117 protein-coding genes and 2 pseudogenes (2 of these 119 running past the window's edge) are annotated in these 111,189 nt (G+C 61.5%); 53 read left to right on the top strand and 66 right to left on the bottom strand.

From position 1 onward, the window contains the following. Positions 1-505: the 5' portion of a DMT family transporter gene (locus tag B5V02_RS24470; protein ID WP_111546609.1), read on the bottom strand. The gene continues 461 nt to the left of window position 1, outside the view; 505 of the gene's 966 nt are visible here — the first part of the coding sequence; its start codon is at positions 503-505; the stop codon falls past the left edge of the window. On the opposite strand from B5V02_RS24470, the gene B5V02_RS24465 reads away from it, so the two are divergent. The 3 genes and pseudogenes from B5V02_RS24465 to B5V02_RS24460 all read left to right on the top strand — a co-directional run. Further along, positions 492-1,256 (top strand): CGNR zinc finger domain-containing protein, encoded by a 765-nt coding sequence (locus B5V02_RS24465; RefSeq protein WP_167458641.1) that lies wholly within the window; start codon positions 492-494, stop codon positions 1,254-1,256. The two genes, B5V02_RS24470 and B5V02_RS24465, sit on opposite strands and share 14 nt — an antisense overlap. Before the next feature lie 56 nt (positions 1,257-1,312). Beyond that, positions 1,313-1,540, top strand: coding sequence for a hypothetical protein (locus tag B5V02_RS41855; protein ID WP_245446145.1), 228 nt, complete (start codon positions 1,313-1,315; stop codon positions 1,538-1,540). Between the two features lie 143 nt (positions 1,541-1,683). Next, positions 1,684-1,980 (top strand): annotated as a pseudogene (locus B5V02_RS24460) (BA14K family protein); the annotation flags it as partial. A 243-nt stretch (positions 1,981-2,223) separates the two neighbouring features. Here the strand turns inward: B5V02_RS24460 and B5V02_RS24455 are convergent. Continuing rightward, complete coding sequence (locus tag B5V02_RS24455; RefSeq protein ID WP_111546607.1) at positions 2,224-2,580, bottom strand: hypothetical protein; 357 nt, start codon at positions 2,578-2,580, stop codon at positions 2,224-2,226. 336 nt (positions 2,581-2,916) lie between these two features. Here B5V02_RS24455 and B5V02_RS24450 point away from each other — a divergent pair, with 336 nt between their 5' ends. Next, entirely contained in the window at positions 2,917-3,180 is a 264-nt protein-coding gene (locus B5V02_RS24450; protein ID WP_111546606.1) for a hypothetical protein, read from the top strand. Between the two features lie 4 nt (positions 3,181-3,184). Here the strand turns inward: B5V02_RS24450 and B5V02_RS24445 are convergent, their stop codons facing one another. Together B5V02_RS24445 and B5V02_RS24440 are read right to left on the bottom strand one after the other, a co-directional pair. Next, the gene (locus B5V02_RS24445; protein WP_111546686.1) at positions 3,185-4,243 is read right to left on the bottom strand and encodes a YihY/virulence factor BrkB family protein; all 1,059 of its coding nucleotides are present in this window, start codon (positions 4,241-4,243) and stop codon (positions 3,185-3,187) included. A gap of 871 nt (positions 4,244-5,114) precedes the next feature. Beyond that, positions 5,115-5,564, bottom strand: a complete 450-nt coding sequence (locus B5V02_RS24440) for an ABC-type transport auxiliary lipoprotein family protein (protein ID WP_483466547.1) — start codon at positions 5,562-5,564, stop codon at positions 5,115-5,117. On the opposite strand from B5V02_RS24440, the gene B5V02_RS41850 reads away from it, so the two are divergent. Continuing rightward, on the top strand, positions 5,515-5,874 hold the full coding sequence (locus B5V02_RS41850; protein ID WP_245446142.1) for a hypothetical protein: 360 nt from the start codon (positions 5,515-5,517) through the stop codon (positions 5,872-5,874). The genes B5V02_RS24440 and B5V02_RS41850 overlap by 50 nt on opposite strands. Before the next feature lie 841 nt (positions 5,875-6,715). Further along, positions 6,716-7,198, top strand: a complete 483-nt coding sequence (locus B5V02_RS24430; RefSeq protein WP_245446140.1) for a DUF982 domain-containing protein — start codon at positions 6,716-6,718, stop codon at positions 7,196-7,198. A 234-nt stretch (positions 7,199-7,432) separates the two neighbouring features. On the opposite strand, the gene B5V02_RS40770 is transcribed toward B5V02_RS24430, so the two are convergent. After that, the gene (locus B5V02_RS40770) at positions 7,433-7,606 is read right to left on the bottom strand and encodes a hypothetical protein (protein ID WP_167458618.1); all 174 of its coding nucleotides are present in this window, start codon (positions 7,604-7,606) and stop codon (positions 7,433-7,435) included. A gap of 16 nt (positions 7,607-7,622) precedes the next feature. Further along, positions 7,623-7,832 (bottom strand): hypothetical protein, encoded by a 210-nt coding sequence (locus B5V02_RS24425; RefSeq protein WP_111546604.1) that lies wholly within the window; start codon positions 7,830-7,832, stop codon positions 7,623-7,625. A gap of 1,581 nt (positions 7,833-9,413) precedes the next feature. On the opposite strand from B5V02_RS24425, the gene B5V02_RS24415 reads away from it, so the two are divergent. After that, complete coding sequence (locus tag B5V02_RS24415; RefSeq protein WP_111546685.1) at positions 9,414-10,313, top strand: transglutaminase family protein; 900 nt, start codon at positions 9,414-9,416, stop codon at positions 10,311-10,313. A 69-nt stretch (positions 10,314-10,382) separates the two neighbouring features. Next, positions 10,383-11,192, top strand: coding sequence for a transglutaminase-like domain-containing protein (locus tag B5V02_RS24410; protein ID WP_111546602.1), 810 nt, complete (start codon positions 10,383-10,385; stop codon positions 11,190-11,192). Positions 11,193-11,528: 336 nt separating this feature from the next. Here B5V02_RS24410 and B5V02_RS24405 read toward each other — a convergent pair whose 3' ends face one another. Beyond that, entirely contained in the window at positions 11,529-11,777 is a 249-nt protein-coding gene (locus B5V02_RS24405; RefSeq protein WP_111546601.1) for a DUF982 domain-containing protein, read from the bottom strand. Positions 11,778-12,227: 450 nt separating this feature from the next. On the opposite strand from B5V02_RS24405, the gene B5V02_RS24395 reads away from it, so the two are divergent. The 4 genes from B5V02_RS24395 to B5V02_RS41825 all read left to right on the top strand — a co-directional run bounded on the left by B5V02_RS24395 (position 12,228) and on the right by B5V02_RS41825 (position 14,466). Then, positions 12,228-12,533, top strand: a complete 306-nt coding sequence (locus tag B5V02_RS24395; RefSeq protein ID WP_111546600.1) for a hypothetical protein — start codon at positions 12,228-12,230, stop codon at positions 12,531-12,533. A gap of 141 nt (positions 12,534-12,674) precedes the next feature. Further along, positions 12,675-13,043 carry a PAS domain-containing protein gene (locus tag B5V02_RS41835; RefSeq protein WP_245446137.1) on the top strand — a complete coding sequence of 123 codons (369 nt, stop codon included), beginning with the start codon at positions 12,675-12,677 and terminating at the stop codon, positions 13,041-13,043. A 50-nt stretch (positions 13,044-13,093) separates the two neighbouring features. Continuing rightward, positions 13,094-13,360 carry a PAS domain-containing protein gene (locus B5V02_RS41830; RefSeq protein WP_245446136.1) on the top strand — a complete coding sequence of 89 codons (267 nt, stop codon included), beginning with the start codon at positions 13,094-13,096 and terminating at the stop codon, positions 13,358-13,360. Next, positions 13,309-14,466 carry a PAS domain S-box protein gene (locus B5V02_RS41825; RefSeq protein WP_245446134.1) on the top strand — a complete coding sequence of 386 codons (1,158 nt, stop codon included), beginning with the start codon at positions 13,309-13,311 and terminating at the stop codon, positions 14,464-14,466. The genes B5V02_RS41830 and B5V02_RS41825 overlap by 52 nt, the downstream gene beginning before the upstream one ends. 284 nt (positions 14,467-14,750) lie before the next feature. Here B5V02_RS41825 and B5V02_RS24380 read toward each other — a convergent pair whose 3' ends face one another. After that, positions 14,751-15,620: a PRC-barrel domain-containing protein gene (locus tag B5V02_RS24380; RefSeq protein ID WP_111546599.1), complete on the bottom strand. Its 870-nt coding sequence runs from the start codon at positions 15,618-15,620 to the stop codon at positions 14,751-14,753. A 331-nt stretch (positions 15,621-15,951) separates the two neighbouring features. Here B5V02_RS24380 and B5V02_RS24375 point away from each other — a divergent pair, with 331 nt between their 5' ends. From B5V02_RS24375 to B5V02_RS24365, 3 genes and pseudogenes are all read left to right on the top strand, one after another. Continuing rightward, the gene (locus tag B5V02_RS24375; protein WP_111546598.1) at positions 15,952-16,203 is read left to right on the top strand and encodes a GlsB/YeaQ/YmgE family stress response membrane protein; all 252 of its coding nucleotides are present in this window, start codon (positions 15,952-15,954) and stop codon (positions 16,201-16,203) included. Between the two features lie 186 nt (positions 16,204-16,389). Then, positions 16,390-16,653 carry a YMGG-like glycine zipper-containing protein gene (locus B5V02_RS24370; protein ID WP_111546597.1) on the top strand — a complete coding sequence of 88 codons (264 nt, stop codon included), beginning with the start codon at positions 16,390-16,392 and terminating at the stop codon, positions 16,651-16,653. Between the two features lie 56 nt (positions 16,654-16,709). Then, a pseudogene (locus B5V02_RS24365) lies at positions 16,710-17,351 on the top strand (outer-membrane lipoprotein carrier protein LolA). Between the two features lie 145 nt (positions 17,352-17,496). Here B5V02_RS24365 and B5V02_RS24360 read toward each other — a convergent pair. From B5V02_RS24360 to B5V02_RS24345, 4 genes are all read right to left on the bottom strand, one after another. Then, positions 17,497-18,774, bottom strand: a complete 1,278-nt coding sequence (locus B5V02_RS24360; RefSeq protein ID WP_111546596.1) for an SAM-dependent methyltransferase — start codon at positions 18,772-18,774, stop codon at positions 17,497-17,499. A gap of 613 nt (positions 18,775-19,387) precedes the next feature. Further along, the gene (locus B5V02_RS40190) at positions 19,388-19,834 is read right to left on the bottom strand and encodes a hypothetical protein (RefSeq protein ID WP_146606143.1); all 447 of its coding nucleotides are present in this window, start codon (positions 19,832-19,834) and stop codon (positions 19,388-19,390) included. A gap of 73 nt (positions 19,835-19,907) precedes the next feature. Next, positions 19,908-20,384 carry an Hsp20 family protein gene (locus B5V02_RS24355; RefSeq protein ID WP_111546595.1) on the bottom strand — a complete coding sequence of 159 codons (477 nt, stop codon included), beginning with the start codon at positions 20,382-20,384 and terminating at the stop codon, positions 19,908-19,910. A 993-nt stretch (positions 20,385-21,377) separates the two neighbouring features. Continuing rightward, positions 21,378-23,171 carry an OmpA family protein gene (locus B5V02_RS24345; protein WP_111546593.1) on the bottom strand — a complete coding sequence of 598 codons (1,794 nt, stop codon included), beginning with the start codon at positions 23,169-23,171 and terminating at the stop codon, positions 21,378-21,380. A gap of 1,196 nt (positions 23,172-24,367) precedes the next feature. Between B5V02_RS24345 and B5V02_RS24340 the strand changes: the two genes are divergently transcribed. Then, complete coding sequence (locus B5V02_RS24340) at positions 24,368-24,670, top strand: hypothetical protein (RefSeq protein ID WP_111546592.1); 303 nt, start codon at positions 24,368-24,370, stop codon at positions 24,668-24,670. A gap of 71 nt (positions 24,671-24,741) precedes the next feature. On the opposite strand, the gene B5V02_RS24335 is transcribed toward B5V02_RS24340, so the two are convergent. Together B5V02_RS24335 and B5V02_RS24330 are read right to left on the bottom strand one after the other, a co-directional pair. Next, entirely contained in the window at positions 24,742-25,245 is a 504-nt protein-coding gene (locus B5V02_RS24335) for a hypothetical protein (RefSeq protein ID WP_111546591.1), read from the bottom strand. 88 nt (positions 25,246-25,333) lie between these two features. After that, on the bottom strand, positions 25,334-25,738 hold the full coding sequence (locus B5V02_RS24330) for a host attachment family protein (RefSeq protein ID WP_111546590.1): 405 nt from the start codon (positions 25,736-25,738) through the stop codon (positions 25,334-25,336). Between the two features lie 216 nt (positions 25,739-25,954). Here B5V02_RS24330 and B5V02_RS42520 point away from each other — a divergent pair, with 216 nt between their 5' ends. Continuing rightward, the gene (locus B5V02_RS42520; protein WP_111546589.1) at positions 25,955-26,221 is read left to right on the top strand and encodes a MerR family DNA-binding protein; all 267 of its coding nucleotides are present in this window, start codon (positions 25,955-25,957) and stop codon (positions 26,219-26,221) included. On the opposite strand, the gene B5V02_RS24320 is transcribed toward B5V02_RS42520, so the two are convergent. The 3 genes from B5V02_RS24320 to B5V02_RS42515 form a co-directional block, all read right to left on the bottom strand. Further along, positions 26,189-26,995 (bottom strand): sulfite exporter TauE/SafE family protein, encoded by an 807-nt coding sequence (locus B5V02_RS24320; RefSeq protein WP_111546588.1) that lies wholly within the window; start codon positions 26,993-26,995, stop codon positions 26,189-26,191. The genes B5V02_RS42520 and B5V02_RS24320 overlap by 33 nt on opposite strands. A gap of 24 nt (positions 26,996-27,019) precedes the next feature. Further along, positions 27,020-27,601 carry a cation efflux transmembrane domain-containing protein gene (locus B5V02_RS24315; RefSeq protein WP_111546587.1) on the bottom strand — a complete coding sequence of 194 codons (582 nt, stop codon included), beginning with the start codon at positions 27,599-27,601 and terminating at the stop codon, positions 27,020-27,022. A 369-nt stretch (positions 27,602-27,970) separates the two neighbouring features. Further along, positions 27,971-28,153, bottom strand: coding sequence for a hypothetical protein (locus tag B5V02_RS42515; protein ID WP_342633877.1), 183 nt, complete (start codon positions 28,151-28,153; stop codon positions 27,971-27,973). Positions 28,154-28,321: 168 nt separating this feature from the next. Here B5V02_RS42515 and B5V02_RS24305 point away from each other — a divergent pair, with 168 nt between their 5' ends. The 3 genes from B5V02_RS24305 to B5V02_RS40765 all read left to right on the top strand — a co-directional run bounded on the left by B5V02_RS24305 (position 28,322) and on the right by B5V02_RS40765 (position 29,055). Next, complete coding sequence (locus B5V02_RS24305) at positions 28,322-28,588, top strand: hypothetical protein (protein WP_111546586.1); 267 nt, start codon at positions 28,322-28,324, stop codon at positions 28,586-28,588. 80 nt (positions 28,589-28,668) lie between these two features. Then, positions 28,669-28,881 (top strand): hypothetical protein, encoded by a 213-nt coding sequence (locus B5V02_RS24300; RefSeq protein ID WP_111546585.1) that lies wholly within the window; start codon positions 28,669-28,671, stop codon positions 28,879-28,881. A gap of 27 nt (positions 28,882-28,908) precedes the next feature. Continuing rightward, entirely contained in the window at positions 28,909-29,055 is a 147-nt protein-coding gene (locus B5V02_RS40765; protein WP_167458639.1) for a hypothetical protein, read from the top strand. Positions 29,056-29,764: 709 nt separating this feature from the next. Here B5V02_RS40765 and B5V02_RS24290 read toward each other — a convergent pair. The 6 genes from B5V02_RS24290 to B5V02_RS24265 form a co-directional block, all read right to left on the bottom strand. Next, the gene (locus B5V02_RS24290; RefSeq protein ID WP_111546583.1) at positions 29,765-30,493 is read right to left on the bottom strand and encodes an ABC transporter ATP-binding protein; all 729 of its coding nucleotides are present in this window, start codon (positions 30,491-30,493) and stop codon (positions 29,765-29,767) included. Beyond that, positions 30,493-31,257: an ABC transporter ATP-binding protein gene (locus B5V02_RS24285; protein ID WP_111546582.1), complete on the bottom strand. Its 765-nt coding sequence runs from the start codon at positions 31,255-31,257 to the stop codon at positions 30,493-30,495. The genes B5V02_RS24290 and B5V02_RS24285 overlap by 1 nt, the downstream gene beginning before the upstream one ends. A 2-nt stretch (positions 31,258-31,259) precedes the next feature. Continuing rightward, on the bottom strand, positions 31,260-32,216 hold the full coding sequence (locus B5V02_RS24280; RefSeq protein WP_111546581.1) for a branched-chain amino acid ABC transporter permease: 957 nt from the start codon (positions 32,214-32,216) through the stop codon (positions 31,260-31,262). Beyond that, positions 32,216-33,127 carry a branched-chain amino acid ABC transporter permease gene (locus B5V02_RS24275; protein ID WP_111546580.1) on the bottom strand — a complete coding sequence of 304 codons (912 nt, stop codon included), beginning with the start codon at positions 33,125-33,127 and terminating at the stop codon, positions 32,216-32,218. The genes B5V02_RS24280 and B5V02_RS24275 overlap by 1 nt, the downstream gene beginning before the upstream one ends. Positions 33,128-33,248: 121 nt before the next feature. Beyond that, on the bottom strand, positions 33,249-34,361 hold the full coding sequence (locus B5V02_RS24270; RefSeq protein WP_245446132.1) for a branched-chain amino acid ABC transporter substrate-binding protein: 1,113 nt from the start codon (positions 34,359-34,361) through the stop codon (positions 33,249-33,251). 187 nt (positions 34,362-34,548) lie between these two features. Further along, positions 34,549-35,184: an RraA family protein gene (locus B5V02_RS24265; protein ID WP_111546578.1), complete on the bottom strand. Its 636-nt coding sequence runs from the start codon at positions 35,182-35,184 to the stop codon at positions 34,549-34,551. A 231-nt stretch (positions 35,185-35,415) separates the two neighbouring features. Between B5V02_RS24265 and B5V02_RS24260 the strand changes: the two genes are divergently transcribed. From B5V02_RS24260 to B5V02_RS24240, 5 genes are read left to right on the top strand one after another with little or no spacing between them, the layout of a single operon-like run. Beyond that, the gene (locus B5V02_RS24260) at positions 35,416-36,192 is read left to right on the top strand and encodes an SDR family NAD(P)-dependent oxidoreductase (RefSeq protein WP_167458638.1); all 777 of its coding nucleotides are present in this window, start codon (positions 35,416-35,418) and stop codon (positions 36,190-36,192) included. A 6-nt stretch (positions 36,193-36,198) separates the two neighbouring features. Further along, a complete protein-coding gene (gene pxpB, locus B5V02_RS24255) occupies positions 36,199-36,861 on the top strand; it encodes a 5-oxoprolinase subunit PxpB (RefSeq protein ID WP_111546577.1) in 663 nt (220 codons plus the stop codon). Continuing rightward, the gene (locus B5V02_RS24250) at positions 36,858-37,946 is read left to right on the top strand and encodes a 5-oxoprolinase subunit C family protein (RefSeq protein ID WP_111546576.1); all 1,089 of its coding nucleotides are present in this window, start codon (positions 36,858-36,860) and stop codon (positions 37,944-37,946) included. The genes pxpB and B5V02_RS24250 overlap by 4 nt, the downstream gene beginning before the upstream one ends. Next, positions 37,943-39,106: an epoxide hydrolase family protein gene (locus B5V02_RS24245; protein WP_111546575.1), complete on the top strand. Its 1,164-nt coding sequence runs from the start codon at positions 37,943-37,945 to the stop codon at positions 39,104-39,106. Before B5V02_RS24250 ends, B5V02_RS24245 begins: the two co-directional genes overlap by 4 nt. Before the next feature lie 41 nt (positions 39,107-39,147). Continuing rightward, complete coding sequence (locus B5V02_RS24240; RefSeq protein WP_111546574.1) at positions 39,148-40,179, top strand: Ldh family oxidoreductase; 1,032 nt, start codon at positions 39,148-39,150, stop codon at positions 40,177-40,179. A gap of 58 nt (positions 40,180-40,237) precedes the next feature. On the opposite strand, the gene B5V02_RS24235 is transcribed toward B5V02_RS24240, so the two are convergent. From B5V02_RS24235 to B5V02_RS24210, 6 genes are all read right to left on the bottom strand, one after another. Next, positions 40,238-40,531: a DUF1330 domain-containing protein gene (locus B5V02_RS24235; protein ID WP_111546573.1), complete on the bottom strand. Its 294-nt coding sequence runs from the start codon at positions 40,529-40,531 to the stop codon at positions 40,238-40,240. 76 nt (positions 40,532-40,607) lie between these two features. After that, a complete protein-coding gene (locus tag B5V02_RS24230; RefSeq protein ID WP_111546683.1) occupies positions 40,608-41,387 on the bottom strand; it encodes a LamB/YcsF family protein in 780 nt (259 codons plus the stop codon). A gap of 38 nt (positions 41,388-41,425) precedes the next feature. Beyond that, complete coding sequence (locus B5V02_RS24225) at positions 41,426-41,821, bottom strand: biotin/lipoyl-containing protein (RefSeq protein WP_111546572.1); 396 nt, start codon at positions 41,819-41,821, stop codon at positions 41,426-41,428. After that, positions 41,811-43,184 (bottom strand): acetyl-CoA carboxylase biotin carboxylase subunit, encoded by a 1,374-nt coding sequence (gene accC, locus B5V02_RS24220; protein ID WP_111546571.1) that lies wholly within the window; start codon positions 43,182-43,184, stop codon positions 41,811-41,813. Before accC ends, B5V02_RS24225 begins: the two co-directional genes overlap by 11 nt. 5 nt (positions 43,185-43,189) lie before the next feature. Continuing rightward, complete coding sequence (locus B5V02_RS24215; RefSeq protein WP_111546570.1) at positions 43,190-43,630, bottom strand: acetyl-CoA carboxylase biotin carboxyl carrier protein; 441 nt, start codon at positions 43,628-43,630, stop codon at positions 43,190-43,192. 8 nt (positions 43,631-43,638) lie between these two features. Beyond that, positions 43,639-44,841, bottom strand: coding sequence for a pyridoxal phosphate-dependent aminotransferase (locus tag B5V02_RS24210; RefSeq protein WP_111546569.1), 1,203 nt, complete (start codon positions 44,839-44,841; stop codon positions 43,639-43,641). Between the two features lie 204 nt (positions 44,842-45,045). Here B5V02_RS24210 and B5V02_RS24205 point away from each other — a divergent pair, with 204 nt between their 5' ends. Further along, a complete protein-coding gene (locus B5V02_RS24205) occupies positions 45,046-46,224 on the top strand; it encodes an NAD(P)/FAD-dependent oxidoreductase (protein WP_111546568.1) in 1,179 nt (392 codons plus the stop codon). A 107-nt stretch (positions 46,225-46,331) separates the two neighbouring features. Continuing rightward, a complete protein-coding gene (locus B5V02_RS24200; RefSeq protein WP_111546567.1) occupies positions 46,332-46,985 on the top strand; it encodes a GntR family transcriptional regulator in 654 nt (217 codons plus the stop codon). A gap of 55 nt (positions 46,986-47,040) precedes the next feature. Here B5V02_RS24200 and B5V02_RS24195 read toward each other — a convergent pair whose 3' ends face one another. The 5 genes from B5V02_RS24195 to B5V02_RS24175 all read right to left on the bottom strand — a co-directional run bounded on the left by B5V02_RS24195 (position 47,041) and on the right by B5V02_RS24175 (position 51,024). Further along, complete coding sequence (locus tag B5V02_RS24195; protein ID WP_111546566.1) at positions 47,041-47,490, bottom strand: VOC family protein; 450 nt, start codon at positions 47,488-47,490, stop codon at positions 47,041-47,043. Positions 47,491-47,494: 4 nt separating this feature from the next. After that, positions 47,495-48,274, bottom strand: a complete 780-nt coding sequence (locus B5V02_RS24190) for an SDR family NAD(P)-dependent oxidoreductase (protein ID WP_111546565.1) — start codon at positions 48,272-48,274, stop codon at positions 47,495-47,497. Between the two features lie 97 nt (positions 48,275-48,371). After that, positions 48,372-49,850 (bottom strand): aldehyde dehydrogenase, encoded by a 1,479-nt coding sequence (locus tag B5V02_RS24185; protein WP_111546564.1) that lies wholly within the window; start codon positions 49,848-49,850, stop codon positions 48,372-48,374. 8 nt (positions 49,851-49,858) lie between these two features. Then, positions 49,859-50,446 carry a thiamine pyrophosphate-dependent enzyme gene (locus B5V02_RS24180; RefSeq protein ID WP_111546682.1) on the bottom strand — a complete coding sequence of 196 codons (588 nt, stop codon included), beginning with the start codon at positions 50,444-50,446 and terminating at the stop codon, positions 49,859-49,861. A gap of 5 nt (positions 50,447-50,451) precedes the next feature. Next, a complete protein-coding gene (locus B5V02_RS24175) occupies positions 50,452-51,024 on the bottom strand; it encodes a thiamine pyrophosphate-binding protein (protein ID WP_111546563.1) in 573 nt (190 codons plus the stop codon). 100 nt (positions 51,025-51,124) lie between these two features. Between B5V02_RS24175 and B5V02_RS24170 the strand changes: the two genes are divergently transcribed. From B5V02_RS24170 to B5V02_RS24130, 9 genes are all read left to right on the top strand, one after another. Continuing rightward, positions 51,125-52,060, top strand: a complete 936-nt coding sequence (locus B5V02_RS24170; protein WP_111546562.1) for a LysR family transcriptional regulator — start codon at positions 51,125-51,127, stop codon at positions 52,058-52,060. Between the two features lie 103 nt (positions 52,061-52,163). After that, the gene (locus B5V02_RS24165) at positions 52,164-53,312 is read left to right on the top strand and encodes an acyl-CoA dehydrogenase family protein (protein ID WP_111546561.1); all 1,149 of its coding nucleotides are present in this window, start codon (positions 52,164-52,166) and stop codon (positions 53,310-53,312) included. A gap of 11 nt (positions 53,313-53,323) precedes the next feature. Next, entirely contained in the window at positions 53,324-54,064 is a 741-nt protein-coding gene (locus B5V02_RS24160) for an NAD(P)H-dependent oxidoreductase (protein ID WP_111546560.1), read from the top strand. Beyond that, on the top strand, positions 54,057-55,187 hold the full coding sequence (locus B5V02_RS24155) for a CaiB/BaiF CoA transferase family protein (protein WP_111546559.1): 1,131 nt from the start codon (positions 54,057-54,059) through the stop codon (positions 55,185-55,187). Before B5V02_RS24160 ends, B5V02_RS24155 begins: the two co-directional genes overlap by 8 nt. A gap of 11 nt (positions 55,188-55,198) precedes the next feature. Beyond that, positions 55,199-56,044, top strand: a complete 846-nt coding sequence (locus B5V02_RS24150; protein WP_111546558.1) for an HTD2 family dehydratase — start codon at positions 55,199-55,201, stop codon at positions 56,042-56,044. Next, complete coding sequence (locus B5V02_RS24145; RefSeq protein WP_111546557.1) at positions 56,038-56,850, top strand: HpcH/HpaI aldolase/citrate lyase family protein; 813 nt, start codon at positions 56,038-56,040, stop codon at positions 56,848-56,850. Before B5V02_RS24150 ends, B5V02_RS24145 begins: the two co-directional genes overlap by 7 nt. 27 nt (positions 56,851-56,877) lie before the next feature. Then, positions 56,878-58,254 carry an MmgE/PrpD family protein gene (locus tag B5V02_RS24140; protein WP_111546556.1) on the top strand — a complete coding sequence of 459 codons (1,377 nt, stop codon included), beginning with the start codon at positions 56,878-56,880 and terminating at the stop codon, positions 58,252-58,254. A 69-nt stretch (positions 58,255-58,323) separates the two neighbouring features. After that, positions 58,324-59,208: an RNA polymerase sigma factor gene (locus tag B5V02_RS24135; RefSeq protein WP_208647130.1), complete on the top strand. Its 885-nt coding sequence runs from the start codon at positions 58,324-58,326 to the stop codon at positions 59,206-59,208. Positions 59,209-59,224: 16 nt separating this feature from the next. Continuing rightward, entirely contained in the window at positions 59,225-59,584 is a 360-nt protein-coding gene (locus B5V02_RS24130) for a YybH family protein (protein ID WP_111546555.1), read from the top strand. Positions 59,585-59,695: 111 nt separating this feature from the next. Here the strand turns inward: B5V02_RS24130 and B5V02_RS24125 are convergent, their stop codons facing one another. From B5V02_RS24125 to tpiA, 6 genes are all read right to left on the bottom strand, one after another. Beyond that, on the bottom strand, positions 59,696-59,998 hold the full coding sequence (locus B5V02_RS24125) for a DUF982 domain-containing protein (protein ID WP_111546681.1): 303 nt from the start codon (positions 59,996-59,998) through the stop codon (positions 59,696-59,698). A 254-nt stretch (positions 59,999-60,252) separates the two neighbouring features. Beyond that, positions 60,253-60,792 (bottom strand): DUF1697 domain-containing protein, encoded by a 540-nt coding sequence (locus B5V02_RS24120; protein WP_111546554.1) that lies wholly within the window; start codon positions 60,790-60,792, stop codon positions 60,253-60,255. A 21-nt stretch (positions 60,793-60,813) separates the two neighbouring features. After that, positions 60,814-62,451: a CTP synthase gene (locus B5V02_RS24115; protein ID WP_111546553.1), complete on the bottom strand. Its 1,638-nt coding sequence runs from the start codon at positions 62,449-62,451 to the stop codon at positions 60,814-60,816. Positions 62,452-62,592: 141 nt separating this feature from the next. Beyond that, positions 62,593-63,711, bottom strand: coding sequence for a L,D-transpeptidase (locus B5V02_RS24110; protein ID WP_111546552.1), 1,119 nt, complete (start codon positions 63,709-63,711; stop codon positions 62,593-62,595). Between the two features lie 211 nt (positions 63,712-63,922). After that, entirely contained in the window at positions 63,923-64,387 is a 465-nt protein-coding gene (gene secG, locus B5V02_RS24105; protein WP_111546551.1) for a preprotein translocase subunit SecG, read from the bottom strand. Positions 64,388-64,558: 171 nt separating this feature from the next. Continuing rightward, positions 64,559-65,326: a triose-phosphate isomerase gene (tpiA, locus tag B5V02_RS24100; RefSeq protein WP_111546550.1), complete on the bottom strand. Its 768-nt coding sequence runs from the start codon at positions 65,324-65,326 to the stop codon at positions 64,559-64,561. Between the two features lie 144 nt (positions 65,327-65,470). Between tpiA and B5V02_RS24095 the strand changes: the two genes are divergently transcribed. Genes B5V02_RS24095 through B5V02_RS24075 form a run of 5 tightly spaced genes read left to right on the top strand, consistent with a single transcriptional unit; the run spans position 65,471 to position 70,876 of the window. Continuing rightward, positions 65,471-67,363 (top strand): SurA N-terminal domain-containing protein, encoded by a 1,893-nt coding sequence (locus B5V02_RS24095; protein ID WP_111546549.1) that lies wholly within the window; start codon positions 65,471-65,473, stop codon positions 67,361-67,363. Beyond that, the gene (trpD, locus tag B5V02_RS24090) at positions 67,360-68,370 is read left to right on the top strand and encodes an anthranilate phosphoribosyltransferase (protein WP_111546548.1); all 1,011 of its coding nucleotides are present in this window, start codon (positions 67,360-67,362) and stop codon (positions 68,368-68,370) included. The genes B5V02_RS24095 and trpD overlap by 4 nt, the downstream gene beginning before the upstream one ends. A 3-nt stretch (positions 68,371-68,373) precedes the next feature. Further along, on the top strand, positions 68,374-69,186 hold the full coding sequence (gene trpC, locus B5V02_RS24085) for an indole-3-glycerol phosphate synthase TrpC (RefSeq protein ID WP_111546547.1): 813 nt from the start codon (positions 68,374-68,376) through the stop codon (positions 69,184-69,186). Positions 69,187-69,188: 2 nt separating this feature from the next. Next, complete coding sequence (gene moaC / locus B5V02_RS24080) at positions 69,189-69,671, top strand: cyclic pyranopterin monophosphate synthase MoaC (protein ID WP_111546546.1); 483 nt, start codon at positions 69,189-69,191, stop codon at positions 69,669-69,671. Beyond that, positions 69,671-70,876: a molybdopterin molybdotransferase MoeA gene (locus B5V02_RS24075; RefSeq protein ID WP_111546545.1), complete on the top strand. Its 1,206-nt coding sequence runs from the start codon at positions 69,671-69,673 to the stop codon at positions 70,874-70,876. Before moaC ends, B5V02_RS24075 begins: the two co-directional genes overlap by 1 nt. A 45-nt stretch (positions 70,877-70,921) precedes the next feature. On the opposite strand, the gene B5V02_RS24070 is transcribed toward B5V02_RS24075, so the two are convergent. Further along, positions 70,922-71,752: an alpha/beta hydrolase gene (locus tag B5V02_RS24070; RefSeq protein ID WP_111546680.1), complete on the bottom strand. Its 831-nt coding sequence runs from the start codon at positions 71,750-71,752 to the stop codon at positions 70,922-70,924. A gap of 313 nt (positions 71,753-72,065) precedes the next feature. On the opposite strand from B5V02_RS24070, the gene B5V02_RS24065 reads away from it, so the two are divergent. Continuing rightward, positions 72,066-73,691 (top strand): AMP-binding protein, encoded by a 1,626-nt coding sequence (locus B5V02_RS24065; RefSeq protein ID WP_111546679.1) that lies wholly within the window; start codon positions 72,066-72,068, stop codon positions 73,689-73,691. Beyond that, the gene (kynA, locus tag B5V02_RS24060) at positions 73,688-74,524 is read left to right on the top strand and encodes a tryptophan 2,3-dioxygenase (protein ID WP_111546544.1); all 837 of its coding nucleotides are present in this window, start codon (positions 73,688-73,690) and stop codon (positions 74,522-74,524) included. Before B5V02_RS24065 ends, kynA begins: the two co-directional genes overlap by 4 nt. Positions 74,525-74,587: 63 nt before the next feature. Here the strand turns inward: kynA and kynU are convergent, their stop codons facing one another. Continuing rightward, complete coding sequence (kynU, locus tag B5V02_RS24055) at positions 74,588-75,835, bottom strand: kynureninase (RefSeq protein WP_111546543.1); 1,248 nt, start codon at positions 75,833-75,835, stop codon at positions 74,588-74,590. Positions 75,836-75,990: 155 nt separating this feature from the next. Here kynU and B5V02_RS24050 point away from each other — a divergent pair, with 155 nt between their 5' ends. Next, a complete protein-coding gene (locus B5V02_RS24050) occupies positions 75,991-76,728 on the top strand; it encodes a GntR family transcriptional regulator (RefSeq protein WP_111546542.1) in 738 nt (245 codons plus the stop codon). Positions 76,729-77,107: 379 nt separating this feature from the next. Further along, complete coding sequence (gene lexA / locus B5V02_RS24045) at positions 77,108-77,845, top strand: transcriptional repressor LexA (RefSeq protein WP_111546541.1); 738 nt, start codon at positions 77,108-77,110, stop codon at positions 77,843-77,845. On the opposite strand, the gene B5V02_RS24040 is transcribed toward lexA, so the two are convergent. Continuing rightward, the gene (locus tag B5V02_RS24040; protein ID WP_111546540.1) at positions 77,839-80,298 is read right to left on the bottom strand and encodes a ComEC/Rec2 family competence protein; all 2,460 of its coding nucleotides are present in this window, start codon (positions 80,296-80,298) and stop codon (positions 77,839-77,841) included. The genes lexA and B5V02_RS24040 overlap by 7 nt on opposite strands. Positions 80,299-80,400: 102 nt before the next feature. On the opposite strand from B5V02_RS24040, the gene gltX reads away from it, so the two are divergent. After that, positions 80,401-81,825, top strand: a complete 1,425-nt coding sequence (gltX, locus tag B5V02_RS24035) for a glutamate--tRNA ligase (RefSeq protein ID WP_111546678.1) — start codon at positions 80,401-80,403, stop codon at positions 81,823-81,825. A 183-nt stretch (positions 81,826-82,008) separates the two neighbouring features. Beyond that, a complete protein-coding gene (gltA, locus tag B5V02_RS24030) occupies positions 82,009-83,337 on the top strand; it encodes a citrate synthase (protein ID WP_111546539.1) in 1,329 nt (442 codons plus the stop codon). Between the two features lie 32 nt (positions 83,338-83,369). On the opposite strand, the gene lpxB is transcribed toward gltA, so the two are convergent. The 13 genes from lpxB to B5V02_RS23965 all read right to left on the bottom strand — a co-directional run bounded on the left by lpxB (position 83,370) and on the right by B5V02_RS23965 (position 96,493). After that, on the bottom strand, positions 83,370-84,545 hold the full coding sequence (gene lpxB / locus B5V02_RS24025) for a lipid-A-disaccharide synthase (protein ID WP_111546538.1): 1,176 nt from the start codon (positions 84,543-84,545) through the stop codon (positions 83,370-83,372). Further along, entirely contained in the window at positions 84,538-85,440 is a 903-nt protein-coding gene (locus B5V02_RS24020; protein WP_167458635.1) for an LpxI family protein, read from the bottom strand. Before B5V02_RS24020 ends, lpxB begins: the two co-directional genes overlap by 8 nt. Continuing rightward, entirely contained in the window at positions 85,427-86,260 is an 834-nt protein-coding gene (lpxA, locus tag B5V02_RS24015) for an acyl-ACP--UDP-N-acetylglucosamine O-acyltransferase (RefSeq protein WP_111546676.1), read from the bottom strand. The genes B5V02_RS24020 and lpxA overlap by 14 nt, the downstream gene beginning before the upstream one ends. 13 nt (positions 86,261-86,273) lie before the next feature. After that, complete coding sequence (gene fabZ / locus B5V02_RS24010; RefSeq protein WP_111546537.1) at positions 86,274-86,741, bottom strand: 3-hydroxyacyl-ACP dehydratase FabZ; 468 nt, start codon at positions 86,739-86,741, stop codon at positions 86,274-86,276. Further along, positions 86,734-87,792, bottom strand: a complete 1,059-nt coding sequence (gene lpxD / locus B5V02_RS24005; RefSeq protein ID WP_111546536.1) for a UDP-3-O-(3-hydroxymyristoyl)glucosamine N-acyltransferase — start codon at positions 87,790-87,792, stop codon at positions 86,734-86,736. Before lpxD ends, fabZ begins: the two co-directional genes overlap by 8 nt. A 76-nt stretch (positions 87,793-87,868) precedes the next feature. Beyond that, positions 87,869-90,235, bottom strand: coding sequence for an outer membrane protein assembly factor BamA (bamA, locus tag B5V02_RS24000; RefSeq protein ID WP_111546535.1), 2,367 nt, complete (start codon positions 90,233-90,235; stop codon positions 87,869-87,871). Between the two features lie 217 nt (positions 90,236-90,452). Then, on the bottom strand, positions 90,453-91,595 hold the full coding sequence (gene rseP, locus B5V02_RS23995) for an RIP metalloprotease RseP (RefSeq protein WP_111546534.1): 1,143 nt from the start codon (positions 91,593-91,595) through the stop codon (positions 90,453-90,455). A 103-nt stretch (positions 91,596-91,698) separates the two neighbouring features. Next, complete coding sequence (locus B5V02_RS23990; RefSeq protein ID WP_111546533.1) at positions 91,699-92,514, bottom strand: phosphatidate cytidylyltransferase; 816 nt, start codon at positions 92,512-92,514, stop codon at positions 91,699-91,701. Next, positions 92,511-93,245: an isoprenyl transferase gene (locus B5V02_RS23985; RefSeq protein WP_111546532.1), complete on the bottom strand. Its 735-nt coding sequence runs from the start codon at positions 93,243-93,245 to the stop codon at positions 92,511-92,513. Before B5V02_RS23985 ends, B5V02_RS23990 begins: the two co-directional genes overlap by 4 nt. 34 nt (positions 93,246-93,279) lie before the next feature. Further along, positions 93,280-93,834 carry a ribosome recycling factor gene (gene frr / locus B5V02_RS23980; protein ID WP_111546531.1) on the bottom strand — a complete coding sequence of 185 codons (555 nt, stop codon included), beginning with the start codon at positions 93,832-93,834 and terminating at the stop codon, positions 93,280-93,282. A 110-nt stretch (positions 93,835-93,944) separates the two neighbouring features. Beyond that, positions 93,945-94,667, bottom strand: coding sequence for a UMP kinase (gene pyrH, locus B5V02_RS23975; RefSeq protein ID WP_111546675.1), 723 nt, complete (start codon positions 94,665-94,667; stop codon positions 93,945-93,947). Positions 94,668-94,829: 162 nt separating this feature from the next. Then, positions 94,830-95,936, bottom strand: a complete 1,107-nt coding sequence (locus B5V02_RS23970) for an aldo/keto reductase (protein ID WP_111546674.1) — start codon at positions 95,934-95,936, stop codon at positions 94,830-94,832. Between the two features lie 20 nt (positions 95,937-95,956). Further along, positions 95,957-96,493 carry a nuclear transport factor 2 family protein gene (locus tag B5V02_RS23965; RefSeq protein WP_111546530.1) on the bottom strand — a complete coding sequence of 179 codons (537 nt, stop codon included), beginning with the start codon at positions 96,491-96,493 and terminating at the stop codon, positions 95,957-95,959. A 115-nt stretch (positions 96,494-96,608) separates the two neighbouring features. Here B5V02_RS23965 and B5V02_RS23960 point away from each other — a divergent pair, with 115 nt between their 5' ends. After that, positions 96,609-97,529: a LysR family transcriptional regulator gene (locus tag B5V02_RS23960; protein ID WP_111546529.1), complete on the top strand. Its 921-nt coding sequence runs from the start codon at positions 96,609-96,611 to the stop codon at positions 97,527-97,529. Between the two features lie 31 nt (positions 97,530-97,560). On the opposite strand, the gene tsf is transcribed toward B5V02_RS23960, so the two are convergent. The 6 genes from tsf to B5V02_RS23930 all read right to left on the bottom strand — a co-directional run bounded on the left by tsf (position 97,561) and on the right by B5V02_RS23930 (position 102,736). Next, positions 97,561-98,484 carry a translation elongation factor Ts gene (gene tsf, locus B5V02_RS23955; protein WP_111546528.1) on the bottom strand — a complete coding sequence of 308 codons (924 nt, stop codon included), beginning with the start codon at positions 98,482-98,484 and terminating at the stop codon, positions 97,561-97,563. 109 nt (positions 98,485-98,593) lie between these two features. Next, a complete protein-coding gene (gene rpsB, locus B5V02_RS23950; protein ID WP_023777441.1) occupies positions 98,594-99,376 on the bottom strand; it encodes a 30S ribosomal protein S2 in 783 nt (260 codons plus the stop codon). Positions 99,377-99,552: 176 nt separating this feature from the next. Further along, positions 99,553-100,164: a LysE family translocator gene (locus B5V02_RS23945; protein ID WP_111546527.1), complete on the bottom strand. Its 612-nt coding sequence runs from the start codon at positions 100,162-100,164 to the stop codon at positions 99,553-99,555. Beyond that, positions 100,161-100,439 carry a DUF4031 domain-containing protein gene (locus B5V02_RS23940; RefSeq protein ID WP_111546673.1) on the bottom strand — a complete coding sequence of 93 codons (279 nt, stop codon included), beginning with the start codon at positions 100,437-100,439 and terminating at the stop codon, positions 100,161-100,163. The genes B5V02_RS23945 and B5V02_RS23940 overlap by 4 nt, the downstream gene beginning before the upstream one ends. Positions 100,440-100,498: 59 nt before the next feature. Further along, on the bottom strand, positions 100,499-101,791 hold the full coding sequence (locus B5V02_RS23935; protein ID WP_111546526.1) for a lysophospholipid acyltransferase family protein: 1,293 nt from the start codon (positions 101,789-101,791) through the stop codon (positions 100,499-100,501). Positions 101,792-101,908: 117 nt separating this feature from the next. Beyond that, a complete protein-coding gene (locus B5V02_RS23930; RefSeq protein ID WP_111546525.1) occupies positions 101,909-102,736 on the bottom strand; it encodes a cell envelope integrity EipB family protein in 828 nt (275 codons plus the stop codon). Between the two features lie 139 nt (positions 102,737-102,875). Between B5V02_RS23930 and B5V02_RS23925 the strand changes: the two genes are divergently transcribed. From B5V02_RS23925 to B5V02_RS23910, 4 genes are all read left to right on the top strand, one after another. Continuing rightward, complete coding sequence (locus B5V02_RS23925; protein WP_111546524.1) at positions 102,876-103,340, top strand: RidA family protein; 465 nt, start codon at positions 102,876-102,878, stop codon at positions 103,338-103,340. Between the two features lie 14 nt (positions 103,341-103,354). Next, a complete protein-coding gene (locus B5V02_RS23920) occupies positions 103,355-104,083 on the top strand; it encodes a glycerophosphodiester phosphodiesterase (RefSeq protein WP_111546523.1) in 729 nt (242 codons plus the stop codon). Positions 104,084-104,138: 55 nt separating this feature from the next. Then, positions 104,139-105,353, top strand: coding sequence for a GNAT family N-acetyltransferase (locus tag B5V02_RS23915; protein ID WP_111546522.1), 1,215 nt, complete (start codon positions 104,139-104,141; stop codon positions 105,351-105,353). 92 nt (positions 105,354-105,445) lie between these two features. Further along, the gene (locus B5V02_RS23910) at positions 105,446-105,877 is read left to right on the top strand and encodes an HIT family protein (RefSeq protein ID WP_111546521.1); all 432 of its coding nucleotides are present in this window, start codon (positions 105,446-105,448) and stop codon (positions 105,875-105,877) included. Positions 105,878-105,961: 84 nt separating this feature from the next. Here B5V02_RS23910 and clpA read toward each other — a convergent pair whose 3' ends face one another. The 3 genes from clpA to B5V02_RS23895 form a co-directional block, all read right to left on the bottom strand. Next, complete coding sequence (gene clpA / locus B5V02_RS23905; RefSeq protein ID WP_111546520.1) at positions 105,962-108,430, bottom strand: ATP-dependent Clp protease ATP-binding subunit ClpA; 2,469 nt, start codon at positions 108,428-108,430, stop codon at positions 105,962-105,964. A 6-nt stretch (positions 108,431-108,436) separates the two neighbouring features. After that, entirely contained in the window at positions 108,437-108,766 is a 330-nt protein-coding gene (gene clpS, locus B5V02_RS23900; protein WP_010909565.1) for an ATP-dependent Clp protease adapter ClpS, read from the bottom strand. Between the two features lie 297 nt (positions 108,767-109,063). Further along, the gene (locus B5V02_RS23895) at positions 109,064-109,393 is read right to left on the bottom strand and encodes a phasin family protein (protein WP_111546519.1); all 330 of its coding nucleotides are present in this window, start codon (positions 109,391-109,393) and stop codon (positions 109,064-109,066) included. A gap of 285 nt (positions 109,394-109,678) precedes the next feature. Between B5V02_RS23895 and B5V02_RS23890 the strand changes: the two genes are divergently transcribed. Then, positions 109,679-111,121, top strand: coding sequence for a D-alanyl-D-alanine carboxypeptidase (locus B5V02_RS23890; protein ID WP_111546518.1), 1,443 nt, complete (start codon positions 109,679-109,681; stop codon positions 111,119-111,121). A gap of 47 nt (positions 111,122-111,168) precedes the next feature. On the opposite strand, the gene B5V02_RS23885 is transcribed toward B5V02_RS23890, so the two are convergent. Further along, a protein-coding gene (locus tag B5V02_RS23885) for a DnaJ domain-containing protein (RefSeq protein ID WP_111546517.1) crosses the window boundary here: on the bottom strand, positions 111,169-111,189 show its 3' end. It continues 678 nt past the right edge of the window; 21 of the gene's 699 nt are visible here — the last part of the coding sequence; its start codon lies beyond the right edge, outside the window; it ends in the stop codon at positions 111,169-111,171.

Here is a 111,189-nt window from a genome sequence, read left to right as displayed (position 1 = left end):
CAGCGGCCGACGCCACCGCCGCCATGGCGAGTAGCTGGATAGCCCTGCCCTTCTCGTCGGGATGTGCCCATCCTGCAAAGGCCTCGGGACCGAACAAGATACCGAGGCCGACCACACCGAGCAGGATCGCGAAAAGCCTTTGGCCGTCATAGCGTTCGTCGCCCAGAAGCAACGCAAAGGCCAGCAGCGCGACCGGTGTGAGCGAAAGCTCGAGCACAGCAGCGGTGCCCGAATCGACATAACGCATGCCCCAGAAGAGAGGGGCGTAGCAAAGCGGTATCATGAACAAGGTAACGAAGAAAAGACGCGGCCAATTCCTCTTCGCCACCCGTGGTAGCGCAGCGCCCCTCAGGCGCGCGGCACCGAGGATCAGCAATCCTGCCACGGCAAAACGCGTTCCTGCGAACATCAGAGGTGGCACGGTGGCAATGCCCGCCTTGATGCCGATCCACGTCATGCCCCAGATCAGACATAGGACGAGAAAGATCGCCGTGTTGCGCTTCATGGGAAGGTGCCTCGACACGAGCGCGCATTGTGGTGTAACGCTCAAACATTTCTTTATCCCGTTACAACGCCCTCTTGCCAATTCGGTTCCGCCGACCGATCTTCCGGGCATGGATAGTGCGAAGACTACCGCCGACATGCGCCTGGTTGGGGGGCACGCCTGCCTCGACTTTGTCAACACGGTCGACGCGCGGCGCGAACGGTGGGGGCCAGACCTCTTGCAGACCTACGCCGATCTGGTCGTGTGGGCCGGGCGGGTCGACTTGATCGAGGCCGATGAGGGGCGCGGACTGCTCGCCAAAGCTTCCGCTCGGCCAGCCCTGGCGGTGGCGGCGCTGAAGCGTGCCAAGACCTTGCGCGAGGCGCTTTACGCCGCTCTTCATGCCGAGGCGGCAGGTGTAATCGTGCCGGACGACGCCTTGCAAACCATTCGCGACGCTGTCGCTCAGGCCATGCCGAAGCGCTCGCTTTCCAACGTCGGCGACCGGCTCGCCTGGCAATGGACGGAGAGGAGCAACCTGAACACCATCAGCTGGCGCGTCGCCTTTGGGGCAGCTGAGTTCATGGTGGCGAGGCATGACCGCCGCAGTGTGCGGGAATGCACAGGGCCTAACTGCGGTTGGCTATTCATCGATACTTCGCGCGGCGGGCGCAGGCGCTGGTGCTCGGACGAGAGCTGCGGCACACACACCCGCGTCAGGCGCTTCAGGGCAAAGGTGGATGCCGCACGAAGCGCGATCCGCAGAAACTAGCGTCGCAAATTTGCAACAGGCTCAGCTGCTATACGAGGAGCAACCTCGGTGGCAACATGAGCGACTATGTTTCCGGGAACCGGATTCTCCGCGCCGCATTCAATACGCAGGAGAATCGCGACATGAAACCCTTGCTCGCACTGGCCGCCGGCTTCGTTCTAACCCTTGGCGTATTTGCAAGCGGGTTGGCTTTGCCCCGTGGCTTCTTGTCGCCAAGCCGGTGCAGCATTTCACCCCTGGAGACGGTGTTGCTGACCTATGGAGCAGAGACCCGCGGCCGGTGAACCAGGCGGCGCAGGCCTACGAGCGAGTCCCGGCGCAGCAGCATGCCGCTGAACCGGACCCAGCGACAACCGCTTCCACCGATTCAACATTGCCCGACGGTATGCCGACCGGTGCCATTCAACAGGAGCAGCAGGCGAACCTGCCGGCAGCACATATCGACTGGTGCTGGGAGCGGTACCGGTCTTACCGACCGGAGGACAACAGCTATCTATCCTACAGTGGACAGCGGCGGTCCTGCATCTCGCCTTACCTCGATTTGGGCGCTGCCAACTTGCGCCCTACCACGGCTTCCGTCAGCTACGTTGATTCATCAGCCGACACCGACACCGGGTATTCGACTGACCATCAGGAATATTGCTTCAGCCGCTACCGTTCCTATCGGGCAGAAGACAACACCTACCAGCCTTTTTCAGGTGGCCCACGCCGGCCGTGCGAATAGTTGGCCGCCTCAGCTCGGTCACGGCCCTGGCATGCATCCGTATCTAAATCCAGGAGTACGCGCAGCGTCTCCACGAGCAGACTTTGACCGTGCCGAACGGCGTCGGAGAAGACCAACTGGCATCGTCGCATTCGCGAAAGGTGGAATTGTCGAAACAGTGCCTAATCCGTGACCGCGCGGCGCGGTCTCTGAGGCGACATGCGGGCCACCGCGAGCGGGGCCAGGCCGTCCCACATCCCGTCCTTACCTAGAGAACCATCGGTCCCGACTAGACCCACCAGAGTTGAGCGTGACCCCCAGTAGCAGACCCATTGCGGCGCCGAGAATGAAGGCGGTCGACACAGTGCCCGGATTGTCCTGGACGGCCCCCGAAACAGATTGAGCCCCGCTCCGAAGCGCCTGAGCTGTACGGCCGGCCCGATCGGCAGCGCCGTCATACCAGCCTGTGGCTTCCTCTACGACCTCTTCTGCGCGCTCTGCCAGCGTCCGATTGATCTTGTTGATCTCGCGCTTCAGTTGAGCAACCTGCTTCTCCAAGGCTTCCTGAGCTTCGCGCTGCGTCGGCCTCGGTGTCGCGGCTTCATTTGGATCATCGGCCATCTTAAGACTCCTTGATTGTGAACGCTCAACGACTAACGGCTGCGTAAGGTTCCTATCATAGAAAATGCCGGCCACAGCGGCGGACCTAGTGTCCGCTTTGGCCGGCGCCTTTCAGGCAGCCTCCAGCGTGCGGCGCCGCCTTTTTGCTCGACTGTCGCCTAGTATCCGGTGGACTTTGCCGTAACGGACGTAACGACAATTTTGTCGTTACGTTAGCTTGAATGCGATTGGCTGCATGCGCCACTACCCGCGGCCGGTCTGGACGCGGAACCGCCCAGAGCCCTGCCGCGTTGATTACATTGCCGTTGGTTAGGGAGATCAAACAAATGACTGACCATGCCGACTATCGAACCAATTGCTGCGCATGGCCGAGCGACCACAAATGATGATGGCGATGAGCCACTGGCCAGAAAAAAGTCGCTTTGGCTAAAAGATCCGAGATTCGCCAAATTGGCCGAAATCCGTCAGAAAGCTCGCCACAACCTAAAGCCAGACCGCGGCAAGGCGAACAACCAGGCGGCAGTAAAATTGAGCGATCAAATCAGCAGTACAGACGATGCCGACCCGGCGCGCCCGGAGGGCGCGGCGATTATTTGGTAGTTACTCACTCAACGACCTTGCCAAGACTATCGGCGACCACCGCCCCTCGCTGGCCCATCGGCAATGGCGGCCCGGTGGTTGAATCGCGCGAGGTCTGATGTTCCATTTCAGCGTTGAGCGCGGCCCCGACAATGAGAATGACGACGGAAATCCAGGTCCACATCATTAAGCCGACGACTGCGCCTAACGATCCGTAGGTCACATTGTAATTGGCGAAATGCTGCAAATAGAACGAGAACAGCCACGATGCGACTAACCAGACCAGCGTTGCCATCACGGCGCCCCAGCTCAGCCAGCGCCATTTGGCTTTCGCCCGGCTCGGGCCGAACCGGTAAATGAGCGATATCCCGGTGAGTACGGCCAGCATGAGAACGGGCCACCGCCCTAAGACGAAGAGCACTTCTGCCCATTTGTCGAGATACAGATATGACAAGACGGCGGGAACCACACCGACGGCCAGGAGCAAAACGATGCCGATCATCAAAGCACCAATGGTGAATCCGACCGACATGATGTTCAGTCTGAGAAAGCTGCGTTTTTCAGTCTCCGCGTAGGCGATGTTCATGGCGTCGAAAAGCGCTTTGATACCGCTGTTGGCGCTCCACACTGCAATAGACAGGCCGACGAAAAACCCTACGCCAAGGGCGCTGGTGTTCTGTTGTGCCAGCGCTTGCAGTTGCTGACGAATGAGATCGAGTCCGGTCGAAGGAAGCAAGCCGGCGAGATAGGAGACGTGATCCGCTACGGTTACTGGATCGGCTACGAATCCGTATAAAGACATGAAGGCGGCCAAAGCCGGAAACAGAGCAAGCAGCAGGTAGAAAGTGGCACCAGCGGCCACGAGCAGCATGCGATCCTTGTTGAATTCTTCCCACACGCGCCAAGCAATATCCTTCCACCCCAGGGCAGGAATCTCGGATGGCCATTCAGCCTCCCTGCCTCGCTCTTCCCCAACCTCACCTGCAGTCGTTAAGTGAGCCTTGGAGGAATTTGCCGCGTGGCGTTCCGCCTCGCGGTCAATCAGAGATTTGTTTTCTGCGTACTTGGGTGCTTTTGCTGGCATTTCGAACAGTTCACATCGACCGGGCTTTAGGCTTCGACATTGGACGGCAGGCCGCCCTTGCGCGGTGACCAAATGGGAGGTTGCAAGCGTGTCCTGAATAATTTCCTCTACGATGTAACGCTTAAAAATCCACCGAAGTTCCAGGAATAAGACGTTAGGTTCAATCGGGAACTTTCCGGCCAAGGAGCGCGGCGACCAAGGATAAGGCTGTGCCCTGATAGGATGGAATGTGCCGCCAAGGCGGACGTAACCTAACCAGTCGAACGCATGAAGTGTCGCGGTGCCGGTAGCCTCGGCAAGAAAATCCCTCGGTCGCGCGTTATGCCTGGGCTTACGACCTCCCGGACTGGGATGGTGTGAGTGCGAGCGGGCCTTGGAACATTAAAGGTTTTGAACTGTTGAGGTAGTGCTTCGGATGCCGCTTCTTGGCGTAGGAAGCGGACCCATGGAATCCATTGTCCGGCCGGTGGCATGGGGCCCTAATTGGCGGGGCTTCTTGAGCAGGAAAGAGAGAGACTATGAATCGGATTATTTGGGTTGTTGGCGCGATCGTAATTGTCCTTTTTATCTTGGGCTTCTTAGGACTGCGATAGGCCTATAGGTATACGCGTCCGCGGCAGCCCACCAACTGCGTTCACGCTGCACTTGCGAGCCTCCTGCCAACGTAGCCATTGGGCGGCTAGCAGCTTGTGCTTTCGAAGCGTTTGCGGATTATTGGTCCTCACCTTGGCGTCGCGCCTGACGCTGTGGCGACACCATTACAAATCCACCGTATGACAATCCACGAGCCATGCTTCGCAATTCAGATGCCAATCCGCTCAGATCATACGGGCCTATTTGAACTTCGGACGCCGCCAGGCAACGGTTGGTTTTATCCGGTTCGGATCGCCCTATCGGTCCAGTGCACGATCTGTCTGGCCGCGTTGCCAAACGCGGCGTCGAGCGCGCCGACATAGGCCGGATTGCCGCTCCCTGAAACGGGCGCGGAGGCGGTGAAGCTCTTCGAGGCACGCACCTCGCCATTGCGGTCGTTGAGGATGCGCACGAACAAGTCTACCTCGGCATGCTCGCCGCCATCCACACGCACTTCGAAGGAGCGGATCTCGAGGATCACCTGATAGTCGATCGCCAGGCCCTCGCCCGGCTTGCCAACGCCGGCAAAGCTGCCCGAACGCTGGAAGGTCTCGGCCAGCCGCGCCTGCACGATCAGAGGTAGTCGGTCGGCCCATTGCGCACCCTTAAGGTACTGTATCGAGCGATCGGCCGGCTTAATGACGATGTTCTGGCTGTCCAGTGCCTTGAGCGCGGAAGGCTGGGCGATCAGGATCTGGCGGCGGCTGTGGCTATGGGCGTCGATCGAGGGGGCGGACAGCTCGAAAGTATCGAGCGGCGCTGGTTTGCCTCACAATGCCGCGCAGCCGGCGAGCGTTGAAGGCCGCCCGCACTCTGTCACGGTCGGCAGGATGGATGTGCGCGGACAGGTCTTCAAACTTGACGTCTGTGTTGCGTGGTATGCCCCAAAGGTCATAGGCCCGGTCATCCATCGCCAGCGCATCGCTATCCACGTTCCACGAAAAAAGGGTTACCCCCGCGGCTTCGACGGCACGGATCAGGTTCTTGGGTTCCCATAGGAGGGGCTTTAGATGGTCCGCTGTCGTCGTCATGGAAACTCGCAAAGGGTCGAAACAAAACGGCTTCGATATTGTAAACAAGATGCGGGCGGTGTTGTCAGCCTAGTCATTGCATATCCCCGAGATTCGTCATATGCGCGGCCGTTTTAACCGCAGTCGTTTCAAGGTCGTCCTGAACGATCGCTAGAAGGTCAACCATCCGGGCAAATTTGATCATGAGTTCGCCGTCGCCCTCGATTCCTCAATGGCGACCTGCAGAATGCTCTTTACGCGGGTATGCTGTCAGGCGACGCCGCAGGGGTACAAATCGCCGCGAAAATTGCTCTCGCGCATTGGCGCGGGTTTCGTCTATGTGACTACTTATTCGCCTCCAGGTAGGCGTGAGGCGAGAGCGCGCAACCACGCACCAAGCAAGCTACCGGCAAGCAAATTAATGATTACTGGCAATTGAGCTGCAAGCGCACTGAACGGAATGGTTCCCGCGCGGAACGGAAGTGCGGTCGCACCACAACCATGCTTATCACCTCGTTGAGGATGACGGCCTCTAGGGAAGCGAAATTGAAAACTCCAATCGGGAGATGGAAGCCGAACTCAGTTCCCACCAAGCCCCATCAGACCCCAGCGCTCCTATCACCGCACCCAGCGACGGCAGCGGAGGACGGCGCGCTCGACAGGGCCTTCGGCGACGCGGCAAGGCAGAACGTGCGCTGGACGGATTCGGTGATTTCAGCCGCCTGATCGAGCCGGCAATTTGGTAGACCCTGTAACACTGCATTGCTTTGTCGTGGGAACGAATGGCGTCGCAAGCCGTTCGATGAGTTGGACGGATGTGGGTGACGCGATGCACGATGCCTTCTTCAGGACTCCAGTGATTGTTCAGTTGGCAACTGGCGATACTCGTAGGCTGTGCAGCGCTGCCGAGGCTGCCATCTTCATGATGGAGAAATGGCCCGAGGAGCATGGCACAAGCTACCGGTACGCCCTGCAGGCCTGCACTGGCTCACTGTCTAATGCGGGCGATGTTGAAAATGCCCGTCGCGCATTTCTGGAAGCTGCAAAGGAGGCTGGCATCGACGTGCAACGCGTTCAAAGCGATGGGGACGCCCCATCGCTCCGTTCGGTAGAGCAGCCCAAGTCGTCCTACATCGCCGACGAGAAAAGGCGGGATCGTGGACACAGGGAAGAGCAAGAAGATTTTCTTGCCCGTTTCCTGGCACGCGAGACGGGCATCACCGAGGCTCAGGCTCGCGACCTGATCGAGATGGTTGGCTCTGATCGTGCTTCATTGTTGCGAGAGGCCAGGATCTTGAAGGCGCAGCATTGAAACCTCCGGCCGGTTGGACCGTTACGCTGGCGCTGTCGGTCGCGCCCGCCCCCGCGCAGCGAACTGGCTTCTTTTCGCGAACATCGTCAGCCGGGGGACGCCACCATTCCCGTCGGCGTATTTCCGCCACCCGTTCTTGCGCGTCTATGCATAGCCGCAACGCGGCAGCAGCCAGAGCGGTAGACGGAGGTGCCCGCGCGACAGCGACCATTCAGGCTTGGTGAGAGGCGGAAGTCAGTTCCCAAGCGTGCTTGCTTCAGCGAACCGGACCAGCATTTGTTCGACTTTGTCGGCCGCTGTGTCGGTACGCTCGAAATGGCGCATCATTTGCTGCCTCAGTAGCTCAAGCCTTGCGGCGCGATAAACGGGGCCACTTTTCGCAATTTCAGCGTGGAAGGTGACGATCATCACGGGCAGTCCAAAATCATGTGCCACTTGGCGGATCGATCTGCCTATGGCGCCTTCTTGCCTCTGCCACGCGTTGTTGCGCAACCCTGACTCTGTCGCACAGCGTGAGATTGATAGCGACGCCACACTGCTCTTCCAACAATTCTTCGGCTTGTTCGAGGGCGAGTTCGGCTCGGTTAACGCGCTGCCTGGCGGTAGCTAGCTCCATATTCAAAAGTTCGACCATTGTTCCACTTCCGTAGTTATGGTCCCTTCGAGAACTAACCGCCGTCGACCGCTTTGGTTCCGGCACCAGGCCGGTGGCCGGACCGCATCCCCGCTGTCGTCTGGAACTTTCGGGCCATTCGCTGGGCTCCCGGCCGGCACGAAAGCCGGTGAAGGTTGGCAAGCCGAAGCCGCAAAAGAGAAACCGCAGGCGCTTGGATGGTGCTTGCAGCACGGGTTGATCCAAGAGATCGAGGCAAAGCGATGCAAGCGCCCGATCATCGACGAGATCTCCCCAACATCAATCGGCTTGGCCGCCCGATCGAAGGAGAAAAAGACTACCTCTCGAAGCGGACCATAGCTCGACCAAAGCCGGCGTTGCAGACCAGGCTAAATTAGCGGATCAGGGTGCGCAGCCTCGTGACCAGAAGCATAAAAACGCTACGCCTCCTCGCCAGAGTTCCCAAGCTGCAACCTGCCAGTGGTCGGAGCGGTCGTGATGGTGATCGTGATTCTGATACTTGTTCCCTTTCTTGCGACACCCGCACCTGAGGGTTTGGCTGCGTACCAAGGATTGTCCCGGGAAGCATGCGGCGCTAGCCCAACAGGACGACCGCGTTTATGATTTTATCTTATCCTTGGCCGGGTCTGCGCTCAGTGCCTGATGCCGCCACCGTGCCGTGTCTTAGCCAGTTGATTGTTAAACGCCGAACCCTCTTCGTCTGTCTCGAAGGGCATTGCGCTCACAGTACCGTCAGTTGCAAGAACAACCGCCAGATAGGGAAAGCCATGCATTGGCGGAGAGTAGACCACGAAGACCGGTTGAAAGTTCTTCATCGCCCGTTGTAGAGGGCGCGCGGCTGTTCGCCAACCGGAATTAGCGGCGCTTGCACCATGCACAAATTGGGAGCGATCTCTGGGAGTTCGTCCTTGGACGGCAGGTATTGACCCCTCGCCCTGTACCGAAAATCTGATCGGCCCGCGCACCCGGCGGGGCTACCCCCCCTCTCTCTCTCTCTCTCTCTCTCTCTCTCTCTCTCTCTCTCTCTCTCTCTCTTATATAAACCCGACCATGATCTGGACGATTAGTTGTTGCCTGCTTGGCTAAATACAACCGTGCCGTCTTCCTTGCGAACCTTAACCGCTACGAGCGGGAAAGCTCGCCATAGCGTGGTCCCGTGCGGCCTTCTCGGCGTCAAACGAAACCTTTTCCAAGATGCCCTGTTTGCCATACCAGATAAGCGCGTAGGCCACCGTTGGGGGCGTTCCTTTTTCTGCCGTTGTTTCCTCGCGGACTGGCCAAGTGTCGGAAAAGGCCATCTTGGGGACGGTACGCTCTCGGCGGGAATTGCTAATCTGGAGACATATCTCAAGGGGAACGGTCGAACGCCAGGGCGAGCAGGTATTGCATCGTACGTCCAATACTCAACGCCGCCTTTGCTGGCTAGTTTTCTGGCCCCTTCTACCCGAGTCGGGCGTTGTGTCTTTTGCGAGGTATCTGAAAGATCTTCATGGCGGATCTGCCGCATTGAGGTCACCACGCCGAAGGCACAATCAATCGTGCCGCAAACCAGTGTGTATGCAGAAGGTGGTATTCGACGCTATGCCTATTTTTTCAGTGAGGCACTCAACCGTCTACCAGTACAGTCGACCGGTAAGGTTTGGCGAACACCGGTTGATGTTCAGGCCACGTGACAGCTTCGATCAAAGGCTTCTCGACCACGCCCTCGTCGTCGTGCCGGAGCCCAAAGAGGTTCGATGGATTCACGACGTTTTCGGAAACTGCGTTGCGGTGATCGATTTTGCGGAGTCTGCCAAGAAACTGCACTTCGAAACCGCCATTCGGCTTGATCACACGCCTCAGCTTACGCCTGATTTCCGCATCGACGAGGCGGCACTCAGCTATCCCTTTTCCTATGAGCCTGACGAAGCCCTCGACCTCTCGCAGACCATCGAACGCCAACATCCAGACGAAGGCGACGAAATCGGAAAATGGGCGCGCCAGTTCTTGAGCGCCGCCGGGCAGACCGAGACAGGCAAACTATTGATGACGCTCTGCTATGCCATCCACGAAAGCTTTGTGTATTCCCGTCGGACTGAACCTGGGACGCAGCCGCCCCTGATCACGCTCCATCTGCGGCGGGGCACGTGCCGTGACTTTGCACTTTTCATGATGGAAGCAGTTCGATCGCTTGGCTTCGCCGCCCGCTTCGTGACGGGTTATGTCTATGTCCCAACCCGAGATAGTGCGGATGTGCGGGGCGGAGGCTCAACGCATGCCTGGTGCCAAGTCTATTTGCCCGGAGCCGGCTGGGTCGAGTTCGATCCGACCAATGGCATTGTCGGCAACCGGGAGCTGATCAGGGTGGCGGTCGCTCGCCACCCACGACAAGCCATTCCTCTTTCCGGCAGCTATTCAGGTCCCGCATCAAGTTTTTTGGGGATGCACGTAGAGGTGAAAGTGACCAAGGAAAAAGAGCAGACCGAAGTTGCAACTCTTTGATATTTTCTGGGAACCGTTTCTTCAGAGCGGAGTTTGCACCGCTCCTGAACAAGGATCGTCGGAGCTTTGATGCGAATACGCGCTGGTTATAACCTCACTTACGAATGTTCCCAGCCAACACCGATGTTGCTGGTCCTTGAAATCCACCCGTCGCGACGCGTCGACCTTCTGACTGACCAGGTGATTGGATTTGATCGGCCCATCGAAGCCAGGGGCTACATCGACAGTTTCGGCAACGCATGCACGAGGATCGAAGCCCCTGCCGGACTGACGACGATATCGACCACATTTGAAATTTATGACAGTGGCAAACCTGATGTTGTCGCGCCCGATGCCATACAACACGATATAAAAGACCTGCCGGATGAAGTGCTGGGATTCCTTCTGGGCAGCCGATACTGCGATACTGATCGACTGGGTGATTTCGCTTGGGCGACCTTCGGCAACACGAAACCAGGATGGTCTCGCGTCCAGGCCATCTGCGATTTCGTTCACAATCACATCGCCTTCAATTATCAAAATGCCGACGCGCTGCGCACCGCGCATGGCGGTTTCACGGATCGAACCGGTGTTTGTCGCGACTTCGCCCATCTGGCAATCACCTTGTGCCGCTGCATGAATATCCCGGCGCGCTATTGTACCGGCTATCTCGGCGATATCGGAATCCCGCCCGTTCCGGATCCAATGGATTTCAGCGCCTGGTTCCAAGCCTACCTCAGCGGTCATTGGTTCACATTCGACGCAAGGCACAATCACCCTCGCATTGGGAGAATCCTGATGGCGACCGGCCGGGACGCGACTGATGTCGCCCTCTCGACCAGCTTTGGTCCGTCGAGACTGGCAAACTTCGAAGTTATTGCCGAAGAGATTGCGGCCTAGAAATCTTGCAACAGCCCAAAAAGATTCTGTAGCCGGATTCTACCAGCAGTCTGCGCCGGCTGAGGCAAGGTGCTGCCAGCCCCACCACCATTATCGAACGCTGACTAGCGGGCAAGTCGCAGTCGACTTTCGAGGTCCAGATTGTCCCCTATCGGTGAAGGAGGACGGCTTCGGCATGGCGACGGGTTCCGAAACCATGGTGGCCGGTCTGCGTTTAGGGCCGACAGGGTAACCCTGGCAAAGTGTGTCCACAGACCGGGTACCGGGATTTGGGGCCCGAAAAAAGCGACCGATTGACAAAGATAGAGACGCTAAGCAACGGGACGATTTCCTGCTTCAATTCTGCAAGAAACTTTCTGGCAGCACATTCGCTTCCATGGCGGCAGAAATGAACGCAATTCTCACATTCGGATCGCTGCATCGCCCTATCCGCGCCTCGACGAGGGCAGCCAGTGCAGCAAGGAACTTGGGTCCATCCGACGGCCAATCACCATTGGTGAGGACGTCGCTCATATCGGCGTTCGAATACACCACGCGGATTCCATGCTTGGTCCTGACGGGGATGCCGGATCGATCTCGGTTCATCAGTCACAACGTCAATGTATTTTCCAAGTTCCTCTCGCTAGTAAAAGCACTTCCTAAGAGTTCGAACCAATGAACGAATATTTTGCGCTGGTGCTTTTGCGTTCAAAAGGATTAGACACATGATCGCGTAAACGAAAGATGGTCACCAAGATGCCGGCCATTCCGGTCGTTCAGGATGCGTACCCAGGTCGAATGAACGGATCTCGACGATCACCTGATAATCGATCGCCAAGCCCTCGCCCGGCTTGCCGACGCCGGTAAAGCTGCCCGAACGTCTCGGCCAGCTGCGCCTGCACAATCAAGGCAGCCGTCGGCCCGCTGCGACTATACGGCCGATATAGACCGGCAGTCAGTGCGCCATTACCGTAGACGCGTGACGCAGCGGTTTCGTTGTTATCTTCAATCAAAATTTCGCTTGACGACCGACCTGACCGCTCCAGAGTCATATTCATGGCGTGGGACATAGAGATCGGTGAAGAGATTACGTTGACAGCCACCATCATAAAGGTGCTGCCAAGCGGCCGCGCCAGCGTCAGTATTCCGACCTATAACTTCCCCTTTGCGATCGATGCTCCCAAGAAGAAAAGGTCCGGCGACAAGGTTAGTATCGTAGGGTATGTCATCCGCGTCGATGACCAAGATGGCAAGGTGACCGTGAAGGTTGGCGGTCTGGTCACGGTCGACATCGCCTCGATAATCGCGCACGGAAAGAGGCGAAAGTCAAAATCCCCACCGTCCAGAGATTGGCCCGACTAATCGCTTTTGCTGGGATGACGGAAAGTCCTCCGCACTCCCACGAACGACGGCCACTGGAGTCGTGCAAACCATCGACGACTGTTGTGGAACGAATTGCCACGAACCACATTTAGGTCGGTTAAGTCGCGATCGGGGACTCGGATGGATGAGGTAACGCAGGCGAACGTTGTCGCCTTCAAGAGTCCGGAACTGTCCAGTGAGGATAGTCGGGCCTTCGATTATCAGGATTTCTTCGAGAACGGGGCCGTCGCGCTCCATCTGGTAAGCGCGGATGGCGTCATCCTTCACGCAAATGAGGCTGAGCTTGACCTTCTCGGGTTTAGTGCAGAAAAATATGTCGGCCGCCACATTGCCGGATTCTATCCCGACCGGGACGTGATCGATGACATTCTGGCACGGCTGACCCGCGGTGAGAAGATCACGCGATATCCGGCGCGATTGAGACCTGTAACGGATCGATCAAGCATGTCGAAATCACGTCGAGCGGCCATTTTCGGGACGGAAAGCTGATCAACACTAGGTGCTTCACGGTCGATGTTACCGACCTGGAGCGGACACGCATGGAGTTACGACAGCAGGGCAGCACCTATCACCAGATCCTCGACGGCCTTCCGGTCGCCATCTATACGACCGATCGGCACGGGACGATCACCTACTACAACCGCGCTGCCGCCGATCTTGCGGGCACGGAGCCAAAAGTCGGCAAGGACAATGGTGCGTCACGTTCAAGCTGTTCACTCCCGACGGCAAGGAATTGCCGCATGACGAGTGCCCGATGGCCATCGCGCTCAAGGAAAACCGGCCGGTCCGCAACCAGGAAGCCATAGCGCGCCGTCCGGACGGATCCTTCTTTCCGTTCCTGCCCTACCCCACACCGCTGCGGGATGAGCACGGCAATCTGATTGGTGGCGTGAACATGCTGCTGGACCTGACGGACCGCCAGGGTGCCGAAGAGGCAAGGCAGCATCTGTCAGCAATTGTGGAATCCTCGTTCGACGCGATTGTCAGTAAGGGTTTGAACACGATCATCAAAAGCTGGAACCACGGCGCCGAACGGTTGTTCGGCTACAGCGCCGACGAAGCGATCGGTCGGTCGGTGACCATGCTGATCCCCGACGACCACCAGGACGAGGAACCCCGCATCCTCGAACGCATCCGTCGCGGCGAGCGGGTCGAAACGTACGAAACCATCCGCCAGCGCAAGGATGGCAGCTTGGTTCCGGTCTCGCTGACAATATCGCCTGTGCGCAGCGCAACGGGACAGATCGTCGGCGCATCAAAGATTGCTCGTGACATCACGTCGGCTAGGGAAAGCGAACAACGTATTCGCATGCTGATGCGCGAGGTCAACCACCGGGTGAAGAACCAGTACTCGGTCATCCTGTCGATGATCCGCGAGACCAACAAACGATCGGAGACGCCTGACAAGTTTGAACGCCAGGTGCGCGAGCGCATCATGGCGCTGTCGCGATCCCACGACCTGCTGGTATCAGCCGACTGGAAGGGAGCTACAATCAATGACCTGTTGGTAGCCCAAGCTAAGCCTTTCCCACGGGGGGAGGTTATCGCCATGGCCGGCCCATCCTTGGACCTCAGTCCCAATGCGGTGCAATATCTCGGGATCGCCTTCCACGAACTCGCGACCAACTCGGCCAAGTACGGCGTGCTGTCAGGCGATGCCGGCGAGATCTCGGTTACATGGAACACCACTGGTTCCGGTGCTTCAAGGCTGTTTCACCTCACCTGGGCCGAAACAGATGGTCCGCAAATTCAGACTATCGGACATGGCGGGTTTGGAACCGTGGTGCTGAAGCGGGTTGCGCCCACGGCGGTTGGTGGGCATGGAAATCTCGAGTACGGCGCGCATGGGGTTACCTGGACGCTGCAAGCGCCGCTGGCTGCCGTGGAAGCCTCTGTTGCCAATGGAATATAGAAAGCCGCAGGCCGCGTTCTAGCAAACGCAACCGCGCTTGAAACGCCGCTACGGCATCTCAATTACGGCTACCATTTCACGCTGACCCCGAGTTTGCGGCCTTAAGGAGGATGGCTATCGCCAAAATCCTTGCGTGCAACCGATAAGAACTTGAACGTGCTACGCTGTTCACCCGATCGGCAGATCGAGGTGATCTCCTCTAGTGATCAACCGGGATTGTCAGATCGCGCATACACGATCGAAACAGTGTGGCCCGCGCCTAAACAGCGCGGGCCACGCTGGGTCTATTGGCCAACAACGATCCGCTGCTTGTCGCGATTCTGCGCGTAGGTGCCCTTGTCATATGCAGTCTGCGCTTCAAGCTGAGCCTTGGTGAAATTGGTGTAGAGGTACCGGTTTCCGTCCTTGTTGGACAGGAACTTCAATTTCTCCAGGCCAATAGCCACCGGCTTTTCGCCCATGCCGAGGAATCCGCCCACGTCGACGACGACGGCATCGACCTTTTTATCGCCGCTCAGGACGACGTCTCCGATCTCGCCGACTTTTGCATCGTCGGCGCCGTAGACCGTGGTGCCGATGAAGTCCTTGGTGCTGATTTTGTCCATCGGCATCTCGGTCAGCGAAGCCTTGTCGATTGCCGCGGTGGCCGTGTTGTCCGTCGTGGCTGGGGCCGCTTCATTGTTGGCCGCGGTAGCTGCGACATCATTGGTGTTCGAGGTCGCTGCCGTGTCGTAGACCTTCAGGTCAAAATCCTGTTGCGCTTGAAGGTCTTCCTTGGTGGTCTTCGCGACCAGCCAGCGATCACCCTTCTTCTCGACCCACTCGGCCTTGCTGAAATCGTAGGCGACGTTCTTTTCCCCCAGGCCCAAGAATCCGCCTACGCCGATGATAATGTACTTGGCTTTGCCGTCCTTGGAGAGGACGATGTCTTTCACATCGCCGATCTTCGCGGCATCGTCTGCGGCACTATCATAGACGTCGGCGCCTATGATCTTGGTGACGAGGCTGCCGTCTGCAACGGCCGCCGGCGCCGTCGCCGCAGTGGTCGTAGCGGTGGCAGGTTTGGTGGCATCTTCAGCGGCGGCCCCTGATACCCACAGGCCAGACGACAGCAGGGTTGCTATTGCGGTGGTAGCCAAAAGTTTGCTGATCATGGTACGTTTCCTTTGTGCGTTAGTGTTGATGCACGCCGCGTTCGGCCGAACCGTTGCAGGGAGGCTGAGCGCGGCACAGTTTGCCACCTCACAACGGGCCGCACGATGCGAAGTTCCCCTTGGAATTCGGAAGTCGCCTGAGAGGGCTGACCGGTCAGTCGCGTTAATCGACAGCGGTGTTTGTCGGCATGCGAAGCGCCACGTAGAGTCAATTAAACTGCCGCGATTCCGCATTTTTTCGAGCTCGCACGGCACCTGTATCGCGGGAACCTTGTTGGCTCCTGGACGTTCCCCGGTCGAACCAATTGCGGTTCGCGGAAAGGGGAAAACTATGCAGAATCCTGGCGTCGGCTGGCTGGCAGCGATCATTATCGGCGGTATTGCCGGATGGCTCGCCGAGATGTTCATGAAAAGCAACATGGGCGTCGTCATGAACATCATTTTGGGAATCGTGGGAGCTATTGTCGCCAACCTCATTCTTAGCGTGCTTGGCATATCGTTGGCCGGCTGGCTCGGCTATCTCGTCGCCGGCTTCATCGGCGCGTGTATCTTGATTGCGGTGGCCCGAGCGATAAAACGCTAACCCGCGAACTATTGCGGTCACACTCAACCTGAGCCCTTCGCCCGACGAAGGGCTCAGCGTGCCTCAGCCTATGCAGTCCGCCCATGGAGCGGAGACGAGCCGTTCCATGAAGGCAACAGGGCCATGGATCGAAAAACCCCTTGGCGCATTTATGCTCCGGCCAATTAGGGCTTCAGGCGAGAACCCATGAAAAAGGCACTGCTCATTTTGAGCCTGCTCATTCCGCTCGTGGCATGTTCCCGTACCGAACAAGGCGCTGCTGTCGGCGGCTTGGGAGGTGCCGCGGTCGGTGCCGCGGTGGCCGGCGATCCGGTACAAGGTGCTGTCGTTGGTGGTGCAGTCGGCGCGATCGCCGGTGCGGTGATCGGGCACGCCAGTGAGGCCGGCCAGTGCCGGTATCGCGATCGTAATGGCCGCGTTTACATTGCCCGGTGCCCGGACGGCTACTGATACCTAAGGCGCGTGATCTGTTGCGATCACGCGCCTAACCTGGCTAGGACGATTGGATGGCCTATAGAGTCAAACCACTGCCCGTTCTCTGCTTCGTCCTTCTCAGCTCTGCTGCGATAGACGTCGGACTTAGGCCCGCGCTTTCGGCAGCACCCGTCGCAGCCCAGACGATCGCCGATCACTTTTCATCCGTAAAATCTATGTCCGGCGACTTCGTTCAGTCGGGCCCGAAGGGGGAGAAGACCAGTGGCAGGTTTTTTCTCAAGCGCCCCGGCAAGATCCGATTCAATTTTGCAGGCCAATCAGGGGTCAGCATAATAGCCGACGGAAAATCGGTGGTCGTCTATAATAAAAAACTTAAGACATCGCGGCTCTAGTCGCTCTCGAAGACGCCGCTCAAGCTGCTACTCGACAGCAAGGTCGACTTCTCTGGCAGACGCCTCAAAAGCATCAAGGAAGAAGGCGATCTGATAACTATCAAGCTGGTTGACAAATCAGCCTATGGTAATTCGGATATTTCGATGATGTTTGACAGGAAATCGCTCGATTTACGCAAATGGAGCCTCCGCGACGAGAGGGGACTAACTACAACGGTAACGATCTTCAACGTGAAACTGGGCGTTCCAGTTGCCGAAGGAACCTTCACTATCGATTACGCAGCAAACCGGGAGTACAATACCAGCACCAAGTCGCGCTGAAATCGTGCTTCGAACTCCGCACGGATCACTAATCGCAGCCATAATGACCAGGAAACCTGCAGAGATCCCGCGATGCCGAAGGCCTCCGCGGTGCAAGGAGCGTAGGCGGGCGAATGCGCGTTGGTGGCTGGCCGAGAACCGCGGCTCAGCGTCTATAAATGTCGGCCCGTGTGGGCGGCAGGCCGCTTGAACCCCGCGCGCGCTTGGTGACGACGGTCTGGAAAATCTGTGCCGAGGCGCGCTCGAAGGTGATCGAGCAACCGGTGAGATAAAGCAGCCACAGCCGCGCCTTGGCCTCGCCGACTTCGGCAATGGCTTCGTCGAACCGTGCATGCAGGCGCTCGGCCCACAGCCGGCAGGTGCGGGCATAGTGCTCGCGCAGATTCTCGACGTCGTAGACGAGGAAGCCATGCGCCTCGAAATTGCCGAGCGTCATGCCGATCGTGTCGAGCTCGCCGCCCGGGAAGATGTATCTGATCAGCGCCTTGAATTCCGGACCCTTGCGTAAGGTCTTCTTCATGTCGCCCTTGCTGCGCCTGGTGATGGCGTGATGCAGGTAGATGCCGCCGGGCTCCAGCAGGCGGTGGACAGTCGAGAAATAGGCCGCGTGATTGGCGAGGCCGAGATGCTCGAACATGCCGATCGACGATATCTTGTCGAACGAGCCGGAGAGTTCGGCATAGGATTTGATCTCGATGGTAATGCGGTCCTCCAGCCCCTCGGCGCGGATGCGCTCGCGGGCGAGTTTGGTCTGCGCTTCCGATAGCGAGACGCCGTGGCCGACGACGCCGTAATTCTTTGCGGCATGGATGAGCATGGCTCCCCAGCCGCAGCCGATGTCGAGCAACCTTTCGCCGGGCTTCAGCCGCAGCTTGCGGCAGATGTGGTCGAGCTTGTCGACCTGCGCCTGGTCGATGCTGTTGGCGAAATCCTTGAAGTAGCCGCAACTGTAGACCATCCTCTCGTCGAGGAAGAGCCGGTAGAAGGCATTCGAAATGTCGTAGTGATGCTGGATCGCCTCCTGGCTCGAGCCGCTGACGAATGGGTTGCGCCCGGAGAGATCGGCGCGCGCCGTCATCTGTTTCCTCGAAAACAGCACGGCCGGCAGGTCGCGCAGGATCGCCAGTTTCGGCAATGACTTGAGCTTCGTCCTGAGCTTGCCTTGCGACGGCAAGGCATAGAAATCGAACAGCGATCCGTCTTCGACGTCGACCGCCTTGGAGATCCACATCTCGACAAGCGTCGAGAAAGCGGGCCGGCGGATCACCTGCCAGACGATGTCCTGATCGTTGATGGTGAGCACCGGGCCGGTGGCCGGGCCGATCCGCTCGCCGGTCCACAGCCTGACCGCGAAACCCGGCTTCAGCGTTTCGACAACCGTACGAACGATCCGTGCGGCTCTGGTCGCGGCGTCCCTTGGCATTTACTCGTCCTATCGCAATGCTACGATGCTAGTACGATGCGCCGAATATGAGACGTTAATGGGCCGTCGGCAATCTAGAGTGAGGCCAGACCCAGCAAAACACCGGAACGCGCCAGCACTAGGTTGCCTCCAAATGCAGACACCTGAGGCTCGCTCCCCTCGACGGTAGAGAGGATTTCGCGACTGACCCTCAAGACCCTTGACCGGCCTGTACGCGCCAAAGGCTCCAAACCCGCATGGCTACGCCGTCTTTTGCAAATCGACCAGAAGAGGAACCTTCTCGATCATTCAAAGTTAGTCGTCCGTCGAGTGTTCGTTCCCCAGACTGGAAACGACGGACAGCCCGTCTCGGCCACCGCCGAAGCGGGCCTCTGCATGAAACGGAGCCTGTATTGAAGGGTACACGTTTTAGAATCGCCCTTGAGGAAGACTGTTAAAAAGCCCGCGCCTCTGGCGCAGAGCGCTGGCTCCGATCGAGTTTGCGAAACCGATCTCAGCAGATAGCGAGGGGTCGTTATCTGCCGTCCCTAGAACTCTTAGCGCCAGCTAAAGTTCCAAGAACCGGGGCAAATGGAAGGCGAACGCATCACAACCCCTCGGTGGCCCACACCCATCAGATCAATGCCGGCTCTGGGCATGCGGTCACCCCACCACCTCCTCTTGTTGGCGAGATTGCGCCATACGCCGGACAGGGTGGAGGATCATCATCGTCATCACGCCGACGGCGATGCGGCCAAGGGGACCACGTCCTTTGACGTCGCCGACTATAAGGCGTTCCCCACAGCGTGAGCTTCCGATTTTGGCCGTTGTCTTCCGATGCGCCGTCCAGCGCCTTCAGAGCGCGCAGGATGTCGTCGATCGTTGCTATCGTTCCGTCATCCCACTGACGCAGCAGAGGTATGCCGGGAACCTTGCATGCGTCGGATGCCCAGGAAGCCAAAAGTGCACGCTTCTCTTCGACACTCAGTTCGGGGAGGCCCACGACATCAGCGGGATGAGTAATCCCTTGTGGAGCAGTCTTGCATTTCCGCTTTGATAAGAATTCGAATCCGGTTGTCATCTCCATTCTCCGCAATCTGTGCCTCCCGGCTGGGCCGGGAGGCGGGACCGCAGTTTGCGCATCTTCCGAGCAGTCAGGCGACCTTGCGCTGCCGCTGCGTATCCTGGCTGATCTGCTGTTGCTGAGACGGGGCTGCATTGCTCGACGACTCGAGACCAATGCGACGAGGCTTCAATTCGTCGGGGATCTCCCGGACGAGATCCACAGACAGCAGGCCGCTCTCGAGAGTGGCTTTCGCGACTTTCACATAATCCGCCAATTTGAAGACCTGCTTGAAGTTGCGGGTCGCCATGCCGCGGTGCAGAATCTGCCGATCGCTCTCGTCGGCCTGCTTTTGGCCGACCACGATCAGTTCCGGCCCGTGCTGGGTAAGCTCGACTTCGTCAGGGCTGAACCCGGCGATGGCCATGGTTATCCGGTAGTCATTGTCGCCGGTCTTCTCGATATTATAGGGCGGCCAGTCCGAGCGCACGCTGTTGTCGAGCATGTCAATGAGACGGTCAAAGCCGACCGTGGAGCGATAAAGGGGGGCATAGTCAGAGCTTCTCATAGCCATATCCTCCGTAAAGCAACATGGGTTACAAGCGGCGCCGCAGGACCCACCGCGACGCCTGTTCCGTCGAGCCTAAGCCTCGACGGCAATCGATTTGGGAATGACCAAGAAATCGTTCAAGAGCAGCAACGAATTTTTTTGCTCGGCTCTCGGGCACGTTAAATTCGAACAAAAAGGTCGATTTCAGATTGCTACTGATGCGGGCAATGTAGCCGGCTGAGCCTGGGTTCCCTGCCGGCTAGGCCCGAGTTTCCATTGCTGTTTTGTCAGTTATCAGGGGCCGCAACGACAGCCTCGGTCTTTTGGGCATGGTTCGTAGCGATTTTGAGTAGAGTTGATGCCGTTTCATCGGGCGTCCACCCCTGGCCTTCTGCGGCAGTCACCAAGGCCGCGAAGGCGGCTTCCAAGGCGACCTCGCAGTTGACCTCCCTGTCTGGGCTACTCTCGGGCAAGATCGGTGCTTCAACGGTTTGGGACATGCTCAGAAAGCGGCTCGCCAGCGAAAGGTTCCCATCTCCTGTAAAGCTTTCCGCCGCAGCGTTCTTTGCGTATCGGTTGGCACGATGCCTCCCCTCTGGCCGAAATCTATTGGGGTCTCTCTGCCTTCCGCTGTTAGCTCGATTTCGCGCCAACCACGCACCAGGCGGGCAGAGATTGGCGGGGGAAGGTCAAATCCGCTTCAGCCACACCACCACCGGCGGTAGCCTTGAAGTGGACTACCTAGAGCAAGAGCCGGCGGCTTTTGCCTGAGGCAGGTACCCGTCGCTCTTAGGTGGACTGAGCGACGGGCGGTGTTGCCTGAAAATGCGGAACTGCAACTTTAGCCGCAAGTGGGGATGCTAAAACCGCACGGTAAATGAAGTCTTAAAAGGCCCCGTGGGGTTTGAAAGACAAGCATCTTCGGGTGCAGTGGAGGCCGGGCCATTGATCCGCTTGGCTGGCAAGGGTCTCGCGACTCGGCACTCTTTACCGCGTCGCGAGACGCCTTTGTCAGTTGGCGCTGGCGACGGGAGCCACCAGCGGCGTGATGCGGCGAATTGCGACACGACGGTTCTGTCGTTCGGGCCCTGTCGTGTTCACCTTAAGATAGCGCTCGCCGTAGCCTTGGGTCGTCAGGTTCTCTGGCGCGATGCCAAAGGCGTTGGTGAGGGCCTCGGCAACTGCCTCGGCTCGCTGGTCGGACAAGGCCAGGTTTGCATTGTCGCTACCGACGGCATCGGTGTGGCCTTCGATCAAGAATGTTTCCGCCGGGTTCTTCTTCAGCAGCCGCTCCATTGCGTCCGCAACGCCTTGCAGCTTTTTGACTTCGCTGTCCGAGATCGCCGCCGAACCGGACTCGAAATTCAACGTGTCGAGATCAACCCGCCGGGCGATGTCGCGCACACGCGCCGAGCGTTTGACCTCGTCGACCGAGTAGAGGCGCTGGACCTTTTCCACTGGCGGTTGCTCGAGGAAGGTGTAGTAGTCGCCCGCATCCTCTACCAAATCGGACTCCAGGATGTATTGCTTGCGCGGGATGTTGAGCCGCATCGGTGGCAAGTCATCTCCAGGATCGCGCCAATCCTGCACGTCCTGGTAATACCTCTCGTCGACATAGCTCAGCACATACTCGCGGCCGTCCGGCGTGATGCGGGAGCGCTGGATGACGTCGCCATAGCGGTTGCGGATGGTGACGATTTGGTTGCCGTTGTCGCGAACGATCGTCTCGCGTGTGCGGCCCCCCGGCAGATCCTCGGAATACACATCCTTGGCACCACGGTTCATTCGCGGCGCATCATTGCTCTCGACTATCGTCTGGTTGTTGAACTGGATGATCACCCGGCCGCCAATTTCCGTGAGGACATCGGCGCCTTTTGGGCGTTCCGGCGGCTGACTATCTGGCGCCTTGTCACGGCGGGTACCCTTTTCCTCCGTCACCGGAACGATCTTCTCAGGCTTGATCTCCTGCTGCGCTGCCTTGTCGTCCGCTGGCGGTGGTCCGGCGTCTACAGGGGCAGCCGCAGGTGCGGCGGCCTGACCGCCATCGCTCTGCTGAGCAGGCGGTTTACCGTCCTTGCCCGGACGTATTGCATCTTTTTCGCTGTCGAGGACTGGTGCGGCGTTAGGATCCGCTGGCGCCTCGCCCTGAACCGGCTTTTCGCTTTGGACGGGCGCCGCCGGCTCACCATTGGCTGGCTTTTCGGAGGTTGCAGGCTGCTGATCGGTCGAAGGTTGCTCTCCAGTCACGGGCTGCTTTGGTGCAGGCTCCTCGGCGGCAGGCTGCTCGGCGGCTGGCTTCTTTTCGGGTTTGGTTTCCGCCGGTTGTTCACCTTGGGCAGGCTGAGTAGGCGCCTGGGGCACCGGGGTGGGTAAAGGCGCCTGATCTGCGGTTGGCTGGGCTTGCTCGACTGGCGCCGATTTGTCGGGGGCCGGCTGCGCTGGCGCAGCCTCGGACGCCGGCGCGGCCGGTTGAGCAGGCTGCTCCTTCGCGGATGGTTCAACCGGAGGGGTCGGTTCTGGAATAGGAGCTGCCTCAGACGCCGGGGCTGCCTCTTTTGGTTTTGGAGTAGGCTGTGGTTCGGTCGCTGGAAGGGGAGCGGCGCTTTCGGACGGAGCCTGTTGCCTCAGCGCGCAGGCTTCGGCGGACTCGCCCTCCTTACATTTCAACTTGATAAAAATCGGCGGTTCAGATGCGACGAACCGTGCGGCGCCGAATGCTGCGCTGCTGAGCGGTGCCCCGAACGGCGCTGAGGCGATCAGTAAACCGAGTGCGGTGCAGGCCAAAATCTTTGGTCGGCGTGTCATTTGAATTCTCCGTGTGGTGTCCCGTCGCTATCCAAACTGGGCACTGCCACATTCGTTCCGCTCATTCCGAATGATAAGCTCCCCAACAGAAACGACGGGGATTACTTCGGAAGAGGGGCGGCAAGTTCCCGGGCTTGGCCGGAGATACAGTCGAAGGACGGCCGCCTGTTCCGGGGCAATCTGTGTCTGTTATATCAAAAACGCCCGCTGGCCGGGAGCCAGCGGGCGACGGGCCTTCCGGCCCTTTTGACCGCTTGGAGGGACCCAGCGGGCAAATGGCTTCGGCGCCGCGATCTGACTTGCGGGCAAACGACTTTAGTCAATGTCAAGAAATCGGTCCGGTTCAAAGTGGCGTAGATTGCGAGCTGGAAGCTGTTGCTTGTGCCGGTCATCGGTCTTGATCGAACCTCGAGGCGCCTCGGACAGACTGGCATGGTTCAGATGTGTGCAGTGCTCATAACTATGGTCGCGCGCTCCGCAGCGAGAACAACACATGGGGATTTGGTCCAACAGCATTCACTAAAATGCGCGACTTGAGTTTTGGTTGCCGAGCCCAACCAAACGGGTGCTTGATTAAGGTGACGTGGCGCGGTTCAACGTCTAGGGCGAACAAGAATGGCTGTTTGGCGCCTCGCGATGGACTTATTACAAGCTTGGTCGATAGGCGCCGCCGCCGCCAGCACCGCGCAGGCTTCGGCCTAGCGACGGCGCACAGATTGCGCGTATCGGCCCAGATGCGGTTTTCCTCCCACCGGATGCGTATCTGTACTACATCTTCCTGATCGGTCACGAAATTGCCGGCGCCAGTACTATTAGCTATCCCGCGTCTGTCTCCAACGCCGCAGGCGATGAAAAGTGGGAGAGCTCTGAAAATCCCGATGTGCTGTAACGACCAGCAAAACCGCGAATAACAAGACCAGCGCAAACGCTAACCCAAAAACCCAGCCCATTGGACCTCTCTCCGTTACCCCCGACAACGCGCTGCCGGACACAAAGTTCGCCATCCATGGGCGCGGCGATGGATGGTTAGGTCGCTACAGGAATTCCAATTGTCCGATTTCGATCGTAATTTGCCGTGTCAAGCGAGGCGCAGGCCCATGTTCGGCCGGTCACATCGTTGACTCCGGCCATCCCAAGAGCGTAAGCCGGGCCGCACCTCACGTCCAAGGCGCGGCGCTTCACCCAAAGGTATCAACATGGACGATAAATATTCCAATGCGCGAGAGCACTTTTTCGCAGCACTTCGCACGCTCGCAGCGTCTTCCGACAGCATACAAACGCGCTTGATCGATGCTAATGTGAACATTTTGCACGTCACGATCGATGAGTTCGCTGGGGACCGGGAACTCAAGTTCAAGTTTGCAAAAATACTGGATCTTCTGGCCGTCGACCAGGACGATATGGAAACGGTCGCTGTTGAGACAGCCGCGCATATGACGGATTTTGAAGCCGTCAAAGTCGCAGACCTCATCTGCGATTTTTACTACGAACTCACATAGAGCCCGGCGGTATGGGTGGATGATTTCCGCTTCATCCACCGCGTGGCGCCGGAACCTGTGCAATCAAAACGCTAGGGACGGCTGAGGTTGATCTGGCTGATCACAATGTTCTTGCCGGTCGCCGGGTCCTTGTCGATCGTCGTCAAACGCATCCCATCGTCTCCAACCTTTTCCAGTCTCAGCTGGGCGGCCCGATCGCCATTGACTTCTTTTGCCCAATGAATGCCAAGGACCAGGGCGTTGCCGGAACGATTGCCACTGAGGCCGGCAGGGCCGGTGCTCGATCCGGTGTATGTGCCGGTATATGTTTTGCCATTGGTCTTGACGTCGGCGCCGATCGCTCGCGAGAAGACCACGTACCCTGTACATTTGCCATCAAGTGACAACGAGCTCTCGGTTGCGTTGGACGCGAATTTGCAATTGATTTTGATGGGCTTGGAATCAGCGTCGGTTTTGACCGTGCCCTTGCCAACCCAGCTCCCCGCGAATGATTTCAGAAAGGCGCCGTCGGCGGCCTGCGCAGATCCCGCGATGCAAAGCATTGCCGCGGTCAGTAGCCCAAGGTTTTTTGTCATGATCAAATCCTTCAGTTCACCGCAAGCGCGTTAGTTAATTGCGCCAGCGCGATGGGGTGCAGATATGGGTTCGCAGCAAATTGCCCGTCTATGCGCTGGCAACTGCCTTCTCTATTTCCTGGGCCGAATGACCCGTGAGGTCCTTGGCTATTTCGCCAACAAGCACGGCCGTTAGTTTCTGGTGATAATGCTTACGCAGTTCCCCAAGCGTTCGAGGAGCGGCGATGACGATCAGATTTTCGATTTGTCCGCCGAGAACCTGTCGGTTGAGCAGGTCGGCAGTTCCAGCTGCAAAACTGTCTTCTTCGATTTGACTGTTGTCCGGATTGGCGGAGCTGCTCGGATGACGCGCGCCGGACCCCTTGTTGTCGTTGGTTACGTCTTCGACCGTCGAAGCCGTGAGTTTGGGATTGGCTTCGTCTCCTGAGTTGCGAAACAGGTTGAGCCTCTCGCCGTCAGCCACTGCAACGGTGGCACCTCTAGGAATATCCATTTGGGAGTCTCCGAAATTGCGCCAATCGTCGACTACCCAATTCGATAGATAGCGTGCTGACGTGAGCCTCAACGTCTCAAGTCGCCATTGGATGCTTTGAGAAGAACCTTTTCATTGAGGCCGGCCCACATCTCGCCGGAGAGACCCTTCGTGCCCAAGCACCTTGGAGACGAGGGAAACAGCCATGGCAGTTCCATTCAGTTTTAGATTTGGCTAATGATCGGGCTACGGGGGCGCGGCAGCATCGATCCGGTGCGCGTGCTGCTGGACCTGTCCATCAGCGCCAGCCGCGACTGCATAGAGACGCGCGACATCGCTCAGTTGCACCTCAATCAGGTGCGAGAGAAGCTTGCCGCGCTGCGTTCGCTTGAGCACCGGCTCGAGAGTTCAAGGATATGGCCTCGCCGGCCAAGGCTGGAGGTTGCTGTGGTTGATTGCAGAGCCCTTACTTTAGCGATGGTTCCAGATCTTCACAGCGGATAGCAGCAGAATGGCAGCGAGCGCTGGCAGGAGTAATTCGTTGGGCACGAGGCCGAGCAGCCGGCCGCCGATGAAAGTGCCAACTATTGAGCCCGCCGCCATGATCAATAGAAACATGCGATTACGGCCGAGGACGGAAAAGCTTTGGTCGCGACTATATCGGGTAAAGCCAACGAGCATAGTCGGCAGGCTTACCACAAGCGACAGGCTGCCAGCGAGTTTGATGTCGGCGCCAAACAGGAGGATCATTGTCGGAATGAGGAGCTCGCCGCCGGCGACGCCGAGCAGGGATGCTACAACGCCGATGATCAAGCCGGCGACGACACCGGCGACAGCTTGCGCGGTGCCGACCAATAGATGCTCTCCCGCTCTGGCGTTATGACCAACCATCAGGATGACCGCGATGGCGACGAGCAAGATGGCAATCACCCTGTAAAGCGATTCAGACTTGAGGCGGGTCGCCCACCCCGCCCCCAGCCATGCGCCAAGGAGGCTACCCGCGAGCAGATTGACGATGATCGGCCAGTCAGCTGCAATGGTACCAAAGGATACCGTGGCCGCCCGGAACGGCAGGGCCGTGGCGACCACAACTAGGCTCATCGCCTTGTTAAGGATGACGGCCTCCAGCGCCGCGAAATTGAAAACTCCAATCAGGAGCGGCAAGCGGAACTCAGCTCCACCAAGCCCAATCAGACCGCCTAGCGCTCCTATCAGCGCTCCCCCACCGAAAGCAGCGGAATTGCTGCGGTGTTCACTCGGTTCCTTTGCCAGTGTCATGGGTCCGCTGAGTCTCCGGCCGGGTCAGGCGGCAGCACGGTGTTCTTCGCGAGCAGCTTCCCACACTTCGCGTGCGGCATCGGCGTTCAATGCCGCAATCCCCAGACCCACCATTAAGTCTGGCCATGCCGACCGCCAGAGGAATGCCGTGACCAGTCCGGCGGCAATAATGGCTATGTTGGCGAACGCATCATTACGGGCCGAAAGAAATGCAGCCTTTGTCAGACTGCCGCCATGATGTCTGTATGCGGCGAGCATGTAGGCACAGGAAAGATTGACGGCGAGTGCACCAAGCCCCGCTAGCGTCAAGGCGACCGGCTGTGGCGGCACGGGCATGTTGAACTTTTGCCAGGCCGTCCAGAGCGTAGCCAGACCCGGCACGAGCAGAATGAGGGCGAGCGCCATACCTACCCGCGAGCGCGAGCGCAACGACCAGCCGAAGGCGAGTAGTATGAGGAGGTTCACGGACGCATCTTCGAGAAAGTCGATGCTATCGGCGAACAAAGACACCGAGCCTATGGCGAGCGCCACGGCGAATTCAATGCCAAAATAGCCGAGGTTGAGTAGCGCGACGATGAGGACGATGCGACGGAGTGCTGGATTCATTCTCTGAGCGTATCTGAGCTCAGAGCATGGGCCAATAGATTTGCTGTGTCCTGTAAACGACCGTGTTCTGGACATGAGGCCGAGGTGCCATCGAAAAAGCAATTTAAAGGCCAACTTTTATACGGAAACTGTTTGTGATTTCGATTGCAGACAACAAATCTTCGAACGCGATGCTGGTACTACCGCGAGATGGACAGCGTCTGCCTTGAGTAGAGAGCGCTATTCAAAATGTACCCGCATCCAAGACAACGGAGCAGGAACCGCCGATCTGATGAGTGGGGGGAAAGTCGGTAACGCTCTCCCGCCACCAAATTTCATCAAATAAAATTTGTCGCTTAAGTGCCATCCAATGCACCTTGGCGGCTGGTTTCATGTCGCGCCATGTTGCAAGCCACTACCGTTGATTTCCAAGGGTTTCCTGCGACTATCGGCAAGTCCGTGCGACATGGACGCGACATGGGGCGATGGAATGGGCAGTTTTACGATCGGCATGTCATCGCAATCGCAAATCGAACGAAGGCTTTCCCCGTCTGCAATCCTCTCGCAGATCACGTCGGCGAGTTAATAGGGTCGGTCGTGCCATTCTTGGTCCTCAACGGCATCAGCGGCCTTTCGGCAGGCTGTCCGTGTTGGTTAGCGGTCTGAGCGCATGCAGGTCGGCTAGTTTTGGTGAGGAACAACGTACGCTCTTGGGAGGTTAATATATTAGCGGAGGCTGATATGCTTGCGACTGTAGGCGCGGTGTTGGCTGCCAGGAATGACAACGCGGAAATTCTTGGGGTGCTTGACCTCACCAACAGAACGGAAGCCAAGCTCGGTGCCATTCGCCTCGGGAACGCCATCCAGTTCGTCGCCAATGCGTCGGTGCTTGGATATGACGTCCGCGCAGCGATGGTCTTCTATGGCGAACCGGGAACGCCAAGCCTGAGGGCAAAAGACTGCGAGCAGTTGTGGGCGCAATACGGAGTTGCCCTGCTTCAGCCATAGGGGCGCCCCCGTCAGTTCTGGCCCTTTGCATAGAAGGAACTGGTCGCCAATGTTACCCATCCAGCAACCGGAGGAATGTCATGGACGACGATCTGCGCCTGAAATTGAAGGAACTCAGCATCAGCATGCAAACCAGGGCGGCAGAACTCGCATTGCCCGGCGGCAACACCGATATTTCCGCGCTGATGTCGGGAATTGCAGTGACCCTTGAGGCGCTGCTGGTGATAGCCGAAGAGAGCAAGACGCCACGGTCAGGACCGTCAGTCGAGCCTGTGACTTCGCTATCTGATTGAAGCCTAATTGGGTGGTAGGAGGTTAGTGTGACTGAATTTATCGTGACCACGATCGACGGGAAGCAGTTTCGAGCCCGCAGCGAAAACGCTCGCTTGTCTACCGTCGTGGACCAGCTCAATTCCAAGGGTTATCCGCAGCCCAGCGGCGGATTTCGCTCATCCTGTCGCGAGTGAACATGAAATCGCTGCGCGCTGCGCCCTGGTGGCACGAGTACCAATCTGTCAGGCGCGACCCAGAAAGTTCGAAAAAGCTTCCAGGAAGCCCGGGCAGACTGGACGCCGCGGCGGATAATGAGGTTCACGGATATCCCGGCGTACATCCGCATTGAAGCGGTCAGTATCGCCGGCAGAAGAGCGTCCCAAAAGGGCTTTCGGCGGCTTCGTCGTGGGAACGAAAAAGGAAGAGAAGCAGAACTTTCGTGTGCGGTTTTTGCACACAAAATCTCGCAAGTAACTGATTTTATTTATTTATCTGCCCCATCCATCATCGGGGCGATGGCAAGTTTATGATGTAACATATTCATTTAATTATCTTTTTATGTCTCAGTCCGTCCAATGCCCGTTGGAAAGACAGAACAATTTGGAAAGAAGCGCGCAGCCGAACGCGACCGGATTTACGATTTTGCCGGCGCAAACTGAAGGCTATTTAGCATATCACGCCGCTCACTGCACACGTGGTGCACACGAAAGCTTCCGTCGTCGTCACCGGCCAGATCATCGACCAGACGACCATCAGGAACTGCGCGTCCTCGCCCAACAAGGTCTTCAATGTCCAGGTCGCCCGCCCGCCTGAGGGATATAGCCGAAGCGTTAACCGGTGTGCAAAAAGCATGAGGCGGTGGTTCGTTCGTACAGTCCAAGCCTTGGCGGCTCTACCAGCTAGCTAGGCAGCAACGCCGCCCAAATAGGCGCTGATGACCGCTTCATTGCTCGCTAGATCGCTGCCAAGGCCCTCAAGAACGATGCGCCCGGCTTTGAGCACGTAGCCGTAGTCGGCGAATTTCAAGGCGACTTTGCTGTTCTGCTCCACAAGCAGGATGGTCACGCCTTCGCGATTAAGGCGCTGGACGATGTTCATGACTTCCTTGATCAATTGCGGCGCCAAGCCCATTGACGGCTCATCGAGCAAAAGCACCTTGGGTGCGGCCATCAGGGCTCTGCCGATCGCCAGCATCTGCTGTTCTCCTCCGGACAGGTTCCTTGCGTCGCCATTCTGCCGGCGCGCCAGGATGGGGAAGAGCTCAAAAACATGATCAAGCCGCCGGCGCCGCTCGACATCGTCGGCAAGCGTAAACGAACCAAGGTCAAGGTTCTCCTTGATCGTCATGTCGCCGAAAATACGCCTCCCCTCCGGGACGTGGACGAGCCCCCGATGCGGCAGACGGTGGGCAGGGACCTTGGTTATGTCCTCGCCCAGGAAGCGGACACTTCCAGACGACGCTGCAATGAGGCCGGACAGCGTGCGCAGCGTAGTGCTTTTGCCGGCACCGTTCGCGCCAAGCAGCGCCACGATCTGACCGCGTTTGACCGAAAGGCTGACGCCGTGAAGCGCTTTGATGCCGCCATAGCGCGTGACGATTCGATCGGCGGAAAGAACAATGTCGGGCTCCATCAATCCTCCGTACCGAGATAGGCTTCGATGACCCTGGGGTCCGCGCGTACGGCCTCTGGCGTTCCATCGGCGATCTTCTGACCGTAGTCGAACACCACGATCTTTTCCGACACCTGCATGACCAGGCCCATATCGTGCTCGATTAGCAGGACAGTTACACCGGTCTCGTCGCGAACGCGGCGGATGAGGTGCACCAGATCCAGCTTCTCACGCTCGTTCAGGCCGGCAGCGGGCTCGTCCAGCAGGATGAGCTCAGGCGTCGACGCCAAGGCTCTTGCAAGTTCGAGTCGTCGTTGATCACCGTAGGAAAGACCGCCGGCAAGACGATGCGCATGCTGCTGGATGCCTACGAAATCGAGCCAGCGCATCCCGGTCGTGCGGATATTCTCCTCCTCGCGCCGCTGTGACGGCAAGTGCAAAATCGCCGACACAATGCCGTGGCGGCTGCGGCAATGCTGGCCCGACATGGCGTTTTCCAGAACGGTCATTTCCTTGAACAGCCGGATGTTCTGGAATGTGCGGGCAAGGCCGAGCGCGGTGATGCGATGCGGCGGCAAGCCGGTAATCGGCCGGCCGCCCAGTCTGATCGAACCGCCCTTCGGCTTGTAGAAGCCGGTCAGGCAGTTGAAGAGCGACGTCTTGCCGGCGCCATTGGGCCCGATGAGGCTGTTGATGGCGCCCTTCTCCACCGAGAACGAAATGTCGTGAAGGACCTTCAGTCCCCCAAAACTGAGGCGCAGATCGCGGACTTCGAGCAAGGCCATGGTCAAACCCGCTTGTCGGGCCAGAGCCCATTCGGCCTGAAGAGCATGATTGCCAGCAGCGCAACCGCGGTCACCAGTGGACGATAGGTGCCCGCCCCCCGCAGCACCTCTGGGAGCAGGGCCACGAGAATAGCGCCGAGGACGACGCCGGGGATGCGACCCATGCCACCCAGGACGACGCCGAGCAGGATCAGAAGCGATTGGTTGAAGGTGAAACTCTCCGGCGAGATGGCCGTCATCTTGGCCGCGTAGAGGCATCCGGCCACGGAAGCGATCACCGCGCCCATCATGTATGCCTGCAGCTTGGCCGAGACACGGTTGATGCCGATACCGGCGGCGGCGTCCTCGTCATAGCGAACGTAGAACCAGGCTCGTCCCATTCGCGACCGCTCGACGCTCAGGCAGACGAAGGCGGTGAGCAGTGCGAGCACCAGGAACGCATAGTAGAAGTGCTGCACCTGCATCAGCTTGAAGCCGAAGATTTCCGGTCGCTCGATGCCGATAAGGCCGCTGGCGCCACCGGTGATGTCGAGGTTGCGGGCGATGATGCGCACAATCTCGCCGAAGCCCAGCGTCACGATCGCCAGATAGTCGCTGCGCAGCCTCAAGGTTGGAGCCCCGATGATGATGCCAGCCACGCAGGCTGCCGCCATGGCGACCGGAATGGTGAGCCAGAAATTGAGCCCGAATTCCGCGGTCAGGATACCTGATGTGTAGGCGCCGACCGCGAAGAACGCGGCGTAGCCGAGGTCGAGCAGGCCAGCATAGCCGACGACAATATTGAGGCCGAGGCACAGCACGACATAGAGCAGCGCCGTGGTTGCAACCTCCGTTACATAGGCGTTGGCGAATTGCGGCAACACCAGCGCGCAGGCGACCGCCGCTAACGCAGGCAGCACAACGGACCAGCGCATCAATCGCGGTTGCGCGGCGGCCGGCAAGATCCTTGCTTCGGTCATCACACCCGCTCCACGACAGAGCGTCCGAGAATGCCGGTCGGCTTGAAGACAAGGAACAGGATCAGGGTCCCGAACACGAAGACGTCACGCCACTCCGAGCCGACGAAGGGCAAGGATGAGCCGAAAGCTTCGAGCAGGCCGAGCAGCAAGCCGCCGAGCATGGCGCCCGGCACGCTGCCGATGCCGCCTATGACAGCGGCGGTGAAGGCTTTCAGCCCCATGATGAATCCCATGAAGAAATGGACGCTGCCATAGTAGGCGCCGGCCATGACCCCGCCGCCGGCGGCGAGCGCCGAACCCATGAAGAAGGTCAATGCGATCACCCGGTCGACATCGATACCCATCAGCCGGCTCGCCCCCATGTCAATGGACACGGCTCGCATCGCCTTGCCGTACATGGTGCGTGAGACAAAGGCCTGCATGCCGGCCATCAAAGAGATGGAGGCTGCGACGAGCACCATCTGGGTGTAGGTGATGTGAACGGTGGAAATGTCCACGCCGGCAAAGCCGAGGTCCGTGTTGAATGCATAGTGCTTCCCGCCTGTCAGGGCGAGTGCCGTGCCGTTCAACACCATCGACGCACCAAGCGCCGTGATCAGGATGGAGAGGCGCGGCGCATTGCGCATCGGCCTATAGGCGAAGCGTTCGATGACAACGCCAAGCAGGCCGACAGCCAACATCGACACCAGCAGGGCGCAGACCACGCCCAACCAGCCGTTGCCGACCCATATGCCCACGAAGGAAAACACAACAAGGCCGACGAAGGCGCCATTCATGTAGATGTCGCCATGGGCAAAATTCAGGAGCTTGATGACGCCGAAGACCATGCTGTAGCCAAGCGCGATCAGGGCATAGAACGAACCGACGATAAGGCCGTTCACCAGTTGCTGAATAACCAGGTCGAGCGTCATTGATGCTCCGGGTGCAGAATTGAGAAAGTCTTGCCAGGGCGCAGCGTCAGTGCACACCAGACAATCGGCAGTGACGCCGAGGCGGGCACAAGGCCTGCCTCGGCGTCAACCTGCTTCGTCCTTATTCGACTGCCACCCACTTGCCGCCCTTGGCAATCACCGGGCGGAAGTTTGACGTCTGGAGCGTGTTCTTGTCGGTGAACTTGATTTCACCGGCAAGGCCTTTGAAGTCGCTTGCCTTGAGCGCCTCGATGATAGCCTTTTGATCCGCCGACTTGGCCCGCGCGATCGCGTCGACGATCAGGTCGCCCACATCATAGGAGAGGGCCGCATAGGCGCCGGCGTCGCGTCCATAGGTTTCCTTGTACTTGCCCTTGAAATCGCCCGCGCCAGACAAGAGGTCAACGGTCGGCGGGGACAGCAGATACACGCCCTCACCGGCCGAGCCGGCGATCTCCAGATATTCCGGCGAATTGTTGCCGTCGCCGAGCACGATGCCGCCCTGGAACCCAGCCTGTCGGAGCTGCTTGGTGAGCAGGGCGCCACCGGCATGATAGGCGGTCCAGAAGACAGCGTCCGCGCCGCTCGATTTGATCTTGGTGACGACCGCCGAATAGTCCTGCTCGCCGGCGTTGGTGGTTTCCTTGGTGGCAATCTCGCCGCCTGCACCCATGAAGGCTTCGGCGGTCAGCTTGGCCAGGTCGGACGAATAGGCATCGCCTTCGTCTATGACCGCGATCTTCTTGAAGCCATTCTTCTTGAAGAGCTCGACGGCCGTCGTCGCTTGCATGTCGCCGGTCGAATTGGCGAGGAAGGCATTGCCCTGATTGGCGGCGACCAGTTTGGTCGAATTCGCCCCGATGATGACAAACGGAATGCCGGCATCACCATAGATCTTCAATGTCGGCAGGACAGCGCCCGAGCAATAGCCGCCAACGATGGCGGTCACCCCTTCGGAGACAAGCTTGCTGCCTGCGGTCACCGCCTGCTGCGGATCGCAGGCGTCGTCGGCGGTGATGGTGATGACCTTGTCGCCGTTGGCGCCACCTTTGGCGTTGGCGGCCTCGATCGCCATCTTCACCGCGTTCTCCATATCCTGTCCCTCACTGGCCAACTGGCCAGTCATTGGGGCGACAATGCCGATCTTGATGTCGGCAGCCGCGGCCACTGTGGTCAGAGCCAGCCCGGCAAGGGCGGTGGCACAAGCGAGCCTTTTGAAGGAAACAACCATCATTCTCTCCATTTTCCCCTGTTGGCGCATCCGGGCAGTCCCCGGAATGCATTCTTCTGCCTTGTTGCCGAACCACCTATGGGAGGTTCGGCGTGGTTTCGCCCCTCGATCAGCCGCGGAGCGGGTAATGTTCAGCAAGATCGCGAGCCGGCGATGCGACTTGTCGCCGGCAAGGACCTGACACGGTGGATCAGTGACCGCCGCCGGCGGCCCGGGCATAGGCCCCCTGGTAGCGGTTCTCCCGGATGCTCTGCATGATCTCAGTCTCGCGGGCCTCCTGTGCCCGGACGGCGGCCAGCAAAGCCGCGGCATCGTCGATTGGAAATGCCACGACGCCATCTTCGTCACCCACGACGATGTCGCCTGGGCCGACGACCATGCCGCCTATGCAGACGGGAACATTGATGGCTCCTGGACCATCCTTGTAAGGTCCGAGATGGATGGCCGACCGTGCGAAGCATGGAAACGGATTGCGGCCGATGGCACCGGCATCGCGAATGGCGCCGTCGATGACAATGCCCGCGGCACCGCGCGACGCCGCGACACTCGTCATGATTTCGCCGACCAGCGCGCGCCCTTCATAGCCACCGCCATCGACGACAATGACGTCTCCGGGCTGCAACAGATCGAGCGCACGATGGATGAACTGGTTGTCGCCGGGGCGAGTCCTGACCGTCAGCGCCCTCCCCGCCATGACACTGCTCACGCGATGAAATGGCCGCAACCCGACAGCCCCGGGGACACGCGCGAGATTGTCGCTGATCAACGGCGTAGCAAGAGCGCGGAACGCGTCTACCAACTCGCCTTCCTGAGGTGCATCTGCCATCTCCCACTCTCCCGCTGCTTTGTGAATATAGTATCCAATCACGATTAATTCGGCGGAGTCAACCGACTTGCGATGATCCGTTGAAAAAAGCCAGATAGCGCCAAACCCCATGCGGATTGGCCCAACACGGTGGTCTCGTTCATCGCTCATCCGGGCTTGCAATGACATCGAAGTTCAAGATAAATTGGATAACATATCCATAATGCCATGACTGTGAAAAAGGATTTCGCCGTGAAGCACGCAGAAAAAGTCGTGATCGTTACCGGGGCGGCACAAGGCTTGGGCCTTGCCTGCGCCGAGCGCTTTCATGCCGATGGCGCTAAGGTCGTGCTTGTGGATGTAAAGGCCGATCGCGGGCGCGAGCATGCCGAACGTCTTGGCGAGCGCGCCGTCTGGCTGTCGGCCGACCTGTCCGAAATTTCCAAGGAGATGGCTGACGGCATCATTGCCAAGGCCACGCAAAGCTTCGGCGGTGTGGACGTCCTCGTCAACAATGCCGGCGTCATCCATCTGGATGACTTCGTGGATTTCCCGGAGGAGGCCTTCGACTGGGTCCAGCGCGTCAATCTCAAGGCACCCTTCCTTCTCGGCCAGGCGGCGGCAAGGGCAATGATCGCGCAGGGACGCGGCGGCTCAATCATCAACATGTCGTCGATCAACGCGATTCTGGCCATTCCCAATTCCGTCGCCTATGCGGTGTCCAAGGGGGGCATCAAGCAGCTGACGGCGGTGATGGCCGTCGGACTGATCCCGCACAACATTCGCGTCAACGCCATCGGCCCCGGCACCATACTGACCGACATGGTCAAGAGCTCGGTCATGGCCAGCGAAGCGCAGCGCCAGACCATCCTGTCGCGCACGCCGAGCGGCCGGTGTGGCGAGCCTTCGGAGATTGCCAGTGTCGCGTCCTTCCTGGCCAGCGACGACGCCTCCTACATTGTCGGCCAGACCATCTATCCCGATGGCGGTCGCCTGATCTTGAATTACACGGTGCCGGTCAAGGACTGAGCGCCCATGGCCGTCAAAACGCCCCGTATCAGTCTTGCAGGATCAGGCGCGCTGCTGCTCGATGGCGCGCAGGGGGCCTTTGATGATGCCACCCAGGAACTGGTCTGGGCGGTAGCGAACGCCGCGCTGGCCTTCGAAGGGGTATGCGAGACCGTTCCCGGCATGAACAACCTGCTGGTGCTGTTTGACCCGCTCACTACCAACGCACAAATCATTAGCGAGCAGCTGAATTCGCTCTGGGCCGGCACCGACGCCCACACGGTGACTGGCACGCATCATACCATCCCCGTCAGCTATGGCGGCGCGCGCGGCGAGGATCTCGCCGGCTGGGCCGCGCATTGCGGCATGCCTGTCGACGACATCGTCAGGCGCCACGCGGCGGCCACGTACACCGTCGCCGCCATCGGCGCCATGCCGGGCTTTCCCTACCTGTCCGGTCTCGAGCCGCGGCTTGCCTGGGCAAGGCGCAGCTCGCCGCGCCTGAAAGTGGCCGAGGGCGCTGTCATCATTGGTGGCGCGCAGGCGGGTATCATGCCGATGACGGCGCCGTCCGGATGGCACATTGTCGGCCATACCGACGTGAAGCTGTTTGACGTTCAGGCGGAATTGCCCGTGCTGCTCAGGCCCGGAGACAAGATTCGATTCACAATCGCGGGGATTGAGGGATGATCGAGATCCTCACCACCGGACTGCCGAACACGGTTCAGGACCTTGGCCGGCTCGGTCATCTGGCGATGGGGGTCAGCCATGGCGGCGCCATGGACAAGGAAGCGCTGGCGATCGCCAATCTTATGCTGGGCAATGATCCTTCGGCTGCCGGGATCGAGGTCGCGCTTCACCCGTTCCGGCTGCGCGCGCATGTCGACACTGCCGTCGCGATCACCGGCGCGGATTGCGCCATAAGCGTCGGCGATCGGCCCTGCCCGCCCTGGTGGGCCACAACGATCCGCGCCGGCGAGACCCTTGCCCTCGAAGCACCGCATCTCGGCGCTCGCTCCTACATTGCCTTCGCCGGCGGGCTCGATCTGCCGCCCATCATGGGTTCGCGCGCGACGGATGTGAAAGGCAATTTCGGCGGGCTCGCCGGACGCGGTCTGTCGCGCGGCGACAGACTTGCGCTCAAACCTGCGCAAGGCTCCCTTCCCGCAGGCGGCGTTGGCGCGGCGCTGGAGGAGCGACGGGGCGCGACTGACGGCCTTGCCTCGGCAATAGGACTGCGGGTTCTGCCGGCCGCCGAGTTCGACGCTTTCACGCCGGAGGCCCAGGCGGCTTTCATCGGCAGCGAATGGAGCATCACCAACAACGCCAACCGCATGGGATATCGCCTTTCCGGAGCGACGCTTTCCCTCGCCTCACCGCTGGAATTGCTCTCCCATGGCATCGTGCCGGGCACCGTTCAGGTGCCGCCGTCCGGCCAGCCGATCATTCAGCTTGCCGATGCCAACACCTGCGGCGGCTATCCAAAGATCGCCACGGTAATCGAAGCCGACCTCTGGCGGCTGGCGCAGGCGCCGGTCGGCGCGCGTCTGCGTTTCCTGCCGGTCTCGATCGGAGCGTCGACAGAGGCGCTTCGCGCGAGCCAGCAGCGGCATCACGACTTTATCGCCGCACGCGACCGCATGGCCGGGTCGGCCCTGGCCAGTCTGATGAAGGACTTGTCGCGCCGCCGCCAACTAGGTCCATATCCAAGGGTGGCAAAAGCGCCGATCCGATACCCCTATTCAACGCGTGCCAGCGAGCAGGCAGATCCATGAAAATTCGCCCTTTCACGATCCAGATCGCCCAGGCCGACATCGACGAATTGAAGAGGCGCATCTCGAACTGGCGCGAGCCGGACCAGCTGCACGCAATAGGCTGGGCTCAGGGGACGGAATACAAGGAACTGCGACGTCTTATGCAGCACTGGCATACCGGCTTCGACTGGCGCAAGCAGGAGGCCGCCTGGAACCTACTTCCGCACTACCAGACGGATATCGGCGGCGAAACTATCCACTTCATCCATGCGCGCGCCGCTGTTCCAACCGGCAGAACGATCCTTCTCACCCATGGCTGGCCAGGCAGTGTCTTCGAATTTCATAGGCTGGTTCCCCTTCTGACAGACCCGCTTTCCCATGGCGGAAGGCAGGAGGACGCCTTCAACGTCGTGATCCCATCCATTCCCGGCTATGGCTTTTCGAGCCGGCCAAGCAGGCCTGGTCTCAACCTGTTCACTGTAGCCGACCTTTGGGCCGAATTGATGAGACGTCTCGGCTACGAGCGATATCTCGCCCAAGGTGGAGACCTCGGCGCCAGCGTGTCGACATGTCTGGCACATGCGCATCCAGACAGTCTCGCCGGGGTGCATCTGAATTTCATTCCCGGCTCATACTCTCCTCCCCATGACACAGGCCCGGATGGCGACCTGACTTCGGAAGAACGCGCCTTCCTGGGACGGAAAGCCGAATGGGCGGATCTCCACGGCGCCTATGGCCATATTCAAGGCACGCGCCCGCAAACGCTTGCCTACGGGCTGACAGATTCGCCGGTCGGACTGGCAGCGTGGATGATCGAGAAGTTCCGCGACTGGAGCGATTGCGATGGCAATCTGGACAATGCACCATTTTCGCGGGACGACATCCTCGCCAACATCTCGCTTTACTGGTTCACCAGGACCGTCGCTTCGTCGATGCGCCTCTATTGGGAAACTCGCGCCCGACCGCTTGCCTTCCGGTCCGGCACGGCGATCAAAGTCCCACTTGCGGTGGCGTTGTTTCCGAAAGAGCTGCCGATGCCGCCAAGAAGCTGGGTCGAGCGTGTCTTTCCGGACATCCGCCGGTGGACAGCGATGCCGCGCGGTGGTCATTTCGCGGCCCTCGAGCAGCCCGCTTTGCTTGCACAGGATCTAAGAGCCTTTGCCGGCGGTCTGGATTTCTAACGTCACATGCGTCGCATGTAGCCAAACCCCGAAGGCCAGAGATGAGCAATACCGTTCTCACCATCGATGCATTGCATAAGCGCATCGATGCGATTTTCCGCAAGGCCGGACTGAACGCCATCCAGGCCAGCGCCATCGCACGGGTCATCGTCGCGGCGGAACGCGATGCCTGCAAGTCGCATGGTGTCTACCGGATTGAAGGTGCCCTGCGGACGATCAAGGCCGGAAAGGTGGAACCGGACGCGGTGCCTGAATTGCTGCCGCAAGACGCTCCCGCCATCGTGAAAGTGAATGCTAAGCGCGGCTTCGCCAACCCGGCTTTTGAATTGGGCCTGCCGGTGTTGATCGAGCGGGCACGCTCGTGCGGTGTCGCCGCGCTTGTGATCAACGATGCCGTGCATTTTTCCGCCCTTTGGGCCGAGGTCGAAGGATTGACACAAGCCGGTCTTGCCGGCCTGGCCATGTGTCCGAGCTATGCTACCGTCGCCCCGACCGGCGGCAACAGACCCCTGCTGGGCACCAATCCCTTTGCCTTCGGCTGGCCGCGCGAAGGACAGCCACCTTATGTTTTCGACTTCGCGACCTCGGTTGCCGCGCGAGGCGAGATCGAGCTCCATCGCCGGGCCGGCAAAGCGCTGCCGGAAGGCTGGGCCATGGATTCGGATGGCAGGCCAACGACGGATCCCGAAGCTGCCCTGGCGGGTGCCATGCTTTCCTTCGGCGGGCACAAGGGTTCCGCCATCGGAACGATGATCGAGCTGCTCGCCGGGATCATGATCGGCGACCAGACCAGTCCCGAGGCACTCGATCTGCTCGGCACCACGACACTTTTTCCGTCGCATGGAGAGTTGATCATCGCTTTCTCGCCACAAGCTTTTTCCGCCGGCCGTCCCGGAAATCCGCTGGGCCGCGCCGAGGCTCTGTTCGAGGCGATCCTTGGCCAGGGTGCGCGCCTGCCCTCGCAGCGGCGGTTCCTTGCGCGCGCGACAGCGGAAAGGGACGGCATCAGCCTCTCAGCCAAGGAGATCGAACAGCTCGACCGTCTTCTCGACGAAGGCCTCGGCGGCGTTTGAATCGATCGTGAGCCAGTCGGGCGGTTTTGGATGCAGCGAAAACGCGATGGCATTCAAATCAGTCGGTACCCTCGATGAGGATGAAGTCGCCATCGGCGGCGCCTGCCCGCAGAGCCTTGGCTTCGGCATATTCTGGGCTGTCCCAGAATTCCTTTGCCTTGTCGAAGCTCCCAAACTCGAAAATCAATGTGCGGGCTTTGGGGTTTCCTTCCTTGATCAAGGCGGTCTCTGGTTTGACGAAGACGCGGGCGCCATATTGTTTCAGCAAATCGCCCGCAACCTTGGCGTAGTTGGAGTACGCGTCCGAATTGGTGACGGTGACTTGCGCGATAAGATATCCCTTAGTCATCATGACTGCTCCTTAAGTGGTTCCAAAATGGACGAAGTTCGACCTCGCCGCCTGCGCAGCTCTCGGCAGATAGTATTTATCAAGCGATTGCCGCGAATGCTCTAACGCTGATCCCGTCCTCTTCCAGGCGGGCCCGGACGCGCGCGGCAATTACGACTGCCGCCGGCGTGTCACTATGAACGCAGATCGAATCGATTGGTGTTTTGAGCGCCTGCCCGGAAATCGTCTCGATGGCGCCTTGCTTGACCATCCGGACGACCCGTTCCGCCGCCTTCTCCGCATCGTGAATGACCGCGCCTTCCAGCTTGCGCGAGACAAGAAAGCCTTCCTCCGTGTAGGCACGGTCGGCGAAGATCTCGGACCTGACCGTCAGGCCCGCGTCGCGCGCGATCCTGTCTTGGAAGCCCAGCGCAATGGCCAGGCATATCAGGCTGGGATCGACGGCCTTGACCGCGCGCGTCACGGCTTCGGCGACACCGCGGTCGGTCTGGGTAAGGTTGCCCAGCGCGCCATGCGCCTTGACGTAGCGGATCGGGTGGCCGGCATAGGCGGAGAGCGCCTGCGCCGCGCCGATCTGGTAGGCGACCAGCCTTTCGATCTCGTCCACCGAATGCGGGATGACGCGGCGTCCGAACCCCCACAGATCGGCGAAGCTCGGATGCGCGCCAACGGCGACGCCCTTCTCGCGCGCCATCGAGAAAGTGGCCGCCATGATCTCGGGGTCACCGGCGTGAAAGCCGCAGGCCACGTTGGCGGAGCTGACGATGTCGAGGATCGCCGCGTCGTCACCGAGTCTGTAGGCGCCGAAGCCTTCGCCCATGTCGGAATTGATATCGACCTGCAGTCCCTTGGCCGTCATGGCGCTTTCCTCAATGGTTCGAACGATCGCCTGTGCCTTCATGCCAATTCGTAGAGCGGCGTGCCGTAACCGACGACCGCTCCGTCCTCGACCAGCGCCGTGCCGAACACGCCATCTGCTGGCGCCACGACTGCTTTCAGGCATGGGCCAACCTGCAGGACGCCGACGGTCTCGCCCTTGCGAACTGTCTGGCCAGGTTCGGCAACCGGGTGGCCGGTCGTTGGATGATTGAGACGGAACACGCCGACGCCAGGCGCGCGCACGCCCTTGAAGACCATTTCTGCCACCGGCGCTTCGGCCACAGCCACGGGTGTTTCGGCAACAACGGATTGCATAAGCAGGCGCAGCGAAAACCCGGCCTCCGCCAGTTCGATCTCGCCAATGCCCGCGCTTGCGCACCAGGCGGCCAGCCTTTCGATTTCCTCAACCGTCATCGCCGCCTCGTCCCTCGAGCAGACCGCCTTTAATGAGACGGTCGAGATGATGGATATCGAAGCCTCCGGCGGCGAAGCCGCGCTCCTCCATCAGGATGCTGTGCAGCGGCGCGTTGGTGGCGATGCCGACAGCGTCCATCTCGCCCAGCGCCCCGCTCATGCGCCGGATCGCCTCGGCTCGCGTCGCGCCATGCGCCAGCAGCTTGGCCACCAGCGAATCGTAATGCGGCGGCACCGTGTAGCCGGAGTAGAGATGCGATTCGACGCGGATTCCGGGACCGCCGGGCGGCGTCCAGCGCTCGACCCGGCCTGGGTGTGGCCGGAAGCTGTAAGGATCTTCAGCGTTGATGCGGCATTCGACAGCGTGGCCCTGAATGCGGATGTCTTCTTGGCTGAACGACAGGGGCTCGCCCCGTGCGATGCGGATCTGTTCCCGCACAATGTCGATGCCGGTGACAAGTTCGGTGACGGGATGCTCCACCTGCACTCGGGTGTTCATCTCGATGAAATAAAAGTGCCCGTCCTCGTAGAGGAATTCGAAGGTGCCCGCACCGGTATAGCCGATGGTCAGGCATGCGTGGGCGCAGAGGTCGCCGATCTCGGCGATCGCCTCGCGGGCGATGTCGGGCGCCGGAGCTTCCTCGATGATTTTCTGATGGCGGCGTTGCATGGAGCAATCACGCTCGCCGAGCCAGACCGCTGTACCGTGCTTGTCCGCCAGAATCTGGATCTCGATATGGCGCGGGTGCTCGAGGAATTTCTCCAGATAGACTTGCGCGTTGCCGAAGGCCCGGCCGGCTTCCTCTCGCGCCAGCGACACGGCCTCCATCAGTGCGCGCTCTTCGCGCACGATCCGCATGCCGCGCCCGCCGCCGCCGCCCGCCGCCTTCACGATGACCGGATAGCCAATAGCCTCGGCAATGGCGCGCACCGCTTGCCCGTCCTGCGGCAGCGCACCCTCCGAGCCCGAAACGCAGGGAACGCCGGCAGCGATCATCGTACGCTTGGCGGAGACCTTGTCGCCCATGGTGTGGATCGCCGCCGCTGACGGCCCGATGAAGGCAAGGCCGGCATTTTCGACAGCCTCGGCAAAGGCTGCGTTTTCCGAGAGGAAGCCGTAGCCCGGATGGATGGCGCCCGCGCCGGTGAGTTGCGCGGCGGTGACGATTTCCGCGATGTTGAGATAGCTCTCCGTCGAGGCTGCCGGTCCGATGCAGATCGCCCTGTTCGCCAATGCGACATGGCGAAGGCTCGCATCGGCTTCCGAATGGGCCGCCACCGTCTTCAAACCGAGATCGCGGCAGGCGCGCAGGATGCGTAGTGCAATTTCACCGCGGTTGGCGATAAGGACGGTATCGAACATCGCCCTTACCCCAAATCTTCCAGAACGAACAGCACGTCGCCGGACTGCACGGCGGCATGGTCATCGAAAGCGATCTGCACGATCCTTCCGGCGCGATCGGATTCCACGACATTGAACGTCTTCATGGCTTCCAGGACGCCGACCTTCTGCCCTTCCTCGACCACATCGCCGACCGAAGCGAGCGGCGGTTCGCCTTCGTTGCCGGAACGGTAGAACACGCCGGTCAGCGGCGCGCGGATTGAATGCCGCGCGATGGATGGAGCCGTCGGAGCCGGATTTGAGGAAACGGCGGTGCCTAGTGCTGGCCCTGGCTGCGGCGATGCAGATTGCGCCGGCTTCGCCTGCCTGGAAATGCGGATGCGAACCCGATCGCGCTCGACTTCCAGTTCACCAATGGGCGAACGCGAGACAAATTCGATCAGTCTCTGGACGAAGTCGAGATCCATCGCCGGCACTACCGCAACGCTTCCACGGCCTCGGCGATGCGCCCGATCGCTTTTTCGATCAGGTCCATCGACGTGGCTATGGAAATGCGGAAATGCGGCGACAAGCCGTAAGCCGAGCCCTGCACCACCGCGACCCGCGCCTGGTCGAGCAGGTAGAGCGAGAGCTCGTCGTCGCTGCCGATAAGAGTGCCGTCCGGGCGGCGACGGCCGATCAAGGCCGAGCAATTGGGATAGAGGTAGAAGGCGCCCTCCGGCGTCTGGCAGGCGAGGCCAGGGATTGCCCGCAGCAGCTCCAGCGCTCGATCACGCCGTGCCTGGAATTCGAGCGCCCGCGGGCGAAGAAAGTCCTGGGGACCTTCCAGTGCGGCTATGGTCGCGGCCTGCGAGATGGATGACGGGTTCGACGTGCTTTGGCTCTGCACGGTGGCCATAGCGCGGATCAGCGCTTCCGGCCCGCCGGCATAGCCGATCCTCCAGCCGGTCATGGCGTAGGCCTTCGATACGCCGTTGACCGTCAGCGTACGGTCCTTCAGCCGTGGCTCGACAGCGGCGATGGTATGGAAGGTGCGCCCGTCGAACAGAATGTGCTCGTAGATGTCGTCGGTCAGAATGTGGACATGCGGGTGATCGAGCAACACCGCGGCCAGCCCGGCGAGTTCGTCACGACTGTAGACGGCGCCGGTCGGATTGGATGGCGTATTGAGGAGCAGCCATTTTGTGCGCCCGGTGATGGCTTCCCGCAGGGCTTGCGGTTTCAGCTTGAAGCCATCCGTCTCTGTACAGGGGACGACCACGGGCTTGCCTTCACCGAGCAGGACGATGTCGGTGTAGGAAACCCAATACGGTGCGGGAACAACCACCTCGTCACCCGGGGCGAGCGTTGCCAGCAAGGCATTGTAGATGATTTGCTTCGCACCGCCCGCGACAGAGATTTGCGAGGGCTTGTAGTCGAGGCCGTTCTCGCGCCTGAATTTCCCGGCCACCGACTTTTTGAGCGCGGCCGTACCGTCCACCGCCGTATAGCGCGTCTCACCCCTGCGCATGGCCTCGTAGGCCGCCTCGACGATGTGCGGGGGCGTCGGAAAATCCGGCTCGCCCGCACTCAGGCTGACGACGTCGATGCCGGCCGAGCGCATTTCAATGGCCCGGGCGGTGACCGCCATGCTGGGGCTTGGCTTGATGACGTCGAGACGGGGAGCGATGAGGCCCACGGAACAATCCTCGGCATGACTGCCCCGGCCCGCCGGGCAGATGGTGTTCGATACAAATTGGATAATGTATTCTCTTTTCGACGTCAAACCCCTTTTTCTGCGTCAAAGACCGGGCTATGTCTTGTCGGAGAGGCGGCGCCGGTGAGAAAAGTATCCAATCTCCTGCCGCCACGTATGACATTCGAGATAGGGAACACGACCGGAATGGGCACAAACTATGATGTGGTAATCGTCGGCGGAGGCGTCGTCGGCAGCTCGATCGCCTACTTCCTGTCTGCCAATCCGGATTTCGGTGGCAAGATCGCGGTGATCGAGCGGGATCCCTACTACACGGCGTCCTCGTCCTCCTTGTCGACCAGCGCCATTCGCCAGCAGTTCGGTACAGCGCCGAACATCGCCATGTCGCGGTTCAGCATCGACTTCCTGCGTCAGGTAAAGACTCGGCTTGCCATTGGCGACGAGTTGGCCGACATCGGACTGCATGAGCCCGGGTATCTCGTGCTGGCGACGCCTGAGCGGGCCGACGCGCAACGTGCCAAGAACCGCGTTCAGCGCGGCATGGGAGTCGACGCGGAACTGATCGAGCAGGTCGATCTGGCGCGGCGCTTCCCGTGGCTTAACACGGACGATCTCGCCCTCGGCTCACTCGGCCTTGGCAGCGAAGGCTGGTTCGACGGCCCTGGCCTGATGCAGGCATTCCGCCGCAAGGCGCGCACGCAGGGCGTCGACTATCTTGCCGCGACCGTGACCGGACTGACCATGGCGTCTTCCAGCAAGGTAGGTGAAGTGGTGCTGGACAATGGCGACCGGCTTGCCGCCGGCACGGTGATCAACGCGGCCGGACCATGGAGCGCGGGCATTGCCAGGATGGCCGGCGCCGACCTGCCGGTCGTCCCAAGCAAGCGATGCGTCTTCGTCTTCGAAACGCCGGCAAAGATCGAGAACTGCCCCTTCATCTTCGACACAAGCGGCCTCTGGCTGCGGCCGGAAGGTCAGCTCTTCCTGTGCGGTGTTCCGCCGGTCCGCGAGAACGAGCCAGACGACTTTGGCCTGGATGTGGACTACGAACTGTTCGACGAGTTGATCTGGCCAGCGTTGGCCCATCGTGTGCCTGGGTTCGAACAATTGCGGATGCTGCGCGCCTGGGCAGGGCTCTACGAGTACAATACGTTCGACCACAGCGGCATCATCGGTCGACATCCCGAGGTCTCGAACCTTGTGCTGGCCACCGGCTTCAGCGGCCACGGCATGATGCATGCGGCGGCCACCGGCTCAGGCGTCAGTGACCTCATCGCCTACGGCGAGTATCGCTCTATCGACCTGTCGGCCTTCCGCTACGAACGGATCGCCGCCAACCAGCCCATCGAAGAACATGTCTACTGACGCGAAACGGGCGGCATGGCATCGCAGTGACAACGGTGCTATGCGTCCACTTCTTCAATCAAAACGGCGCCATTCAAAAGACTAGGCGGCCGCCCCCAGGCTGATTCATGCTCGTACAAAAGAAAACCATCTCGACCCAGGTCGCCGATGCCATCAGGCAGAAAATCCTGATGGGCGAATACGCGGCCAATCTCCAGTTGCGGCAGGAGCATCTGGCCACCGAGTTCGGGGTCAGCCGAATTCCCGTACGGGAGGCGCTACATCAGCTTCACTCGGAAGGCTTCGTCACGCTGGTTTCCCACAAAGGAGCTGTCGTCACCTCCATTTCCCTGGACGAGATTCTTGAGCTCTACGAATTGCGGGCCCGGATCGAAACATGGCTGCTTGCCTTGGCCATTCCAAGAATGACGGACGCCGACCTCGCGCTTGCCCGGGAACGAGCGGAGCAGCACCAGGAACAGGGCAAGACCGGTGAGTACTCGAACCAGCTGAACTGGAACTTCCACGCCACGCTCTACGCGCCGTCCGGCCGCAAGGCGACGATCGAATTGGTGGGGCGCATCTACCAGCAGTTGGAACGGTACACACGCATGATGGTAACGCTCACCGAGATCCAGGCACAGTCCGACCGCGACCACTGGCAGCTCATAGACCTGTGCGAAGCCAAGGATACACTGCGCGCCGTTGGCCTTTTGGAAATGCATATCATCACCAGCGGCAAATTCCTGGTCGACCGGCTTCAGGAATTGCGGGGCAGCTGACGGACCAGTCGTCCCGCACTCGATCCTCGTCGACCTCCCCAATCCGTCGCGCGGATCATTTGCCGGGCAGATTGGTTGCCCTGGTCAGCAGGATGACGCCTGCTTTGTCGGCCGTGTCGTAGTAGGTGAAGCCGGTGCGATTTTCCCGGCGCCCGCGCATCAGCACGGAAAGCCCGTCGGTTTGCGCCTTGGCTTCGGCGGCGTCCGCATCGCGGACTTCAAAGCCGATATGGAAGACGCCCTCACCCTTGGTATCGAGATGAATCCGCTGTGGTGAAGGATCGCCGCTCGGCTGGCAAAGTTGCAGCTGAACGTTCGGCATGTTGCAAATCCTGTATTGCATCACCCTGAAACCCTCGGGGCTGGGGACCTGGAGTTCTTCGTATTCGGCCAGCGGTGGATAGGCCTCCCACGGCCCGATGCCGATGGAGTCATAGTAGGCCTGCGCCTTGTCGATATCGTGCACGACGATGCAGATGTGATGCAGTTTGTCGAAATTACCCATGTCCTCACTCCTTGATCGGGACTGTATAGTTCAGCACTCGGCGCCCCCCGTCGGGGTAGATTGTCTCGCCGGTGATGTAGGACGCGTCCTCGCTGGCCAGGAACGCCACAACGGAGGCGATTTCGGCTGCGGTTCCGAGGCGCCCGAGCGGTGTGCGCGAAAGAACCGCCCGTCGCATCTCTTCCGAATCGATGAATGTCCCGTCCATGACCATATCCGTCGCGATGGTGCCCGGGCCGACGCCGACCACACGGATGCCGTGGGGAGCGAAGGCGACGGCCGCGGTGCTGGTGACCTGGTTCATACCGCCCTTGGAGATCGCGTAGGTGGCGACGCGCGGGTTGGCGAGGCCCGAATTGATCGACGACATGTTTATGATGACGCCGCCTCGGCCCTGCGCGATCATCTGACGGGCGGCAGCCTGAGTGCCCATGAACGCGCCCTTCAGGTTGACCGCGAGCACCCTGTCGTAGTCCGCCTCGCTGATGTCGAGAAAGTCCTGAACCGGAGCGATGCCGGCATTGTTGACCATGATGTCGATGCGGCCAAACCTGGCGACCGCCGCCGCGACCAGGGCATCGACCTGGTCCTTCTTGCTGACATCCGTGACGACGGCTAGGACGCTATCGGTCGAGCCTATTTCAGCGGCACATTTCTTCAGCTCCGCAGCATTGATATCGCCGAGCACGACAATCGCACCTTCGGCCAGAAGGCGTTCCGCGCAAGCGCGCCCGATACCACGTGCCGCTCCTGTGATGACGGCCACCTTGCCTGCCTGTCTCATATCCAATCCCTCGATCATTGTAAGTCGGCCACAGTCTCAGGGAGCGGTGGGCCGAGCTTGGCCACGGATAAGGATAATTCTCCCACCGAAGCCTACCCTAGCGGATCACGAAGGGATTGGCGGTCTTGCCAGCCGTGTCTATCCACACCGTTTTGGTCTGCAGATAGGAATTGATCGCCTCCTGTCCGCTCTCGCGACCGATACCGCTCCTCTTGTAGCCACCGAAGGGCGCCATATAGGAGACGGCGCGGTATGAATTGATCCAGACCATCCCCGCTTCCATCGCGGCCGCACCGCGCAGCGCCCGGCCCATGTCGCTGGTCCATATCCCCGCCGCCAATCCGTAGGGGCTGTCATTGGCAATGGCGAAGGCCTCGTCCTCGTCGTCGAACGGAATGACGGACAGGATCGGCCCGAACACCTCTTCACGCGCGATTCGCATGGTGTTGTTCACGCCCGTGAAGATGGTCGGCTCGACGAACCAGCCGTCAGCCAATTCGCCAGACGCCGGCTTTCCGCCACCCAGCACGCATAGCGCACCCTCGCGGCGCGCAATGCCGAGATACGAGAGCACCTTCTCGCGTTGGGCTTGCGTGGTAATCGGCCCGACCTGAGTCTCGGCCAGCGCGGGATTGCCCAATCGAGCGCTGGCCGCCAGCGTTATGACGTCCTCCACGAACCGGTCATGTATCTTGCGATGCACCAGCAGGCGTGACCCCGCGATACAGGTCTGGCCGCTGGCCGCGAAAATGCCTGATATCGCGCCGTTGACCGCGCTCTCGATATTGGCATCGTCGAAGACGATGTTGGCCGATTTGCCGCCCAGCTCCAGCGTGACGGTCTTGAGCTGTTCAGCAGCCGCACGGTAAACGGCGATCCCGCCGGGCTCACCGCCGGTGAAGGCGATCTTGGCCACGTCGGGATGGGAAACGAGCGGCACGCCTACATCCAGCGGCATGCCCGTTACGGTGTTGACCACGCCCGGAGGAAACCCCGCCTGCGCGAACAGTTTCACGAACTCCAGTGTCGAGGCCGAGGCGTGTTCCGACGGTTTGATGACGACGGTATTGCCTGCTGCCAGCAGTGGCGCGAGCTTCCATGTCAGAAGCAGAAGCGGCGAGTTCCAAGGCACGATTGCCGCAATGACACCCAGCGGCTCGTGGCGGGTGAAGGCGAACATGCCCGCCTTGTCGATCGGCAGCACCGCGCCTTCGATCTTGTCGGCAAGACCGCCGAAATAGCGGAACCATTCCGGGATATAGCGCAGCTGCGCCGTCATTTCGGTGATCAGCTTGCCGTTGTCGCGCGTCTCGATGGCGGCAATGCGCTCCGCGTTGTCGGCGATCAGGTCAGCCAGCCGCACAAGCAGCTTGCCGCGAGCGGTGGGCGTGATGCCAGCCCATTCCTTCGACCGGAAGGCCGCTTTGGCGGACGCCACAGCAGCGTCCACCTCGGCCTCTCCACCGCGCGGGATCAGCGCCCACGGCCTGCCGGTAAAGGGATCATGGCTCTCGAATGTATCGGCGGTCGCTTGGAGCCGACCGCCGACCGTGTTCTGGAAGCTGACCAGCGCCATATCGACCCTCAACAGGTGGCAAAGCCCAAATGGGCGCGAAAGCGGTTCTTGACCTCGACCGCGTCGCGCGGTGGCAGCGAGCGCGGCAGATTCTCGGCTGTGATTTTCAGCACGAAAAGGCGCGGACCGTCGGCCGGGCGACGAAGCTTTTCACACAGCGTGTCGACCTCCTCCAGCGAACGCAATTCGGCGGTTTCCGAGAAACCGCAAGCGGCCGCGACCTTGTCGAAACCAATGCCCTTACCGGTATGGCTGGACTGCATGCCGGTCTCGCCGAAATGCTGGTTGTCGAGCACGATCAGGTCGAGGTTTTTGGGCCGCGCCACCGAGATCGTCGCCAGCGAACCGAACGCCATCAGCTGTTCGCCATCTCCGGTGATCACCATGACCCGCTTGCTGGGCTGAGTCTGGGCGAGCCCGAGGCCGATCAGCGCAGCACCCCCCATGGCGCCCCAGAGATAATAGTTGTCGTTGCGATCACCGGCCGCATGCACGTCATAGCTCGGCGAGCCGAGACCGGTCACCACCAATGCGCCGTCGCGGGCATCAAGGAGCTTCTTCACCGCAACCCGGCGGTCCATAGTCGGTAAATTCATGTCGCTCACCACTTCTTCTTGCCGAGCAGCCGCTGCCCGATCAGCACCGCGATCTGCTGGTCGGCGTCGAAAGCCATCACAGCCGCTTGCGCCACCGTCTCCACGAGGTCGGGACCGGTTTCGGCGCGCAGCACCTTGAGGCCGATCGCCTTCAGCGAAGCCTCGGTCGCCTGCCCCATCGGCACTTGCCACGGGTTGAACTCGGCCCATTCGCCTCGCATCGTCACCAGGACGAGCAAGGGAAAGCGCGCATGTACGGGAAGCGACAGCATGTTGATGCAGTTGCCGACGCCTGAGGATTGCATGAGCACGACGCTCCGCTTGCCGCCGAGCCAGGAGCCTGCGGCAATGGCGATGCCCTCCTCCTCCGTCGTCAGGACATTGGTGACGACCTCGGGATCCTCACCGAAGAGGCGAATCAATGTGGTATGGCCGGCATCGGGCACATAGGACATCTGGCTGATGCCGGCGGCCTTCAGCACGTCGTAGACCTGATCCGGCCACTGCTTTTCAGACGCCGCCGGAGTGGGTGCAACAGCAGCCGTCTCCGGGTGTTTCGCTTGTAGGCTCGCCGTCACCTTGGACCTCCGAGAACTGAATTGCCATTAGATTACCTCGGCCATCCGATCTAATCTTCGTCTCTTTCTTGTGATCAGATATAATGATATTTGATAGCTCATGGAGTTATCGCAGCTGCGTACCTTGATCCACGTCGCCGAACTCGGCAGCCTCAGCAAGGCTGCCGACCGGCTACACATTGCGCAGCCGGCGCTCAGCCGGCAGGTGCGCATGCTGGAGGAGGAATTGGGTTTTGCCCTTTTCCTGCGCCACGGCCGCGGCATGGTGCTGTCCGAGCAGGGCAAGGAGGTTCTGACACACGCCATGCGCGTGATGGCCGAGATCGACGAGATCCGCGCCACAGCCACTCCCGCCAACGCGCCGCTGACCGGCGAAGTCGCCATCGGCCTGCCACCCACCGTTGCGGACATTATTTCGTTGCCGCTGGCTGCAGCCTTCGGCAAGGCTCACCCCAAAGCGAAACTCAGACTTGTCAGCGCCTACACCGGCTATTTGCTGGACTGGATGCACCGGGGCGAGGTGGACGTCGCGGTGCTCTACGACCCGCGCATGGCGCGTTCGTTGCGCTCGCGCCCGTTGCTCCTGGAAAATCTCTTCCTGATCGGACCTCCAGACGCGGGGTTTTCAACCGTGCGTGCCGTATCGTTCGCCTCGCTCGCCGGCAAGCGCCTGCTGCTGCCCAGCATCAAGCATGGGCTGCGCATCATCGTCGAACGCTGCGCCACTGATGCCGGCATCACGCTCGATGTCGGCATCGAAGCGGACTCGTACTCCGCGCTGAAGGACCTGGTGCGCAACGGCCATGGCTGGACGATCCTGCCGCTCGCTCCTATCCATGCCGACGTGACCGCCGGGCTGCTCACCGCCGCGCCGCTGATCGATCCCGTGCCCGTGCGCCGCCTGATCCTTGCATACCCGGCAGACCGGCCTGCCTCGCGGCTGGCTCGGTTTGCCGGACAAGCGATTGAGGACATCGCCAAGGACCTGGTGGGGCGGGCGGTCTGGGTGGGCCAGCTTCTCGGCCCCTCACCTTAAGCATTTGAATTTAGTTATATCTGATCACGCCTGCCTTGCATTGCTGATAGGATGTAGAGGCGCGATAGTGAGGCCCGCAGCAAGACGAAGGCCGGACACCCTCATGGAACACTATCAGGACATTCGCGATGCCGTCGCCAGGCTGTGCGCCCGCTTCCCCGGAGAATACTGGCGCGCGCTCGACAGGGACATGGCCTATCCCGGTGAATTCGTCGGAGCGTTGACCGAGGCCGGCTGGCTCTCGATCCTGATCCCGGAGGCGTATGGCGGCTCGGGCCTGCCGCTTTCGGCCGCCGCCGCGGTGCTGGAGGAAATCCAGCGCGCCGGCTGCAATGGCGGTGCCTGCCATGCACAGATGTACACGATGGGCACGCTTCTTCGCCACGGCTCGGAAGCACAGAAGCAGCAATATCTGTCGAAGATCGCCACGGGAGAATTGCGCCTGCAAGCCTTCGGCGTCACGGAACCGACCAGTGGTACCGACACCGGCGCGCTCAAGACCACTGCGCGGCTCGACGGCGATCATTTCGTGGTCAAGGGCCAGAAGATCTGGACCAGCCGCGCCGAGCATTCGGATTTGATGCTGCTCCTGGCGCGGACCACACCGCTCAAGGACGGCATGAAGAAGACCGACGGCCTCTCCGTCCTCATCGTCGACATGCGCGAAGCCGTTGGCAACGGCCTCACCATCCGGCCGATCCGCACCATGATGAACCATGCCACCACCGAAGTCTTCTTCGATGATCTGCGCGTGCCCGCCGAGAACCTGATCGGCGAAGAGGGAAAGGGATTCCGCTACATTCTCTCAGGCATGAACGCCGAGCGTATCCTGATTGCAGCCGAATGCGTCGGCGATGCGAAATGGTTCATCGAAAAGGCGAGCATCTACGCAAAGGAACGGCATGTGTTTGGCCGAGCGATCGGCCAAAACCAGGGCATCCAGTTTCCGATCGCCAGAGCCTACGCCAACATGCGCGCGGCCGAACTGATGGTGCGCGAGGCGCTGAACCTCTACGAGGCCGGCAAGAACCCCGGCGCCGAAGCGAACATGGCCAAGATGCTGGCGGCCGACGCTTCGAACGAGGCTGCCAATGTCTGCATCCAGACGCATGGCGGGTTTGGCTTCGCGGAGGAATACGACGTGGAGCGCAAGTTCCGCGAGACCCGCCTTTATCAGGTCGCGCCAATCTCGACCAACCTCATCCTGTCATACCTTTCCGAGCACGTGCTCGGGCTGCCGCGTTCCTACTAGGAGGTGTCGCCGTGAACGTCCTCATCGTCTACGCCCACCCGGAACCCAAATCCTTCAACGGCGCCATGAAGGATCTGGCTGTGGAAACCTTGACCCGCGCAGGCCACGATGTGGTCGTCAGCGACCTCTATGCGATGGGCTTCAATCCTGTCGCAGGGCCGGGCGACATATTAGGCGAGCGCAACGATCCGGAGTTCTTCAGCCTGCCGCGCGAGCAGACCGCCGCCTACGAGGCCGGTGCGCTCTCGGCCGACATCAGCGCCGAGATCGAAAAACTGAAGCGGGCGGACTTCGTGCTGTTCCAGTTTCCCGTCTGGTGGTTTGGAATGCCCGCAATCCTCAAGGGCTGGGCCGACCGTATCTTCGCGCGCGGTTTTGCCTATCTGCCGGGCCGCAAATACGACACCGGCATATTCAAGGGAAAGCTCGCGATGGTGGCCGCTACCACGGGCACTTCGGCCGACACCTATGCGCCCGACGGCATTGATGGCGACATCCTCACGGTGCTGTGGCCGATCCACAATGGTTTGTTGCGCTATTCCGGGTTCGACGTGCTGCCGCCCTTTGTCTCCTACATGCCGGGCCGCGTCGGCGATGATGGCCGCAAGGCCTATCTGGAGGCCTACCGCAAGAGGCTCGAGGATATCGACGGCACGCCGCGGCTGTTCTTCCACACCGCCGAGGACTACGGCAAGAACGAGCGACTGAAGCCTGGTGTGCTCGCCCGCTCCGGGGTGCAGCGCAATGTCTGATGCTGGCCGCCCATTGGAGGGCCTGTTTGTCGTTTCCATCGAGCAGGCTGTCGCCGCTCCGCTTTGTACGGTCCGCCTTGCCGACGCCGGCGCCCGCGTCGTGAAGATCGAGCGCCCGGAAGGCGAAACCGCGCGTCACTACGATTCCGCCGTGGAAGGCATGTCGGCCTATTTCGTCTGGCTCAACCGCGGCAAGGAGAGCGCCGTGCTCGACCTGAAGGCAAAAGACGACCTGGCTTTGCTGCACCGGATGGTGGCACGCGCGGACGTTCTCGTGCAGAACCTCGCGCCAGGCGCCATCGACAGGCTCGGCCTCTCCGCAGATGCAATCGCGAAAAAGTTCCCCCGGCTGATCGCCATCAACATCGTCGGTTACGGGCAGGACACGCCTTACGCGGCCATGCGCGCTTACGACATGCTGGTGCAGGCGGAAAGCGGCATCTGCGCCGTCACCGGCACACCGGACACGCCGAGCAAGATCGGGGTTTCCGCCGCCGACATCGCCACCGGCATGAATGCCCACGCGTCGATCCTCGAAGCCTTGTTGGCGCGCGAGAAGACCGGGCGCGGTCGCATTGTCGAGATCGCCATGTTCGACGGCATGGCCGACTGGATGACCGTGCCGCTGCTGCACTACGAACATGCGGGCCGCGAGACCCAAAGATATGGCCTGGCACACGCTTCGATCTACCCCTATAGACCCTATGCCTGCAGGGATGGCGCCTTGGTCGTGTCCATTCAGCAGAACAGTGAATGGAAGCGCTTCTGCAGCGTCGTGTTGCAAAGACAGGATCTCTTCGCCGACGAACGCTTCGCCACCAATGCCTGGCGGGTGGCCAATCGCACGGCACTCGATGAAGAGATCGAACCGATCTTCGCGGCAATCGACTGCGAAGAGGCCATAAATCGTCTCAACGAGGCGCAGATCGCGTGGGGTCGGGTGAGCGAGATGCATGACCTGCCGCACCACAAGGCGATGCGCCGGACAGAGGTGGCGCTACCGGACGGCAAGCGCATCGCAGTGCCGGTGCCGGCAGGGCGGCCGGAGGGGTTCGCAACGGTCCCCAACGTCCCCGCGCTCGGCGTCGATACGGATCGAATCCGGTCCGAATTCGCCGCCTGACGAGGACGCTGATGAGCCTGGACACGAGCACCACGCTGCAGGAATGGATTGGGCGCACGCACGAGGTCGAGGACATTGTGACCCCGCGCCTGCTGGCCAGCTTCGCCGCCACGCTTGGGGACTATGCAGTGCAAACCACCAACGGCGCGGCCCCGCCTGGACTGCACTGGTGCCTGACGCCCGACATTGCCGACATGCGCGAACTCGGACCTGACGGGCACCCGGCCAAAGGCGGCTTCCTGCCACCGGTGCCGCTTCCGCGCCGCATGTGGGCTGCCAGCGACGTGCGTTTCATGGCTCCGATCCGCTCAGGCGACGGCATCCGCCGCCGCTCGAAATTGACCGCTATCGAGGAGAAGCAGGGCCGCATCGGCCCGCTCACCTTCGTCACGGTCCGGCACGACATTGCCAACGACGCCGGTCCCGTGATCGAGGAAGATCAGACCATTGTCTATCGTCCAGCCGAGGCTGCTGCGGCAAGCCCTGCCCTACCGGCAAGTCCAACCTTGGCTGCATCACACGAGCGCGCGGTCGATGTGGATTCGGTGTTGCTCTTTCGGTATTCCGCACTGACGTTCAATGGGCATCGTATCCACTACGATGCGCCCTATGCCACGACGGTCGAGGGATATCCTGGGCTCGTCATCCATGGGCCGCTCCAGGCGACGCTGCTCCTGAACTTCGCCACCTCCATTGTCGGCCAGTCGCCGCGTCGATTCTCATTCCGGGGCGTGCATCCGGCGATCGGCCCACAGCGCCTGCTTCTGAGCGCAACGTCCCCGGGCAATGACGGCATGGCTCTCGAGGTGCGGTCGGCCGCCGGCCATGTGACAGTGAAGGCCACGGCGCAATGGTGAGCTTCGTCACGCCTGTCGCGCCGCTTTTCGTTCCGGGCTCGCGGCCGGAGAGGTTTGCCAAGGCCGACAACAGCGGCGCGGACGCAGTCATTCTTGACCTCGAGGATGCCGTCGCCCCAGGCGACAAGGACCACGCCCGGGAAGCGGTTGTTGCTTATGCAGCCACGCTGAAATCTTCGGTCGTGGTCCGCATCAACGCCGCCGGCACACCTTGGCACGACACGGATATCGACGCCGTGCGCCGCCTCGACGGCGTCTCTGTCATGCTGCCCAAGGCCGAGCGTCCAGAAGACATCGCCAATATGACCAGCTATCTGGCACGCGGTGTTTGCGTCATCGCGCTGGTCGAGAGTGCCGTCGGCCTGGCCAACCTGCCGGACATATTGGCTACCCCTTGCGTCGTTGCCGTCGCCTTCGGCTCGGTTGACTTCTCGCTCGATCTCGGTTGCGCACATGATCGACTGACCCTGCTTGCGGCTCGCAACGAAATCGTCTGGCGCTCGCGCGCGACTGGCCGTGCCGCGCCGATCGACGGCGTAACGACCGACCTGAGCAGTCCTGAAATCACCGAGGATGACGCACGCCACGCCATGAAGATGGGCTTCGGCGGCAAGATGGCGATCCATCCGAGGCAGATCGAGCCGATTCGCATTGCCTTTCGCCCGAGCGAGAACCAAATCACCTGGGCACGCGACATCGTCGACGCAGCCTCGTCCGGCGAAGCTGTCCAGGTGAATGGCGAGATGGTGGATCGGCCGGTCATCGAGCGGGCAAGGCGGATCCTGCGCCGGGCCGCCTTGGTCTAGAGGGCGCGTGCAGAGGAGGAACAGCAGATGAGCCTGGACACCGCCGATGGGCCAACCGCCAGGCTTTGCGCCTTCATTGCCGAACTCGACTTCGAGCAAATTCCGCCGCGCGTCGTTCATTTCGCGAAAGGACTGATGATCGACTGGCTCGGCTCGGCCCTCGCCGGCAAGGGCGCGCACCAGGTCGAGATGATCGACGGCTTTGCTCGCGCGATGGGGCCGGCGGACGGCCCAAGCATCATCATCCCGACGAGGCGGCGCACAAGCCCCTACTTCGCGGCGATGGTCAATGCCGCAGCCTCCCATGTCGTGGAGCAGGACGACGTTCACAACGGCTCGGTCTTTCACCCGGCGGCAGTGATCTTTCCAGCCGTCCTGGCGGTTGCCGAGGCCGAGAAGAAGACCCGGCGGGAGATGTTGACTGCCTGCATCGCCGGCTATGAGGTAGGCATCCGCGTCGGTGAGTTCCTGGGGCGCTCGCACTACGAGATCTTCCACACAACGGGCACGGCTGGGGCAGTGGCCGCGGCCGCGGCTGTCGGCAAGCTGATCGGGCTGGACGCAGCCGGCCTCAGCCATGCACTCGGCTCCGCCGGCACGCAGGCGGCGGGGCTCTGGGAATTCCTGCGTGACGCCGCCGATTCCAAGCAGCTTCATACGGCGCGAGCCGCCGCCAACGGCCTGTTCGCTGCCTTTTTGGCACGCGATGGCTTCAAAGGTGCTGCCAAAATCCTCGAAGGGAAAAAGGGCATGGCGGCCGGCATGTCCAGCGACGCCGATCCGGCCCGCCTGACGGACGGCCTTGGTAACCGTTGGGTAACCGAGGAGACGTCCTTCAAATGGCATGCCTCCTGCCGGCACACTCATCCGGCCGCCGACGCGCTGCAGCTTCTCATGCGCCGCGAAGGGCTCGGCCCGGACGATATTGCGGACGCGGTGGCTCATGTCCACCAGGGAGCCATCGATGTCTTGGGCGCGGTGGATGTCCCTCAAACCGTCCACCAGGCGAAGTTTTCCATGGGAACGGTTTTGGGGCTGATCGCTGTCCACGACATCGCCGACCTCGACGCGTTCGAACGCCACGCACTTACCGACACCCGCGTCGCCCGTTTCCGCGCGAAGGTGCGTATGGAACTCGACGCCGAGGTCGACACCCTTTATCCCAAGCAATGGGTCGGCAAGATCAGCGTCACTGCCGTTGATGGCCGCAAACTCGACGCCCGCGTCGACGAGCCCAAGGGCGACCCCGGCAACACGCTTGCGAAACAGGAATTGGAAGCCAAGGCTATACGCCTTGCCGAATTTCGAGGCGGCGCCACCGTTGACGAGATGCGCCGCTGCATAGCCCGTATCTGGAAGCTCGATCAGCCCGGGAGGGCCGTGGATTTATTTGCAGAGCCTTAGTCCGCTATAGCGCCGAACGCTCGAGCTTTCGATGCCGCAGATTCAGCCTTCCTGGTCTCACCGGCGGCAATGGGCCAACGGCTGGCCAGGACCAAGAACAAGATTAGACGCGCCAAGGTTCCCTTGGGCGTGCCCGACAAGGCTGACATGCGCCAACGGCTGGGCGCAGTGCTGGAGGTGGTCTCCGGTGCCGATGCGGGCCTGCGCGATCTCGCCGAGGAGGCGATCTGGCTCGGCTGGCTGATCGTCGCGCTGTTGCCGGAGGAGGCCGAAGCACTCGGTCTGCTGGCGCTGATGCTCTACTCACATGCGCGGCTTGCAGCCCGGCGCGGTCCGGAGGGCGAATTCGTGCCGCTGGCCGATCAATATCCTACGCTATGGAATGCAGGGATGATCGACGAAGCCGAGGTCTTGCTTAATCGCGCCAGTGGGTTTGACGCCTTCGACCGCTATCAATTGGAAGGGGCGATCCAATCGGCCCACGTCGCGCGACGCCGTACAGGCACGACTGATTGGGTGGCGATTGAGCGTCTTTACGATGGCCTTTGCGCAATTACCGGCTCGCCGGTCGCGGCAATCAATCGTGCGATCGCCGTGGCGCGGACGCGCGGCCCGGCCGCAGGGCTGGCGGCGCTGCCAATGCCGGACCCCGGCAGCCGGCTTATCGAGTTTCAACCCTATTGGGCCGTGCGTGCCGAGCTTCATGCGCGAATGGGGAACATGGTCGCGGCGGACGAAGCCTATGAACAAGCGATCGGGCTGGAAGCAGACCCTGCCGTGCGCCGCTTCTTGCAAAAAGCTCGGCGAGCGACCGTTCTCGCTTCAAGGCGGGCGTCTCGCCCCACGATTGGCACGCCCTCAACCACTGAGCCCGATCGCATCGCTGATCCAGAAAATTCCTCGACCTGTCACGGACGGTGCCGAACAGTTTGCGATAAGATTTCGACTGGATGACAAGTGGAGGCCAGGCATGGACGACACAGCCGGGAGAAAGCCTGTCTACGATCCCCAGCAACTGGAGCCCCTGCTGGTTTGGCGGCAGCATGCGGGCGATGTCGACGGCATGATGGCCCTGTTCGAACCCGATGCGGTGATCGATTGTGGCGGCGGAAATTTGCTGCGCGGCAAGGAGGCCATTCGCAGCTACTATGTCGAGATCGTCGCGTCAGGACGAAAGTTTGCCATGGGCGAGCAGCGGCCGGCGCTCTTTTGCGGCGATCTCGCCCTCACATCGACCCGGCTTCCCGACGGTGACGTGACCAGCGAGGTTGCCCGGCGGCAAGGCGATGGCAGCTGGCTGTGGGTGATCGACCGATATTCCGTCACTTGAGAAGGGTTTGAGCCGGCGAACCTTCGATGCGCGTCATTCCAGAGCGCAGCACAAACAAAACCCCGCGCCGCCACGGCGCGAGACCTTGCAAGACCGCCAAGAGAACAGGCGTTACCGCCTCAGCGCATACACCTTGGCTTCGCCTTCGCCGCCTAGGGGCAATGCCATGTCGTCATCGAGAAGGCGCGTGATGCGGGCAAAGCCTGTGAACGCTTTTCTTGCTTCCTCGGCCGACATCTGGCCCGACAAGGCGGCCGAGCAGCAATTCAGCGCGCACTGATAGACCGGACCGCGCCGTCCCGTCGGCCATTTCCGCAAGAACACCATGGCCTCGGCAACACTATCGATTTCTTCAGCAGGATATCCCTGCCCGCGCGAAATCCGCACGGGCGAAAAGAAATGCAGATAATCCATCGTTTCCTCCCGGTCGACCACCGCACGGTCGAACCCAATGAAACGCGCCATCCGCAGGTTGGTTCCGTGCAAAGAAGCGGAATTTTGAATAGTCGCGATACGCGGAAATTCGAATCACTCGACCGACGAATGCAAACCGGCCCACCATCGCGTCCGATCGATAGTTGCGGTTCTCATTGAATATCTTAAGGCCAAAGCCGGCAAATGGATTGCTTGTCGGTTCCCCTGCGGGCGGCGCAATGCCGCCCCAGACCCTACCCGCCGACCATCTCGGCCAGTCTGCGCACCGTGTTCCAGTTGCGCGACGTGCCGATGCCCAAACGCTTGTGGCTGGTTGCCGCAAGTAGCCGCGAACTAGGCCTCTCACGCGAAAAGACAACCCAGATGTCGCCGCCGACCGACAGCACCTTCTCATGCGCTGCGGCATAGGCTTGGAGCGCCGCTACAGCATCCACGGGCGCGGGCTTGCGCATCACGCGCACTGCCACCTGGTCGCCGGCTTCGGCGGACTCGCCCGGGAACGGATTGCCAGCGGCAAGCGACAGCCAATCCTCGGCACCGCGCACGATGATGTCGACATGCTTGCCGAAGGCTTTTTCGAACGCCGCCTCCAGCCGCCTTTCAAGCGCCGCGATGGAGGTCTCTTCTGTCTCGAAGACCAGATTGCCGGTCGCCACCAAGGTGCGAACATTCGTCAAGCCGAGGTCTTCCGCCATCGCCTTGAGGTCGGCCATGACGACCCGCCGTCCCTCGCCCAGGATGATGCTGTAGAGGAGCGCGACATAGGTCTGCATCGCCCGGCCAGCCAGTGGTCGTTACACCAGCCGGCTCTGTTCCACCGCCGCCTCGATGAAGCTGGCAAACAGCGGATGCGGGTCCAGCGGCCGGCTTTTCAGTTCCGGATGATACTGCACGCCGATGAACCAGGGATGGTCGGGGTACTCGACCGTTTCCGGCAGCACGCCATCCGGTGACATGCCGGCAAACACCAGGCCGCAATCCTCGAGCCGCTCCTTGTAATCGACATTGACCTCGTAGCGGTGGCGATGACGCTCGGAAATCTGCGTATCGCCATAGATCTCGGCGATCTTGGAACCCTTGGCGAGATCGGCCTGATAGGCGCCGAGCCGCATCGTGCCGCCGAGATCGCCGGTTTCCCGGCGCTTCTCCAGCATGTTGCCTTTCAGCCATTCGGTCATCAGCCCGACGACCGGTTCATCGGTTGGGCCGAATTCGGTCGATGAGGCGTGCTCGACGCCGGCCAGCGACCGTGCCGCCTCGATGCAGGCCATCTGCATGCCGAAGCAGATGCCGAAATATGGCACCTTTCGCTCACGCGCGAACTTCGCCGCCAGGATCTTGCCTTCGGAGCCGCGCTCGCCAAAGCCGCCGGGAACCAGGATGCCATGCACCTTTTCCAGCCAGGGCGTCGGATCTTCCTTTTCGAAGATCTCCGATTCGATCCAGTCGAGTTTGACCTTGACATGGTTGGCCAGGCCGCCATGCGAAAGCGCCTCGATCAACGATTTGTAGGCATCCTTGAGGCCGGTATATTTGCCGACCACGGCGATGGTCACCTCGCCTTCAGGATTGTGGATGCGGTTGGATACCGCCTGCCAGGGCTCCATGCGCGGCTTCGGCGCCGGATCGATGCCGAAAGCGGCCAGCACTTCCGAATCAAGCCCTTCCTTGTGATAGGCCATCGGCACGTCGTAGATATGCGGCACGTCGAGCGCCTGGATGACCGCGCTTTCCCTGACATTGCAGAACAGTGACAGTTTTCTGCGCTCTTCCTTGGGAATGGCGCGGTCGGCGCGAACCAGCAGGATGTCCGGCGCGATGCCGATGCCGCGCAGTTCCTTGACCGAATGCTGGGTCGGCTTGGTCTTCAGCTCACCCGCCGTCGGGATGTAGGGCATCAGCGTCAGATGCACGTAGACAGCGTTGTTGCGCGGCAGGTCATTGCCAAGCTGACGGATCGCCTCGAGGAACGGCATCGCCTCGATATCGCCGACCGTGCCGCCGATCTCACACAGCACGAAATCATAGTCGTCATTGCCGTTGAGGACGAAATTCTTGATCTCGTCGGTAACGTGCGGGATGACCTGCACGGTGGCGCCAAGATAGTCGCCGCGCCGCTCGCGCTCGATGATGTTCTTGTAGATGCGGCCGGTGGTGATGTTGTCCTGTTGGTTGGCCGAGCGGCCTGTAAATCGCTCGTAGTGGCCAAGATCAAGATCGGTCTCCGCACCGTCATCGGTGACGAAAACCTCGCCATGCTGGTACGGCGACATCGTGCCCGGATCGACATTGAGGTAGGGATCGAGTTTTTTGATGCGTGCGCGATAGCCTCGCGCCTGCAAGAGAGCCCCAAGGGCCGCTGCAGCTATGCCTTTTCCAAGTGAGGAAACCACGCCGCCTGTGATGAATACATATCGCGCCATGGGAGTCATCGCTTAACGCGGCCGGATTGATTCCGCCAGAGAAAAAACCACCGCGAAGGTTTTTTCCCAAGAAGGCGCGATACCCCTGGGGGGCAAGTCAAAACAAAAGGGCCGGCAAGGCCGGCCCTTTCGGCATGATGGACGCAGGCGTCAGATGATAACGACCTTGGTGCCTACCCTGACGCGGCTGTAAAGGTCCATGACGTGCTCGTTGATCATCCGGAAGCAGCCGTTGGAGGCGCTGGTTCCGATCGATTGCGGCGCGATTGTGCCGTGGATGCGCAGATGCGTATCCTTCTTGCCGTCATAGAGATAGATGGCGCGGGCGCCGAGCGGGTTCTGACCGCCGCCAGGCATGCCGTCCTTGTATTGGCCATAGTGCTTCGGCTCGCGCTTCTGCATGTCCAGCGTCGGGATCCAGCGCGGCCATTCCTGCTTGTCGCCGACCGCAACCGTGCCCTTGAACTGCAGGCCCTCGCGGCCGACCGCAATGGCGTAACGGCGAGCGGTTGAGGACGATTCGACGAGATAGAGGCGGCGGGCGCTGGTGTCGATGACGATGGTGCCGGCATCGTAGCCGGTGAATTCCACGTCCTGAGGCACGAACTCCGGCTTCACCTTGAACTGCTTCTTGGCTTCCTTCTTGGCGAGAGCCTGGTCAAGAGCCCGCGTCTCGGGGAGATATGAAATCGAAGAAGAAGAGATGGTGCCGCCGAAGAGGCCGGCGAACAGACCGCCGCTCGGCTGCTTCTGGCCAATGACCTCGCTGCGCAGCTCACCGTTGTTGCCGGTCAAAGCGACATTCATTGCTTCGGCCGGGACCGGCTCAGCCGACTGGATCGGCTCGATCGGTACAATCGGCTCGATGATCTTGACAGTCTTGGCAGGCTTGGCGTCGGCCACTTCGGTCGCCGGCGCGCTCTTGCCCCGCTTGGCGAGGAACGCCTGCCGTTCCGCATCGGCCTTGGCCTTCGCCGCTTCGCGCATCGCCAGCTTCCTGGCTTCGAGCGCCTTGGCCTTGGCGGCTTCCTTGTCGGCAACGATCTTGGCTTCGATCTTCTTGATCTGGGCGAGGTCGTCCGGTGTCGGGGTTTTCTTCTTTTTGAGAAGCTTCAACTGCGCCGCATCACTCTTGACGGCGACGTTGATGGCATTGGTCTGGTCAGCCGACTGATGTGCGGCCATATTTGCCGGCATGCCGGCGAAAGCCGGGGAACTCATGCCGAGTGCGGCGCAAAGTCCCAGGAAAATGAAGCTGCGAAGCTGCATGGCGAAGATCCGATCGTTCTATGCTTGTTGCCCACGGCGTCGCCCAGCGCCCCCCAAGGGCGCCGGAAATGCCGCGTGCAATCTATAGTCGAATAAGCGCGGATGCCTCAAGCGCGAGGCCGCGCCGCACCCACTCGAATCTGCGTGATCGTGCTGCATTTGCCGCGACTGTGTTCAAACGACAACAGATCGCGGCTTCAGGCGCTGGGGACTACTGGTTCGGGACCTGCGGGGTCGCCGGTGCAGCGGGGGTAGTGCCGTTGGTGGCCGGCTGAGTCGAACCGGCGGCAGGCGCCGTGACCGGGGGCTTTGCCGCGGCGTCGTTGCCGGACGGCGGCGTCGGCGCGGTGCTGCCGGCGGGCGCCGGGGTGGTCGTCCCGGGCAATTGGTTGAGCACGCCCTTGCCGGCACCGTCAGATGTCACGGGCACGCGGTTGAGGATGTCGATCGGCTTCTCGCCGTAGCGGGCGACGATCGACAGTGTCAGCGACGTGGCAAAGAAGGCCGCCGCCAGGATCGCCGTCGCACGCGTCAGCGCATTGGCAGCACCGCGCGCGGTCATGAAGCCGGATCCGCCGCCGATGCCAAGGCCGCCGCCTTCGGAACGCTGCAGCAGCACCACGCCGACAAGGGCGAGCACGACCATGAGATGGATGACGATCAGTACGGTTTCCATAGTTTATCCTGGCAAGGCCTTGCCCGGCCGCGGACACGGCCGGTGAATTGGAGGCGGCTCAATACAATGCTTTGATGGCATTTCCAAGCCCGCGGCCGGAATATGGGAAGCAACGCGTCCTTTGCAACAATTTCCGGCGCCGTCTACCCCGCCCGTTGCGGCCGATATCTCCTACGAGATGTTGCGATAGGCCTCGGCGATGGCAAGGAAGTCCGCCGCTTTCAGGCTGGCGCCGCCGACCAGTGCACCGTCGACATTCCCGACGCCGAGCAGTTCGACGGCGTTGGAGGGCTTGACCGAGCCGCCATAGAGAATGCGCATCTTCGCCGCCACGCTGCCGAGCTTTTCCGACAGCTTTTCGCGGATATGCGCGTGTGCTTCGGCCACATCGGCCGCGGTCGGCGTCAGGCCGGTGCCGATCGCCCACACCGGTTCATAGGCAATGATGGTGTTGGACGGGGTGGCGCTTGGCGGCACCGAGCCGGCGACCTGCCGCGACAGCACGTCGAGCGTGGCGCCCGCTTCACGCTGTTGCTGCGTCTCGCCAATGCAAATGATGGCCACAAGCCCGGCACGCCAGGCGGCCGAGGCCTTGGCCTGGACCGTCGCGTCATCCTCGCCCGCTTGCTCGCGGCACTCGGAATGGCCGACGATGACATGGCTTGCGCCGGCATCCTTCAGCATTTCCGCCGAGATGCAGCCGGTGTAGGCGCCGCTTTCCTTGGTGTGGCAATCCTCGCCGCCGGCATGGACCGGCGTGCGCGACAGAATCTCGGCGGCGTGAGCCAGCAGGGTTGCCGGAACGCAAACCAGCGCTTCGGTCTCGGCATCAAGCCCACTCATGAAACCGTTGCCGATCATCCTGAGCTCGTTGAGCGAGGCGCTGGTGCCGTTCATTTTCCAGTTGCCGGCAACGAGCGGTCGAATTCCTGGCGTCATGGGTTTGCTTCTCCGGGCGATATTCGGCTCTCGCCCTCACTACCAAAATCAGGCCACAAAGCAATCGACAGTGGACCGGAAGGGCGCTATTGCGCTTGTTTCAAACTCGGCGCGTGCGAAAATGCGCATAAATCGGAATTGTCCATGCTTGGTATATTGAGAAACGCGGCGGGAACCTGGGTCGCGAAAACGCTGCTTTCGCTGCTTGTGGTGAGTTTCCTCGCATGGGGTATATCCGGGCGACTGATGGGCGGTTTTGCCGGCCACGATTCGGTAATAATCGCTGGCGGCACCAAGGTGTCGATCAACGAATTCCGTCTCGCCTATGACCGCCAGCTCGCGGTCATGTCGCAGCAGTTCGGCCAGCGTCTTACCCACGAACAGGCAAAGGGGCTCGGCATCGACAACCAGGTGCTGGCCCAACTCGTTTCGGGGGCCGTTCTCGACGAACAGGCACGCAAGCTGGGCCTCGGCCTCTCCAAGGACCGGCTGGCCGAGCTGACGCGCGAAGATCCGGCCTTCAAGGGCCCTGGCGGTCAGTTCGACAGGCGAACCTTCGACTATATGTTGCAGCAGATCGGCATGCGGCCCGAGGATTATCTGAAGAACCGTGCCCAGGTGGCGGTGCGCCAGCAGATCGTCGAGGCGGTCTCGGATGGCCTCAAGGCGCCGGACACTTTCTTCAAGGCGGTCGCGCTCTATCGCGGCGAAGACCGCACCATCGACTATTTGACGCTGCCCAAGGCACTGGTCGAGCCGATCGAGGCGCCGTCCGCCAGTGTGCTTTCGGCCTATTTCGACGCAAACAAGAAGACATACGCGGCACCCGAATACCGCAAATTCTCCTATGTCCGCCTCGAACCGGTCGACATCATGGATACGACCGCCGTCACCGACCAGCAGGTCAGCGACGACTACAACAAGAACAAGGCGCGCTACACGACGCCGGAGCTGCGCACCATCGAGCAGCTTGTGTTCAAAACGCCTGACGCGGCCAAGGCCGCGCTCGATTCGCTCAAGGCCGGCGCCACCTTCGACAAGCTCGTCACCGCGGAAGGCAAGACCCCGGCCGATACTTTGCTCGGCACGCTGGCCAAGGACAAGATCGCCGACAAGGCGGTCGCCGACGCGGCCTTCGCACTCAATGCCAATGAAGTCAGCCAGGTCGTGCAAGGTGCCTTCGGTCCGGTGCTGCTGCGCGTCACCGAAATCAAGCCCGAGGTGGTGAAGCCGCTGGCCGAAGTGTCCGACCAGATCCGCAAGGACCTGGCGCTGGGCGAGGCAAGCCGCATCCTTCTGGATGTGCGTGACAACTACGAAGACACCCGCGCCGCCGGCGGCTCGCTGGCCGACGCCGCCACCAAGCTGAAGCTGAAGGTCGTCACCATCGACGCCATCGATCGCAGCGGCCTGAGGCCTGACGCAAGCATCGTCAAGGACCTGCCGCAATCGCCGGAGCTGATCAAGGCTGTCTTCGACGCTGAACCCAACACTGAAAACGACGCTTTGACCACGGCGGACAACGGCTTCGTTTTCTATGAGGTGGCTTCCGTCACACCGGCTCGCGACCGCACACTGGACGAGGCTCGCCAGAAAGTCGTCGCCGACTGGACGGCGGCCGAAACAACCAAGCGGCTCGCCGCCAAGGCAGACGAGCTTGAAAAGCGGCTCAAGGCCGGTGTCACGCTCGACGTCATCGCCGGCGAACTGAAGCTGGAAAAGCAGACCAAGCGCGGCGTCAAGCGCGAGGCCGACGATGTCGACTTCGGCAAGGAGGGTGCGGCAGCCATGTTCGGCGTCGGCGAAGGCGGCACCGGGCTGATCCCCTCGCCCACCGGCGACGGACAGATTCTGTACAAGGTCGCCGAAGTCTTCGAGCCCGCCGGGGCTGACGCCAGCTCCGTGCCGGACGACGCACAGAAATCCTTCACCTCCGGCATGTCGGACGATCTGCTCGACCAGCTGGTGGCGCAGTTGCAGACGCAATACGACGTTCGCATCGACCAGGCCGCCGTCGCCCAAGCCTCGACAAGATGAGCGCGCTGAAAACCCATATCGCCAAGGTCGCGACCGGAAGCGCGCTTTCCTTTGAGGAAGCGCGCGAGGCCTTCGATATCATCATGTCGGGTGACGCAACCCCCGGCCAGATCGGCGGCTTCCTGATGGCGCTGCGCGTGCGCGGCGAGACGGTGAGCGAGATTTCCGGCGCCGTTGCCACCATGCGCGCCAAGATGCTGCGTGTCGACGCGCCCGACGGCGCCATCGATATCGTCGGCACCGGCGGTGACAATTCCCACAGCGTCAACATCTCGACCGGGTCGGCGTTTGTTATCGCCGGCAGCGGTGTGCCGGTTGCCAAGCACGGCAATCGTGGTCTGTCGTCGCTGACAGGGGCCGCCGACGTGCTGATCGCGCTCGGGATCAAGATCGATATCTCGCCGGAAACGATCGGCCGCTGCATCCATGAGACCGGTCTCGGCTTCATGTTCGCGCCCGCGCACCATCCGGCGATGAAGCATGTCGGTCCGACCCGCGTCGAGCTCGGCACCCGCACCATCTTCAATCTGCTCGGACCCCTCTCCAATCCGGCTGGCGTCAAGCGGCAGATGGTCGGTGTGTTCCTGCCGGAATGGATCCTGCCGGTGGCCGAGACGCTGAAAGCGCTGGGCGCCGAGCATGCCTGGGTTGCCCATGGCGACGGCTATGACGAGATCACCACCACCGGCGAGACACAGGTCGCCGAACTGATCGGCGGCGAGATCCGCAGCTTCACGTTGACCCCTGAAGCGGTCGGGCTGGCGCGCCACACCAAGGACGAATTGCGTGGCGGCGACGCGGCCTACAATGCCCAGGCATTGCGCGATATGCTGGGTGGCGCTGCCGGTGCCTATCGCGACACCGTGCTGATGAATGCTGGCGCCGGACTGGTGGTGGCGGGCAAGGCGACGACGCTTGGCGACGGCATCGCGACGGCGGCGCAAGCCATCGACAGCGGCCGGGCGTTGCAAGTGCTTGACCGGCTGATCGAGATTTCGAACGGATAGAGCGTGTCTGACATTCTTCGCAAGATCGAGGCCTACAAGCGCGACGAGATCGCGGCGGCAAGGGCGCGTGTGCCACTTGCCGAAATCAAGGCGCGGGCCAAAGATGCCGATGCACCACGCGGCTTCCTTGCGGCCCTCGAGACGAAGCGCAAATCCGGCGCCTTCGCGCTGATCGCCGAGATCAAGAAGGCAAGCCCCTCCAGGGGCCTGATCCGCGCCGATTTCGACCCGCCGGCATTGGCGCAGGCCTATGCAAAAGGCGGTGCCGCCTGTCTTTCGGTGCTGACCGACGCGCCGTCTTTCCAGGGCGCGCCCGAATTTCTCACCAGGGCGCGAGCCGCAGTCACCCTGCCCGCTTTACGCAAGGATTTCCTGTTCGATCCGTATCAGGTCTACGAAGCCCGCGCCTGGGGCGCGGACGCCATCCTGATCATCATGGCCAGCGTCGACGACGCCCTGGCCAGCGACCTCGAATCGACGGCGTTCGAACTCGGCATGGATGCGCTGGTCGAAGTACATGACGAGGCCGAGACGCAGCGCGCGCTGAAACTGTTGTCGCGGCTGATCGGCATCAACAACCGCAATCTCAGAACATTCGAAACCAGCCTCGAAACCTCGAAGCGGCTGGCGTCGATGGTGCCGGCCGACCGCTTGCTGGTCAGCGAGAGCGGTATTTTCTCGCACGACGATTGCCTCAGATTGCAAAAGAGCGACATCGGCACCTTCCTTGTCGGCGAAAGCCTGATGCGGCAACAGGACGTCACCACGGCGACGAGCCTGCTTCTGACGGGCAAGGCGCCGGCCGAGGCCATCTGACGATGACGGCCGCCCTCACCCATCTCGGCGCGCAGGGCGAGGCCAACATGGTCGATGTCGGCGACAAGGCGGAGACGACGCGTACCGCAATCGCCGAGGGTTTTGTCGCGATGCGTCTCGAGACGCTGACCATGATCCTCGAAGGCAACGCCAAGAAGGGCGATGTGCTCGGCACCGCGCGCATCGCCGGCATCATGGCGGCGAAGAAGGCGCATGAATTGATCCCGCTCTGCCATCCGCTGCTTCTGACCAAGGTTTCCGTCGACATCGAGCCCGACCATGCTTTGCCCGGCCTGAAGGTCACCGCGCTGGCGCGTGTCACCGGCAAGACAGGCGTCGAGATGGAAGCGCTGACCGCCGCTTCAGTGGCCTGCCTGACCATCTACGACATGGCCAAGGCGGTGGACCGCGCCATGATCATCTCCGGCATCCGGCTGGTCGAAAAGACCGGTGGCAAGTCTGGCGACTACAAGGTGGGCGCCTGATGGCGCTGGTTCCGGTCGCAGAGGCGCTCGAACGCCTGCTTGAGGGTGCGGCACCTTTGGCTGGCGAAGAGGTTCCTCTCCTCGAGGCCGTGGACCGGGTACTGGCCGAGCCCGTCATCGCGCTCCGGACACAGCCACCTTTCAATGCCTCGGCCATGGACGGCTACGCGGTGCGTGCTGCCGACGTGGCGTCGGTGCCGTCGCGACTTTCCGTGATCGGCATGGCGCCGGCCGGGCGCGGCTTTGACGGCACTGTCGGCAAGGCACAAGCCGTGCGTATCTTCACCGGTGCGCCGCTGCCTGATGGAGCCGACACCATCGTCATCCAGGAGAATGTCAGGGATCTCGGCGGTGGCGATATCGAAGTGACCGAACCGACGGCGGAGTGGCGCAACATCCGACGCGTCGGCCTCGACTTCTCGAAAGGCGATGTCCTGCTGGAAAAAGGCCGCGTGCTCGATCCGGCGGCATTGTCGCTGGTGGCGTCGGCCAACCACCCCCAGGTCAATGTGGTGAAGCGGCCGCTGGTCGCCATCGTCGCCACCGGCGACGAATTGTTGCCGCCCGGCAGCGAACTCGGGCCGGACCAGATCATCTCGTCCAATGCCTATGGCGTTGCGGCGGCGGCGCAGTCGGTCGGTGCCCGCGCGCTCGATCTCGGCATTGCCGCCGACCGCAAGGAGGCCATCGCCGCGCTGGTGCAGAAAGCGGTCGCGGCCGGTGCGGATGTCATCGTCACGCTGGGCGGCGCCTCGGTTGGCGACCATGATCTGATCCATGACGTGCTGACCGGTGAAGGCATGCAACTCGGCTTCTGGAAGATCGCCATGCGCCCCGGAAAGCCGCTGATGTTCGGCCGCCTCGGCGATATCAGGTGCATCGGCCTGCCCGGCAATCCGGTGGCAAGCCTGGTTTGCTCGCAATTATTCCTGAAGCCGCTGCTGGCGCGGCTCGGCGGCCGCGAACACCGCCAGGACATTCGTCCGGCGCGATTGGGCGCCGCAATGCCGGCCAATGACTTGCGCCAGGACTATGTGCGGGCGGTGGTCCGGGACGATCACGGCGCGTTGGTGGCAACGCCGTTCGGCATCCAGGATTCCTCGATGCTCAGAATGCTAGCCGACGCCAACGGGCTGGTCGTGCGGGCACCATTTGCCCCGGCGTCGGCCGCGGGTGAAGCCTGCAGCGTGCTGATGCTACGCTGACGATTCGCCAAACAAGCCATTGATAAAACGAAAATAAACTCGGTACTATTCCGAGATCAAGGCCTGGGTCAGCGGATGCGCCGGATCGGCAAGACCGTCTATGATGCTGTAATGGTGCCGGTCGGGCTCGACCACGGTGCTGGTCGCCGCGCCGAGGCCGGTCCAGATATTGGCAAGCAAGGCGTTCTGGCGCAGGAATTCGGCACGTTCACCACCACCGGCCCAGCAGGTGATGCGGGCACCATCCATCGAACGCAGCAGCGCCGGGCTTTCGGCCAGTGCCTCGGGCTCGTCGATAGCCAGTGTCGCGTTCATCTCGGTTTGCATGATCGGGCGGAGGTCGTGGACGCCTGAAATCGAAACGACGTGGCGTATGCGCCGCGCCACATCAGCCGCCAGCGGCGTGGTTGTCGTCACCATGCGGCTGGCGAGATGGCCGCCGGCCGAATGGCCGGTCAACATCAGCGGCCCGTCGACCAGTCCTGCCGCCTTGCCGATCGCCGCGCCGATCTCCTGGACGATGCCGGCGATGCGGATTTCCGGACACAGCGTGTAGGAGGGCATCGCCACCGCAAAGCCGCTGCTGACCGCGCCGTTGGCGAGATGCGACCAGAAACTCTTGTCGAACGCCATCCAGTAACCGCCATGAATGAACACGACGAGCCCTTTGGGTGTGGCACTGGGTAAGAAAAGATCGAGGCGATTACGCCGTCCCCCGCCATAGGCGATGTCGAGCCGTGCCCGGCCCTCTGCCGAAAGCGCGTCACGAAACGCTTGCGCTGGCTCTACCCACGCGGCCGGCCAGCGGTCGCTGCCGGCGATGTTCGCGCCGTTGGCATAGGCGTTGTCCCAATCGGCAATGCGATGTTCGAGCATCTGCACCCTCCCCCGAAACGGCATCGTTTCCCCGCTAGCAATGGCCACCGCCACGCCATGCGTCAATGCTCCAGGACAAAAACATTTTAGGCTTGAAACAAATTTCGACTGGTGCGATCCTGCCCTGACGAACAGCCGACAATGGGAGGTCTGCTGTGCTGCCCAAACCTGCAGATGTCCGCCCTTCGGGTGGCGCGTCGTCGAGCAAGGTGCCTCTGGCGGCACGAAGCCTCCCCTAGAAGCAGGAATTTCAAATCCACCACCAGCCAGAAGCCTCGTGCACTGGCCAGGCAGCAGACAGGATAGCGGCGACATGCTTGGGCCTTCAGCGCATATCGACACGTTCACGCGCGATCACCTGCCGCCGCCTGAGCAATGGCCGGACTTCCTGCTCGATGGTTTCGACTATCCCGAACGTCTCAACGCCGGCGTCGAATTGACCGACAAGCTGGTCGAGAAGGGCCTGGGTGACCACACCGCGCTGATCGGCAATGGCCGCCGCCGCACCTACAAGGAACTGTCCGACTGGACGAACAGGCTGGCCCATGCGCTGGTCGAGAATTATGGCGTGAAGCCCGGCAACCGGGTGCTGATCCGCTCCGCCAACAACCCCGCCATGGTCGCTTGCTGGCTGGCCGCCACCAAGGTCGGCGCCGTGGTCGTCAACACCATGCCGATGCTGCGCGCCGGCGAGCTTGCCAAGATCGTCGACAAGGCGGAAATCACAATCGCGCTCTGCGACAACAGGCTGATGGACGAGATGACCGCCTGCGCCAAGGACAGCGCGTTCCTCAAGCAGGTTATCGGCTTCGACGGCACCGCCAACCATGATGCCGAACTCGATCGCGCGGCCCTCGACAAGTCGGTTGTTTTCAGCGCCGTCAACACCGGCCGCGACGACGTCGCGCTGCTCGGCTTCACCTCGGGCACGACAGGCGTGCCGAAGGCGACGATGCATTTCCACCGCGACCTCTTGATCATCGCCGACGCCTATGCCCGCGAAATCCTCCAGGTGACACCGGACGACATCTTTGTCGGCTCGCCGCCGCTGGCCTTCACCTTTGGCCTTGGCGGGCTCGCCATCTTTCCCCTGCGTTTTGGTGCGGCGGCGACACTGCTCGAACAGGCGACGCCGCCCAACATGATCCACATCATCGAGACCTACAAAGCGACCATCTCCTTCACCGCGCCGACCGCCTATCGCGCCATGCTGAAGGCCATGGATGAGGGTGCAGACCTGTCATCGCTGCGCGTCGCCGTTTCGGCCGGCGAGACCTTGCCCGCTCCGGTCTTCGAGGAGTGGACGCAAAAGACCGGCAAGCCGATCCTCGACGGCATCGGCGCCACCGAAATGCTGCACATCTTCATCTCCAACCGCTTCGACGACATGAAGCCTGCGTCGACCGGTAAGCCGGTGGGCGGCTACGAGGCGCGCATCGTCGATGACGAGATGCGCGAGGTGCCGCGTGGCTCGACCGGCAGGTTGGCAGTGCGTGGGCCAACCGGCTGCCGCTACATGGCTGACGACAGGCAAAAGGAATACGTTCGCGACGGCTGGAACCTCACCGGCGATACCTTCAGTCAGGACGAGGACGGCTTCTTCCATTTCGCCGCGCGCTCCGACGACATGATCGTCAGCGCCGGCTACAACATTGCCGGACCCGAGGTCGAGGCGGCGCTGCTGGCGCATCCGGATGTCGCCGAATGCGCTGTCATCGGTGCCGAGGACGCCGAGCGCGGCCAGATCGTCGAAGCGCATGTCGTGCTTGTGCAAGGCGTGGAGCCAGACGCAATGACCATCAAGCGCCTGCAGGACCATGTCAAAGCGACGATCGCGCCCTACAAATATCCGCGATCGGTGAAGTTCATTGCTGCGTTGCCCAAGACGCAGACCGGCAAGATCCAGCGCTTCCGGCTGCGCACGGAGAAAATCAATTGAGCGAGCCATACGATCCGGCCTCCGAAGGCGCACAGATGTCGTTCAAGGAGCGCATGTCCTACAGCGACTATCTGCACCTGGAGAAAGTGCTGGAGGCGCAGACGCCGCTGTCGTCGGCGCATGACGAGATGCTGTTCATCATCCAGCATCAGACCTCCGAACTCTGGATGAAACTCGCTTTGCATGAGATCGGTGCGGCGATCCGCTCGATCCGTGCCGACCGCCTCGAGCCGAGCTTCAAGATGCTGTCGCGCGTCGCCCGCATTTTCGAGCAGTTGAACAACGCCTGGGACGTGCTGCGGACGATGACGCCCAGCGAATACACCGAGTTCCGCGACGCGCTCGGCCAATCCTCGGGTTTCCAGTCCTGGCAGTATCGCGCCATCGAGTTCATGGCCGGCAACCGCAACCTCGCCATGCTCGGCCCGCACAAGCACCGGCCGGATCTCAGCGGGAAGCTTGAGGCTATCCTGGCCGAGCCATCGCTCTACGACGAAGCGCTGCTGCTGCTCGCCCGCAACGGATTCGACATCGGCGCCGACGCCAGGCGCACCGACTGGCGTGAGACGCGCACCGAGAATGAAGCGGTCCTGGTTGCCTGGCAGACAGTCTACCGCGATCCGCAGCGCTACTGGATGTTCTACGAACTGGCCGAGAAGCTGGTCGACTTCGAGGATTATTTCCGCCGCTGGCGCTTCAACCACGTCACCACGGTCGAGCGCATCATCGGCCTGAAGCGCGGCACCGGTGGCACGTCGGGTGCGTCCTACCTGAAGAAGATGCTTGAGGTCGTCCTGTTTCCAGAGCTCTGGACGGTCCGCACCCGGCTCTGATCTGTCTTTGCTTTGCGTATGTCGTTGTCCCAAAACCGCTGCGCACTTTTGGGCGACATACACTCACGTGACTGCAGTCTTGACCGCGAACCGCGCATCCTGCCAGGCGCCGGTGCGCAGGATGTCCTCCAGCACCTCGACCGCCTGCCAGACGTCCCTGTAGCCGACATAGAGCGGCGTGAAGCCGAAGCGGATGGTCGAAGGCGCGCGGAAATCGCCGATCACACCGCGTTCGATCAAGGCCCGCATCACCTGATATCCGTTGGGGTGAATAAACGACACCTGGCTGCCGCGCTCGTTGCCGTTACGGGGGCTTTCGAGTTCTAGCCCGTAGGCGCTGCACTTTGTTTCGACCAGCTGGATGAACAGGTCGGTCAGTGCGATGCTTTTCTTGCGCACCGCCGTCATGTCGACATCGTTCCAGACGTCCAGCGCGCCCTTGAGCGCCCGCATCGACAACACCGGCTGCGTGCCACACAAGAACCGGCGGATGCCGGTGCCGGCGGCATAGGCCTGTTCGAAGGCGAAGGGCCGCGCATGCCCCCACCAGCCGCTGAGCGGCTGATAGACATCATCATGGTGGCGCTTTGCGGCATAGATGAAGGCCGGCGAACCCGGGCCGCCATTGAGGTTCTTGTAGGTACAGCCAATGGCGAAATCGGCATTGGCGCCGTCGAGCTCGACCGGCAAGGCACCGGCGGTATGGCAGAGATCCCAGACGATCAGCGCTCCGGCCTGATGGGCCCTGCGCGTCAGGGCCGCCATGTCGCGCAACTGGCCGGACTTGTAGTTGACATGGTTGACCAGGATGACGGCGACGCGCTCGTCGATAAGCTCTTCAATCTCAGGCGCATCGACGCCCTCTAGCCGCAGCGTCGTGCCCGGCCGCGTCGAGGCAACGCCCTCGGCCATATAGAGGTCGGTTGGAAAGCTGGAGCCCTCGGCGACGATGACCGACCGGTCCGGCCTCATCGCGAGCGCCGCATGCAGCACCTTGTAGATGTTGATCGAGGTCGTATCGCAGACCACAGTCTGGCCGGCCGCGGCCCCGATCAGGCGCCCGAGTTGGTCGCCGAGCTCGACCGGCATGTCGAACCAGCCAGCGGTGTTCCAGGCACGGATGAGATCCTGCGCCCATTCCTGTGTTGCGGCCTTGTTCAGTTCATCGAAGACGGCGGGTGAAGCCGCGCCAAGCGAATTGCCGTCGAGGTAGATCACCCCTTGCGGCAAGACGAAGCGATCGCGCATGGAACGCAGCGGATCCGCGGCGTCCATCGCCTCGATTGCAGCGAGATCGAGAGTTGCATTCATGGTCGACTATCCCCGCGCATGAGCGTGCTCGATGAACATATCAGGTGAAACCGTTGGGCGATCATGGGCAGTCCCGTGGGCGCTGTCAAACATTATATATAATTTACGCAATGTGAGGCTTTCATATATAATCACCATCCGAGGGATGGACGACGATGCTGGACGACGAGCACTTCTCGAAAACGGAAGCAGCCTACAGGCTGCTGCGTCGCGATATCCTCACCACCCGTCTGAAGCCCGGCGCGCCACTCAAGCTCAGCGCGTTGCGCAACAGCTACGGCATTGGCTGGACACCGTTGCGCGAAGCGCTGTCGCGGTTGGAGGCCGAGCGCCTGGTGACCGCCATCAGCAATCGCGGCTTTGCCGTCGCTCCGGTGTCGCGCTTCGAACTGGAAGACCTGTCACGCGCCAGGTTGGTGGTTGAACTGCCTCTGCTCCAGGAATCGATCGAGAAAGGCGGCCGTGAATGGGAGGACATCGTCGTCGCCGCCCATTACCGGCTGTCGCGTTGCAAGACCGCGGTCGACGACCCGTCCGACGCAGTGGTCGACGAGTGGGATGAAAAACACGAGGCTTTTCACGCGGCACTGCTCAGTGCGGCAACATCCCCTTGGCTGCTGACCTTCCATTCCACGATCGCGGATCAGTTGCGTCGCCATCACCGCTTTCTTGGCCTGGCACCAACCTTGCGGGCGGCCGCCGGCCTGCAGCATGGCTATGAAGAGGCCATGGAGGCGTTGCGCCAGGCTGTCGCGATCGAACATCACACGGCGCTCATGGAGGCGGCGCTGGATCGCAACGTCGAGCGTGCGAAGGCGCTGATGACCGCTCATATCGGCTATACGCTGCATGTCTATGTCCATGCCGGTAAGGACAATATGAACACGCGATGATCTGCCGTTCGACAAGGACAAAGACCAAGGGAGATCTGCCATTTCTCTGACGAAAGTTGGCATTTTGGCTTCGTTTCGTTCACGGCAGCTGAACGAGACGTGAAAGTGGAAATGCCCCCAATCGAGGTCTGTCGGCAGCTGATGCCAAACCTCGCCACGAAGTGGGCCACAGGCCATTAACCAAAACAATTTCAATGCAGGCCAGTGCGCCGCGGCGGCAGGGGGCCCTCGATCGCGGCTCACCGCCGCGCGCCAATGATTTCAGCCGCCTTAACAAATTCATTAAACTTTAAACGGTTGCGGAACACAACTGGAACAGATAGTGTTTGTTCTGGGTTTGTTTTTCCGATTCTGGTTTCAGGTTTCCTGGGGGGTCGCCATGCTGACGCGTAAACAACATGAACTGCTGATGTTCATTCATGAACGGCTCAAGGAAAGCGGCATTCCGCCCTCCTTCGACGAGATGAAGGAAGCGCTCGACCTCGCCTCCAAATCCGGCATCCACCGGCTGATCACGGCGCTGGAGGAGCGCGGCTTCATTCGCCGGCTACCAAATCGGGCGCGCGCGCTGGAAGTGCTGCGACTGCCGGATTCGATCGCGCCCGGCCTCAACGCGGCAAAAAAGTTCTCGCCAAGCGTCATCCAAGGCCGCCTCGGTCAAGGCGGCCTTGGCCGGCAAATCAAGCCAGCGCTTTCGCGGATGCCTTCGGCCGGCAATGACGACGACGTGGTTTCCGCCGTGTCGATCCCGGTCATGGGGCGCATCGCCGCCGGTGTGCCGATCGACGCCATCCAGCATCAGACGCATTCGATTTCGGTGCCGCCGGACATGATCATGGGCGGCGAGCACTACGCCCTCGAGGTCAAGGGCGATTCGATGATCGAGGCCGGCATCTTCGATGGCGACACCGTCATCATCCGCAACGCCGATACAGCCAGCCCGGGCGAGATCATCGTGGCGCTGGTGGATGAAGAGGAAGCAACGCTGAAGCGGTTCCGCCGCAAGGGTGCTTCGATTGCTCTCGAAGCTGCTAACCCCGCCTATGAAACCCGCATTTTCGGGCCGGACAGGGTCAAGGTGCAAGGCAAGCTCGTCGGGTTGATCAGGCGCTACTGAGCAGAGCTTGCAACCGGCTTTTCGGGTTTGCGGTAGGGTGGCAGGCCCCTCGCCTCGCGCGAGAACTTGCGCTGCGTGTGCCAGGGCCGGTATGGCCTGTCCACCGCGAAGCTGATCGTCGCAGGCGTGGTCGCCGATTGGCGATCGAAGAAGACGGCCGCACTACCCTTGCGAGCCAGTTGTCGCTTGGTGATGACGAGCACCAGCGGATCGTGACAGGGGTCATAGGCCGTGGCGTCATTGATGATGATCAGGTCAGCGAGGCTGCAGGCTTTCCAGGCGTCATTTCGGTCTTCGACATGCGCAATGATCGCGCCGGACGGATGCTTGGCAAGGCAAACGCCTGATGTGCAGTAGAAAGGCGCTCCCGGCGGCAGTTCGGCGGCATCCGCTATCTCGAATTGCCCGTCTCCTTTGCTGAACACCTCCGGCATGACGATGGTTTCGGATGTCAGCGCGCGTTTCCAGTTGTCGACCGTGAATTCGTTCGGGCGTGCCCGGCTGACGGCGAGTTCGCCGTCGCCGATCGGCAGCGCAACCAGCCTGGCGTCCTCCGAGATCAGCACGTCCGGTGGGCGCGTGTCCGAGACGGTCAGCATGCCGGCAAGTGCGAAGGGAAGCGCTGCGAGCCGCAGCCATGTCGTCGCCATCGTCGCAATGACCAAGGCAATCGCCACCAGCAGGACGGACTGCTGCGAAATCAACCCGACTGCGTCGACAGGCGAACGTTCGGAAATCCAGCCCGATATGGCGATCATTGCCGTCAGGCCTTTGCCCATCAGATAGAGGGATGGCCCGTCGAACCCGAACGGCATCAACAAGGCGCTGGCAACGGCCAGGAACATGACGACGGACACGATCGGCATGATGGCGAGATTGGCGAACAGGCTAAGCGGCGAAACCCGCTGAAAATGCCAGATGGCAAACAGCGCAGTGGCGCTGCCGGCGATGATGGAGGTCATGGCAAGGCCACCCATCGCCAACAGGAATTTTCGCGTGAGAAAGCCGGGCAGCGATCGCCGTGGCGGCGGCGGTCTCGTTTTCCCCGCGCGATGATCCGACCAGCCGGCATAGGCACCGACCAGCGCCGCGGTCGCCGCGAACGACATCTGGAAACTCGGGCCGACCACTTCATGTGGCGACACCACAATGACGGCGATCGCCGAGATCGCCAGGTTGCGCATGGTCAGCGCCGCCCGATCGAACAGCACGGCAATCAGCATCACCGCCAGCATGATGAAGCTGCGCTCGGCGGCAACGACGATGCCTGAGATGACGAGATAGGCGGCGATCGAGAAAAGTGCGGCGGCGGCCGCGTATTTCTTGACCGGCCGACGCGCGGAAAAGTCTGGAAACAGGGCGAAGGAGCTGCGCATCAGCATCATGATGGTGCCGGCGACCAGCGCCATGTGTAGCCCGGAAATGGAGATGATATGGTAGATGCCGGTGCGCCGCATCGCTTCGTTGATTTCATCGGGAATGCCGGCGCGCACGCCGACGATCAGCGCCGCGGCGATCTCACCTTCGGCGCCACCGACACTGCCCCTGATATGGTCGGCGATGGCTTCACGGGCATTTTCTATCCCCGAGGCAAGGCGGGCCGACAGCGGCATATCGTTGTCATCGCCGGCGACAAGCTTTGGATTGCCGAGAAAAAACCCGCTGCCGCCGATGCCGGCGAAATAGCTGTCGAAGGAGAAGTCGTAGCTGTCAGGCCGCACCGGGCCTGTCGGCGGCAACAGCTTGGCGTAGCCGGTGACCAGGGAGCCGGCGGTTATCTCTGCCGGGATCTTTCGTGCCGAAAGCCGAACCCGCTCCGGCGCATAACGCAATTTCGGCCTGGCGGTCGACGTTACATCGATGGTCAGCCGGATGCGGCCGGTCTCCATCCGGTCAAGCGAGACGACGCGGCCGGTCACCTGGGTCGAGATTTCTGAGCCCAGCATCTGCGTTCCCGCCCGCCATGTCTCGACCTTGCCGGCGAGCAGGCCGAGCGTGCACAGCAGCGCAGCCATGAAGCACAAATGGGTTTTCGGCCAGGAACGCGAGACGAACGCACAGAGCCCCGTCAGAACGACGACCGCGACAGGCTTTGCAAAATCAGGCTCTGCGGCAAGTGAAAAATAGCCGATCGCTCCAATCGCCAGGCAGACCGGCACCAGCAAGAAGGCTACGCCTCGGTCGAGTTCCAGGCCCGCTGCCGTAGCCACGCTGTGGCGCAGCCGAGGCAGTGATATCAGGCCGATCTGCCGGCGCACGCGCACGATCCTGCCAGCTTCGGCAACAGGACCGGGGGCGGAGACATCCGCTTGCAACGGCGGGTTGCCGGGAATCGGCACGAGGGGCGATGGCGGCGGCAGCGGGGCCAGCAGCGGCGCCGCAAACAGGGACCGTTCGCTGACGCCAATGGTGGCGTCCTCGCCCTGATCCGAGCCCCGGCCTCGTCCAGCCATCGGGTCTGCCCCTTGCGCCCTCGACACCCTATGCTACATGAACGCGCAACGCGCGAAAGTCCGCGCAACCGCACCCCGCTTCAGATGGTTTCCGAGAGTTTCATGTCCGACAAGGTCGTCACCCGTTTTGCCCCCTCGCCCACCGGTTACCTGCATATAGGCGGCGCGCGCACGGCGCTGTTCAATTGGCTGTACGCAAAGCACACCGACGGCACGATGCTGCTGCGCATCGAGGACACCGATCGTGAGCGTTCGACAGATGCTGCGACGGCGGCCATTCTCGACGGGCTTTCCTGGCTCGGCCTCAGCTGGGACGGCGAGCCGGTGTCGCAGTTCGAGCGTGCGCCGCGCCACCGTGAGGTGGCCGAGGAGCTCGTGCGCATGGGCAAGGCCTACTACTGCTACGCGACCCCGGCCGAGCTGGAGGCGATGCGCGAGGCAGCACGAGCCAGGGGGCTGCCGCCTCGCTATGACGGCCGCTGGCGTGACCGCGATCCGTCCGAGGCGCCCGCAGGCGCCAAGGGCGCCATCCGCATCAAGGCGCCGACAGAGGGCGAGACGGTGGTGCACGACCGTGTCCAGGGCGAGGTCCGCTTTCCCAACAAGGACCTCGACGACTTCATCATCCTGCGCTCGGACGGCAACCCGACCTACATGCATGCCGTCGTCGTCGACGACCACGACATGGGCGTCACCCACATCATCCGCGGTGACGACCATTTGACCAATGCCGCCCGCCAGACCGTGATCTACGACGCCATGGGCTGGGACGTGCCGTCGATGTCGCATATCCCGCTGATCCACGGCGCCGATGGCGCCAAGCTGTCGAAGCGGCACGGCGCGCTCGGCGTCGAGGCCTATCGCGCCATGGGCTATCTGCCGGAGGCGCTGCTCAACTACCTGGCGCGGCTCGGCTGGAGCCATGGTGACGACGAGATCATGTCGATCAAGGACATGATCTCGTGGTTCGACATCGGCGACGTCAACAAGGGCGCGGCCCGCTTTGACTTCGCCAAGCTCGAGGCGCTGAACGGCGTCCATATGCGCCGCATGAGCGATGCCGATCTGTTCGACATCTTCCTCGCCACCTTGCCCTATCTCGAGGGTGGTCCGGCAATGGCCGCGCGCCTCGACGACAACAACAAGGCGCAGCTGCTGGCCGCACTGCCGGGTCTGAAGGAGCGCGCCAAGACACTGGTCGAGCTTGTCGATGGCGCCGCCTTCCTGTTTGCCACCCGCCCGCTGCCGATCGACGACAAGGCGGCACTTTTGCTCAACGACGACGCACGCAAAGTCCTGCGCGGCGCTCACGAAGCTTTGAATGCGCTTTCAGGCGACTGGACGGCCACTGCGGCTGAGGCCGCGGTCCGCGACTATGCGCAGGCCGGCGGTCACAAGCTTGGCGCCGTGGCCCAGCCTTTGCGCGCCGCCCTGACCGGCAAAAGCACCTCGCCGGGCGTGTTCGACGTGCTTGCCGTGCTCGGGCGCGAGGAAAGCCTGGCGCGCATAGCGGATCAAATCGATTAGGAGCAAACTGGCCCAAGAAGATTGGCATTGAAAGGCGCGTTTCGCAGTGCAACATTAGGCCTTGGCCCAATCTGGCACGCACCTCCTAGAATGCGGTGGCGAATAGGCGCATTGCGGTGATTTCGACGTGTCGCTCTGCAGAATTTGCCTTTGCCGGCATGAGGAAACAAGAAGGAGTTTGCAATGACCGAAGCTGCGAAAAAACTGGATTTGGGCGGCACGACCCAAGGGGCCACGGCAACGCTTGAATTCGCCGGCAAGACTCACGAGTTCAAGGTGCGAAGCGGCTCGGTCGGGCCCGATGTCATCGATATCGCCTCGCTCTACAGCACCACCGGCGCCTTCACCTACGATCCCGGCTTCACCTCGACCGCAAGCTGCGAGTCCGAGATCACCTTCATCGACGGCGACGCCGGCATCCTCTTGCACCGCGGCTATCCGATCGACCAGTTGGCCGAACACGGCGACTTCCTCGAGGTCTGCTATCTCCTGCTCTACGGCGAATTGCCGACCAAGGCGCAGAAGGACGATTTCGATTACCGCGTGACGCGCCACACCATGGTGCACGAGCAGATGTCGCGCTTCTTCACCGGCTTCCGCCGCGATGCGCACCCGATGGCGGTGATGTGCGGCGTGGTCGGTGCGCTGTCGGCCTTCTACCACGACTCCACCGACATCTCCGACCCCTACCAGCGCATGGTCGCCTCCATGCGGCTGATCGCCAAGATGCCGACGATTGCGGCGATGGCCTACAAATACCATATCGGCCAGCCCTTCATTTACCCGAAGAACGAGCTGAACTTCGCCGCCAACTTCCTGCACATGTGCTTTGCCGTGCCGTGCGAGGAATACAAGATCAATCCGGTGCTGGCGCGCGCCATGGAGCGCATCTTCATCCTGCACGCCGATCACGAGCAGAACGCCTCGACCTCGACCGTTCGTCTTGCCGGCTCCTCGGGCGCCAACCCGTTCGCCTGCATCGCCGCCGGCATCGCTTGCCTGTGGGGCCCGGCGCATGGCGGCGCCAATGAAGCGGCGCTGAATATGTTGGGCGAGATCGGCCATGTCGATCACATCCCGGAATTCATCGCCCGCGCCAAGGACAAGAACGACCCGTTCCGGCTGATGGGCTTTGGCCACCGCGTCTACAAGAACTACGATCCACGCGCCAAGATCATGCAGAAGACGGCGCATGAGGTGCTGGGCGAGCTCGGCATCAAGGACGATCCGCTGCTCGATATCGCCATGGAGCTGGAAAAGATCGCGCTGACCGACCCCTATTTCATCGAGAAGAAGCTCTACCCGAACGTCGACTTCTATTCCGGCATCACACTGAAGGCGCTGGGCTTCCCCACCACCATGTTCACCGTACTGTTCGCGGTCGCCCGCACCGTCGGCTGGATCGCGCAGTGGAAGGAGATGATCGAAGACCCGCGCCAGAAGATCGGCCGCCCGCGCCAGCTCTATACCGGCGCGCCGGAGCGTGACTACGTGCCGATCGCCAAGCGCTGATCGAGACTTTCCGGATTGAAAAAGGCGCCCCGTCAGGGCGCCTTTTTTATGTGACGAAGCACGACGCCCGCCGCGATCTCGCCGGACGGCTTGTCGGTCGCCATACGTCGCGCGATCTCGGCAAAGCCTTGCTTCTGCCAGGCGCGCATCCCGCTATCGGCGAACAGCGCTTCCAGTTGTCTGGCCAGATTGTTCGGCTTGACGTACTCGTTGTAGAATTCCGGGACCAGCGCCCGATCCGCGATCAGGTTGGGCAGCAGCGCCGACCAGACAGACAACAGGTAAGGCGCCACGACACGGGCGACCGGATCGAGCCTGTAGCAGGAGACCATCGGCACGCCCGCCAGCGCCAGCTCCAGCGATACCGTCCCGGATGCGATCAGCGCCGCATCGGCCTTGCCGAAGGCCTGCCATTTGCGTTGGGGATCAAGGATGATCTCGGGTTTCTCATCCCACCGCGTGACCGAGGATCTGACCAGGTCGGCGACATGCGGCACGGTCGGCAGCAGCAGCCGCAGCCGATGCCCGCGCGCGTGCAGCATCGACACCGTCTCGCCGAACGGCTCGAGCAGCCGCCGCACCTCGCCGCGCCGCGAACCGGGCAGGACGAGCACCGTCTTGACGCGGTCCGGAGAAGCAAGGTCTCGCGGCAGGTCCTGCGCCTTCGCGGCGCTGAGCACGCCCGCATCATGGGTGAGGCGATGGCCCACATAGGTTCCGGGCGGGCCGCCTAACCGCTCGAGCTCCTTCACCTCGAACGGCAGGATGCAGAGGATATGATCGACATAGGGCTTCATTGCCACCGCCCTGCCCGGCCGCCACGCCCACACGCTCGGGCAGACATAGTGGATGATCGGGATCGACGGATTGGCCGCACGCACCTTCCTGGCGACGCGCAACGAAAAGTCAGGGCTATCGATGGTGACGAGGCAATCTGGCTTCTCGCCCGCAATGGTTTTAGCCAGCTGGTTGATCCGTCGCATCAAGCGCGGCAGATCGCGCAGGATGGCGCTGAAACCCATCAGGGCGATCTCGCCGGCATCGAATGGCGACACCAGTCCAAGCGCCTGCAAATGGCGGCCGCCGAGACCGACGAGTTGCACCTCGCGCCCGGTAGCCTGCTTGAGCGAACGCACGATGTCGGCGCCAAGCAGATCGCCGGACTCTTCGCCGGCAACGATCGCGATCTTCAATGCCCTGTCAGCCATGATGCGGCTCCGTAGCGGCAGGCAGACCAATGACGAACAGGCCGAGTGCGTTGGCGCGCGCGATGGTTTCAGGGCCTTCGAGAACCAGCGAACGTCCCGCCTCGACGGCAATGCCGGCAAGCCCGGCCGCATGCACCGCCTCGATCGTCTGCGGACCGATGGAAGGAAGATCCGCGCGCAGTTCCTGGCCCGGCTTGGCGCATTTGACCAGGACGCCGCGGGTCTTGCCCGCAATACGGCCGTGGCCACGCAACAGCTTCGCGCGATCGAGCAGTCCGGCTGTCCCCTCGATGCCTTCGAGCGCAATGGCCCGGCCGCCGACCGCGATCGCCGCCTGGCCAATATCCAGCGCCCCTATCGCCTTTGCCGCTGCAAGGGCTGCCTCGATGTCACGCCAGTCCGATTTGCGTGGCGTGGCTTTGGTCAGGACGCCTTCGGCGGCGACAAGGTCCGGCACGATTTCATGGGCGCCGACGACCTTTATGCCGCGCGCTTCGAGGCCTCTTGCCACGACCTTCAGCAGACCATCGTCGCCACGCGCCAGCGCCATGACCACCAGTGGGATCACCGCGAGCAGGCTGAGACTGGGGCGCAGCGCAAGCAATCGTGGCCGGCGCTTGATCTCGCCTGCAAGCACCAGATGGGTAATCCGGTGCCGCCTCAACAATGGAATCAGCGAGCCGATGCCTTCCAGAGCAAGGCTTTCATGCTCATACCGGGAGAGCTCCGCCATGCGGTCCACCTCGCCTTCCATCAGGATGACAAAGGGAGGGTAACCTCGTTCCGCCGAGCCGGCCGCGACTTCGACCGGCAGGCTGCCGCCGCCGGCGATGATGCCGACCCTGGAGCCCGGCGGAAGATCAAGACCCGCTGCCGCGGTCTCAGCCTTCGTCATCGACGTCGTCGCCATCGCCGCCCTTGAGCGACGGCACAGCATAATGCCGCTTGCCGCGACTGGTGATGAAATCGACGATCTTCATGGCGGTTGGCGACGACGCGAACTCGGCCTTGGCGAACTCGATGTTCTCGCCAACGGTGCGAGAGCGATCGAAGATCATCCTGTAGGCCTTGCGCAATAGATGGATTTCTGACCTCGGCAGGCCGGAACGCTTCAGGCCAATGATGTTGAGGCCGCGCAAGCTGGCGCGGTTGCCGACCGCGATGGCATAGGGAATGACATCGCCCACGATCGCGGAGCAGCCACCCAGAAAGGCGTTGTCGCCGACGCGGACAAACTGATGAACCGCCGTCAGGCCGCCAATATAGACGTTGTTGCCGACCTCGCAGTGGCCGCCCAGCGTCGCCCCATTGGCGAACGTTGCATTGTTGCCGACGACGCAATCATGGGCGATGTGGGCGTAGGCAAGGAAATTGCCATTGTCGCCGATCGTCGTCTCGCCGCGGCTGGAATCGGTGCCGAGATGCATGGTCACGCCTTCGCGGATCGTGCAGTTCTTGCCTATGACCAGGGTGGTGCGGCCGCCCTTGTGCTTGGTGTTCTGCGGCGGTCCGCCCAGTATCGCCATCGGGTAGACCTTGGTCGAGGCACCGATGGTGGTCGCGCCCATCACCGACACATGGCTGACCAGTTCGACGCCGTCGCCGATCACCGCCTCGGCGCCGACATGACAAAACGGACCAATGCGCACGCCTTGGCCGATCTGGGCGCCTTCCTCCACGACTGCGGAAGCATGGATAGATGTCATGATTTTCATAAGCATTCGATCGTCAGTCGCTGGTGACCATCATGGCTGAAATCTCGGCCTCGGCAGCCTTGGCGCCGTCGACCATGGCTTCACAAGCGAATTTGAGCAGGTTGCCGCGTTTCTTGATTTTCTTGACATAAATCTTCAACTGGTCACCCGGAACGACCGGTTTGCGGAATTTGGCGTTATCGATGGTCAGGAAATAGACCAATGACGGCTTTTCAGTGCCCAGGCTGCGGATACAGATGGCGCCGGCCGTCTGCGCCATCGCCTCGACGATGAGCACACCCGGCATGACCGGCTGTTCGGGGAAATGGCCCTGAAAATGCGGCTCGTTTATGGTCACGTTCTTGATGCCGACGGCTGACTCGTCGCCATCGATGTCGACGATGCGATCGATCATCAGGAACGGATAGCGGTGCGGCAGGAGCTTCATCAGCCCCATGATGTCGACCGCTTCCAGCGTCGTCGACTCGATCATATCAGCCATTGCCTCCCTCGCCCTGTTTGCGGGTCCTGGCGAGCTTGCGCAGCATGGCTATCTCCCGCATGGCTTCCGCCATCGGCTGTGCCGGATAACCGCCCCAGATCTCGCCCGCAGGGACATTGCTCATAAACCCACTTCTGGCGGCAAGCTTGGCCCCAGACCCGATGGTCAGGTGATCCGCAAGCCCGACGCCGCCGCCCATGGTGACATTGTCACCCACGATCACGGAACCCGAAATACCCGAAAGCCCGGCTATTATGCAATTGCGGCCGATGCGGACGTTATGGGCGATCTGCACGAGATTGTCGATCTTGGTGCCTTGGCCGATGATCGTATCGGACATGGCGCCGCGATCGGCAGTGGTGTTGGAGCCGATCTCGACATCGTCCTGAATGACGACACGGCCGACCTGCGGCACGCGTTCGGGTCCCTTGGCGCCGCCGACGAAGCCAAAACCGTCCTGGCCGATCCTGGCACCACCATGGATGATGACGCGGTTGCCGATCAAGGCATACTGGATGCTGGCGCCTGGGCCGACATAGCCGTCGCGGCCGATCTGGCAGGATTGTCCGATGACCGCATTGGGCGCGATGACGGTACCGCTGCCGATCGAAGCCCCCGGCCCGATGACAGCACCTGCCTCGATGACAGCACCTGCCTCGACATGCGCGGTCGGATCGATATGGGCATGCGGCGAGACACCGGTTTCACTGGTCATTGGTCCCGGTGTCGCGGCCGTCGGAAAGAGCAGGCGGCCGACCAGCGCGAATGCCTGTTGCGGACGCGGATGAATGAGAACCGCGATGCCGGCCGGCGCCTTGCTGGCGAATTCCGCCGGACACAGGACCGCGGCCGCCCGCAGCGACGGCATCAGCGCGGAATTGCGTTTGCCATCGACGAAAACGAGCGCATTCTCGCCGCCTTCATTGGCTGGCGCGAGCGCTTCGATCGAAACGTCGGATTGGCCGGAATCGACAAGCACCGAGCCGGTCAGATTCGCGACTTCGCCCGCCGTATACCGGCGTGATGGCGCGAAGAACACCGGATCGGTCATTCCAAAAGCTATATCCAGCTAGGTCGGAACATTTCTCCCGGACCTGAAAAAATCCGGGAGCATCGTTGGCCGTCGATCAGAAACGGGTCGATATGCCGAAGTTGAATTCCTGCACGTTGTCGGTTGCTTCCTTCTTGACCGGGATCGCATAGTCGATACGGATCGGACCGAACGGCGACGCCCACATCAGGCCGAGGCCGACCGAGGCGCGCAGCTTCAAGTCAGTCGAGGTCTGAGCGACAGCCGTGCTGAGCTTGCTGCCATAGAGCGTTGCAGCGTCCGCGAACACAGCGCCGCGCAGGCCGAAGCTCTCCGGAATGACCGGCAGCGGGAACTGGGCTTCCGCCGAGGCGTTGAAATACGTCGTGCCGCCGAGATGGTCACCGGTAATACTGTCCGCCGGGCCAATACCGCCATACTCGAAACCGCGGATCATGCGGTCGGTGCTCTGAAACTGGTCGAAGATACGGAGGCCGTCTCCACCATAACCCTCGACATGACCTGCGCCAGCCGAGACGAGTCCAACCAGATCGAACTGCTCCGAAAGAGTCTGGTAGACGCTGCCGCGCCCGGTCACTTTTACGTACTTGGCATCGCCGCCGACACCGGCGAATTCGGCTGTCGTGGTGGCGTAGATGCCTTCGTGCGGGTTCTTCATGTCGTCGATGGTGTTGTAGACCAGCCCGAGGCTGATCGACGACTTGATCCATGGGCTTTGCTCGATGCCATCGAGGATCGCCGTTGAAACACTGCAGCCGGCGTCGGGAATCCCGTCACCATTGGCGTCGCAGCTGTCATCCAACTCATATTTTTCTTGCGAGATGTTGTACGCCAGCTGGGTCGATATACTATTGGTGATCGGCAGGCCGAAGCGCACCGTAGCACCCGTGGTATCGCTGTCGTAGTTGTCGTATTCCCGCGTCTGCTTGTAGATGTCAAAGCCGGCGGCGATGCGCCTTCCGAGGAAATAGGGCTCGGTGAAAGACAGGCTGTAGTCGCGCGAATTCTTGCCGCCGCCCGCCGACAGCTTGATGAACTGGCCGCGGCCGAGGAAGTTGCGCTCGGTGACCGAACCTTCGACGGATGGGCCCGCCGTGTCGCCGCCGGTTGAATAGCCGGCGCCGACCGAGAACTCACCGGTCGACTTCTCGACAACGTCGACCACCAGCACGACCTGGTCAGGCTGTGAGCCCGGCACGGTCGAGATATCGACTTTTTCAAAGTAATTAAGATCTTCCAGGCGCTTCTTCGCGCGCTGGATGAGAACCTGATTGAAGGCGTCACCTTCGCTGACATCGAACTCGCGGCGAATGACATAGTCACGCGTGCGATCGTTTCCGCGGATCTCGATGCGCTCGATATAGGCTTTGGTGCCCTGGTCGATGGTGTAGACCACCGAAATGGTGTGGTTCTCGAAATTACGGTCGCCGCGCGGCGTCACCTGCGCGAAGGCATAGCCGGAACCGGCCACCTTCTCGGTCAGCGCGACGATGGTGTCCTCGACGTCCTTGGCATTGTAGACGTCGCCCTTGCGGGTCTCGACCACCGATTCCAGCGACTTGCTGTCGACTTCCGGGATTGTGCTTTCGACGCTGACATCGCCGAACGTGTAGCGGTCGCCTTCCTGGACGGTGATGGTGACCGTGTATTTGTTCGTCGTGTTGTCGAGTTCGCCGACAGCGGACACAACCTGGAAATCGGCATAGCCATGATTGTAATAGAAGCGGCGCAGCAGCTCCTGGTCGGCGCGCAGCTTGTCGTCGTCATAAACGTCGTCGCGCAGGATGAACGAAACCCAGGATGAGCGCTTGGTATTGATCACATCTGACAGGCGGCGGCTGGAATAGGCGCTGTTGCCGACGAAATTGATCGCCGCGATCTGCGTGCGGTCGCCTTCAGTAATGTTGAAGACCACGTTCACGCGGTTGTCGCCAAGCTGCATGACCTGCGTGGTCACAGTCACATCGTCGCGACCAATGCGCCTGTAGGCAGCCTTGACCGCCTCGACGTCGGCATCGAGCGTCGCCTGCGAAAACGTTCCGCGCGGCTTCAGCTGCACCGCCATCGCCAGCGCATTGTCCTTGAGCTTCTTGTTGTTCTGGAACAGCACCTGGTTGACGACCTGGTATTCGGCGACCTTGACCACCAGCGTCGAACCGACCTGGTTGATCTGCACATCCGAGAACAGGCCCGTGCCGAACAGCGCCTTGATCGCACTGTCGATATCGGAACTGGAGAAGGCCTTGCCCGGCTTAATGGTGATGTAATTGCGGATGGTATCAGCGTCGACACGCTGGTTGCCGCTCACTTCGACTCTGCTGACGACAGCGGCTTCGGCCGCCGATGTGGCAACGAACTGCACTGCGAGCGCGCCTGGCACGACAAGAGCCGCGGACAGGGTCACCGCGGACGCGGCGCTCAGAAACTTGGATGCTGCCTTCATCGGGCTTAATAACCTTTTCTCGTAGTCCCCACGGCGAGAAAACCGGACGTGCGGTAATTTCTCCTACCGTATTAACCGGATTTTCCCTACACGCAAGGCTTCTGGTTAATTTGAATTTACTTAACCTCGCGGCGTGGCTTTCGCGTCACTCATATCCCCGTGCATGGTAAACGGCGTCTCAACATCGCCCATGCCAAAGCCAAATTTCTTCATGATTTCAGCATCCAAACAGATCGTTCCAGAAAACGAAACCCATGAAGCACAGCACCAGAAGCAGCCCGGCCCGATAGGCCATTTCCATCATCCGATCCGACACAGGCCGGCGAATGACGGCCTCCACCCCGTAGAACAAGAGATGGCCGCCGTCGAGAGGGGGAATCGGCAAAAGGTTCAAAAACCCGATGCCAACCGACAGCAGCGCAACCAGTTGCACGAGCCATTCGAACCCCAGTTTCGCCGCCTTGCCGGCCATGTCGGCGATCTTCACCGGGCCGCCCAGCTGACATTTGTCCTCGCGCCCGACAACGAAACGCTGCAGGAACTGGCCAGTGCGCTGGATGACGTGCCCGGTTTCCTCGACCGCCGCTGCAACTGCCCCGACGGGCGTGTAGGTGACGAGCCGTGGCTGGCCGAGTTCCTTGTTGTTTACGACGCCGATCACGGCGACCTTGACCTTGTTGCCGAGCGCGTCTTGCTGTTCCATCAGCCGCGGCGCCGCGGTCACCGTGACCTCCTTGCCGTCGCGCAGCATGACGAAGGTGATGGTGTCGCCGGCGCGGCCGGAAACCAGGCGCTGGACGTCACCAAAGGTTTCGACCTTGCTGCCGTCGACGCTGACGAATCGGTCACCGGGCAGGATACCGGCTTTCGCCGCCGGGCTGTCAGCGGTCACCTCTGCGACCATGGGCTCCGCTACATAGCGGCCATAGGCGGAAAACAACACGGCGAAGACGACGATCGACAGCAGGAAATTGAACAGCGGCCCGGCGACCACCGTCGCCGCGCGCTTCCAGATCGGCTGCGTGTGAAAGGCGACCTTGCGCTCCTCCTCGGTCAGCGTTTCGATCGCTTCCGAAGTGGGCTGGCTCGAGGTGGCGTTCATGTCGCCGACGAATTTGACATAGCCGCCAAGCGGTATCGCGCACAGTTTCCAGCGCGTGCCGTGGCTGTCGTTGAAGCCGAAGAGCTCCGGGCCGAAGCCGATCGAGAAGGCCTTGACCCCAATGCCACACCAGCGCCCGACCAGGTAATGGCCCATTTCATGGACGAACACGACCACGGTCAGCACAAAGAGGAACGGCACGAGCGTGCCGAGGACAAAGCCTTCTGTGCTGAAAAGCGCGTGAAGAATCTCGTTCAAGATAAACCCTCAAATTCTTCCGCGACGCGGTAGCGCCGTGACTGTGGCATCAATCCAGGCGAATCCAAGGCACGGCGCGCATCGGACCCTGAAATGATACCACTCAAACGGGAAACAGACCCTGCGCCGGATGATCGGCGGTCGCCGAAATCCAGCCGATGAAGTATAGGGCGAAAGCCGCCGCGACAAGCCCGTCGACACGGTCCATGACGCCGCCATGGCCCGGGATGAGCGCACCCGAATCCTTGCGGCCGTGGCGGCGCTTGACCCAGGATTCAAACAGGTCGCCGGCCTGGGCGACGATCGACAGCACCAGCGCCACCAGGCCGAGCAATGCCAGATTGCCGACGCCGGCAACCGCGGCCAGGATAAGCCCGGCTACAACACCGCCAACAGCGCCGCCGAGCGCGCCGCTGCGCGTCTTGCCGGGCGAGATCGACGGCGCCAGTTTTGGGCCGCCGACGGCACGGCCAACGAAGTAGGCAAAGATATCGGTGGCCCAGACGATCGCGAACAGGAACAGGATGGCGACGAGGCCTGAACGATCACCATCGCGCAACAGGGCAAGCGACAGGCCGGAAACGCTGGCATAGGCAAGACCGGCCGCATCCCATTGCCCGCTCTTGCGAACCGAGGCGGCAATCGCCGTTGCGGCAACCATGACCACGGCAAGCGGCAGCAGCAACGATCCGGCAAAGCCAACGATCAAGGCGCCAATGAAAACAACCAGCAGCGCTTCCGGCAGGAAACCAAGGCCCGTGGCCTCGGCCGGGCGCGACATGCGTGTCCATTCATAGAAGATCACCGCCGCCATCACGGCACACAGCAACCGGAACGGCAGCCCCCCAACCCAGGTCAAGCCAAGGGTGATGATGGCAAGCACGACTGCCGAAATGACGCGAAGCTGGAGATTGCTCATCCTGCGGCCGGTCGCGAGGCAACGTCCTGCGGGCCAAGTCCCCCGAAACGGCGTTCGCGGCTGGCAAATTCGCGCAAGGCCTCGGCAAGATGCTCGCGGCTGAAGTCGGGCCAGTAGCAAGGCAGGAAGACGAGCTCGCTATAGGCAGCCTGCCACAGAAGGAAGTTCGACAGCCGGAGCTCACCGCTGGTGCGGATGACCAGTTCCGGGTCGGGAATGCCTTGCGTGTCGAGAGCGCCGGCAAAGCTTTCGGCGGTGATCGCCTCGCTGTCGAGTTCGCCACGCGCCACGGCTGCGGCAAGCTTGCGCGCCGTGCGCACGATCTCGTCGCGTCCGCCATAGTTGAAGGCGATGACCAACGTCAGCGCTTCATTTGCGGCGGTCAGCGATTCGGCCTCGTCGAGCAGCCCCCTGATGTCGGATTGCAGCCCTGCCCGGTCGCCGATGATTCTGACCCGCACACCGCTCTGGTGCAAGTCGGCGAGATCACGGCGGATGAACAGTTTCAGCAGGCCCATCAGGTCGCTGACCTCGGACTTCGGCCGCGACCAGTTCTCCGACGAGAAGGCATAGACAGTCAGGAAAGAGATGCCGAGCCCGGGTGCGGCGCGCACCGTCTTGCGCAGCGCTTCGACACCGGCCCGATGGCCAGCAAGACGAGGCATGCCGCGCGCCTTGGCCCAGCGTCCGTTTCCGTCCATGATGATCGCGACATGCGCGGGCGTTGCCATGTTCTCGCTTTCGGGTCAGCCGATGGCCAAAACCCTAAACCTGCATGATTTCAGCTTCCTTATCGGAAAGCAGGTGGTCGATGGTGCTGATCGTTTCGTCGGTAAGTTTCTGGACCTGGTCGGAGCGCTTGCGCTGATCGTCCTCGCTGATGTCGCCGTCCTTTTCCGCCTTCTTCAGGAAATCCATGCCATCGCGGCGCACATGGCGCGCGGCGACGCGGGCGTTCTCGGCGTAGCCGTGCGAGATCTTGACCAGTTCCTTGCGGCGCTGCTCGTTGAGCTCGGGCAGCGGAATCCTGAGATTGGTGCCGTCGACGATCGGGTTGAAACCCAGATTGGATTCGCGGATGGCGCGATCGACCGCGCCGACCATCGACTTATCCCAGACCGACACCGAGATCATGCGCGGCTCCGGCACCGAGACGTTAGCGACCTGGTTGATCGGCATGCTGGTGCCATACGCCTGCACCTGGATCGCGTCGAGCAGATTGCTGGAGGCGCGACCGGTCCGCAGCGAAGCCAGATCATGCTTGAACGCAGCGATTGCCCCATCCATGCGCCGCTTGAGATCGTCGTACTCACCACTCATCCTAATCTCCTCGACCCGTCTAGCGCGGGTTCACTGCTTCGGGGCAAGGCCCCGTATTCGAGCCTGATTTTCGAAAACCGGCTTCCCTTTTTTCGGGATCAGGCCCCGGATCAATCGTCCGCGACGACCGTGCAGCGGCCGCCGCCCCTCAGAATATCGCCAAACCCACCTTTTTCGTGGATCGAATAGACGATTATCGGAATGTTGTTTTCGCGCGCAAGTGCAATCGCAGCCGTATCCATGATGGAGAGGCCGCGTTTTATGACTTCGCCATGGCTGATGCGCTCGAAACGCGTCGCATTCGGGTCCTTCTTCGGGTCCGCCGAGTAGACACCGTCGACCTGAGTGCCCTTGAACAGCGCGTCGGCGCCGATTTCAGCCGCGCGAAGTGCGGCAGCCGAATCAGTGGTGAAGAACGGATTGCCGGTGCCGCCGGCAAAGATCACCACCTTGCCCTGGTTCATGTAGGCGGTTGCCTGGCGCTGTGAGAAACTCTCGCAGAGTTCGGGCATGGCGATCGCCGAAAGCACCACGGCGTCGACACCGATCTTGTTCAGCGACGTGCGCAGCGCCAGCGAATTGATGACCGTGGCAAGCATGCCCATGTGGTCGCCGGTGACGCGGTCACCGCCCTTGGAGGCAACGGCCACGCCGCGGAAGATGTTGCCGCCGCCGATGACGACGCCGACCTCGATACCCAAGGCGCGGGCCTCGGCGATATCGGCGGCGATGCGATCGACGACCGAAACGTCGATGCCGAAATGCTGTTCGCCCATCAACGCTTCGCCCGACGCTTTCAACAAGACACGTCGGTAGAGGGGCTTCACCGTCATCTGGTCCTCGTCATTTTGCATGTGACGCGTTTCCGGGTGGCTACCCTCGCGCAGGCGCCGCTCCGAAACATGGCGCGATGCCGTGTTCCGATACACGAAGGGCGCCGCGATGTCACGCGGCGCCCGAGCCGGAAATTCGAGATCGAGACGCTCTGCCAATCATTAACTCACGCCGGCAAAAGCGCCTTTCATGAGCAGGTCCGGGAAGTAGCCGACCGGCTTGTCGCCGACCGCCTGGCCGCCTGTGAGGCCGCCCTGGATTTCCGGACCAAAGAACGAATACGGGAACGGCGTGACCGGCCGGCTGACTGCGTCGAGCCTTGCCAGAAGCTCCGGCGGGATGTCGAAATCCAGCGCGCCGAGATTGTCCTTGAGCTGATCCAGCCTGGTCGCACCGATGATCACCGAGGCGACACCGGGCCTGGTCGCCGCCCAGTTCAAGGCGATTTGGGCCATGCCGCGGCCGAGTTCGCCGGCAACCTTCTCCAGTTCGGCTACGATTGCCCAGTTGCGGTCGGTGAATTTCTGGAAGCCAGGATTGGTCGAACCGCGCATCGTCTCCAGCCTGCCATCGGCCTTATTGGTTGTATCTGAACGATATTTGCCACTCAGAAGGCCGCTTGCCAGCGGGCTCCAGACCATGATGCCGGCGCCGTAGCGCGTGCCGAACGGCACGAATTCATGCTCGATGTTGCGCTCGGCCAGCGAATATTCGAGCTGCAACGCCGAAACCGGTTCATAGCCGCGCTGTTCGGCGACGGACTGCGCCCTGCTTGCGTACCAAGCGGGAACGTCGGAGAGGCCGACATGGCGGATCTTTCCGGCGCGCACCAGATCGTCAAGCGTCCGCATCACCTCTTCCGGCGAGGTCAGCCTGTCCCAGGCATGCAGGATATAGAGGTCGATATAGTCGGTACCGAGCCGCTTCAGCGAGCTTTCGACGGCGCGGATGATGTTCTTGCGGCCATTGCCGCCGGCATTCGGATTGCCCTGCTCGAAATTCATGCTGAACTTGGTGCTGATCACCGCCTTGTCGCGCAGGCCGCGCTCGGCGATGAACTCGCCAAGCCAGGTCTCGGAGGTGCCGCCGGTATAGGCGTCGGCGGTGTCGAAGAAATTCCCGCCTGCCCCGACGTAGGCATCGACCAGGGCGCGCGCCGTCTCCTTGTCGGCGCCCCAGCCCCATTCGGTGCCGAAGGTCATGGTCCCGAGTGCCAGGCGGGTCACTCGCAGCCCGCTGTTGCCAAGGGTGTAGTAGGACATGGTCATGATGTCGTTCCGATCCTTGTTCAATGCAGATCTTGTCCGGGGGTCGTCTTGACCCACGGATTGCCGCGCTCATGCGTCATGCGGAATGTGAAGCCGTCCACTATCCAGCCGGCGCCCGAACGGGTCAGATGGTGTTCGTAGGTGCCCCAGACTTCCCAGAGCGGGTCGCCATTGCCTTCCATCCGGTTCCAGGCATAGGCGTTGGAGAAGACGGTCGCCGCGTTGGCGTCGATGGCGACCTCGTGGTTGGTGCGCAGATGCAGGCTGGTCTTGCTGCCCCTGAGGTTCGCTGCCCAGGTTCCGATCAGGTCGTCGGAGGCGATGGTGGCCGGTGGCTGCCCGCTCAGGCTGCTGAAGTCGACGGCGACGCGGTCGGCGAAGTAGCTGCGGGCGAGCCGCCAATCCTGGGCATCGACGGCGCGATCGATGGCATCGGCGATGCGGATGACGGCACGCTCATCAGCGAGCGCCATTTCACGGGATGGTTCGGCCCCGCCGGCATCGACAGGCGCCAGCGCAAGTCCCGCCGCGAAGGTAGCGTACTTCAATGCATTCATGTCTCTTCTCCTTTGCGCATCGGCCCGCCGCCGATCTGTTGGCGACAATGTGGGCCAGCGCGCTGGCGTCGATAAGATTGCATTATCTGCATGGACTATGCGATATCGTGCATGAATGGACCGCGATCTGCTCAGCCATCTTCCTGTCATCGTCGCCGTGGCGCGGCGCGGCGGCTTTGCGTCGGCCGCCGCAGAGCTTGGCATGAGCCCTTCGGCGGTCAGCCACGCGGTGCGCCTTGTCGAAGAGCGGATCGGCCAGCCGCTGTTTGCCCGCACCACGCGCAGCGTCGCGCTGACCGAGGCCGGCGAAGCGCTTGTGGCGGCGGCGGAGCCTGCACTGAACGACATCACCGACAGGATCGAGCGCATTCGCTCTGTGAAAGGCAGAGCGAGCGGTCTGCTCAAGATCAATGTGCCGCGCCTTGCACTGCCGCTTGCCCTGATGCCCATCCTGTCGGCAATGGCCGAGCGCTATCCCGAGGTGACGGTGGAGGTGTTCACCGATGAGCGCATGAGCGACATTGTCGGCGAAGGCTTCGACGCCGGCATAAGGCTGGGCGAGATGATTGCCGAGGATATGGTGACGGTGCGGCTGACCGGGCCGTTCCGAACGGTCATCGTCGCCTCCCCCGCCTATGTCGGCCGCCACGGAAAGCCGCGAACGCTGGCTGACCTCTCCAACCACAACTGCATCGGCTATCGGCTGTTGCGATCGCGCGCGCTCTACCGCTGGGACCTGTCCGACCAGGGCAAGGATATCGGCGTCGAAACGCGTGGCAGCGTCGTTGTCACCGATCCGCTGTCAGCGCGCGACATGGCGTTGGCCGGCATCGGGCTGGCCTATCTGTTCGAGCCGCTGGTCCGAGCCGACATCCAGGCCGGACGGTTGGTCGAAATCCTGCGCGAAGCCGCGATCGACGAGCCAGGGCTGTTCCTCTATTTTCCGCGCCGGGCGTCGATGGCGCCGAAGCTCAGGGCCTTCATCGACATCGCACAAGAAATCGGCCGGGCATCCCTGCGGACACCCGGCCGATAAATCTCGTCGGAAGGATAGCAGCCGCGACGGCTTACTTCTTTACCGCCGCCGCGACTTCCGCCGCGAAATCGGTCTCTTCCTTCTCGATGCCTTCGCCCAGCGCAAAGCGCAGATAGGCGGTGATCTTGGCCGGCGCGCCGATGTCCTTCTCGGCATCCTTCAGCGCCTTCTCGACGGTGATGTCGGGATTGAGCACGAAGGCCTGCTTCAGAAGCACGACTTCCTCGTAGAACTTGCGCAGACGGCCATCGACCATCTTCTCGATGATCGCTTCCGGCTTGCCGGACTGGCGCGCCTGATCGGAGAAGATCGCCTTCTCGCGCTCGATTGCCGCCGGATCGAGTTCTTCGGTGGTCAGCGCCATCGGGCTGGTGGCGGCGACATGCATGGCGACCTGGCGCGCGAAGGCATTGGCGGCATGCTCGTTGCCAGTGGTCTCGATGGCGACCAGCACGCCGAGCTTGCCGAGGCCATCGGCAACCGCGTTATGGACGTAGGTGGCGACTGCGCCATGCGGAACGGTAAGCTTGGCCGAACGGCGGAAGCCCAGGTTCTCGCCGATGGTGCCGACGGCGTCCTTGATGGTGTCGGTGACCGACTTGTCCGAACCCGGATACTTGGCCGCTGCAACCGCCTCGGTCTTGCCGCCATAAGCGAGCGCGACCTTGGCTACGTTGGCAACGATCTCCTGGAACGCGGCGTTACGAGCAACGAAGTCGGTCTCGGAGTTGACTTCGACGACGGCGGCTTCGCGCGGGCCGGAATCGACGCCGATCAGGCCCTCAGCCGCGGTGCGGCCGGCCTTCTTGTCGGCCTTGGAAATGCCCTTCTTGCGCAGCCAGTCGATGGCCTCTTCCATGTTGCCGTTGGTTTCGTTCAACGCCGCCTTGCAATCCATCATGCCCGCGCCGGTCAAGTCGCGGAGTTCTTTGACCTGTGCAGCCGAAATGCTCATTGTCGCCTCTTTGTTTTAAATGCACCGACGCACCATCGAACCTCGATGATGCGTCTGTTTAGCGTGCCAAAATATGAGAAAGATGAAGGCCGCTAACGGCCTTCGATTATCAAGCTTCGGGGGCTTCCGACGCCGGGGCCGGATCGAGCGCCGGTTCGACCGGAGCTTCAACCGAAGCGCCGATGTCGACGCCGAGCGCGCCCTGCTGGCGGGCGATGCCGTCGATCGCAGCCTTGGCGATCAGGTCGCAATAGAGCTGGATGGCGCGGGCGGCGTCGTCATTGCCGGGGATCGGGAAGTCGATCTTGTCCGGGTCGCAGTTCGAATCGATGATGGCGACGACCGGGATGCCGAGGCGCTTGGCCTCGAGGATGGCGATCGCTTCCTTGTTGGTGTCGATGACGAACATCAGGTCGGGCGTCGAGCCCATGTCCTTGATGCCGCCCAGCGCCTTGTCGAGCTTCTCGCGCTCGCGGTCGAGGTTGAGGCGCTCTTTCTTGGTCAGGCCCTGGGCCTCGCCGGCCAGCATCTCGTCGAGCTTGCGCAGGCGCTGGATCGAGTTCGAGATCGTCTTCCAGTTGGTCAGCATGCCGCCGAGCCAACGCGAATTGACATAGTACTGGGCCGAACGCTGTGCCGCATCAGCGACGATGTCGGACGCCTGGCGCTTGGTGCCGACAAACAGCACGCGGCCGCCCTTGGCGACAGTGTCGGAAACCTGCTTCAGCGCCTGGTGCAGCAAAGGCACCGTCTGCGAGAGGTCGATGATGTGGATGTTGTTGCGGGCGCCATAGATGTAAGGCGCCATTTTCGGGTTCCAGCGGTGGGTCTGGTGGCCGAAGTGAATGCCAGCTTCCAAAAGCTGGCGCATGCTGAAATCAGGCAGTGCCATTCTTAGTTCCTTTCCGGTTAGCCTCCACGGACACAGGCATTTTTGGACTTTGTCCTCGAACGCCACCGGAGGTTTCAGCCGGATTTCTCCCGGGCAGACACCAAAGTCCGTGTGTGGAATGAGCGGGCATATAGAGGGGATGCGGAACAAACGCAAGCCGTGTGGCGCTTCACCACTCAGCGTGCGGCAATCAGTGCTCCGGTGCCGATCATTGCGCTGCCGGCAAATCTGTTCATCAGGCGCATGCGTCTTGGCGTCCTGAACCAGCCCGAAGCCCGCCCGGCAAGTGCAGCATAAATACCCATGGTGAGGATGTTGACACTGATCACGACGGCGACCACCAGCAGGCCGTCGGCAAGGGTCATGGTGTTGAGGTTCAGGATCAGCGGCATGATCGAGGCATGGAACAGGATCGCCTTCGGGTTGCCCAGCGCGATGGATGCGCCGAGGAAGAACGATCGCGATAATCTCGCCTGCGACGCCTGTGGTTCATCCGGCTGCGTGGCGGCAGCTCGCCACATCCTGATGCCGAGAAAGACCAGATAGGCGGCGCCTGCATATTTCAGCAGGAGAAAAACCCATTCGAAAGTCTGCGCCAACGCCACCAGTCCGAGCAATGCCAGGGTGACCAGCACGGCATCGCCGGCGGCGACGCCAACTCCGGCCATGAACGCACGAAGGAACCCGCGCGAAACACCGTTGGTGATGACCGCGAACATCGCTGGTCCTGGCGTTGCGGCTGCAAGCGTGATCGCGGCGCAATAGGCCAGAAATGCCGTTGGTGTCATGGCCGAGCCTTTCCATTGGGCACCCGCACCCGCCGGAAGATCGCGACGATCTCCTCGCGGCTGCATTCGATGGCGCCGAGCCGCACCGCACGGTCGCGCTCGAAGCCGGTTATGTCATAATGCGGCGCCGATGTCTTGGGCGGTCCCTGGTAGGACGAGCGCTTGACGCCGAGCAGTGCTGCAAAGCGATGCAACTCATCAGTGTCGTCGGCCATCAGATGGCACCAGCGATGGCCGGCCCAGTTCCAGATCGCCGCGTCGACATAGACCGCCATGAAGCTTGCCGTCTGCCTTCCATCCTTCACGACAGTCGGCCACACGGCCCGTCTGGATATCAGTGACGATAGAATGGATTCGGGTAGAAAATGAAGCTGCCAGTGGCTGCAAGCTCAGCCACCGTGCTGGCGACTGTGTCCTGCATGCGACGGTGCAACTCGGCAACCGCATCGTCGACCGAGCCGGCATATTCGTGCAGGCCGAGTGGATCCGGCACCCGGATGTGGGCGCGACGCGGCCCGGCCGGCTGCGGAATGAAGCGGTTCATCGTGTCACGCAACCCGCCTTTGCAATAGTCGTTGCGAATCCGCTTCAGGTGCTCGGCGATCTCCTCCGGCGTGATGCGCGGATTGGCCGAGGCCCAGGGCCCGACGCGTTGCAGCCTCTGAATTGTATCGGCGAGCGCGCGGACCTTCTTTTGCCTTTCCGCATCGCCGGTGTTTTCGCGCTGCCAGCGACGTGCCCGCCGCAGAAGATCGTCGGTGACGACCGTATCGACCGCGATGCTTTCGCCAAGCCGGCGGCCGAGCTTGGCGACCAACGCCTTCTGACGCTCGGCATAGGTCGCCCCTTCATTGGATGACAGGCCCCACGCGGCTTCGTCGCGGGCCAGCAGCGTCGAATAGATATGGTGGATGCGCTGCGGCAGCGTGTCGGTCGCGTGGTGTTCTATTTTCAGGCTTTTCTCGACATAGGTGCATTCCTTCGCCAGCGCCGTTTCGACATTCCTGGTGAAGGCCAGTTTCCAGACGACGGGAGCGATCCAGACCTGGAAATCGGGATCTGCCGCGCGGCCACGGTTCAACGCTTCCAACCCCATCTCGACGGCACCTGGCAGCAACGGCGCCACGATGTCGGCATGCCAGCCGACGCCGCCTTCGGGATGCAGCAGCACGCCATGGCCTTTCAATGCCCAGGCGACGGAGTGTTCCTTGGCTGCCGCGCTGTTGCCGGGAATCTGGGCGATCAGATTGTTGGCCAGCCAGAATTTCTGCATCAGCCGGCCAAGGCCGTTGACGACGCCATTTGTTGCCCAGGAGGCCGCAAGCGGGCTGACCTGCGACACGATCTCCTTGTCGATCATCCAGTCGGTGAAGAACTCGGGATGGTTGGGCGTGATGAAGGTCGCCTTCCCCGCCCCGCAACTGGCCCTCAGCCGCTCGAGGTCGGCGTGGGGAAAGTCGATATGGCGGACATTGGCGACGCCGCGCAGCCCGGCCAGGCGGTTGAACGGCAAGATATCGCGGAAGCCCGGTATCCCCCGCAGCATGACGATCCGGTTGACTGATGTCATGGCCCTGATCAGTGCCGGGTTGGGCTTCGGCGCCACGAAGACATCGATCCTGCTCAAGCTGCTCCCCCCTTGCGTCTCGACGCCGGGGAGGAAGTTGAGAGACGATTGCGGCACGTTCAAGTCGTTCACCACGACAACGCCGTATCGTGGTGAATCAACTGGCCAGCTAAGGCACTATTTGGTCGGGCAGGTTTTCGACTGGTCGAACAGCGAAAGATTGACCAGCTTGCCGGTCATCGAGAAGTCGCCATAGTCCATGACGAGGTCGCGGGTGATGCCGTTCTCGTGCAGCTTGAAGCTGATCCGGTATTCCGGCACCTCTTCACCTGTCTTGTCGGTGTCGTCGAAATAGGCGATGTCGACCGGCCAGTATTTGTCGGTGGCGAGCTTCGCCAGTGCCGGAGCCTCCGGGTCGGCCTTGTCGGCATCGGTTTTCTTGCCGACGACGACGGTGGTGGTCATCACCTTGTTGGCGTCTTCGGAACCGTCGAAGAGATTGGTTTCGTAGAAGTTCTCGCCCTTTTCGGCCTTGCCGATCAGTTCGACCAGATGCTGGGTCGGGAATTGGGTCATAGCCAGCTCAAGGCTGTTCTTTTCAGGCTTGTCGATATCGACCTTCAACCCCTTGGTCCCTTTCGTGGCGATACCCTTGACCTCCTTGTCGAGGTTCTGGTCGACGAAGGACTTCGTCACGAACGAAAAGGTCTTACCTTCGGCGTCCTCGAAAGTGGTCGTCTGCTGGTCGGTCAACTTCGTGTTGTCGTTGGTGACGATCTGGGTGACGAAACGAAACTTCACCGTATAGCCTTCACAGGCCGAGCCGTTGAACTCATAGACCATGCGGCCGGATATGCCTGTGATGCCGGATTGATCGGATGCCTTGTTGAGGGTGAGGTCGTAAACGGCGCGGTGGGCTTGCAGCGCCGGCACGGCGAAAGCAGGACCTATCGAGAAGGCCGCCGACAACAGGACGGCATGGAACGCAAGGCGCTTGGCGCGCATGAGGTACTCCGATCGTCGCGGCTGATGGCAGGCCGCAGGGAAAGATGGTCCAGCTTAAAAAAAGTCGTGGCGGAAGCGAGGCAAAAATAGCAATTTCGGCCCCGGCCAGCGCGGCGTCACCAAGCAATAGGGAAATACCATGAGTGAAACAATCGAAAAGCGGCTAAGCGATCTGGGCGTGACGCTTCCTGTCGCCGCCGCGCCCGCCGCCAACTACGTGCCCTATTGCAGGACCGGCAATCTGCTGCTCACCGCCGGGCAGTTGCCGCTCAAGGACGGCAAGCTGCAGGCGAGCGGCCTGCTCGGCCGTGACGTCGACACCGCGGCCGGCAAGGACGCGGCAAAATACTGCGCGATCAACATCCTGGCGCAGGCCAAGGCCGCACTCGGCGACCTCGAGAAAATCCGCCGCCTGGTGAAGATCACCGTCTTCGTCGCCTCGACAGCCGATTTTGTCGAACAGCATCTGGTTGCCAACGGCGCCTCCGATTTCCTGGTTGCAGCACTTGGCGAGCGCGGCAAGCATGCCCGCTCCGCCGTCGGCACCGCCTCGCTGCCGCTTAATGCCGCAGTGGAAATCGAAGCGATCTTCGAAGTCGAGTGAGCCAGGGGACAACCATGACTGACCTATCCTGGCTGACCGCCCGGCCCGTGGCCCATCGCGGCTTTCACGACATGAACAAGACGCGTTGGGAAAATACGCTTTCCGCCTTCGCAGCCGCGGCCGAGCGCGGCTACGCCATCGAATGCGACGTGCACCTGTCGTCGGACGGTGTTCCCGTCATCATCCATGATGGCGACCTGCAAAGGCTGACCGGACAGGACGGCTTCGTCTGGCAACGCACCGCGGCCGAGCTCACGGCACTCAAGGTCGGCGGCACATCGGATCACGTGCCGACGCTGCAGGAAGCGCTCGACCTGGTCGATGGCCGCGTGCCGATGGTCATTGAGCTGAAAGGCATCCCGGGCCGTGACGAGGGTCTCGTGGCGATCGTCGGCAAGATGCTCAAGCGTTACAAGGGCAAGGCGGCGATCATGTCGTTCGACCACTGGCTGATCCGCGATTTTCCGAAACACGCACCGGGCATTCCGGCCGGACTGACCGCCTACGGCAAGGACGTCAAGCTGATCGAGGCGCATTTCGCCATGCTGGCGCACGAGATCACGTTCACCTCCTATGCCGCCGGCGACCTGCCGAACCGGTTCGTCAGCTTCGTGCGTGAAAAACTGAAAATGCCGGTCATCACCTGGACCGTGCATGACCAGCCGGCGGTCGACCTGACCATCAAATATGCCGACCAGATGACATTCGAAGGGTTCGAACCCGACCTGGTCAAAGTCGCCTGAAGTCGGTGTCTGAAACGTGACTTGTACCCAGCCGGACGGAGCTTAAATAAGCCGCATGGATCAAGGCGACGACGGCGATGACCAGACAGCGAATGCGGACTATTTGATCCGCGTCGCCGCTGGCATCGGCGCTTTCACCCCGGATGAGTGGAACAGCCTCGGTGGGACCACGCGCGGTGACACAGAAAACGGCTACAACCCGCTCGTTTCATACGCTTTTCTGAGCGCGCTCGAAGAGTCCGGCTGCGCCGTGCGGCGCACCGGCTGGCAAGGTCATCATTTGCGACTGGAGACCGCGCAAGGCAAGCTGCTCGGCGCGGTCCCATGCTATCTCAAGTCGCACAGCCAGGGCGAATATGTGTTCGATCATGGCTGGTCGGATGCCTTCGAACGCGCCGGCGGCCACTACTATCCAAAACTGCAATGCGCGGTACCGTTCACACCGGTCACCGGCCCTCGCCTGCTGGTAACCAAGGGCGAGGATATCGGCACGGTCAAGGCCGGGCTGGCGGCGGGCCTTAAGGCGGTCACGCAAAAACTCAGTGTCTCTTCCGCGCATGTCACCTTCGCGCAGGAGAGCGACGTGGAGGTGCTGGAAGCGGCAGGGTTCCTGCATCGCACCGACCAGCAGTTCCATTTCTTCAACGAAGGCTTTTCAACCTATGACGACTTCCTCGCCACCCTTGCCTCGCGCAAGCGCAAGGCGATGAAGAAGGAAAGGCGCGAGGCGCTGGCCAACGGCATTTCGATCGACTGGCTGACCGGCAAGGACCTCACCGAAAAGGCCTGGGACGACTTCTTCGCCTTCTACATGGACACCGGCAGCCGCAAATGGGGCCGGCCCTATCTCAGCCGCCAGTTCTTCTCGCTGATCGGCGAACGCATGGCCGACGACATCCTGCTGGTGATGGCCCGGCGCAACGGGCACTACATTGCCGGCGCCATCAATTTCATCGGCTCCGACGCACTCTACGGCCGCAACTGGGGCTGCATCGAGGACCATCCCTTCCTGCATTTCGAGGTCTGCTATCATCAGGCGATCGACTTCGCCATCGAACGCAAGCTGAAGGTTGTCGAGGCAGGTGCGCAAGGTGAGCACAAGCTGGCGCGCGGCTACCGGCCGGTGACCATGCATTCGGCGCACTACATTGCGCACCCCGGCTTGCGCAACGCCGTTGCCGACTATCTTAGGCGCGAACGGCACGAGGTGGAGCGGATGAGCGAATATCTGGAAGAGCACACCCCATTCCGCAAGGATCTGGAGGAATAGCGACCGGGCTGCCCCGATGGCAGCGGCGACGATCGTCTTGCCGACTTTCGACGGCTTCGCTACACGAAAAGGCACAATCCGGAGCGTTTGCCATGGCTGAGGCCGCCTATGACACCGACAACATCTTCGCCAAGATCCTGCGCGGTGAAATTCCCTCGCACCGCGTCTACGAGGACGAAGCGGTCGTCGCCTTCATGGATGTGATGCCGCAGGGGCCGGGCCATACGCTGGTGGTGCCGAAGGCGCCGTCGCGCAACCTGCTCGACGCCGATCCGTCAACGTTCGGCACGCTCTTCACGGTCGTCCAGAAAGTGGCGCGGGCCGTCAAACAAGGTTTTGGCGCCGACGGCGTCACCATCATGCAGTTCAACGAGCCAGCCTCGGGGCAGACCGTCTATCATTTGCATGTGCATGTCATCCCGCGCTTCGACGGCATTCCCCTGAAACCACATACGGGCGGGATGGAGAAGCCGGAATTGCTGGCGCAAAACGCCGAAAAGATACGGACGGCGCTGCTGAGTTGACGCCGCAGGTTCCTTTACCGACCTGCAAAACCGTTTCAAATAAAAAAAGCCCCGTTTCCGGGGCTTTTTCGACTTTCATCAGGGTCAGTTCTTTCTGGGCAATTGCGGCACGAGGCTGCGCTTGCTGCCATCCTTGCCCTTGGCTTCGGGCTTCTGCGCCACCAGCTTCTTGGCCGCGGGCTTTTTCGCCACGGCCTTTGTGGGCTTCGGCGTTTCTTCCGGCTCTTCCTTCTTCGGCTTCACCGGCGCCTCGTCGGCGAGCGATTCGAGCTTCAGGCCGGTCTCGCCGGTTTCCTTCTTCTCGACGGTGACACGCACCGTGCCGCCCTTCTTGAGCTTGCCGAACAGCACCTCGTCGGCCAACGGCTTCTTGATGTGCTCCTGGATGACACGGCCGAGCGGCCGCGCGCCCATGCGCTCGTCATAACCCTTGTCGGCCAGCCACGCGATCGCATCGGGCGACAGGTCGAAAGTGACGCCGCGCTCGGAAAGCTGGGCCTCGAGCTGCATGACGAACTTCTGCACCACCTGATGGATGACCGGCACCGGCAGCGAGCCGAACGGGATGATCGCATCGAGACGGTTGCGGAATTCCGGCGTGAACAACCGGTTGATCGCCTCGACGTCGTCGCCTTCGCGCTTGGTCGAACCGAAGCCAATCGCCGCACGCTGCGCATCCGACGCGCCCGCATTGGTGGTCATGATCAGGATCACATTGCGGAAGTCGATCTGCTTGCCGTTGTGGTCGGTCAGCTTGCCGTGGTCCATCACCTGCAACAGGATGTTGAACAGGTCCGGATGCGCCTTCTCGACTTCGTCCAGCAACAACACGCAGTGCGGATGCTGGTCGACGCCGTCGGTCAACAGACCGCCCTGATCGAAGCCGACATAGCCGGGAGGGGCACCGATCAGCCGCGAGACCGTGTGGCGTTCCATATATTCCGACATGTCGAAGCGGATCAGCTCGACGCCGAGCGAGGCGGCCAATTGCTTGGCCACTTCGGTCTTGCCGACGCCGGTCGGACCCGAGAACAGGTAGGAGCCGATCGGCTTCTCCGGTTCGCGCAGGCCGGCGCGCGCCAGCTTGATCGCCGAGGTCAGCGCGGAGATCGCGGTGTCCTGGCCATAGACGACGCGCTTCAGCTCGATATCGAGGCCCTGCAGCACCTTCTCATCGTCGGCCGAAACGGTCTTCGGCGGGATGCGGGCCATGGTGGCGATCGTCGCTTCGATCTCCTTGATGCCGATCGTCTTCTTGCGCTTGGCTTCCGGCACCAGCATCTGCGAGGCGCCGGTCTCGTCGATCACGTCGATCGCCTTGTCCGGCAGCTTGCGGTCGTTGATGTAGCGTGCAGACAGCTCCACCGAGGCCTTGATCGCCTCGTTGGTGAACTTCACCTTGTGGAACTCCTCATAATAGGGCTTGAGGCCCTTCATGATCTCGATGGCGTCCTCGATGGTCGGCTCGTTGACGTCGATCTTCTGGAAGCGTCGCACCAGGGCGCGGTCCTTCTCGAAGAACTGGCGGAATTCCTTGTAGGTGGTCGAGCCGATGCAGCGGATCGCACCCGAGGACAAGGCCGGCTTCAACAGGTTGGACGCGTCCATGGCGCCGCCTGATGTGGCCCCTGCCCCTATCACCGTGTGGATCTCGTCGATGAACAGCACCGCGCCGGGATAGTCCTCGAGTTCCTTGACGACCTGCTTCAGCCGTTCCTCGAAATCGCCGCGATAGCGCGTGCCGGCGAGCAGCGTGCCCATGTCGAGCGCGAAGATGGTGGCGTTGTGCAGGACTTCGGGAACGTCGCCCTCGACGATGCGCTTGGCGAGGCCTTCGGCGATCGCCGTCTTGCCGACGCCGGGATCACCGACATAGAGCGGGTTGTTCTTGGAGCGGCGGCACAGCACCTGGATGGTGCGGTTGATCTCGGACTCGCGACCGATCAGCGGGTCGATCTTGCCGGCCTTGGCCTTGTTGTTGAGGTTGACGCAATAAGCGGTCAGCGCATCCTGCTGCTGCTTCTTCTTGCCGCCTTCCTCCTGCGGCTCGGCGCCGTTCTGGCCGCCCTGCTCGTCATCAGCGCCGCGCGGCGAGCGTGTCTCCGACGCGCCCGGACGCTTGGCAATGCCGTGCGAGATATAGTTGACCGCGTCGTAGCGGGTCATCTGCTGTTCCTGCAGGAAGTAGGCGGCATGGCTCTCGCGCTCGGCGAAGATGGCGACGAGCACGTTGGCGCCAGACACTTCCTCGCGGCCCGACGACTGCACATGGATCACCGCGCGCTGGATGACGCGCTGGAAACCAGCTGTCGGCTTGGAGTCCTCGTCGTAGCCGGTGACCAGGTTGTCGAGCTCGGTGTCGATATAGGTGAGAACTGTGTGCTTGAGCTCATCGAGATCGACATTGCAGGCGCGCATGACGGCGGCGGCCTCGGTGTCGTCGATGAGCGCGAGCAGCAAATGTTCAAGGGTTGCATATTCATGGTGCCGCTCATTGGCGAGCGTCAGCGCCTGGTGAAGCGCCTTTTCCAGGCCTTGGGAGAAAGCCGGCATGTTACCTCACTTCTTCTCCATCACGCATTGCAGCGGATGCTGATTCTGTCGGGCGAAATCCATGACCTGAGACACTTTGGTCTCGGCCACCTCGAATGTATAGACCCCGCACTCGCCCACTCCATGATTGTGAACATGAAGCATGATGCGTGTGGCGGCTTCGCGGTCCTTCTGGAAAAAACGCTCCAGCACGTGAACCACGAACTCCATGGGCGTGTAGTCGTCGTTGAGGATGAGGACCCTGTAGAGGCTGGGCTTCTTGGTCTTGGTTTTGGTGCGCGTGATGACAGCCGTCCCGCGGCCGGCCTCATTGCCGTCGCCGCCGCCGTTTTGCATCCGCGCCACGTGTCTCGTGGCAGTCAAACCGATCGTCACGTATTCCTGCCTCTTTCGAATCCCCATGCGAGTTCGACATGTAGGTGTTCGATGGACGATTTTAAGCCCTTCTGTTTAGCTGACAATATGGCTAGGTGACCAAACTTGGCCGATTTTCGCAATCGTGAAGGCGCGCGAGGCCTTGGAGCGGAAATTGACATGGAAAAACCCGGCCACGCTTCCGCGGCCGGGCTTTGTCCCGGGCCCAAAGGGCCGGATCTGGGTCACATCAGGCGAATTTAATTCGCCCGGGCGAAATTACTTCGCCTTGGCAACGACCGATTCGAACGGCTTGTAGGCTTCCTTGGCGAGTTCGGCATAGAGATCGCCAATTTTGGTGGCCTCGGCGACGAACGCCTCATAGGATTGCTTGGCATAGTCGGACTGGATCTCGATCGCCTTTTCCAGCGACTTGGCCGAAAACATCTTCTCGACGGCGGCGCTGCCGGCTTCGAAGCTCTTCTTGGTGTATTCACCAGCTTCGGTGGCGATCGCCTGCGCGCCCTTGGAGAGCGAAGCGAAGCTCTTCAATCCGGTATCGGCAAACTCTTTGCCGTATTTGCTGAAGTCCTCATAGGTCTGGGTCATTTCACGCATTCCCTTGGGTTGAAGCGTCCTTCTTCGGGGCGCCCTTGTGCAATGCACTCTAATATATTGTGCGCCGCACAAAAGTCAACATTTCGCCGGCGTTCAGACGCCGCCTGCGCAGTCAATGGCTAAAAATCGAATAAAGAGAGCTTCAAGCCGGAAGAAAATGGTGAACGCGGCGGTTACCATAAACGGATTGGTAACGCTGCCCCGGTAGCTTTGGCTGGAAGTGAGGCAGGACCCTTCGCCGCCTCCAACGCAACGAAGAATCCAAGGGAAGTACCAGTGCGTAAGGCGTTGTTGGGCATCGTTTCCAAATCCACCTCCCCTCTCAAAACGATGATGATCTTCGCCCTGGCGTTGACGTTCGTCTGCGGTGACGTTGCTTCATCACTGGCGGCGAGGCAGGCGGCCATTGTCGTGGACGCCAAGACTGGCAAGGTGCTGTACTCCGCGGATGCTAACGGCAGGCGCTATCCGGCTTCGCTGACCAAAATGATGACGCTTTACCTGACCTTCGAGGCGCTGGCGAAGGGCAAGATCAGCAGGAACTCGCAAGTTGTGTTTTCGGCCCATGCCGCAGCCGAGCCGCCGACGAAGCTCGGCGTGAAGGCAGGCGGTTCGGTCACGGTCGAGACCGCCATCCTGTCGATGGTCACAAAGTCGGCGAACGACTCGGCGACCGCGCTCGGCGAAATGCTCGGCGGCAATGAAACCAATTTCGCCCGCATGATGACGGCAAAGGCGCGGGCGCTGGGCATGAACGGCACCGTGTTCCGAAACGCCAATGGCCTGCCAGACCCCGGCCAGTTCACCACCGCTCGCGACATGGCAACGCTCGGCATCGCGCTGCGAGAGCATTTTCCCCAGTACTATGGCTATTTCTCGCAGCGCTCCTTTCTCTACGGGCGTCAGCGCATCAACGGCCACAACCGTCTGCTGGGACGCATCAAGGGCGTCGACGGCATCAAGACCGGCTACACCCGCGCCTCCGGCTTCAATCTCGTCTCGTCGGTTTCCGACGGCAATCGTCGCATCGTCGGCGTGGTCATGGGCGGCACCTCCGGCGGCAGCCGCGACAACCAGATGGCCACGTTGATCAACACCTATATGCCGCGGGCATCAACCCGCGGCGGTGGCGATCTGGTCGCCAAGGCCGGCGGCAGCAACCCGATCACAGCCCTTGCCAAGGTGCTGCTGCCCAAGCACGACGCGCCGACGCCGGACGACAAGCCGGTGGTGGCGCAGGATGATGCGACCCAGGACGATGCCACCGTTGCCGAAGACGCCACTGTAGCGGAAGACAGCACCGCGCAGAGCGAGCAAAGCGAAGAGGCTGCCCCCGTCGTCAAGACCAGGAAGGTCAAGGCCGTCATCGTATCGGCGCCTCAGGTGGCCACGGCCCAGGTCGTGGCGGCCTATGCCGAACCGACACCGGCGCCGACGCCGACTGTCGACCCTGTCAACACCGCGTCGGTGCCGTCGGGCTGGGCCATCCAGGTTGCCTCGTCGCCGAAGCAGTCGGAAGCCCAGGCGTTCCTCGACAAAACCACCAAGCAGGCACCCAAGGTGCTGGCCGACGCGTCCGGCTTCACCATCGCCTTCGACAAGGACGGCGTCACCTATTACCGCGCCCGCTTCGGCGGCTTTGGTTCGAAGACCGCTGCCTGGAAGGCCTGTACCGCGTTGAAGAAGAAGAACATCGAGTGCTACGCCGTCCAGCAGTAGGACGGCGTGGAGGTTATCTCCCGGAAAAATTCTGCGTCGAAGGAGAACTAATTGTGATTGGAGAGCAA

This window comes from Mesorhizobium kowhaii (genome assembly GCF_003253745.1).
GTDB classification, from domain to species: domain Bacteria; phylum Pseudomonadota; class Alphaproteobacteria; order Rhizobiales; family Rhizobiaceae; genus Mesorhizobium; species Mesorhizobium kowhaii.
The sequence above is the reverse complement of the archived record's forward strand: the minus strand, read 5'-3'. Positions and strand labels throughout refer to the sequence as shown.

Excerpts from the sequence above, each read along its gene's own strand:
- B5V02_RS41855 (WP_245446145.1), top strand. The coding sequence starts at position 1,313 with ATGAGCGACTATGTTTCCGGGAACCGGATTCTCCGCGCCGCATTCAAT.
- B5V02_RS24455 (WP_111546607.1), bottom strand. The coding sequence starts at position 2,580 with ATGGCCGATGATCCAAATGAAGCCGCGACACCGAGGCCGACGCAGCGC.
- B5V02_RS24450 (WP_111546606.1), top strand. The coding sequence starts at position 2,917 with ATGCCGACTATCGAACCAATTGCTGCGCATGGCCGAGCGACCACAAAT.
- B5V02_RS24445 (WP_111546686.1), bottom strand. The coding sequence starts at position 4,243 with ATGCCAGCAAAAGCACCCAAGTACGCAGAAAACAAATCTCTGATTGAC.
- B5V02_RS41850 (WP_245446142.1), top strand. The coding sequence starts at position 5,515 with ATGACGATGTTCTGGCTGTCCAGTGCCTTGAGCGCGGAAGGCTGGGCG.
- B5V02_RS24430 (WP_245446140.1), top strand. The coding sequence starts at position 6,716 with ATGCACGATGCCTTCTTCAGGACTCCAGTGATTGTTCAGTTGGCAACT.
- B5V02_RS40770 (WP_167458618.1), bottom strand. The coding sequence starts at position 7,606 with ATGATCGTCACCTTCCACGCTGAAATTGCGAAAAGTGGCCCCGTTTAT.
- B5V02_RS24425 (WP_111546604.1), bottom strand. The coding sequence starts at position 7,832 with ATGGTCGAACTTTTGAATATGGAGCTAGCTACCGCCAGGCAGCGCGTT.
- B5V02_RS24415 (WP_111546685.1), top strand. The coding sequence starts at position 9,414 with ATGCCTATTTTTTCAGTGAGGCACTCAACCGTCTACCAGTACAGTCGA.
- B5V02_RS24410 (WP_111546602.1), top strand. The coding sequence starts at position 10,383 with ATGCGAATACGCGCTGGTTATAACCTCACTTACGAATGTTCCCAGCCA.
- B5V02_RS24405 (WP_111546601.1), bottom strand. The coding sequence starts at position 11,777 with ATGAACCGAGATCGATCCGGCATCCCCGTCAGGACCAAGCATGGAATC.
- B5V02_RS24395 (WP_111546600.1), top strand. The coding sequence starts at position 12,228 with ATGGCGTGGGACATAGAGATCGGTGAAGAGATTACGTTGACAGCCACC.
- B5V02_RS41835 (WP_245446137.1), top strand. The coding sequence starts at position 12,675 with ATGGATGAGGTAACGCAGGCGAACGTTGTCGCCTTCAAGAGTCCGGAA.
- B5V02_RS41830 (WP_245446136.1), top strand. The coding sequence starts at position 13,094 with ATGGAGTTACGACAGCAGGGCAGCACCTATCACCAGATCCTCGACGGC.
- B5V02_RS41825 (WP_245446134.1), top strand. The coding sequence starts at position 13,309 with ATGGCCATCGCGCTCAAGGAAAACCGGCCGGTCCGCAACCAGGAAGCC.
- B5V02_RS24380 (WP_111546599.1), bottom strand. The coding sequence starts at position 15,620 with ATGATCAGCAAACTTTTGGCTACCACCGCAATAGCAACCCTGCTGTCG.
- B5V02_RS24375 (WP_111546598.1), top strand. The coding sequence starts at position 15,952 with ATGCAGAATCCTGGCGTCGGCTGGCTGGCAGCGATCATTATCGGCGGT.
- B5V02_RS24370 (WP_111546597.1), top strand. The coding sequence starts at position 16,390 with ATGAAAAAGGCACTGCTCATTTTGAGCCTGCTCATTCCGCTCGTGGCA.
- B5V02_RS24360 (WP_111546596.1), bottom strand. The coding sequence starts at position 18,774 with ATGCCAAGGGACGCCGCGACCAGAGCCGCACGGATCGTTCGTACGGTT.
- B5V02_RS40190 (WP_146606143.1), bottom strand. The coding sequence starts at position 19,834 with ATGACAACCGGATTCGAATTCTTATCAAAGCGGAAATGCAAGACTGCT.
- B5V02_RS24355 (WP_111546595.1), bottom strand. The coding sequence starts at position 20,384 with ATGAGAAGCTCTGACTATGCCCCCCTTTATCGCTCCACGGTCGGCTTT.
- B5V02_RS24345 (WP_111546593.1), bottom strand. The coding sequence starts at position 23,171 with ATGACACGCCGACCAAAGATTTTGGCCTGCACCGCACTCGGTTTACTG.
- B5V02_RS24340 (WP_111546592.1), top strand. The coding sequence starts at position 24,368 with ATGGACGATAAATATTCCAATGCGCGAGAGCACTTTTTCGCAGCACTT.
- B5V02_RS24335 (WP_111546591.1), bottom strand. The coding sequence starts at position 25,245 with ATGACAAAAAACCTTGGGCTACTGACCGCGGCAATGCTTTGCATCGCG.
- B5V02_RS24330 (WP_111546590.1), bottom strand. The coding sequence starts at position 25,738 with ATGGATATTCCTAGAGGTGCCACCGTTGCAGTGGCTGACGGCGAGAGG.
- B5V02_RS42520 (WP_111546589.1), top strand. The coding sequence starts at position 25,955 with ATGATCGGGCTACGGGGGCGCGGCAGCATCGATCCGGTGCGCGTGCTG.
- B5V02_RS24320 (WP_111546588.1), bottom strand. The coding sequence starts at position 26,995 with ATGACACTGGCAAAGGAACCGAGTGAACACCGCAGCAATTCCGCTGCT.
- B5V02_RS24315 (WP_111546587.1), bottom strand. The coding sequence starts at position 27,601 with ATGAATCCAGCACTCCGTCGCATCGTCCTCATCGTCGCGCTACTCAAC.
- B5V02_RS24305 (WP_111546586.1), top strand. The coding sequence starts at position 28,322 with ATGCTTGCGACTGTAGGCGCGGTGTTGGCTGCCAGGAATGACAACGCG.
- B5V02_RS24300 (WP_111546585.1), top strand. The coding sequence starts at position 28,669 with ATGGACGACGATCTGCGCCTGAAATTGAAGGAACTCAGCATCAGCATG.
- B5V02_RS24290 (WP_111546583.1), bottom strand. The coding sequence starts at position 30,493 with ATGGAGCCCGACATTGTTCTTTCCGCCGATCGAATCGTCACGCGCTAT.
- B5V02_RS24285 (WP_111546582.1), bottom strand. The coding sequence starts at position 31,257 with ATGGCCTTGCTCGAAGTCCGCGATCTGCGCCTCAGTTTTGGGGGACTG.
- B5V02_RS24280 (WP_111546581.1), bottom strand. The coding sequence starts at position 32,216 with ATGACCGAAGCAAGGATCTTGCCGGCCGCCGCGCAACCGCGATTGATG.
- B5V02_RS24275 (WP_111546580.1), bottom strand. The coding sequence starts at position 33,127 with ATGACGCTCGACCTGGTTATTCAGCAACTGGTGAACGGCCTTATCGTC.
- B5V02_RS24270 (WP_245446132.1), bottom strand. The coding sequence starts at position 34,361 with ATGATGGTTGTTTCCTTCAAAAGGCTCGCTTGTGCCACCGCCCTTGCC.
- B5V02_RS24265 (WP_111546578.1), bottom strand. The coding sequence starts at position 35,184 with ATGGCAGATGCACCTCAGGAAGGCGAGTTGGTAGACGCGTTCCGCGCT.
- pxpB (WP_111546577.1), top strand. The coding sequence starts at position 36,199 with ATGGCCGTCAAAACGCCCCGTATCAGTCTTGCAGGATCAGGCGCGCTG.
- B5V02_RS24250 (WP_111546576.1), top strand. The coding sequence starts at position 36,858 with ATGATCGAGATCCTCACCACCGGACTGCCGAACACGGTTCAGGACCTT.
- B5V02_RS24245 (WP_111546575.1), top strand. The coding sequence starts at position 37,943 with ATGAAAATTCGCCCTTTCACGATCCAGATCGCCCAGGCCGACATCGAC.
- B5V02_RS24240 (WP_111546574.1), top strand. The coding sequence starts at position 39,148 with ATGAGCAATACCGTTCTCACCATCGATGCATTGCATAAGCGCATCGAT.
- B5V02_RS24235 (WP_111546573.1), bottom strand. The coding sequence starts at position 40,531 with ATGATGACTAAGGGATATCTTATCGCGCAAGTCACCGTCACCAATTCG.
- B5V02_RS24230 (WP_111546683.1), bottom strand. The coding sequence starts at position 41,387 with ATGACGGCCAAGGGACTGCAGGTCGATATCAATTCCGACATGGGCGAA.
- B5V02_RS24225 (WP_111546572.1), bottom strand. The coding sequence starts at position 41,821 with ATGACGGTTGAGGAAATCGAAAGGCTGGCCGCCTGGTGCGCAAGCGCG.
- accC (WP_111546571.1), bottom strand. The coding sequence starts at position 43,184 with ATGTTCGATACCGTCCTTATCGCCAACCGCGGTGAAATTGCACTACGC.
- B5V02_RS24215 (WP_111546570.1), bottom strand. The coding sequence starts at position 43,630 with ATGGATCTCGACTTCGTCCAGAGACTGATCGAATTTGTCTCGCGTTCG.
- B5V02_RS24205 (WP_111546568.1), top strand. The coding sequence starts at position 45,046 with ATGGGCACAAACTATGATGTGGTAATCGTCGGCGGAGGCGTCGTCGGC.
- B5V02_RS24200 (WP_111546567.1), top strand. The coding sequence starts at position 46,332 with ATGCTCGTACAAAAGAAAACCATCTCGACCCAGGTCGCCGATGCCATC.
- B5V02_RS24195 (WP_111546566.1), bottom strand. The coding sequence starts at position 47,490 with ATGGGTAATTTCGACAAACTGCATCACATCTGCATCGTCGTGCACGAT.
- B5V02_RS24190 (WP_111546565.1), bottom strand. The coding sequence starts at position 48,274 with ATGAGACAGGCAGGCAAGGTGGCCGTCATCACAGGAGCGGCACGTGGT.
- B5V02_RS24185 (WP_111546564.1), bottom strand. The coding sequence starts at position 49,850 with ATGGCGCTGGTCAGCTTCCAGAACACGGTCGGCGGTCGGCTCCAAGCG.
- B5V02_RS24180 (WP_111546682.1), bottom strand. The coding sequence starts at position 50,446 with ATGAATTTACCGACTATGGACCGCCGGGTTGCGGTGAAGAAGCTCCTT.
- B5V02_RS24170 (WP_111546562.1), top strand. The coding sequence starts at position 51,125 with ATGGAGTTATCGCAGCTGCGTACCTTGATCCACGTCGCCGAACTCGGC.
- B5V02_RS24165 (WP_111546561.1), top strand. The coding sequence starts at position 52,164 with ATGGAACACTATCAGGACATTCGCGATGCCGTCGCCAGGCTGTGCGCC.
- B5V02_RS24155 (WP_111546559.1), top strand. The coding sequence starts at position 54,057 with ATGTCTGATGCTGGCCGCCCATTGGAGGGCCTGTTTGTCGTTTCCATC.
- B5V02_RS24150 (WP_111546558.1), top strand. The coding sequence starts at position 55,199 with ATGAGCCTGGACACGAGCACCACGCTGCAGGAATGGATTGGGCGCACG.
- B5V02_RS24145 (WP_111546557.1), top strand. The coding sequence starts at position 56,038 with ATGGTGAGCTTCGTCACGCCTGTCGCGCCGCTTTTCGTTCCGGGCTCG.
- B5V02_RS24140 (WP_111546556.1), top strand. The coding sequence starts at position 56,878 with ATGAGCCTGGACACCGCCGATGGGCCAACCGCCAGGCTTTGCGCCTTC.
- B5V02_RS24135 (WP_208647130.1), top strand. The coding sequence starts at position 58,324 with ATGGGCCAACGGCTGGCCAGGACCAAGAACAAGATTAGACGCGCCAAG.
- B5V02_RS24130 (WP_111546555.1), top strand. The coding sequence starts at position 59,225 with ATGGACGACACAGCCGGGAGAAAGCCTGTCTACGATCCCCAGCAACTG.
- B5V02_RS24125 (WP_111546681.1), bottom strand. The coding sequence starts at position 59,998 with ATGGATTATCTGCATTTCTTTTCGCCCGTGCGGATTTCGCGCGGGCAG.
- B5V02_RS24120 (WP_111546554.1), bottom strand. The coding sequence starts at position 60,792 with ATGCAGACCTATGTCGCGCTCCTCTACAGCATCATCCTGGGCGAGGGA.
- B5V02_RS24115 (WP_111546553.1), bottom strand. The coding sequence starts at position 62,451 with ATGACTCCCATGGCGCGATATGTATTCATCACAGGCGGCGTGGTTTCC.
- B5V02_RS24110 (WP_111546552.1), bottom strand. The coding sequence starts at position 63,711 with ATGCAGCTTCGCAGCTTCATTTTCCTGGGACTTTGCGCCGCACTCGGC.
- secG (WP_111546551.1), bottom strand. The coding sequence starts at position 64,387 with ATGGAAACCGTACTGATCGTCATCCATCTCATGGTCGTGCTCGCCCTT.
- tpiA (WP_111546550.1), bottom strand. The coding sequence starts at position 65,326 with ATGACGCCAGGAATTCGACCGCTCGTTGCCGGCAACTGGAAAATGAAC.
- B5V02_RS24095 (WP_111546549.1), top strand. The coding sequence starts at position 65,471 with ATGCTTGGTATATTGAGAAACGCGGCGGGAACCTGGGTCGCGAAAACG.
- trpD (WP_111546548.1), top strand. The coding sequence starts at position 67,360 with ATGAGCGCGCTGAAAACCCATATCGCCAAGGTCGCGACCGGAAGCGCG.
- moaC (WP_111546546.1), top strand. The coding sequence starts at position 69,189 with ATGACGGCCGCCCTCACCCATCTCGGCGCGCAGGGCGAGGCCAACATG.
- B5V02_RS24075 (WP_111546545.1), top strand. The coding sequence starts at position 69,671 with ATGGCGCTGGTTCCGGTCGCAGAGGCGCTCGAACGCCTGCTTGAGGGT.
- B5V02_RS24070 (WP_111546680.1), bottom strand. The coding sequence starts at position 71,752 with ATGCTCGAACATCGCATTGCCGATTGGGACAACGCCTATGCCAACGGC.
- B5V02_RS24065 (WP_111546679.1), top strand. The coding sequence starts at position 72,066 with ATGCTTGGGCCTTCAGCGCATATCGACACGTTCACGCGCGATCACCTG.
- kynU (WP_111546543.1), bottom strand. The coding sequence starts at position 75,835 with ATGAATGCAACTCTCGATCTCGCTGCAATCGAGGCGATGGACGCCGCG.
- B5V02_RS24050 (WP_111546542.1), top strand. The coding sequence starts at position 75,991 with ATGCTGGACGACGAGCACTTCTCGAAAACGGAAGCAGCCTACAGGCTG.
- lexA (WP_111546541.1), top strand. The coding sequence starts at position 77,108 with ATGCTGACGCGTAAACAACATGAACTGCTGATGTTCATTCATGAACGG.
- B5V02_RS24040 (WP_111546540.1), bottom strand. The coding sequence starts at position 80,298 with ATGGCTGGACGAGGCCGGGGCTCGGATCAGGGCGAGGACGCCACCATT.
- gltX (WP_111546678.1), top strand. The coding sequence starts at position 80,401 with ATGTCCGACAAGGTCGTCACCCGTTTTGCCCCCTCGCCCACCGGTTAC.
- gltA (WP_111546539.1), top strand. The coding sequence starts at position 82,009 with ATGACCGAAGCTGCGAAAAAACTGGATTTGGGCGGCACGACCCAAGGG.
- lpxB (WP_111546538.1), bottom strand. The coding sequence starts at position 84,545 with ATGGCTGACAGGGCATTGAAGATCGCGATCGTTGCCGGCGAAGAGTCC.
- B5V02_RS24020 (WP_167458635.1), bottom strand. The coding sequence starts at position 85,440 with ATGACGAAGGCTGAGACCGCGGCAGCGGGTCTTGATCTTCCGCCGGGC.
- lpxA (WP_111546676.1), bottom strand. The coding sequence starts at position 86,260 with ATGAAAATCATGACATCTATCCATGCTTCCGCAGTCGTGGAGGAAGGC.
- fabZ (WP_111546537.1), bottom strand. The coding sequence starts at position 86,741 with ATGGCTGATATGATCGAGTCGACGACGCTGGAAGCGGTCGACATCATG.
- lpxD (WP_111546536.1), bottom strand. The coding sequence starts at position 87,792 with ATGACCGATCCGGTGTTCTTCGCGCCATCACGCCGGTATACGGCGGGC.
- bamA (WP_111546535.1), bottom strand. The coding sequence starts at position 90,235 with ATGAAGGCAGCATCCAAGTTTCTGAGCGCCGCGTCCGCGGTGACCCTG.
- B5V02_RS23990 (WP_111546533.1), bottom strand. The coding sequence starts at position 92,514 with ATGAGCAATCTCCAGCTTCGCGTCATTTCGGCAGTCGTGCTTGCCATC.
- B5V02_RS23985 (WP_111546532.1), bottom strand. The coding sequence starts at position 93,245 with ATGGCAACGCCCGCGCATGTCGCGATCATCATGGACGGAAACGGACGC.
- frr (WP_111546531.1), bottom strand. The coding sequence starts at position 93,834 with ATGAGTGGTGAGTACGACGATCTCAAGCGGCGCATGGATGGGGCAATC.
- pyrH (WP_111546675.1), bottom strand. The coding sequence starts at position 94,667 with ATGACGGTGAAGCCCCTCTACCGACGTGTCTTGTTGAAAGCGTCGGGC.
- B5V02_RS23970 (WP_111546674.1), bottom strand. The coding sequence starts at position 95,936 with ATGACCATGTCCTACTACACCCTTGGCAACAGCGGGCTGCGAGTGACC.
- B5V02_RS23965 (WP_111546530.1), bottom strand. The coding sequence starts at position 96,493 with ATGAATGCATTGAAGTACGCTACCTTCGCGGCGGGACTTGCGCTGGCG.
- B5V02_RS23960 (WP_111546529.1), top strand. The coding sequence starts at position 96,609 with ATGGACCGCGATCTGCTCAGCCATCTTCCTGTCATCGTCGCCGTGGCG.
- tsf (WP_111546528.1), bottom strand. The coding sequence starts at position 98,484 with ATGAGCATTTCGGCTGCACAGGTCAAAGAACTCCGCGACTTGACCGGC.
- rpsB (WP_023777441.1), bottom strand. The coding sequence starts at position 99,376 with ATGGCACTGCCTGATTTCAGCATGCGCCAGCTTTTGGAAGCTGGCATT.
- B5V02_RS23945 (WP_111546527.1), bottom strand. The coding sequence starts at position 100,164 with ATGACACCAACGGCATTTCTGGCCTATTGCGCCGCGATCACGCTTGCA.
- B5V02_RS23940 (WP_111546673.1), bottom strand. The coding sequence starts at position 100,439 with ATGGCGGTCTATGTCGACGCGGCGATCTGGAACTGGGCCGGCCATCGC.
- B5V02_RS23930 (WP_111546525.1), bottom strand. The coding sequence starts at position 102,736 with ATGCGCGCCAAGCGCCTTGCGTTCCATGCCGTCCTGTTGTCGGCGGCC.
- B5V02_RS23925 (WP_111546524.1), top strand. The coding sequence starts at position 102,876 with ATGAGTGAAACAATCGAAAAGCGGCTAAGCGATCTGGGCGTGACGCTT.
- B5V02_RS23920 (WP_111546523.1), top strand. The coding sequence starts at position 103,355 with ATGACTGACCTATCCTGGCTGACCGCCCGGCCCGTGGCCCATCGCGGC.
- B5V02_RS23915 (WP_111546522.1), top strand. The coding sequence starts at position 104,139 with ATGGATCAAGGCGACGACGGCGATGACCAGACAGCGAATGCGGACTAT.
- B5V02_RS23910 (WP_111546521.1), top strand. The coding sequence starts at position 105,446 with ATGGCTGAGGCCGCCTATGACACCGACAACATCTTCGCCAAGATCCTG.
- clpA (WP_111546520.1), bottom strand. The coding sequence starts at position 108,430 with ATGCCGGCTTTCTCCCAAGGCCTGGAAAAGGCGCTTCACCAGGCGCTG.
- clpS (WP_010909565.1), bottom strand. The coding sequence starts at position 108,766 with ATGCAAAACGGCGGCGGCGACGGCAATGAGGCCGGCCGCGGGACGGCT.
- B5V02_RS23895 (WP_111546519.1), bottom strand. The coding sequence starts at position 109,393 with ATGACCCAGACCTATGAGGACTTCAGCAAATACGGCAAAGAGTTTGCC.